The following is a 115,343-nucleotide window of genomic DNA, read 5'->3' as shown; positions in this document are numbered from 1 at the left end:
CTTCAGTCCAACCTGGGATTACGCGGTTTAGTGGGAATGTTGCTGGTTCGCCACGGTCGTAAGAGCTGTCGAACTGAGTACCGTCAGTTAATGTACCTTTGTAGTGTACTTGAACGGTATCTGTGTCTTTTGGAGAAGCGCCTTCACCTTGTGTCATTACTTGGTAAAGTAGGCCAGATTCAGTTTGCTTAACGCCTTCAGTTTTTGCGAACTCAGCACGGAAGTCGTCACCTGCTTTCTTAGTTTCAGCTGATTTCTCTGCCGCTTGTGCTTGCATAGTTTCAGCAACACGCTTGTCTAGAGCTTCAAGCGCTGCACGAGTTTCTTCTTCGTTAAGTGCAGTTTTCTCTGCGAATACGTCTTCAATACCTTGAAGAACCATGTCTTTGTCTAGATTAATGCCTAGCTCGCTTGGCTTATCAATGCTTGTGCTCAGGTAGTTTGCGAAAGATACGCCGATTGCGTATGCCGCTTTGTCATCTTCGGTTTTAAAGTTTACTGCTTCTACTTTAACTTCTTCTACTTGAGGTGCTTCTGCCTTTGGTTCTTCTTTCTGACAACCAACTGCTAGCATAACCGTTGCGGCAAGCAGTGATACTTTTAAAACTGATTTCATTGAATTCTCCAATTAATGGCCAAGCCATTGGTTATTGTGCACAAATCTAATGATTAGATTGGTGTGAATACGTTAGTTATAACAATATACTAGTCATATGTCTTTCGACACAAACCGGATTATTAGAAGTGATGCAAATATTTTTCCATTCCTTGCTATGTGCAATTGTCATCACCTTGTTAAATGGATGCTTTTTCTTTCAAGACGATGAGCAGCGTTGGGAAATTGAGCCCAGCGGCGCCACCAGCTTTGCCTTAAGCAGAGATGGACGCTTCGCCCTGCTCTACTCTCAGCAAAAACAATTGCTACTTTGGGACCTTGCCGAAAACAAAGAGTTAGCCCAACTCGGCCCTCAAGATCAGTCCGCAAACCAAGTATCGCGCATTCGAATCTCTGACAATGGCCGCTTTGCCATTACTGCCAGCCAGATGAACTTCGCCGTTTGGGACCTATCCTGGACCCAAGCTGAAGGGCTATGGTCTATCTCAGACGGCTTAATTCGCGATGTTGATATCTCTAGCAATGGTGAAAAAGTACTGCTCGGTTTGTCTAATGGTAAAGCCATCTATGTGGACTTAGTCACCGGACGCCGTCTGGAGTTCCTCGCTCACCGAGAAAAAGTTAATTCCGTCGCCCTTTCATCTAATGGCCGCTATGCTCTTTCTGGCGGTAACGACTATAAGGCCTACCTATGGGATACCGAATCAGGCTTAGTGCTGCGAACCTTCGAGCATGAACAAAGAGTAGTACGTGTTGCCCTACAGCGCGATGGCAATTTAGCTTTTACCTCTGATGGTGGTAATCAAGCGATGATTTGGGATCTTGAAACGGGCGAACCTCAAGCCCAGCTACAGAGTTGGTCTCGACAGCTGATATTCTCCAGTGCCCGTTTTTCCGATGATGGCAGCATGTTGGTGACAGGTACCCCGTCAAGCCAAGTCAGCGTTTGGAATACTGAGGACGGCAAACGACTTTCACGACACGATGCAGAGCCATTAAAAGATACTCGCCCTCCTCGTGCGGTAGTGTATGATGCAGCCTTTGATGATAAGAACCGTGTAATATCGGGCACCTCTGCGGGCATCGCCCAAGCTTGGAATGTGGATTAAGAACGATGACAGAAAAGCGAGTTGAACAGTTAGAAAGCCGCGTGAATGACTTAGAATGTCAGCTAGCTTTCCAAGAGCAAACCATTGAAGAACTTAATGAAGCGCTTAGCCAACAACAGATGTTGATCACTAAGATGCAAGACCAAATGAAGTATGTAGTGGGTAAAGTGAAGAACATTGATGGTTCGAACTTAGCTGACGCATCTGAAGAAACGCCACCACCACATTACTAATGTGCGTTGCCAATGAGCTGCGGCTTGTTGGTCTGGTTGAAAAACAAAAGGCGACAGAGATTATCTGTCGCCTTTTGTTTATCTGATTGGGAGTTTGAGTTACACCGGAGCTTGGTTAGTCATCGGCATAGATCTTAACTTCCACTCGCCCTTCTGTATCAACGCTAGCGCGGTACATGCCGGAACTGTTCATGCCGAAATGAATATCACCTTGGTCATCAATCGCAATCAAACCACCTTCGCCACCCATGGTTTTCAGCTCACCTTGGATAATGTGTTCACATGCGGTATGAACATCTTCTTTGAGATAACGCATGCGCGCAGCCACATCACTGGCAACCATTTTTCTTAAGAAGAACTCCCCCATGCCAGTAGTAGAAACCGCAACATTGCCATTCTCAGCAATAGTGCCCGCGCCAATGATTGGCGAATCGCCGACACGGCCGTACTTCTTGTTTGTCACACCGCCAGTACTGGTCGCTGCCGCCAAGTTACCGGCTTGGTCTAATGCCACCGCGCCAACCGTGCCGTATTTTTTGTCATCAGGGTACTTCTCAGCTTGCTGCTCATCATATTTCGCTTCAGACAAAGCAAATATGCCCTTCTCTTTCATCGATTGAAGCTGATCGTAACGGCGCTCAGTGAAGAAGTAGTCTTGCTCGGTAAAGGTATAGTCGTGTTCAAAGGCAAACTTTTCGGCCCCTTCTCCAATCAACAATACATGGTCGCTTTTCAGCATCACATCGCGGGCTAATTCGATCGGGTTTTTAATGTGGCGAACACCAGCAATAGCACCCGCATCCATTTCACGACCGTGCATTACAGACGCATCCATCTCAACAAACTCATCATGCGTAAGAACGGATCCCTTGCCCGCATTGAAGTGTGGGCTGTCTTCCATCACCTTAACCGATGCCACTACCGCATCCAAAGCATCACCACCCGACTGCAGTACTTGATAGCCAGCCAAAACCGACTTTTCCAAAGCCTCGGTAATGCTCGCTTTTAGCTCATCACTCATTTGCTCTCGCAAGATGGTGCCAGCACCACCATGAATGGCAATTGAAAAAGGTTGCGACATCTAAACTCTCCACTGACGTATTCTTGTTATCTGTCGCTATCAATATCATATCCAAAGCTCGATGTCTGATAGCAACAACAAATCTTTCGCTAGCGGTCATGCTCACGCCAGAAAGCACAACCCCAATACGAAAAAAGCCTCCACAAGGGAGGCTTTCATATTCTTGAACTAATCCGTTAGGTCGGTATTAGTGAGAACCACAGCTACCGCCGCCGCAGCAGCCGTCTTTTTTCTCTTCACCGTGGTCGTGGCCTTCGCCACCACAGCAACCGCCTTCGTGGTCATGGTCGTGACCGTGGCTGCCACAGCCACCAGCTTGGTGTACGTGGCCGTGTTGAACTTCTTCTTCAGTCGCTTCACGAACCGCAACTACTTCAACGTCAAACGTTAGAGTTTGGCCAGCTAGCATGTGGTTGCCATCAACAACAACTTCGTCGCCGTCTACTTCAGTTACTTCTACTGGGATTGGACCTTGGTCAGTATCCGCTAGGAAGCGCATGCCAACTTCGATTTGTTCAACACCTTGGAATACGTCAGCAGGAACACGTTGTACTAGAGCATCGTTGTGCTCGCCGTAAGCGTCTTCTGGAGTAACAGTTGCAGAGAACTTGTCGCCAGCTACTTTGCCTTCAAGCTCTTTTTCAAGACCTGTAATTAGGTTGTTATGACCGTGAAGGTAATCTAGTGGAGCTTCTGCAGTTGATTGGTCAACTACTACGCCATCTTCAAGTTTCACTTGATATGCAACACTAACTACTACGTTCTTTTCAATTTTCATGAGAGCTCCAAGGAGGTTTGGACTAAGCTCCAACAGTTGAGCTTAGGAAAAATTCTGTACCCGGATATTATGGGGATCAATTATCGAAACTCAATCATTCAGGCTTAAAAATACCGATCATTTCTTGATTCGCGTGTTCAGATTTCTCTACAGTTTTCGGTTTACGTTGCTCTGAGAAGTCACAATCGACACATTCCACCAGCTCGATATTATTCTCAATCCACCAACGAAGCGTGTCTTGAGTATTGCAGCTTGGGCAGCTCGCCCCTGCGATAAAGCGTTTTTTCTGTTTCACGTTAATATCCTTTACTACTCTGGATTCGCAGTTCTCTATGCTTGATGTGAAAGCGAATAGGACCACGTTTATTATTAGGTATCTCTGGGCAATGGCTTTTGGTTTAAAGCATTCATTACAAGCTCGAACCATTCACTCTAAGCTGAGGCTATTGCCAATAGTTTCGAGATTGGTGGTCATTCTCCATCTCGTGTCCAAAGATCTCTTCAAGCTCTTTACGAGCCTCTTTCGCTCTTTGGGCTAATTCTGCGTCTTCATTATGCTGAGGCAGTAATTCTTTCAGCATACCATTATCCAACTTCCTAAAATGTGCTTCTGCTCGCTTCGCTTTATATGGGTGCATGCCGAGTTCAGTCAGAGTTTGACGACCAAGGTCCAATGCCCCAAGGAAGGTTTCACGCGAGTAGTTGTTTACCCCGTGATTAAGCAATTGATACGCCTCAACACGACTTCGAGCACGCGCTAAAATTTTCAAGCGAGGGAAATGTTGCTTACACAAATCGACGGTTTTCATGATTTCATCAGGGGAGTCAGTACACAGCACAATCGCTTCGGCTTTATCCGCTCCCGCTGCGCGTAACAACTCTAAGTGTGTAGAGTCACCGTAAAACACCTTGTAGCCAAACTTTCTTAAGATATGGATTTGGCTAGCATCACTTTCCAAAATCGTAATGCGGATCTTATTGGCGTACATCAGACGACCAATGATCTGACCAAAACGACCAAAGCCGGCGATGATCACTCGAGGGCTACGGTCAACCACATCCGAAGACATCGCATTCTCACTGATTTGATTCAATTGGCGAGCAAAGAACTTATCTTGTAGCTTAAGCATTAATGGTGTGGTCACCATTGATAAACTCACAACTACTAGCAAGAACGATACTTGCTCACCACTCAAGATACCTTGTGCACTTGCCGCCGTGAAGATAACGAAAGCAAATTCACCACCTTGGCTAAGAATCATTGCCATGCGACTACGCGCTTTGGCTTGAGTACCAAACACTCGCGCAAGGGCGTACAGAACCAAACCCTTTAGTACGACTAGCGCTAGAACAGCGATCAATATTGCAAATGGGCTTTCGGCCAACAATCCCAAGTTAACGGCCATACCCACTGAGATGAAGAACAGACCAAGTAGTAATCCTTTGAATGGGTCAATCGCGATTTCCAGCTCATGTCGGTATTCACTCTCAGCCAGAAGTACGCCCGCTAAGAAAGTACCCAATGCCATCGACAAGCCAATTTGTTGCATGATAACGGCAATACCAATCACCAATAGCAGAGCAGCAACGGTGAACAACTCACGTACACCACTCATTACCACATAGCGGAAAAGAGGCCTCAACAAGAAGTGACCGCCCACCAGCAAACCAACCACACCACCTAACATCCACAACATGTCTGCCCAGCTGCCGCCGGTGTTACCTGCAAGCAGAGGCAGCATAGCCAACATAGGGATCACGGCAATATCTTGGAAAAGTAGTACTGCGAAACCTGACTGGCCTGCTTCTTTGCCACCAAGCTCTCGTTCTTCAATAACCCTTAAAGCGATCGCGGTCGAAGATAAGGCTAAACCCATACCTATTACTAAGCTCGTTTGCCAGGTTAAGCCAAACATACAAGCGATAGCGGTGATGATCAGAGTGGTAATCAGCACTTGCGCGCCACCGAGCCCGAGAATAGGTGCTCGCATCTGCCACAATTTTTTAGGGTTAAGCTCTAAACCAATCAGGAAGAGCAGCAGCACCACCCCGAATTCGGAAAAGTGTAGAATCGCTTCTACGTCACTAATTAAACCAAGCCCCCATGGGCCAATTGCCACACCCGCCAGCAAGTAGCCCAAAACTGAGCCTAAACCTGCGCGTTGTGCGATAGGAACAGCAACCACCGCGGCAGCTAAAAATATAACGCTACTTTGCAAAAATTCATTAGTCAGAGCCATCGTTCGCTCCTATATCTTGTAGCGGGTCTCGCAACCAGTTTCGATACGCTTCTGCATGTTGATACCGTGTCATATCTGTGACATTTCGTGCCCAGTGTAAAACCAATGGTGGTATCCAATTCATCTGACACAAAGCAGCTGTGAGTTCGAAAGGTTGTAAAATCTCTTGTAATGGATATTTATTATAGCCTGCTGCTCCAAACGCCTCTTCTTTACCACCCGTAGTGATAACACTTCGCCAATGTTTACCTTTCAGTGCACTTTGCTCACCAAACGCAAAGCCTTTGCCCAATACGCGGTCAAACCACTCTTTTAGCAATGAAGGGCAGGAATACATAAACAGAGGGTGTTGGAACACAATCACATCGTACTCAAGGAGTAATTCATGCTCATAAGGCACATCGATAAAGAAATCAGGATAGATGGCATAAAGATCGTGAATTTTGACATGCCCGAGCGACTCTACCTTCTTGACCATCATCTGATTAGCAATAGAGGTTTGTGGCTCTGGGTGTGCGTAGATGATTAACACCTTAGGCACGGTTTTGTCTGTCGAGGGAGTATTACTCATTCCTTTGAAGCATTCCTTTTAAGGCTAAACGGTGGCAAGGCCACAAGAATTTAAGCAAAAGTTATTAATATGTTATTGGCATCATAACGCAAATTGCATTGTGATCGACTTTTATCTGGTTTCAGCCTACTATGCAGGCGTCTGTTCATCTCTAATTTCTATGCTATTTCTATGATTACTTTCTCTGATATTCAATTGCTACGCGGCGGTAAGCCCCTCCTCGACCAAGCATCTGCGACTCTTCACCCTGGCGACAAGATTGGCTTGGTAGGCAAAAACGGTTGTGGTAAATCGACGCTGTTCGCTTTAATTAAAGACGAGCTATCGATTGATGCTGGCTCATTCAGCAAACCTGCTCATTGGGAAATGGCGTGGGTTGCTCAAGAAACTCCAGCATTAGAAAGAACAGCAATTGAATACGTGATTGATGGTGACCGTGAATATCGTGGCCTTGAAGATCAGCTACAAAAAGCGGAAGTAGCCGACAACGGCACACTCGTCGCAGAGATTCACGGCAAGATAGAGACCATTGGTGGTTACAGCATCAAAGCTCGCGCAGCCGAATTGCTAGACGGCCTAGGCTTTAGCCAAGAACAAATGACATGGAACCTGACTCAATTCTCAGGTGGTTGGCGTATGCGTTTGAACCTAGCTCAAGCCCTACTATGCCGCAGTGACTTACTGCTGCTCGATGAGCCAACCAACCACTTGGACTTGGATGCAGTAATGTGGCTAGAGCGCTGGTTACAAACCTACCCTGGTACGCTAGTACTTATCTCGCACGATAGAGACTTCTTAGATCCTATCGTCAATCGTATCGTGCATGTTGAAAACCAAAAGTTAAATGAGTACACAGGCAACTACTCATCGTTTGAGAATCAACGAGCGCAAAAGCTGATTCTGCAACAGGCGATGTACCAGAAGCAGCAAAAGCAGATGGCTCACATGCAGAGCTACATCGACCGTTTCCGTTATAAAGCTTCAAAGGCTCGCCAAGCGCAAAGCCGCATTAAAGCACTCGAAAAAATGGAACAAGTACTGCCCGCTCAGTTTGATAACCCATTCAGCTTTGAGTTCAGAGAACCTGACGCACTACCAAACCCAATCATGATGATGGATGAAGTATCTGCGGGCTACGACGACAACCTAATTCTAGAGAAGATTCGCCTTAACCTGGTTCCAGGCAGCCGTATCGGTCTACTGGGTCGAAACGGCGCAGGTAAATCGACGCTTATTAAGCTGCTTTCTGGCGAACTGAAACAGCAAGGTGGCGAGCTGAGCTACTCACAAGGCGTTAAGATTGGTTACTTCGCACAGCATCAACTAGAAACGCTGCACCCAGAAGAGACACCACTGCAACACATGATGCAGATTGCGCCTAAGCACACCGAACAACAGCTTCGTGATTACCTTGGTAGCTTCGGCTTCCAAGGCGAGAAAGCACTGGATAAAGTAGCGCCTTTCTCAGGTGGTGAGAAAGCACGTTTAGTGTTGGCACTGCTGGTCTGGCAAAAACCGAACCTGTTACTACTCGATGAACCAACCAACCACTTGGATCTCGACATGCGTCAAGCGCTGACGTTTGCTCTTCAGACATTTGAAGGCGCAATGGTTATCGTATCGCACGACCGTTACCTACTTCGTGCAACTACCGATGACCTGTACCTTGTACACGACCGCCAAGTTGCACCGTTTGACGGTGACCTGAACGATTACTACAAGTGGCTCACCGAACAGCAAAAAGTGGAACGCAAAGAAGCACAAGCACAGGCTCCAACGAAAGATGGCGCCAACAGTGCTGCTGCGAAAAAAGAGCAAAAACGTAAAGAAGCGGAGTTCCGTAAGTTAACCGCGCCAATCCGTAAAAAGCTGACTCAATTTGAAAAGCAGATGGATAAACTGACGCTTGCTCTTGAAGAAGCTGAACAACAATTATCCGACACTTCACTGTATGAAGCTGAAAATAAGGCTAAACTGAATGAAGTACTCGCTCTACAAGCGAGCAGTAAGTCACAACTGGAAGAAGTTGAAATGGATTGGATGTCCACTCAAGAAGAGCTTGAGCAGATGGAACAGGATATGGATAGTTTATGAGCCTAAAGCACGCCCCAATATCACTCACACTGGAAAGACTATGGCAATTTAGCCTTCAGTACTACAGTGTGCGTGGTGTTAAAGATGCGTGCTTAGCTTTGCAAAACCAATTCCACGGCAACGTCAATCTACTGCTGCTCCTCAAATGGCTTGATGAGCAGCAATTGTCTTTTGCAGAAGAAGAGTGGCACAAAGTGCAGCAGTGCTTAAGCCGCTCTGAGACTCTACTGCATAGCTATCGAGAGCTGCGCAAACACCTTAAAGAGCATGTTGTCGACTCTCTCTACCGTGAAGCCTTACAGTTTGAACTGCAACTTGAGAAGCAGCAGCAATCCGACCTTGTTGACTGTATCAACTCGCTGCAGCTATTCACCAATCAACAGACCCCACTGGCTCTGCAATATTGTCGTCTACTCGGGGCTGAAAACCTCTACGACGCATTTTCTGAACCCGCCCCTCAACCTTAACTCGTTTCTTTTCTCTTTTATCCAGTTCAGGCACAAGCTTGTCTGACACTGATACTTGTGATGTGAACATCAAAGGTAATATTCATCACGGACAAGGGTTAACTCGTTCAACTTTTATAATATTCAATCAGTTACCCATCACCTATTTTTGCATCGAGTCGCAGTGAAACGCTTGCGCTTATGCCGAGAATCAACCAAGCTCAAATAAAAACGTGGGCGCATCGCAATACTCAACACTTTTTAAAGCCCATAAAAAAGTACGGACTGTTTTATGACCATATTTACCGCAGCTGCTGGTTTATCTAATCCACACTTACAAACCTTAGTGCCAAGATTTATCAGAAAGCAGGCGTTGTTTCACCCTCAATGGCAAACCTTAGAAACAAGCGATGGTGATTTTCTCGATCTTGCTTGGAGTGAGTCACCAGACGGCGATAAGCCCAGCAGTAACAAACCTATCTTTATTCTGTTCCATGGACTGGAGGGCAGCTTTGAGAGCCCTTATGCCAACGGACTGATGAATGCATTTGCCAAAGATGGTTGGTTGTCTGTGATGATGCATTTTAGAGGCTGCAGTGGTAAACCGAACCGTTTAGCCCGTGCGTATCACTCTGGCGAAGTCGAAGATGCCCGCTTTTTTCTAAGACACCTGCACGCACAGTTTCCCAATAACCCTAAGGTGGCGGTCGGCATCTCTTTAGGCGGGAACATGTTGGCAAACTATCTTGCTGAGTACTCAGACGACCCCTTGTTGTCAGCAGCGACCATAGTGTCAGCCCCATTTGATCTGGCTTGTTGCGCGAGTCGCATTGAGAAAGGCTTTTCTAAGCTCTACAAGAAGTACCTGCTCAGCTCTCTCAAATCTAATGCCTTAAAAAAGATTAACCTACTGCAAGAGAAGCTCGATATCACCGCAGAGACGATCAAGAAGATTGATAAGCTGTACGAATTTGATGAACGTATCACCGCACCCCTGCACGGATTCAAGAACGCTCAAGACTACTACGCACAATGTTCCGCTCTTCCTAAGCTCAATCAGATAAAACTACCGACCCAGATCATTCATGCCAAGGACGATCCTTTCATGACTGACGATGTGATTCCAAAATTCGTCCTACCGGATAACATCGATTATCGCTTGTTCCAGAAAGGGGGTCATGTCGGGTTCATTACAGGAAGTACGCTCAAGCCAAGGTTTTGGCTAGAAGAAGCGCTGCCTGCCTACTATGAAAGTATTCAAGATTCGGCATAACGGCCAAGCCTGCTAAATATAAAAGCGAAACCTTGATAAGATAGCGCAGCCCCTAATTGGGGTTGTACTAAAAACATCACTAGACACACTCATCAACATATCAATGAACATAAAAGAGAGAAGTATTTATGATCATCCCATGGAAAGACATTGAGCCTGATACGCTCGAAAACCTCATCAAAGAATTCGTCTTGCGTGAGGGAACAGACTACGGCGACGTTGAGATCTCCCTACAAAACAAGATTGATCAAGTGAAACATCAATTAGCTTCAGGTGAGGCCAACATTGTATTTTCCGAACTGCACGAGACCGTTGATATCCAGCTCACAAAACGCTTCTAAGCTGCGTTGAGAAAAGAGCCGTGTTATAGTGGAAAACGATTGCTAACAAGTAAGTTACTCATAAGACAAGGGTTGTCATGTCCGCTAAACATCCAATTATTGCGGTGACGGGTTCCTCAGGAGCCGGCACCACCACCACCTCAGAAGCCTTCCGCAAAATGTTCAATATGATGGACGTGAAGGCTGCTTGGGTTGAAGGGGATAGTTTCCACCGCTTCACTCGACCAGAGATGGACGTCGAGATCCGTAAGGCGCGCGAGCAAGGTAAGCACATCAGCTACTTTGGTCCACAAGCCAACGACTTCGGAGCCTTAGAAGAGTTTTTCCGTAAATACGGAAATGAAGGTACTGGCCAAGTACGTAGTTACCTACATACGTTTGACGAAGCTGTCCCTTATAATCAAATGCCGGGCACCTTTACGCCATGGCAAGATATCCCTGAAAATTCAGACGTGATGTTTTACGAAGGCCTGCACGGTGGAGTGGTTGATGGCGACATCAACGTATCTCAACACGTCGATCTGCTGATCGGCATGGTCCCTATCGTAAACCTAGAGTGGATTCAAAAATTCGTTCGTGACACTCGCGATCGTGGCCACTCTCGAGAAGCGGTAATGGACTCTATTGTACGTTCAATGGATGATTACCTTAACTACATTACCCCGCAGTTTTCACGTACACATATCAACTTTCAGCGTGTTCCAACCGTAGATACATCGAACCCACTCAACGCCAAAGGGATTCCAAGTTTAGACGAAAGCTTCGTAGTTATACGTTTGCGTGGTATCAAAAACGTCGATTTCCCTTACCTTTTGGCAATGATTGATGGCTCATTTATGTCTCGTCATAACACGCTAGTTGTGCCAGGAGGCAAGATGAGTTTTGCTATGGAGCTCATTGTAAGGCCAATCCTACAACAACTCATCGAAACCGGAAAAATAGGTTAACAAAACGACGTTCTGGTTGATTACTTTTCATACCGTGATCATGTGCACAATTTTGCGTAAAAAATCGTAGCTTGGTCACGATTAAAATCAAGAAATAGTACCTGAAAAAGGATACTATTCTTAAACGAAACACAAGATAGCTTGCAGCGCTCATCGAGTGCTCTTATCCTAAGAAGTCAATTCAGGCTTAGCTAAAATACGGAAAGCGGCAAGCATACCCTGCAGAGGAAGTGAGATATTATGGTTCTAGGTAAACCTCAAACCGATCCAACATTAGAGTGGTTCCTTTCACACTGTCATATTCATAAGTACCCTTCAAAAAGTACTTTGATTCATGCTGGTGAAAAGGCAGAAACCTTGTACTACATCGTTAAAGGTTCTGTGGCAGTTCTTATCAAAGACGAAGAAGGTAAGGAAATGATTCTTTCTTACCTAAACCAAGGCGACTTCATCGGTGAGCTAGGCTTGTTCGAAGAAGACCAAGAGCGTACTGCTTGGGTTCGTGCTAAATCTCCTTGTGAAGTAGCTGAAATTTCTTTCAAGAAATTCCGTCAACTTATCCAAGTGAACCCAGACATCCTAATGCGTCTTTCAGCGCAAATGGCAAGCCGCCTACAAGTAACTAGCCAAAAGGTTGGTGACTTAGCGTTCCTTGACGTAACAGGTCGTATCGCTCAAACGCTACTAAACCTAGCGAAACAGCCAGATGCAATGACTCACCCTGACGGCATGCAAATCAAGATCACTCGTCAAGAGATTGGCCAAATCGTTGGTTGTTCTCGTGAGACAGTAGGTCGTATCTTGAAGATGCTAGAAGAGCAGAACCTAATTTCTGCACACGGTAAAACTATCGTGGTATACGGCACTCGTTAATCTCGATTAACTGAGTCAAAAATATCAAAGCCACCAAATGCGAATTTGGTGGCTTTTTCTTTATCGAGAGAAGATACGAGATACGAGATACGAGATACGAGATACGAGATACGAGATACGAATGGAACACATGAGGCTCTCGCCTTGTAAACACTCTCGAAGCGAAGCGTACCCGCATCTCTAGGGCAAAGCCCGTACTTGTATCTTTCTTTAACCGTTGGTGCTTTCGAAGATCTTATCCGCCGATGCCGCAACAAAACCGGTGTAAAGCTCACCATTGGCCATTGGATAGCGCTTAGCGAACTCATAGAAGCCACCAGGAATCATCTCATTGCCTTCAACAAATGCCACTGGCACTTTGTCTGCCATTGTTGATGATTGCTCTAATAACACCTCTGGAGAGCCTTTTACCTCACCACCAGATGCGTTAATCGTAAAGCCAGCATCACTCAGGTAGTCATTTACTGCTTGTACTTCATCGAACTTGTTCAGTTGATTGACACTAACCGTGAAGTGGTTAGCACCGTAACCGTGAGCGGCTAACCAAGAAGCGTATTCGCTCTCTTTTGCTAACAGTTGGAAATCAGCGAAGCTCAAGTCCCAAAGGCGGCCACCAAATAGGAATTCATGCCCCTCTAACTTACTTGCATCAACCTGCTCAACCAATTTGGCAACGATCTGCTGTAATTCACTAGAACACTCTTCTACCTTCAACTCACTGATGAACACTTTCGGTTGTTTTGGATCTGGGTGTTCGTAGTGTTTAGCCACTAGCTTCTTGCTTTCAAACAGGTAATCGCCACATGCCTTATAACCTAACTCAAGGAAAGGTTTGGCTAATGTTTCGATACCAAGAGGAGCAACATTAAAAGTACGCAATGCAATGTGATCGTTGATCAGCGCTTCATCTTCTTTTAGCAAATGATGTACTTTCTCTGCGGATGGACAAAGCCTGTGAATGTAATCGTCCCATAGAGATTTAAAGAGTAGATCGGGCGTCATGGTGACTCCTTGTCAGAGGTTCTAGCAAGCTAGTAATTTGGATTAGAAAGGGAGAGACTGAGACACAAAGTCAGCAGCCATCAGCCTGTGACATACTTGTTCTATTATTATCTACCGCCCAATCTTGACGCTGAGCGTGGTTAAAACAAGGAAGCGATACGCTGCTTCCTTATTTCATAACTAATGAATGAGCCTTAGCTCAATATCAATCTAAACTACAGCTCGATACCTGGGCTAAACGTAGCTGGCAGTTGAGTTTCACCACCTTCCATTGAAGCCATTGGGTAAGCACAGTAATCTGCCGCATAGTAAGCACTTGGGCGTAGGTTGCCAGAAGCACCCGGACCACCAAATGGTGCATCACCACTTGCGCCTGTGAGTTGGCGGTTGCGGTTAACAATACCCGCACGGATATGGTCAACGAAGTATTCCCACTCAGAATCGTCTGTCGATACTAAACCTGCTGACAAACCAAAGCGTGTGTCGTTAGCTAATTCAACCGCTTGCTCTAGCGACTGATAACGAACCACTTGTAGCAATGGGCCGAAGTACTCTTCATCTGGCAGTTCAGCAATATTGGTTGCATCGATAATGCCTGGAGAAACAAACGCCGCTTCGCCTGCTTTTGCCTCTACTAGGCTGACACCACCTAACGATTGCAGGTTAGCTTGTGCGTCTAGAATAAACTTAGCGGCAGCTTCAGAGATTTGAGGCCCCATGAAAGGTGCAGGTTCAGCGAATGGCTGATCAACACGAATCTTTTGCGTCGCTGCGACCAGTTTGTCGAGTAGCAGATCACCCTTCTCGCCAACAGGAACATACAGGCGACGAGCACATGTACAACGTTGACCAGCACTGATGAACGCTGATTGGATAATGGTGTATACCGTTGCGTCTGCGTCACCGTATTGGTCACTGATCACCATAGGGTTATTACCACCCATCTCTAGTGCCAGCATCTTGCCCGGTTGACCCGCGAATTGACGATGCAGGATATGACCCGTATTAGCACTACCCGTGAATAGCACGCCATCAAGACCTTTAGCATCTGCTAGTGCGATGCCTGTCTCTTTAGCACCTTGCACTAGGTTGATTACGCCAGCAGGAAGACCCGCTTCTTGCCATAGCTTCATTGCGAACTCACCTGTCCAAGGCGTCTGCTCTGAAGGTTTGAATACCACTGTATTTCCCGATAGCAATGCAGGAACAATATGACCATTTGGTAGGTGGCCAGGGAAGTTGTAAGGACCAAATACCGCCATCACGCCCAATGGACGGTGACGAAGTACAATTTGGTTACCAGCCGCTTCACGTGATGCTTCCCCGGTACGCTCGTGATAAGCACGAATAGAGATAGCGATCTTGCCCGCCATTGCGCCCGCTTCAGTACGAGTTTCCCAAATAGGTTTACCCGTCTCTTTTGCGATAATTTGCGCGATCTCTTCGCTGTTCTCTTTTACTTTTTCCGCGAACTTCAACACGATCGCTTCACGCTCAGCAAAGCTCAGTTTTTTCCAAACTAGGAACGCTTCGCGAGCCGCTGCCACTGCAGATTCAACCTGTGCCGGTGTTGCGCTATCACCCTGCCACACTACTTCATTGTTGTATGGGCTTACTGATGTCATGGCATCACCTTGACCTGCTACCCATTGTCCTGCTATCCACTGAGTCATACTTCTATCCTTAAAATCTTCGACAGATAATCGCCGCTCTTATTGAGCCAGCATGCGAACGAATTCGCCTTCTTTTACTTCAAGAGCGCTTGCTACTTCAGATGATAAAATCACTGTGTCGCTTGCTTGGTCATACGCACCTTTCGCGGCCACTGCGCGGAAGTTCTCAAATGAGGTATTACCAATTAGGAAGTCTTTAGAGCTAGAGTGCTCTGCAATTTGAACCTGTGCTCGAATAGAGTGACGTACAGATTCGATGTTTCTTAAATCACACTCGACCGTTGGTCCCGCATCAAAGATGTCGACATAACCACGATTCGTGAAACCTTCACGTTCCAACAGTTTCAATGCTGGGCGGGTGTTATCGTGCACTTGACCAATCACCGCCTGAGCTTCTTCACTCAATAGGTTTACATAGATTGGCAGTTTCGGCATAAGGTCCGCGATGAAGCCTTTCTTACCAATACCCGTTAGGTAATCGGCTAGTGTGAAATCAATTGAGAAGAAGTGCTCTTGCAACCACTTCCAGAATGGCGAGTTGCCTTCTGCATCTGATACACCACGCATCTCAGCAAAGATCGTTTTTGAGAAACGCTCTGGGTGCTCAGCCATCAGTAGGAAACGACACTTAGACATCAGTCGACCGTTTAAGCCTTTGCGGTAATCAGGACGTAAGAACAGCGTACAAATTTCGCTGCAGCCTGTGTAGTTATTACCAAACGTCAACAGCTTAACCACGTTATTCACTTTAAGGCGCTGTGAAGAGTGAACCACTTTACTGATGTGGTACGAGTAAAAAGGCACATCCCAGCCAATGGAAGCTTCGATACCCGTTGTACCAGCAACTTCGCCAGTTTCAGCGTCGAAACCCACCATTAGATAGCCTTCATCACCGGGTTCGGTCACGTCTGCTTTCGCAAAGCTGTATTCAGAATGGGTAATTCGGTTAGTTAACAATTCTTCGTTAACCGGAAGAGATGTGAATCCATGACCTGATTCAACTGCACAGGTGTGCAGCGCATCGTAATCAGACAGTTTTATTGGGCGAACAACTAGCATCAATATTCCCTCCAGATGCAAAATAGGCCCAAAACCAGAAGCTTGGGCCTTTAGCAGTACGTCATGGGATCGCTCTAATGGCGATCATTCCTATGACGCCGCTCAGGCTAAACTAGCGTAGCGATTGCTTTGTCTAGTTTTGATAAGCCTTCTTCAATTTCTTGTTTAGTGATAACCAGTGATGGAGTAAAACGAACCACGTTTGCACCCGCAACCAGTACCATTAGGCCTTGCTCGCCTGCTGCTACTAATACGTCACGCGCACGACCTTGCCATTCGTCATTCAGTGCAGCACCTAACAATAGGCCTTTACCACGAATCTCACTGAAAATTTGGTATTTGTCGTTAATCTTAGTTAGACCATCACGGAATAGCGCTTCACGCTCTTTTACGCCTTCTAGAGTCTCAGGTTGGCTAACTACGTCAACCACGGCTTCAGCTACCGCACACGCCAGTGGGTTACCACCGTATGTAGAACCGTGCGTACCAACCTTAAGGTGTGTAGCCAGTTCAGACGTCGTCAGCATTGCGCCGATAGGGAAACCGCCACCTAGAGACTTCGCTGTGCTTAGAATGTCTGGCGTCACGCCCAGACCTTGGTAAGCATAGAAGTTACCAGTACGGCCATTACCTGTTTGTACTTCATCAAAAATCAACAGTGCATTGTGCTTGTCACACAGTTCACGAACCGTATTCACGAACTCAGCCGTTGGAGAGATGATACCGCCCTCGCCTTGCAGAGGTTCCATCATGATGGCACAAGTGCGATCAGAGATATGCGCTTCTAGAGCCGCAATATCGTTGTAAGGTAGGTGAGTTACATCGCCAGGTTTTGGACCAAAGCCATCTGAGTAAGCTTCTTGACCACCAACGGTTACAGTAAAGAATGTACGACCGTGGAAACCTTGTTTGAATGCAATGATTTCAGATTTCTCAGGACCGTGAACATCCGCCGCCCAACGACGAGCTAGCTTAAGTGCTGCTTCGTTCGCTTCTGCACCAGAGTTCGCAAAGAATACTTTTTCTGCAAAACATACGTCAGTTAGCTTCTTCGCTAGACGCAGTGCAGGTTCGTTAGTCATTACATTACTTAGGTGCCAAATCTTGTTTGCTTGCTCAGTAACGGCATTCACCATTGCTGGGTGACAGTGACCCAAACAGCTCACAGCAATACCACCAGCAAAGTCGATATACTCTCGGCCTTGTTGGTCCCATACGCGTGCGCCTTCCCCTTTTACCGGGATCATTTCCATTGGGTTATAACAAGGCACCATCACCTCATTAAACAGACTACGTTCTACATTATTTTCCACTGTCATCGTACATTCCTTCTCGATACCGCAAGCTTCGCAAATAAGCGTAATGATTCATAAGTGAGACGAAAAAATTTTGTCTCGCTACAATCCCGCTGCAGCATTATATTTACATTTAATTAACGTTTTCAATAGTAGATTATTCTTTAGCCATCCCTCACAACCAGCTAAACCTCACTATCTATGACTATTTATGCATCAATCAACCTGTTTTATGAAGCTTTTTTTACGCATACGCCTACCCTGCAAAGGCAAAGCCTTACTGGCACAGCGGTAAATTGGGTTCAAAAGGAAATACGGCGAATAACTTTGCATAGGCTAAAAACTTAGCCTGATGAGGAAGAAATGTTATAAAAAGTGATCAGCGTCAGAAGGATCGAGCTCGGTAAAACTCAAATTAAAACGTATAACGAAGGAGTTGGCAGGTTAAGCTCACCTATTTAAGAGAATAAAACGCCCGCTTTAAACACTTAACGTGCTAAAAAGTTAGCCAGAAGTTGGTGCCCTTGCTCTGTTTTAATCGATTCAGGATGGAACTGAACCGCGTCAATTGGCAAGGTTTTGTGTTGATAGCCCATGATCTCATCCATACTGCCATCTTCCAGCTCTGTCCAAGAAGTCAGTTCAAAGCAATCTGGTAGTGTGCCGTTTTTCACCACAAGGGAGTGGTAACGCGTGACGGTTAGTGGGTTATTCAGCCCTTGGAAAACACTCTTACCATTGTGGCGTATCGGTGAGGTTTTACCGTGCATCACTTGTCTGGCTCTCACCACTTCACCGCCAAACACCTGAGCAATGGCTTGATGGCCAAGACACACACCTAAGATAGGTAGTTTACCAACAAAGTGTTCTATGGCTCGCAGAGAGATACCCGCATCATCCGGTGTACAAGGCCCCGGGGATATCACAAGGTGACTAGGATTCAGCGCTTCAATGCCCGCAATATCAATTTCATCGTTGCGTACAACTTTTACAGTTACCCCTAACTCACAGAAATACTGATACAAGTTATAGGTAAAAGAGTCGTAGTTATCGATGATAAGTAACATGGGTGAAATCGTTTGCTAAATACTAAATGATTGGGAGATATAGGGGCGGTATTGTGCAATACCCATAGCGAAAGGCAAGTGGAAACTGCATTTCACCAATAATTAAGGCCAACCTAGGTTGACCTTAATTGTTTACAGATAACTGTCAATTACCCGCATTCGGTGATGTGTACTCACTTTCACCGTTAGCAGTAAAGCTGATTCGCTCACTACTTACGACGGCGCCACATCGCTAGGCCAAACAGTGACATCAACGCGCCAAAGCCAAACGAACCACCGACTTTTAGCTCAAGAACCGCTGGATCATGATCCGATGAACGGAAGTGGTCTTGGTACTTAGGCAGGTCGCCTTTGTACTCTTCGTTGTAGTCAAATAGCGTCGATTCACCACCATTGATATGCCAGTCGGTCGCGTCGACCACCATGTCTTTTAAGCTCTCGCTCACCAGTAAGTGGTCTAAAGCGCCAACTTCATCGTTGTATGAGTAGCTCCAGCTGTCTGGGTGCTTCTGAGCTACGGCATTAATGTAGCCGTAGTTCTTAGTAATCACCGCACCGTTATCACCAAACTGTTCAACACCATCAATGTAAGTGTTACGCGCCGCTTTGATCTGCTTGCCGTACTTCTCTTCAGAGTAATCTGTCAGCACTAGCATTGGGTCTTCCATGCCGTACGAATTCATATCACCCAGAATCACTTTGTGACCTTCAATGCCATCGAGTGCTTCGCCCAACGCAACCGCCGCTGCAACACGGAAGTTCTCACATGAGCCTTGCTTATCGGCATCTACACCACCTTGACCGCCTTGCTCAACAGGGGCAGCATCTTCCCAACACTTAGAACCTTTCGATTTAAAGTGGTTAATCGCTACAGTCAGTTTCTCTTTGGTACCCTTCACCTTAAAGGTTGGTGCCAATGAGTCACGTTGGTAGTTCTTACCATCTTCAATCACCTTACCTGAGTCGTCTAACACCTCTGGTGCTTGCTGGCTTGGCATCGCGATGACACGGCTGTCTTTAAGCTTAACCACCTTCTTACGGTAGATAACACCCGTAGTAATCACATCAGTGCCGATCGAGTCCATTTCGTCGGTAACGCCATCTTCATTAGAGTCGACAGCCACAAAGGTGTAACGGTCTTTCTTATGCTCAATGCGATCATTCAGTTGATTCACAAGCTGTTGAATTGCCGAACCTTCACCAAATCCGTTGTTCTCAATTTCCATCAAGCCGATGATGTCAGCATCCAAGCGAAGAATCGCGTTTACAATCTTCTCTTGTTGCATCTCAAACTCAGTGATGGTGTTTGCACCACGGTTATTACCATGTTGATTCGCATCACCGCCAAATGGTGAGTTGAAGTAGTTCAATACATTGAAGGTCGCAATACGTAGGTCGCCTTCATCCATGTCTGGTTTGTCGGTACGTGGGTCGTTGCGAATGAAGTTTTCAGCCGTGATCTGGTTAGTCGTAATCAGACGGTACTCGCCATAGCTGTAAGTCAACACGCCTTCTAGACCAACAATGGTGTCATCAATACGGATGTAGTCTTCCGTTGAGCCATCTTGGTCGATGTCAGTACGGCCAAAATCTGGATAGAAAGGAACCTGTCCATCACCTGCTTTTTGGTCAGTCTCTACGAAAAGACGACGGTCAGCATTGTCTTCCGTTTGCTGTTTCGCTTCATCAGAACCCGCTGCGAAAAGTTGGTTTGGTTGCATGTTGATACGCTCATGCGCCAAAACCATGTTGTTACGACGACCTGCGTAGTCATAACCGAAGGTACGCGTTACACGCATATCTAGCGCTTCAGTTGTTTTCACCAACATGCCTTCGTAACGTTCAAGTGTCGCCGCGAAGTTCTCGTCAGTGTCTAATACTTCAATGTATGTCGCGTCAGGTGCGTCCTGCTCGCCTTGCTTTAACCATTGATTATTTTCAACTTTAAGCTGAGTGTGGCTGTAGTATTCTTGTACTTTACCTTTCACACACACCACATCGCCTGCAGCTAATTCTGAGCTAGATTGGTTAGTATGAACAAATAGACCTTCAGAAGTGCTTGAGTTGAAGTCATCCTCAAGAGCTTGCAGATAGAAACCTTTAGTTAGGCCGGTAGTAACCGCACTTACCACCCCTTTTACGAAATACTCATCGTCGGTGATGTACGGGTAGCCATCGATGAACGGCGATGTCGCGCCCTCACCTTGGATTTCTTGAATGGTGGTGAATACTGGGTCTGAGCCATCTTGCGTACAAGCAAAGGCTTCTGGCAACTCAACATTGTCTAAGGAACCTAGACCTTCAATGTTGTCTTTTGGTAGCGATACCCATTGTGAAGCATCAAACGTCGCCGATGGGGTTTGCTCAGCACGAACTAAGGTAACATCTTTACCCCAGTCGACATCGCCCATAACGCCAACCATGTCCAACACGCTTGAGTCTGCATTCAGGATAGCCAACGGGTCATCACCATTGTGATTAGCCAATGAAGCATTAAGAATGTCAGCGACCGCTTTAATCTCATCGCTTGCACCGCTATGCGCAACAACCAGTACCTCACCAGGCGCTAAAACGTGGCCATCTAAAGGTAAAGTGGCGCCCCATGATCTGTTGCCATTCGCTGATTTAGCCAGTGAATAACCATCTAAATTAATGCTGCTATCACCGTTGTTGGCAATCTCAACCGCTTTGTTGTAGCTGCCGCCTTCCACATATTGTGAAATAAACAAATCAGCGTGTGCGCTTGTGGTTAACAAGCTACCAATTGCCACTGCTAGCAATGAAGGTTTGTGTAAAAGAGCCATCCGTTTCACCTGAGTTCATCGATTTATAATTACTGCCATCTATGGGCAGTCATGTATTTTGTGGTAACTATCAGGTTTATTTATGAAAGGAATAAGTCAGTTGGCAAGAAAATGAGGAACTTATCACTTTGGAATCATCAATTGTTTGGCACGCTATATATTTCCAACACAAATAGAAACGAGTAAAAATTTATAAAACCAAAACTCATTTAATAAGATATTCTGCACAACATAGATGTTACAGATGTGTTAGTCATTAAGTGCGTAAATCATCAATTAAAACAGCACGATTATTGGGAAGCCTTAGCTAGCGGGCACTAAAAAGCCCAAAGTAAACGTAGTCACTTTGGGCTTAGATTTTACAGCGGAAGGTTTTGAGTCACCCTATGGACGAGTTACAAAACCAACTGCTTCGTATGCTTTCTTCAGCGTTACTGCTGCGCGCTCAGAGGCTTTTTCTGCGCCCGCTTTCATTACTGCGTCCATGTAGGCACGATCAGCACGGATGCGGTGGTATTCCGCTTGAATCGGCTCAAGCATCTCAACAATCGCAGCACCCACATCTTTCTTGAATGGGCCGTACATTTCAACACCTTGGTACTGCGCCTCAATCTCTTCGAATGTTTTACCTGTTGCTGCTGAGTAAAGGCCCATCAGGTTAGAGATACCCGCTTTGCTTTCCCAATCATGAGCAATACGTGGTGGTGTTTCTGCATCGGTTTGCGCTTTGTTGATCTTCTTGATGATCGACTTAGGCTCTTCTAGCAGAGTAATCACGTTCTTACGGTTGTCGTCCGACTTAGACATCTTCTTGGTCGCATCTTGTAGGCTCATTACACGTGCATTCACTGTTGGGATGTACGGTTCTGGCACTTCGAAGATTGGCTGTTCTGGCGAGTAGATGTTGTTGAAGCGAGTTGCGATATCACGCGCTAACTCTAGGTGTTGCTTCTGGTCGCTACCTACTGGCACTTGGTGAGCACCGTAAAGCAGGATGTCTGCAGCCATCAACACTGGGTAATCAAACAGACCTACGTTTACGTCGTTTGAGTGACGTGCAGACTTGTCTTTAAACTGAGTCATTCGGCTCAGTTCACCCATTTGTGTGTAACAGTTAAGAAGCCAACCAAGTTGAGCATGCTCTGGTACGTGAGACTGAACAAATAGCGTGCTCTTCTTTGGATCAACACCGACAGCAAGACAGATAGCTAGTGCGTCTAGAGTCGCTTCATGCAGTGCTTTCGGATCTTGGCGAACCGTAATTGCGTGAAGGTCTACCACACAGTATTGGCAATCGTAGTCATCTTGCATCTGTTGCCATTGACGTAGAGCACCCAAGTAGTTACCGATACTTAGTTCACCAGATGGTTGAACACCACTCAATACGATGGGCTTGCTCATGGTTTTAATTCCTTTGCTTATTCGCTAAGTCAATTGATGGCTTAGCTTCTTAACTTAAATATAGAAAAGCCGCACAGCTCTTTCTGCGCGGCTCATCCAGTGTACTCATTGATAAGTATTTTGCTAGTGGGTTAGCTAACTTTTGTCCGCTTTATGCAGAAACTAGAACGACATCGAGCAATTGCGCGACATTATCTGCCACATAGTCAGGGTTTGATGCTGAAATAGGCTCACCGTGGTTGTAGCCGTAAGTCAGGCCAAACGAGTGACAACCCGCGTTCTTTGCCGCTTTGATGTCATTGCTTGAGTCGCCAACCATTAGCATCTCTTCTGCTTTCACATTGTGCTTTTCTAGCAACCAGTTTAGCGCGACTGGGTTCGGTTTTTTCTCTGGGAAAGAGTCACCGCCAAGCACATCTACAAAGTACTTATCGATACCGTGTTGCGCTAGCACGTCTGGCACAAACTTCGATGGCTTGTTGGTTACCAATGCCATAGTAAAGCCCGCTTTGTGCAGCTCTGCCAGCGTCTCTTTTACTGATGGGTAAAGGTGGCTCAGCTTATGGCCGCCCTGCTCGTAGAAATCATCAAACAAGATGCGTGCTTTTTTCAGCAGCTCTGGTTCTAAGCTTGGGTCCACAGTTAGGTTGCGGCTTAGTGAACGCCCGATCAGTACGTCAGCACCATTGCCTACATAATCACGAACTTGTTCTTCACTCACTGAAGGGAAACCTAGCTCCTGACAAGCTTGGTCAGCAGCGACTGCCAAATCAGGCACGCTATCTAACAAGGTTCCATCCAAATCAAAGGCGATCAGTTTTATTGAGCTTAATGACATCTTACTTTCCTATTCATTATATTCGTCTCATGTGTTGAGCAATAAGACGTAAAAAAGGGGCCAATCAGCCCCCTTAATCTAAATTTTTTGATTTTAGGTCAACTGACCCTAGTTCTACTTTTATGCGTTTACTTTTGCAAGCTCTGCACGCATCTCATCAATCACTTCTTTGTAATCTGGTTGATTGAAGATCGCTGAGCCAGCAACGAACATATCTGCGCCCGCTTCTGCGATTTCACGAATGTTATCCACCTTTACACCACCGTCGATCTCTAGGCGAATATCACGACCTGATTCGTCAATCAACTTACGAACCGCACGTAGCTTATCTAAAGTGTGAGGAATGAAAGATTGACCGCCGAAACCTGGGTTCACAGACATCAATAGGATCATGTCTACTTTATCCATGATGTAATCTAGGCAAGATAGTGGTGTCGCTGGGTTAAGAACCACGCCCGCTTTACAGCCGTGCTCTTTGATCAGTTGTAGAGTGCGATCGATGTGCTCTGATGCTTCTACGTGGAAGGTAATCATCGATGCGCCAGCCTTTGCAAACTCAGGCACGATGTTATCAACCGGCTTCACCATTAGGTGAACATCGATTGGAGCAGTAATACCGTAGTCACGGAGTGCTTTACAGATAGGTGCGCCAAAAGTCAGGTTAGGTACGTAGTGGTTATCCATCACATCAAAGTGCACAACATCGGCACCGGCTGCGAGTACTTTTTCAACGTCTTCACCAAGACGAGCAAAATCTGCAGACAAAATTGATGGAGCGATTAGAAAATCTTTCATACCAAACCTCTTAAGAGTAAGTAAATTGCGAGTTCACCGCCTTGGTGGCACCTCGTATGCGTACAAGATTCAACCCCAAGACTATTTGGTGTGCAATTCTACCTAAGCACCTAGGCAGATCCTAGCAGTTCGAAAGATTAGTTTAAGAAAGTACCTGTTGGTCACTCAATTTGAGGGGTTCGAGGTTATTCTGCTGCCGCGTGTTGCTGGTTTTTATCTTGATGGAATAGCGCTAATAGCTCATCCACTTTATTACGACCAGCGCCATTACGGCTGATAGTGCGCTTCACCTTCACCACGTTCAACTCTGCACCATGATACAAGCGACGCGTTAATGTCGTGTCGTGGTTAGAAATCAACACAGGGATACCGCGTTCTGTCGCCGCTTTTTCAGCAACGTCAGCCAGTGCTGCTTGATCATCTAAGCTAAAGCCGTTACCTGCGTAAGAGGTAAAGTTAGCGGTATTTGACAGCGGTGCGTACGGAGGATCGCAGTAAACCACGCAACCTTTACGGGCACGGCTAAAGGTTTCATGGTATCCCTCACACACGAAAGTGGCCTTTTTCGCTTTTTCAGCGAAAAACTCCAGCTCAGCTTCTGGGAAGTAAGGCTTTTTGTAAGAACCAAACGGAACGTTAAAACCGCCTTTCTTGTTGTAGCGACATAGGCCATTGAAGCCAAATCGGTTCATGTACAAGAAAGCGAGTGAGCGATACATAACATTGTCAGTATCGTTGAACTGAGCTCGAATATCTAAGAAGGCTTCTTTGCGGTTGTTCTCAGGGCAGAACCAACGCTTTGCTTCCGCGATGTAAGTCTCAGGGTCGGTTTTAAGTAGATTATACAGGTTGATAAGATCGGGATTGATATCAGCCAGTAGATACTGTTCATAGTCCGTGTTCAAAAACACAGAACCAGCACCAACAAATGGTTCTACCAATTTACGAGCAGGTGGCAGGTGACGTTGGATGTCTTCAACTAGGCCATATTTACCACCAGCCCATTTTAGAAAGGCACGCTGCTTTTTCATTTACTGCTCTATCTATCAACACAAAAATAAGGCTGCGGAATGTAACATATTTTGAGGCTAAGCTCAGGGTTATTTCGCACGTTCTATCTCTCGATGCACTTGATTCATCGATTTTGCCCAAGGTTCCAACTGTTGAAGTGGTTTTGAGAGTGTACTTACCGCATCTCGCGCCACCTGAATCGTTGGGTAATCTTGATAAGTGATGATAAACCACTTGGTATCGTTACGCAGAGTTGGGTAGATACGAACCTTATTCTCTAGATCGTATTCTTCAATGAAAGACTGCACATCTTCCAACGAAGTCATCGCACTCAACTGTAAGGTGTATGCTCGTGGCGAGATAGCTTGTAGCTCCTCACGAGCAAACGAGAAGGTGATCTTCTTAGTCGGAGGCGTTGATTCAGTTAAGTCAGATTTTTCATCAGCTGGAGCAACCGCTTCAGCGTCAGCCTGTGAATTAGCCTCTACTTGAGTGTTCTCTTCAACCGCAGCATCGATGGCGCTGGTATCAGCACTCTGAGCTTTATCATCCAGTAGAGCATCAACCACATCCGAAGTAATCACGACACGCTGTTGGTCTTGCTCAACCTCACCCACGCTAGCCGTCTCTTCCACCACAACCGGTGGCAAAGATGAACTGTCATCATCAGCGCCTTGATAACTGATATCAGTTGACGTTTCAGTGTCTACAACTCCCTCAACACCAGTTTGTTCTGAGCCATTGTCCACTTCAAAGGTTGGAATAACAGTCTGCTCAATTGGTGCGATCAGAGATTGCGCTTTGTCATCCGGGGTCGGTTGGCTGAACATCCACCAATAACCACCACCAATTAACAACAGCAACAGGGCTACCACAATCGCGATATTGATTGGTGAGCCAATGATTGAGCGAATAATAATCCTTTTTTCCACTTTCAATTCTCCTAAAGCCATTAGCTCGCCAGGCAGAGGTTGCGCTTTGTTAAACGCACGTCGCACGCGAGTTTCAGACTCATCATCCACGTATCGAATCACCAGTGATTCAAAGAAATGTTCAGCTTCTGGTTGCGAAAGGTCATCGATCTCAAGATCGATAGGCTTGTGTTGTTGGCCGTAACTTAGACGGGTGAGTAAGGTGTCTAGGTGACCAATTTCTGAGAAAAGAACGACATTGATCGTCCATTGGGGATTAGCTTGAGCTTCCAGTACCAACATCCATAGTTCGGATACCAATCGCTCAGAGAGCCGGTGGGCATCATCGACAACGATAACCACACTACACGGCTCACCATCCAGCAACCTTGCTAGGCTATCAGATAAGGAGTCATGTTGATTAAATAGCGGATCAGAAACAATTTGGCTAAGAATAAGCGCGCGGCGTTGTTGGTCGTCTTGGCTTGGGTGACAAAGCAGTAAACACTGATTCTTTTCTGTCGCCCACGCTTCGAGATAACGCTGTGCTAACCAAGAACGGCCAGAACCAGGTTTACCAGCCACCGTTACTAGATTTGAACCAAAGTTAGTCAAAAGCTGTAAGCGCTCTAGCAGCTCAACTTGAGACTCTAACTCTAATACTCTTAATTCATGAGCCAAACTCATTGCGGATCCCTACTGATTAGATCGATCAGTAAAACGCTTCAGTTGCCTAGAGTCTAACTAGGCAACCTCACAACCAAATTTAAAGAGTACGGCAAAAATCAATTGCTTGTTTAATGATGTCCTGAGGCACATCAGCAACCACTTCAGCAGTACCAATACTTGTTGGCAATACCAGACGTAATTGACCAGACAGCACTTTTTTATCACGCATCATGTGCGTCATAAAATCTTCAAAAGACATGCTTTCTGGCGCATGAACTGGCAGTTTCGCATTCTTGAGTATAGAAATAATTCGCTCAAGCTGCTGCTGAGTGATCAGTCCCTGTAACTGAGCAGTTTTCGCTGCCATTACAGTGCCTGACGACACAGCTTCACCATGTAGCCAATTACCATAGCCTAGTTCTGCTTCGATCGCATGACCAAATGTATGACCTAGGTTCAATAACGCTCTGATTCCTGACTCTTTTTCATCTAGAGCAACCACTTCAGCCTTAATTGCACAACAGCGAGCAATTGCAGTAATCAGTGCTTGTTCATCAAGTTGATAAAGTTTCTCTAGATTCTGCTCCAACCAATCAAAGAAGGCTTCATCGTAAATGATGCCGTATTTGATGACTTCAGCAATGCCCGCTGCAAACTCACGCTCAGGAAGCGTTGATAAACAGTTGGTATCGATGATCACAGATTTTGGTTGGTAGAATGCACCGATCATGTTCTTACCAAGAGGATGGTTTACTGCGGTTTTACCACCAACAGAAGAGTCCACTTGAGAAAGAAGCGTTGTCGGGATTTGAATGAAATCAATACCACGCTGGTAACAAGATGCAGCAAAGCCGACCAAATCACCGATAACACCACCACCTAAAGCAATCACCACCACATCGCGGCTGTAATTTCCTTCAAGCATGTAGCTCATCACTGAATTGAACGTTTCAAGCGTTTTGTATTGCTCACCATCAGGTAACTCGAGAAGAGATGTCTGACAGCCAACTTGATCCAGTAAAGATAGAATTTTATCAGCGTAAAGAGGCGCTACTGTCACATTACTGATAACAACGACTTTCTGCTTGCCTGATAAAAAAGAAAGGTACGCCGGGTCGTCAAATAACCCGGCGCCAATAGAGATAGGGTAGCTACGCTCAGCTAGATTGACCGTAATCCGTTCCATGGGTTTGCTCTCCGAAAAAATGAACTTAACGTTCTTCTAGCATTTTTACGATCTGGTTGGCTACCACTTTTGCACTTTGGTCGTCAGTACGAACTGTGTAGTCCGCCACTTCTTCGTATAGTGCGTTGCGAGATACAGCTAGATCTTCTAGCACATCACGCGGGTTGTCTGTTTGAAGTAGAGGGCGTTTCTTGTCGCGGTTTGTGCGAGCAAGTTGCTTTTCAATTGTTGTCTCTAGGTATACAACAATGCCTCGTGCAGATAGACGGTTACGGTTTTCTTTGCTCATCACTGAACCACCGCCTGTCGCTAGAACAATACCTTGCTCTTCAGTCAGATCGTTGATTACAGATTCTTCGCGCTTACGGAAACCTTCTTCGCCCTCAACATCAAAAACCCATGCGATGTCTGCGCCAGTGCGCTCTTCAATCACAGTGTCAGAGTCTAGAAACTCCATATGAAGTTGGGAAGCTAGGTGTCTACCAATTGTACTTTTGCCGGCGCCCATTGGGCCAACAAGAAAAATATTGCGTTTCTCAGCCATGTTTTTAGCAGTAATTTACAACGTTAATTCAATGACATCGCCACAAGGTAGGTCAGTACAAGTACTGAAATTAAAAGGCCCGTGGCACCGATTCCTCACAGATAATTCGTGATAAGACCCGAAATTATCAAGGTTAGGTGCCACTAATGCAACTTTATTTTTAATCTAATTGTACGTTACTGAATCACAACTTTAGGTGTAACAAAGATAAGCAGTTCACTTTTACCCACATTTTCGTAGCTGCGACGGAACAATGCACCCAATAAAGGAAGGTCTCCCAACAGAGGAACTTTATCGACTGTACTACTGACACTGTGTTGAAATATTCCACCAAGAACGACGGTTTCACCATTATTAACAAGCACTTGCGTACCTATCCTTTGGGTATCTATCGCGACCGCTTCCCCGGTTCCAGTTTTCACCACTTGCCCAGGCCTATCTTGAGTCACACTCAAATCCAGAACCAAGCGATTGTCTGGTGTGATTTGAGGGGTAACTTTCAAACTCAACACAGCTTTCTTAAATGCGACGGACGTTGCACCACTCGAAGAGGACTCTAAGTAAGGAATTTCAGTACCTTGCTCAATGTAAGCCGGCTTTTTATTTGTGGTAATTAAGCGTGGGCTAGAGATGATCTCCGCCTTAGACTCTTGTTGCAGTGCAGATAGCTCAAGATCGAGCAGCGTATCTGAGCCAAGCTTGGCCACCTGAAAGGCAATGCTCGATGCATTTGGCGATGTCGCAGCCAAATTCACGTTAAGGTAGTCATCAATCACGCTGCTGCCACCATCGTCGTCATAAGGTGTAATGGCTGAAGGGTGATTACCCTCGATAGAACCACCAACCGTGAAGCTTCCGTTGGTCGATGAAACGCCCCAGCGCACGCCGAGTTCATCAAGGTTACCTTCGGTGACGGTAACAATGCGCGCCTCTATCTGCACTTGCTTCACTGGAATATCTAACGACTCAATAATGCCGCGTATTACCGCAATGTTCTCTTCCAGCTCGCGAATCAGCAGAGAGTTCGTGCGTTCATCTATGGTAATCGAGCCACGATCAGACAACATGCTCACCGCCCCTTCACCGCCAATCATGTCGGCAATGTCGGTGGCTTTGGCAAAGTTAATCTTAATGATTTCTGACTTAAGCTCTCCAAGCTCCTCTTCTAGGCGTGATTTTTCGAGCGCTTGCTGTTCTCTAAGATCCAGTTCAGCTTTGGGAGCGACCAAGATAACGTTGCCATCGACGCGCTTATCTAAGCCTTTAACTTGCAAGATAATGTCGAGAACTTGCTGCCAAGGGACGCCATCCAAGCGTAATGTCAGATTACCCGCGACCGAGTCGGATACCACCAAGTTGAACTCATTGTAGTCAGCAATCAACTGCAGCACATTTCGAACTGGGATATCTTGGAAGTTAATCGATATCAGTTTGCCCTCTTTCTCAAGTACGCTTTTCTCTGTCGCCACTTCTTCAATCGTGGGCTTGCTGATCACCACCTCGATGAAGCGCCCCTTAAGGTCATATTCGTATTGGTAGTCATTGCTGATGGTCGCCAGTAACCTTGTGCTTGGCGCCTCTTTGTATACTTCAATCCCCTCAACCAAAGTCGCGAAATCTTTAACGTCCAAAAGGTAGAGCTTGTCATCATCCACTTCTGTATTGATGAGTTCGATGCTCAAGCCTTCTTGTGCCCGCTGAACATCAACCACCGCGCTGCTGGTTGCTAGCTCAATGATAATGACGGCGTCTTTATCCTTGTTAACTCTAAAATCAATATTCTCTAATTTATTGGGCGAGCCCTCTGCGTAGCCGAAGACGCTAAAAACCAACATCACAGACACAGCAAAACCTTGTAGAGCTTTGCTCACTAATCCACTTATTCCTTTATTCATATTTACATCTCATATCCACATCATGTGACATTGGTTTATTTCAGAGCCAGCCTAACGTTGCGCTTATGCCAACAACCTAAGCCATCTGGAAGAGTCTCATTAATCAGAACGTACTGGCTCGTTACCTTAGTAACTCGGCCATTGTTTAAGCCGATAAACTGGCCTTTTTTCACATTGACGACATTACCCTTGGGGGTTTGTACAAGCCCAAACACGCTGGAGCCGCTGCCCATCACTCCTTTTAAGCGCAATTTACTCAATGGGTATTTCTCCAACTTGCCGTTGCGTGCACGAGCACCAGGCTGCCAACAATCTTTCTTAACCAACGGCTGGTTTTGCACAATCGCTTCTTTAGGCAGTTCAAAGGGAGGACGAAAAGTACGCCGTTGATAGGTAGCCGCCGAAAACTCAGTTGCTGGGACAAGTTGCTCGACCTCCTTTCTCGCCTTAGCTTCTACCTGTATAACAAAGTCTTCTAATGAGTCTTGATTGGCTTTGCAGCCCGACAACGCAAGCAGCAATACGATTGAGTAAAACGTGCTATTGGGTTTCATCATTGACCTCCGATTTAAACTGGTAGGTATAAGCTCGAACCCTAAAGTGCAGAGTGCTGCTTTCTTGGCTGACTCGCTGCCAATTCACATCATCAAAGCTGATTATTCGTGGAAGCTTGGCGATAGCTGCAGAGAAGTCGCCTATCTCGTGGTAATCACCAGTCAGCTCGATATTAAGAGGTAAGCGGTATAAGAAGGCTTTGTTCTGTTTTTCACCCCAGTCGATTCGGGTAAAAGTTAGTGAGTTATCTAAGCCAAGCTCATTGACTGATGCCAACATGCTCGCCAACTCCTTTTGTACAGGCAGCTGTTCTAACAGGTAATCGTAGCGGCTGGTGAGTTCATCCAACTGCCCCTGAAGCTTAGGTAAAGCAGCAACCTTATTGGCTTTGATACGCAGTGTTGCTTTCAAGGTCTGCTCTTGCTGCTTCATCTGTTGTAGCTCATCATCCAAGGGCAGAATATAGAACCAGGTTCCCAGACCTTGAATGAGCGCCACTAGCAATAGAATCACCAATAACTGAGGCAACAATGGCCACTCGGTGATCTCATCGATATCAAGCTCTTGCAGGCTCATCATGCTTTGAAGGCTAGCCATGGTTAGCCCCCTTATCCTTTCGATGTGCAGTTGTGCTTTCTAATGACACAGGGCTGAACACGAAAGACACCTTGAAGGTCTGAAATTCTTTATTGAAGCGCTTACGGTTATGGACAATAGAGTGCATCTCGACTCCTTTGAGGGATTCAGAGCGTTCTAAGTTATCCAGCATGGTGGCGAGACGAGCGGTACTGTCACTGATGCCCGCCATTTCAATCTCTTGACCGTTCATCTTTATCTTGTCGACATACACGCCCTCAGGAATCAGCTCCGGCATCAAGTTCATAAAGTCGGTGGTTTTATTACGGCCGAGCTGCAAAGATTCCACCACATCAAGTCGAGTCAAAATGGCTTTGTGCTCTTGCTCTGCAATTTTTAGCGATTGAATCTGACGGTCGAGGTCAGCAATGTATTGATTGAGATAATTAAGACGAGCTTGCTGTTTGGCTTGTTGATCATGGAAATAATTACCGACCGCCCACTGCCCTGCGCCAGCCACTATCACACCAAGGATAACTAAATGAATAAAACGCTTTCGGTGCTGAGCACGAATCTCATCACGCCAAGGTAGCAGGTTAATTTGATGCAACATGCTTCTCTCCCTGCCATTTAAGTCCGCTCATCGCCATACCCGCAGCAATACCAAAATGTTGCCAATCCATTTGCAGGCGGCGCTTCCGGGCGACCTTATTCTCAAACAGGGATAAAGGATCCAATGATTCACAGCTCAACTGAAAATGTCGTTCCAGCTCTTCGGCCACCATTGGCGTACTGGCACCCTCGCCCATTAACCAAATACCTGAAATAGGTTGGTGAGCATTCACCGAGGAATAGAGCTGCAACTGACGTTTGAGCTTTTCAATCAAGTTAACGATAAATTGATGAGTGTCCTGAGCACTACCAAACGCAGTCTCGATATCATTGGGGTTTTCGATACTGCAAAGGTCTTGCGTACCAAAAGCGATGTCTTTATAGAAAGGGGCTGCTCCGTGAGGAATGATGCCCAGCGAGGTTTGATCAACGCCAATGTCCACCAACAGCCAATTACTTTTCTCTGGGTACAAGCGTGAGGCAAGCTGCCAAACATGAAGCAAGCCATGCGCCTGCGTATCAACGACAACAGGTTTAAAGCCAGCCTTGGTTAATGCCTCTGCTCGGCTATCGACCACTTCTTTACGAGTAGCATAAACCTGATAACTGCTCGTCGAACCTTTACCAAATCGTTTGTCTTCCAGCTTCACAAAATCTAAACTCAGCTCCTCGATGGGAAAAGGAGATTGATGGGCGAAGGTTTGGTAGATCGAAAACTCTTTCTCTCTGTCTTCGAGTTCACTCTCAATTTGCAGTACCTTGCTGATCACCGTGTTATCAGGTACCGAAATGGCGACGTTACGACAGCCGAAAGGCAGCCCTTTCCTAAGTTCTTTGAGTTTCTTAACAGTTTTCTGATACTCCAAAGTATGGTTAGCTGTAAAAATGTCGTCCGAAATCGGCAGCTCTTTGTATCCCACTAGGGCGTACAATTCCCCCACGGGTTTTAGCACCACAGCTTTGATGCTGTGGTGATTTATATCTATACCTGTAATTAATGATGAACCCATGTGACCTAGCTCCTGAAGTGCCAAGCATTTCGTTGATTATCTAGGGGTTGTGATTATTAGTTAAATAAGCGTTAATAAACGAAAGCTAGTTTTTTAGCCTAGAGTACAAGGGTTTGCTGCTTATCAGCCTTAACTAATCAGGGATTATCCGGTGAAGTTCATAAAGCGATTATTCATATTTACATTGATTTGCATGATTCTTGGAGTCAGTACAATTTTTGGGTTTTATTACTACGTAAAACCAGAGTTGCCTGATGTTGCCACTTTGCGCGACGTAGAACTCCAAACACCGATGCAGGTCTTCAGCCAAGACGGTAAATTGATCTCTCAATTTGGTGAAAAGCGTCGTATTCCAGTGACTTATGACGAGATCCCTCGCCACTTAGTTGAGGCTTTGATTGCCACCGAAGATAGCCGTTTCTACGAGCACCCTGGTATTGACCCAATCGGTATTACTCGTGCAGCGATCGTGGTTGCTATGTCGGGTTCTGCAAAACAAGGGGCGAGTACCATTACTCAGCAGCTTGCGCGTAACTTCTTCTTATCCAATGAGAAAAAGATCATGCGTAAGATTAAAGAGATCTTCATTGCGATCCATATTGAGCAACTGCTTAGCAAAGAAGAGATCATGGAGCTGTACGTAAACAAGATCTTCCTTGGTCACCGTTCGTATGGTTTCGGCGCTGCAGCACGCGTTTACTTTGGTAAAGATCTTCCGGATCTAACCCTGAGTGAACTAGCGACCCTAGCAGGTATGCCAAAAGCACCTTCAACCATGAACCCTATCTACTCTATTGAACGCGCGACCAACCGTCGTAACGTTGTATTACGTCGTATGCTCGACGAGAAATACATCACTCAAGCCGAGTTTGATGAAGCAAGCAATGAACAGCTTGTATCAAAGTACCACGGTGCAGAGATCGAACTGAGCGCACCATACGTGGCAGAAGTGGCACGTGCTTGGATGGTTGAACGCTACGGTGAAGACGCTTACACCTCTGGTATGAAAGTCTACACAACCGTTGATTCGAAGCTGCAAAAAGCGGCAAACCAAGCCGCGATTAAGAACCTGCTTGGCTACGATGAGCGTCACGGCTACCGCGGTGCTGAAAAAGTCTTATGGCAAACCGCTCAATCGGCTTGGGACCACGACAAGATCGTGAAACACCTTAAATCTCAACCAACCTACGGTGACCTAGTTCCTGCAGTAGTGACTGCTGTTGATTCGAAAAGCGCTCAAGTATGGGTGAAGAATCAAGGCGAAGGCACGATCGAATGGCAAGGTATGAACTGGGCTCGTAAGTTCCTAACAGACGACCGTCAAGGCCCTGCTCCATCTCAAGCAAAAGAGATTCTTGCGGTTGGCGAACAAGTTTGGGTTCGTCATGAAGCGATCACAGGTGACGAAGTCTCTGAGGAAGCAACAGAAGAGTCAGCAACTGCAGAATCTGATACTCCGGTAGTTTGGCGCCTAAGCCAAGTGCCGAATGCCAACACTGCATTCGTAGCAATGAATCCGAACAACGGCGCTGTGTTGTCGATGGTTGGTGGCTTTAACTTCGTACACAACAAATTCAACCGTGCGACGCAATCTATTCGTCAAGTGGGTTCTGGTATCAAGCCTTTCATTTACTCAGCAGCGATTGAGAAAGGTTTAACACTGGCTTCTCTTATCAACGATGCGCCAATCAACCAATGGGATAAGAGCCAAGGTACGGCATGGCGACCAAAGAACTCGCCACCAACTTACGTCGGCCCTACTCGTCTACGTATTGGCTTAGCTCAATCGAAAAACGTAATGGCGGTACGTGTACTGCGTGAAGTAGGCTTAGATGACACTCGTAACTACCTAACTCGCTTTGGTTTTGATATCGATGAAGTGCCTCGTTCTGAAACTATTGCGCTAGGTGCTGGTAGCTTAACGCCAATGAAAGTAGCGCAAGGTTACTCAGTATTCGCTAACGGTGGTTACTACGTTGAACCTTTCTACATCAGCCGCGTTGAGACTCCATTTGGCGAGACTGAGTTTGAAGCAACACCAAAAGTTGTCTGTAAAGAAGATTGCAAACAAACCATCACCACCGATCCAATGGCGGATGAGTTTGCCGAGCAAGATGTGGATGCGAAAGTTCAATACGCTCCTCAAGTTATCTCTGAGCAGAACGCATTCCTAGTTCGTGAAATGATGTACAGCAACATCTGGGGCGGCGGTGATTGGAGTGCTGGTACAGGTTGGAACGGTACAGGTTGGCGAGCTCAACCACTGAAACGTCGTGATATTGGCGGCAAAACAGGTACGACTAATGACTCGAAAGATACTTGGTACAGCGGCTACGGCCCAGGCATGGTTGCAACGGTATGGGTTGGCTTTGATAACCACAACCGTAACCTAGGTCGTACTAAAGCGAACTCTAACCTTGGTAAGAACCAGATTACTGGTGCGGAAGCCGGTGCTAAGACAGCAGAACCAGCATGGGTAGACTTCATGGGTACTGCACTGGCAGGTGTTCCAGCGCAACGCAAAGAGATTCCAGAAAATATCGTTCGCGTTCGTATTGACCGTGATACCGGCTTACTGACCAACAAGTACGATAGCTCATCAATGTTTGAGTACTTCGAGAAAGGTACAGAGCCAACTGAGTACATCACTGAGCGTTTCAATGATGATATCTACTCCACCTCTTCAGGTGAAACGGTAGAAGAACTGTTCTAGGTAGTTTTTTGAACCTAGTAACATGAAAAATAAAAAGGGTTGATATGAATTCATATCAACCCTTTTTTGTGTCTGCTATGCAGAGATGAAGCTAAACGACCTTTTCCAACTGAGTGCGAATCGTCTCCGCCAGTTGCTCAAAGCGCCCTTTCAATGGAGAGCCCGGACGGTACGCAACCACGATACGACGTGAAGGCGTTGGGTTGACCGCAGGCACGTAGCACACACCATCTTTCTGCTTTTCTTTTGGTACTGATAATTGAGGCAGCAAGGTAATCCCCGCGCCTGCCGCGACCATGTTACGCAGCGTCTCTAAGCTGGTCGCCTTAAAGCGCTCATCATCTTTTGCTCCCGCAGCAAAACAGAACCCTAGGGCTTGGTCTCTTAAACAGTGACCGTCACCAAGTGCTAAGACTGTCTGTCCATTGAGTTGAAGCATATCTACCGTGTCCTGCTGAGCCCACTCATGGTCACACGGAACCGCGACACTTAATGGCTCGTCATACACATCAATCTCTTTGAACACCGCCGTTTCATCAACCGCAGCCAGTACCAAGCAGTCAAGCTTGCCATCTTCCAATTGACTCACTAATTGATGAGTTTGCGCCTCATGCAGGTACAGCTCTAGTTCTGGAAAGCTCTCTTTCAGGTGAGGAACAATCTTAGGCAGGATGTAAGGACCCACGGTTGGAATGAAACCAATGTGCATTGGTCCGGTCATCGCTTCACCGTGTCCACTCGCCATATCCTTAAAAGTTTTCACTTCGTTGAGAATACGCTTGGCTTGTTCAACAAGTTGTAACCCTGATTCTGTAAATATGACCTTCCTTGGACTACGCTCGGTTAACTGAAGTCCGATTTCATCTTCTAGTTTGCGTATTTGACCGCTTAGTGTTGGCTGACTGACAAAGCACGCTTCTGCCGCTTTTCGGAAGTGTTTGTGCTCTGCGAGCGCCACCAAGTATTCAAAGTCACGAATGTTCATGATCAGTCTCTTACCTCAGGTTTAATAAGAACAAGGGTTTTCATAGCAACATTTAAAAGAAAAATGCTCTTGATAGAATTTACCTATCAAAACCATAACATCAAACGATTAGAGCTATCAAAGAATTTATCTAATAATGGGCTCAACAAAACGAAACAGAGCAACGAAAAACGTTAAGCTCTAATAGAACAAAATTAAAATATCATTTAAGGAAATCAATATGTTTGCATCTAAAGAAGGTCAATCAATCCCTCAAGTAACATTCCCGACTCGCCAAGGTGATGCATGGGTTAACGTAACGACTGAAGAGCTATTCAAAGACAAAACAGTTATCGTATTCAGCCTACCAGGCGCGTTTACTCCAACTTGTTCGTCAAGCCACCTTCCTCGTTACAACGAACTACATTCTGTGTTCAAAGAGAACGGTGTTGATGACATCCTTTGTGTTTCTGTAAACGATACGTTCGTAATGAACGCATGGAAAGCAGACCAAGAAGCAGAAAACATCACATTCATCCCAGATGGTAACGGTGATTTCACAGACGGCATGGGTATGCTAGTTGAGAAAAACGACATCGGCTTCGGCAAACGCTCATGGCGCTACAGCATGCTGGTTAAGAACGGCGTGGTAGAAAAAATGTTCATCGAAGAAGACGTACCAGGCGACCCGTTCAAGGTTTCTGATGCAGACACTATGCTGAACTACATTGCTCCAGAGCACAAAGAGCAAGAGTCAATCACAGTATTCACTAAGCCAGGCTGTCCTTTCTGTATGAAAGCGAAACAGAACCTAATCGACAAAGGTCTAAACTACGAAGAAGTAGTACTAGGTAAAGACGCTACAACAGTAAGCCTACGTGCAATCTCTGGTCGCACAACGGTTCCTCAAGTATTCATCGGTGGTAAACACATCGGTGGTAGCGAAGAACTAGAAGCTTTCCTAGGCTAATCACTGCCAAAAGGCTAACCCACTCACTTGTGGGTTAGCTAACCCTATCGGGTTGAATCAAGCTTGTGGCTCGCATTAACCACAGTCACAAGCTAAACCTAATAAAACAGAATCACAAAACAGACCCGTTATCCTGACTCTCAAAAAATCACCAGAGTTGGAGGGGTTCGTTCAAACTAAATTCAGCTATTGCGAGAAAATTATTATGAAACAAGTCAATGTAGATGTAGCAGTTATCGGGGGCGGTACGGCAGGTCTAGGTTCTTACCGCGCTGCAAAAGCACACACTGACAGTGTCGTGATGATTGAAGGCGGTCCTTACGGTACAACCTGTGCTCGCGTTGGTTGTATGCCATCTAAACTGCTTATTGCAGCTGCAGAAAGCGTACACCAAATCGAGAAAGCTCCGGCTTTTGGCGTTCACCCACAAGGCGATATCGTGATTAACGGCCGTGAAGTGATGGAACGAGTGAAGTTTGAACGTGACCGTTTTGTTGGTTTTGTTTTAGAAGGCGTTGATGAAATCCCAGAGCAAGACAAGATCTCTGGTTACGCAAAATTCTTAGACGACAACACGCTACAAATTGATGACCACACGGTTGTGACCGCTAAGCGTATTGTTATCGCGACAGGTTCGCGCCCTGCATACCCTGCCGTTTGGAATGAACTTGGCGACCGCCTAATCATTAACGACGATGTATTCAGCTGGGATGACTTACCAGAATCTGTTGCTGTATTTGGCCCTGGCGTTATTGGCCTTGAGCTTGGTCAGTCACTGCACCGCTTAGGTGTGAAGACCAAACTGTTCGGTTTAGGTGGTCAAGTTGGCCCAGTAACCGACCCAGAAATCATGGCTTACGCAGACAGAGCCTTCAATGAAGAGTTCTACCTAGATGCCGACGTGAAAATCGAAAGCATGAAGCGTATCACCACTGAAGCGGGTGAGGCTCGCGTCGAAATCCAATTCATCAATAAGCAAGGTGAGCTAGAAACTAACGTCGTTGAGTACGTACTGGCAGCAACAGGTCGTCGTCCAAACACAGATAAACTTGGCCTAGAGAATACCTCTCTAGAGCTTGATGAGCGTGGTGTTCCAATCGCTGACCACTACACGCTACAAACATCATTGCCATCAGTATTCATTGCGGGTGATGCAAGCAACCAACTGCCCCTGCTACATGAAGCAGCAGACCAAGCACGCATTGCAGGTGACAACGCAGGTCGCTTCCCTGAGATTCGTGCTGGTTTACGCCGCTCTAAAATCTCAGCGGTATTCTCTGACCCGCAAATCGCGATGGTTGGTGAAACGTACAAAGAGATCACGACCCGATTAGGCACATGTGGTTGTTTCGCGACGGGTGAAGTGTCTTTCGAGAACCAAGGTCGTTCACGAGTGATGTTACGTAACAAAGGTATTCTGCACGTTTACGGCGAGCAAGGTACAGGTCGCTTCCTTGGTGCTGAGATGATGGGACCAAACGCAGAACATTTGGCTCACTTATTAGCATGGGCACACCAAAACAAGATGACGGTTTCTGAAATGCTAGATATGCCGTTCTACCACCCAGTAATCGAAGAAGGTGTACGAACAGCGCTTCGTGACCTGAATGCGAAACTGCACCTAGGTCCAGAGATGGTGAAACACTGTCTAGACTGTGGTCCTGGTTGTTAATCTCAGTGGGTTGAGACAGAACACATAGATGAGATACTAAAAAGGAAAGCCATTGGCTTTCCTTTTTGTTTTTGGCTAAACGCATCAACGAGTCAAAATTTACCTCGTCATTCCAGAACCGAGGGACGAGGTATCTGGAATCTCTTATCACACATAAATAGAGATTCCCGATTACGCTCCTTCGTCACTTTCGGGAATGACGGTAATTTTCCTATACCGTAAATTCGAAGCTAATCAGTATAACGGTACTTTTCAAAACGTATCTAAGTTGAATCCAACCCAAGTGACATCAGTTAAACCAAAACTCAGCCCGTCATTCCAGAACCGAGGGACGAGGTATCTGGAATCTCTTGAGGTCGTTACTTATCGCTAAATACGAGAGAATTACTTCTCAGCAGCAATCACAGAGATCTCAACAAGTAGTGCTTCACGAGCCATGTCGCCAGTCACACATGCGCGAGCAGGAGCATGACCTTCTGGAACCCATGCATCCCAAACTGCGTTCATTTCTTGGAAATCTTTCATGTCTTTCAAGTAAATGGTTGCTGACAGCATGTGCTCTTTGTCGCTGCCTGCTTGCTCAAGTAACGCTTCTACTTTATCTAGCATCGTCTGTGTTTGCTCTGTAATGCCTTTTGTTGCATCCGCACAAACTTGGCCACATAGGTAGATAGTACCGTTGTGTTTAACAATACGGCTCATGCGTTGCTTGGTTTCTTGGCGCTCAATCATCGATCTTCTCTCTCTATGTCACCGTGATCCAATATCTTGTGACGTGGTATTATCAGGGCAACAAGCATAACGCGAATCAAGCCCAAGATGACATGTCTTCATTGCAATAAAAATGAAAAAATCTTCAACAAACTCGGTCGCTGCCAACGTTGTATGAATCAGCTCACTGTGTTGTCGATATTGAGTTGGGGAGTATGGTGGCTGTTTTTCCGGGAAGATCCGAAAACCATCAACGCCATCGCTTTGATAATGGCGGCTTTCGCGTTTAGTGGCTTATTGTCGCTGCATTGGATAATGAAGTTTGTGGTGCTGCCTTTAAGGAACAAAAAGCGTTAGCAGAAGTGTTTGTTGGATAGGCGACAATAGTTAGATACTAAGTTCAATTATCGAGCTCTTACCTTTCGCCAAACGGCAGATAGAAAAAAGCCCCAAAACCAATCGGTTTTGGGGCTTTCTTAGAAAATTCTAAGAAAAAGCAGTGGTACTTTAATAGACCGGGCTTTTCTTAGTTTGTTCCCAAAAAAGATCGGATTTTTGATCTTTTTTTTAGGGACCATAAAATCAATGCCTTATGCAACATTCACCTTAGCAATAATCTGCTCGACCAAGTTCACTTCCAAAGCCACTTCATCACACGCATGTTGACGAGGACACTGGTCGCAATCTTTCAGTACCTTCTCAGGTAGCAGAGATTTCGATGTTGGTAAGAAATCATGCTTCATAAAGAACTCAGGCGTACGAGTCAGTACAAACACTTTCTTAATCGCCATTTGGCGTGCTTTCTCAACCAAGTGCTGAACAATCGCGGTGCCCTGCCCTTGACCTTGCCAGCCAGCTTCGACCCCCAGTGAACGGATTTCCGCTAAACCAGAGTCATACACATAGAGCGATGCACAACCAGTCACTTCACCATGATGTTCTGCGACGGCGAAGGAGCCGATATCACGCACCAGTTCATTACGAGAACGAGGTAGGTTTTCACCCATGTTCGCCCAGTAAGCCACCATGCCTTCCAACGCTTCAATGTCAGTCAAACGAGCAGGACGAACCTTAACGATAGAGGTATCACGCTGCGCCAAACGCTTCTCAGCTTGGTCCACCGCGTAAGCCACTTGCTTCGGTGATACACCACCTAGCGCACTACGTTTTTCAAGACACGATTCAATGGTCAGGATGTCGTACACATCTTCTTCTATCACCTCAGAGAACTCTTTCATCTCTACAATGGTTAACTCTTCTAGAGCGCAGCCTTTCGCGATCGCCGCAACGACGGTTACGCCTACGATATGGTGAGCTTCACGGAAAGGAATACCTTTCGCTACTAAGTAATCAGCTAGCTCCGTAGAGTTTGCATAACCTTGCTTCGCTGCTTCAAGTGTACGCTCGCCGTTCACTTTGATGCCGTCAAAACACAACGCCGCCATTTCCATACAGTCATTCCAAGTGTCTAAAGCGTCGAACAGACCTTCTTTATCTTCTTGCATGTCTTTGTTGTAAGCCAAAGGCAGTGCTTTCACCGTCATCATCATGCCAGCAAGTGACCCGTATACACGGCCTGTTTTACCACGGATAAGCTCTAATGCATCCGGGTTTTTCTTCTGTGGCATCAGAGATGAACCTGATGTCACGGTATCCGCTAACTCGATGAAGTTTGATTCACCAGAGTTGTAGAAAATCATATCTTCCGCAAGACGCGAAAGGTGAAGCATAGAGATAGAAGCGATCGACATCAGCTCCATCACATGGTCACGGTCAGATACTGAATCTAGAGAGTTGCGCGTTGCACGACGGAAACCTAAGTTGTGAGCTAACTCTTCACGGTCCATCGGGTAAGCGGTTCCAGCAAGGGCACCAGAACCCAGCGGACATGTATCTAGACGCTTAATCGCATCATTCAAACGCGAGTAATCACGCTCAAACATTTCAACGTAAGCCAAACACCAGTGCGCAAACGTTACTGGCTGAGCACGTTGTAAGTGAGTGTAGCCAGGAAGCACAGTACCTTGATGCTGAGAAGCAACATTAACCATTTGGCTCTGCAGGCGATCAAGCGCTAGCAGCAATTGGTTACCTTGCTGACGACACCATAATTTCAGGTCTGTCGCCACTTGGTCATTACGAGAACGGCCAGTGTGAAGCTTTTTGCCCAAATCACCGACTTTGCCGATAAGTTGTTGTTCAACCCAGCTGTGAATGTCTTCTGCATCAGAACGTAGAATCTGTTCCGGATCTTCCATCACCTCAAGTTTTAGCTCATTCAGCGCTAACTCAAGCTTCTGCTGCTCTTCTTCTGTTAATACGTTGACCGACAGTAGAGCTTTAGACCAGGCAATTGAGCCCACAATGTCTTGCTCAGCCAATCGGTAATCAAAACGAAGAGAATCGTTAAAATCTTTGAACCGGGTGTCTGCTGCTTGGGTAAATCTACCGCCCCATAATGCCATTGTGTATCTCCTAATTGCACAGTGCTCACTGTTTTTGCAAATGATAATTCTGATTAAGATTCAGTATTTTTCTGATGGTTTAAACTTACGGCAATTCAAAATGAAAATAAAGTATTAATTCATTTTTTTCACATATTTATTCACCAAAAGACTCATCCATGATTCTTTACAGCCTAGAGCGCGAATTATATGCCATCCAATAGTAAAAACCGAAACTGATTTATTAGGCGATTAGAAAGTAAAAAGCCCACTCACTAATCAATAGTGAGTGGGCTTTGCATAATCATGTCTGTTTACTGGCCTTCAACATTTCAGTGAAGGCTAGCTCACTAACTGATTGTTAGTATTACTTTTGGCTATTCAAAGCACGGATACGGCTTGATAGCGAGTAAAGGCGGATGAAGCCTTCAGCATGGCTTTGGTCGTAAACTTCATCTTCACCAAAGGTTGCAAACTCTTCTGAGTATAGGCTGTTGTCAGAACGCTTCTGAGTCACCGTTGCGTGACCTTTGTATAGCTTAACAACTACCTCACCGTTAACGTCTTGCGCTAGTTCTTCTGTCGCAGCAAGGATTGACTTACACAGTGGAGTGAACCAACGACCGTCGTATACAAGATGAGAAGCTTTAACACCTAGCTCTTCACGGAATTCGAATGCCGCTTTATCAAGAACCAGTTGCTCAACTGCACGCAGTGCTTCCATCATGATGGTGCCACCCGGAGTTTCGTAACAACCACGCGACTTCATACCAACAAGACGGTTCTCTACGATATCGATACGACCAACACCGTGCTTAGCACCTTTCTCATTTAGGTAAACCAGTGCGTTGTATGGTGTCATTGTTTCACCATCAACCGCAACCACTTCACCTTTTTCAACTTTAAGCGTCACTGTTTCAGATTCGTTTGGCGCTTGCTCTGGGTCTACAGTCCAAGCCCAGCAATCTTCGTTTGGCGCATTCCATGTATCTTCTAGAACACCACCTTCTGTAGAGATGTGCCATGCGTTTGCATCACGCGAGTAAATTTTAGTAAGAGAAGCAGTACAAGGAATATTACGCTCAGCTAGGTAGTCCAAACACTCTTCACGGCTCACTAGATCCCACTCACGCCATGGTGCAATTACGTGTAGGTCTGGTGCTAGTGCAGCGAATGCGCCTTCAAAACGAACTTGGTCATTACCTTTACCCGTACAACCGTGACACAGTGCGTCTGCACCTACTTTACGCGCAACTTCAACCTGTGCTTTAGCAATGATAGGGCGAGCCATTGAAGTACCTAGTAGGTATTTACCTTCGTAGTAAGCACCAGTTTTTAGCGTTGGGAAGATGTAATCAGCAACCATCTCTTCTTTAAGGTCCGCGATGTAACACTCAGAAGCACCTGAAGCTTTTGCTTTCTCTTCAATGCCTTCTAGTTCTTCAGCACCTTGGCCAACATCCGCGACAAACGCCACTACTTCACAGTCATAGTTCTCTTTCAACCATGGGATGATTACTGATGTGTCTAGACCGCCAGAGTAGGCTACTACAACTTTCTTTACGTTAACTTTGCTCATTTTCTTTCTCCTAGTTTCCATACTGCACATGGCGGTCAGCGTTGGAAATGACTTCATAATTATATGTTTATTTAATTTGTCTAAATTCTTTAAGTAGTGACTCGCAGTGAGGCCTACTGAGGTAAAAACTGTGTTCCTATGCTTTTACCTGAAAACAGTTGTGTTAGCTTTTCTGGGTATCGCCACGTAGCGACTTCGATTGGTCGTCCAAGGTCGTTAGCAGCTTCTAGTGCGGCTTGAACCTTCACGATCATGCCGTCAGTAATCACTTTCCCTTCGATAAGCTCATCAGCTTGCTGCTGGTTAAGGCTTGGAATTAGGTGACCTTTGCCATCTAGTACGCCACTTACATCAGAAAGCAGTACCAGCTCAGCATCAAGTGCACCAGCAACGGCTACTGCTGCTTGGTCTGCATTCACATTCATCAGTTGTCCTTGCTCAGTAAGACCAATTGAACTAATAATTGGCAGTGCGCCCGCATTAAGAATCGCTTGCAGAACGGTTGAGTCGCCCGGCTCCGCTTTTCCTACCGCGCCCAGTTCAGGGTTCAGTTCGCTCACTTTGCATAAACCACCATCAGCTAAGCTCAAACCAACAGCATTGATACCGTCTTTAATCGCCTGACCTTGAAGTAGTTTGTTGGCTGTGCCCGCTAATGCACCAGCGATCACTGGGATCTGATCATAAGGAGTAACACGTAGCCCTTCTTTCTTAACGGTTTCGAGGTTCAACTTATTCATCAAGTCATCAACAAGGTAGCCGCCGCCGTGAACAATCACGATTGGTCGTTGTGCTTGTTGTTGGTAAGCAGAGATCGCACCAAATAACTTGCTAAGTGTTTCACCACAAGATAGCGCAGCGCCACCTAACTTTATGATTAATGGTTGATTATTAAGGCTCATATCTAGATTTCCTTACACTAACGCAGTTAATGGCGCAAAACCATAACGTAAATTTAAACACTGCATCGCTTGGCTAGATGCACCCTTTAATAAGTTATCAATCGCTGAAACAACGATGATGTGTTGACCTTGAACCTTCCAACCTAAATCGCAGAAAGGTGTCTGTTCTACATCTTGAATTCTTGGCAATGTCTCTTCGAGTAACCTTACGGCTGGCTTGCCTTGGTAAGCTTGTTCAAAGGCATCTTGTACCTGTTGTTCTGTCACGCCCTGAGCCAGCTTCATAGTAATGGTCGCTAAAATGCCGCGCTTAAAATTGCCTAGGTGCGGAGTGAAAATCACATCACATCCTAAATGTGCTGCCATTTCAGGTTGATGACGGTGGTTAAATACACCATAAGCTTGCAGGCTCACTTCGCAGAAGCTGTTGACCATGGTCGCCTTACGACCCGCTCCAGTAACCCCGCTGGTCGCGTTAATCACAGGCCACTGGTTCTCGTCCAGTAACTTAGCTTCAACTAAAGGCTTAATCGCCAGTTGTGATGCCGTTGGGTAACAACCTGCGACTGCAACAAGCTGAGCTTCTTTAATCTCTTGCTCATTCCATTCCGCTAAACCGTAAGCCGCTTTATCTAGCCACTGTTCATGTTGGTGTTCAAAGCCGTAAAACTCTTGGTAGAAGTTTTCGCCTTTAACTCTAAAAGCACCTGATAGGTCGAATACTTGGCAATCATTCTCTAGAAAGATAGGAGCTAGGTCATGACTCACTTCATGTGCTGTCGCTAGGAAAATCACATCAGACTGCTTTGCCACTTCTTCTGGATTCGTTAATGGCTGTACTGGCATATCAATCAAGCCCGCTAACTTACCGTGCAGTGCTGCAATAGGTTTACCTGCGTCTACACTATTGGCTGAGACATACAAACCTGATAGCGTGAGCTCAGGGTGTCTGTTTATCATTAGAGCCAGTTCTGCTCCTGTGTAGCCGCTTGCGCCAATGATCGTGGTTTTCAACATCTCAACACATCCATTTCTGAGGTAAGTTACATTTCAAAATTTGACTATTCATACTTAATTTTTAGCTTTATTTGATTTCTTATGCATTAAATATGATTTAATATGTGTTTTACCGACTTATAGTTTTCCTGTCAATAGTAGAAGTGAAGATATTATGCAATTACCGAGTTTCCTTGAGGTCTATAAAGGCCTAATTTCCACCGACTCTATTAGTTCTACGGATCCAAGCTGGGATCATGGCAACGAGAAAGTGATCGAAAAAATGGCTCAATGGTTTAAAGATCTGGGCTTTAGCGTAGAAGTCGTGGAAGTTGAGCCTGGCAAGCATAATATGATCGCAAAAATGGGCTCAGGCGAAGGCGGCTTATTGCTGGCTGGACATAGTGATACCGTGCCATTTGATGAAGGGCGTTGGAATTTCGACCCTCACGCACTGACAGAACACAACAATCGCTTCTACGGATTAGGTACTGCCGACATGAAAGGCTTTTTCGCCTTTATCTATGAAGCAGTAAGAAAGATGGATTGGAGTAAACAGGCGAAGCCACTTTATGTATTGGCAACCTGTGATGAAGAGACCACCATGCTAGGTGCGCGTCATTTCACTGAAAACACACCGTTTAAACCGGATTACTGCATCATTGGTGAACCGACCAGCCTAGTACCGATTCGCGGGCACAAAGGCCACGTGGCGAATGCAGTGCGCGTAACCGGTAAATCAGGTCACTCTTCAGATCCAGCATTAGGCGTTAACGCTATCGAAATCATGCATGAAGTGCTGTTTGCTTTGATGCAGCTGCGCGACAAATTAATTAAAGAGTACCACCACCCAGGGTTCGCTATTCCAAGCCCGACACTAAACCTAGGTCATATTCATGGTGGTGACAGCGCTAACCGTATTTGTGGTTGTTGTGAACTGCACTACGACGTGCGCCCTTTACCGGGTATCAGCTTAGACGGTTTAGATAACATGCTGCGCAGCGCACTCAAAGAAGTGGAAGCGAAGTGGCCGGGCAGAATTGAGATTACGCCACTGCACGAACCTATCCCAGGTTACGAGTGTCAGCACGACCACCCATTTATCGGCGGCATGGAATCCGTTTGCGAAACTGAATCACAAACCGTGAACTACTGTACCGAAGCACCTTTCCTTCAAGAACTTTGCCCAACCTTAGTTCTGGGTCCGGGCTCAATTGACCAAGCTCACCAACCGGATGAATTCTTAAGCTTTGATTTTATCGACCCAACGATTGACGTACTGAGTAAATCTATTCGTAAATATTGTTTCTAGTTATTGCCACCCTTGCGATACTTTTTTATAAAAGCTGCCCTAAAAGGTGGCTTTTATTCTGTTATCCCTGCCAAAGCCTGATCTTGTAATTAAATTTCACTTTATTCCGAAGTCTTGGAAAATTTACTTCTCCCGCATTTCGAAAACTAATAATTGCAAACTTAGAATGCTTTATTTGACTAGATACAGCAGTTTTCGCTAGATTGTGTACTTAACAAGGAACAATGGATGTAATTTTTTTACGAGGCAGGATGACAATGAACGAGAAATACGCCGCTCTCAAGAGTAACGTAAGCATGCTGGGACGCTTGCTAGGTAACACAATCCAAGATGCACATGGTGACGTTATCTTAGAGAAAGTGGAAACTATCCGTAAACTTTCCAAATCCGCCCGCGCAGGCAACAAAGCTGACCGTGACAGCCTAGTTGAAGAAATCAAAAACCTGCCGAACGAACAACTCACTCCTGTTGCTCGTGCATTTAACCAATTTCTCAACCTCACCAACATGGCAGAGCAATACCACACCATCTCTCGCCACTGTGAGGAGCATGTTTGCGAACCAGACGTGCTGCAATCTCTATTTTCCAAATTAAACCAAAACGACATCAGCAAGCTAGATGCAGCTCAAGCTGTTCGCGACCTGAACATTGAGCTCGTTTTGACTGCACACCCAACAGAAATCACTCGTCGCACCATGATCAACAAGCTGGTGAAGATCAACGAGTGTCTGTCTAAATTAGAATTAAGCGACCTATCACACAAAGAGCGCGTGAAAACCGAGCGTCGCCTAGAGCAACTTATCGCTCAAGGTTGGCACTCTGATGTGATTCGTCAGCAACGCCCTACGCCACTCGATGAAGCGAAATGGGGCTTTGCGGTTGTAGAAAACTCGCTATGGGAAGCCGTGCCTGATTTCCTACGTGAAATGGATGGTCGACTTAAAGGCTACCTTGGTGAAGGCCTGCCGATTGATGCACGTCCAGTTCACTTCTCATCTTGGATGGGCGGTGACCGCGATGGTAACCCATTCGTAACGCACACTATTACCAAAGAGGTTCTGCGCCTATCTCGCTGGAAAGCGGCAGACCTTTACCTAGGCGATGTTAATGAGCTGATTACCGAACTGTCGATGACTAAGTGTAATGATGCGGTTCGTGAACTAGCCGGTGATGAGCACGAAGCTTACCGTGCAATCCTGAAGAACCTACGCACTCTACTGAACAACACGCTAGAAGTGCTGGATGCAAAACTGCATGACACCGAGGTTCCGAAGAAAGAAACACTACAGAACATCGACCAACTTTGGACTCCGCTTTACGCCTGTTACCAATCGCTGCACGAATGTGGCATGGGCGTAATCGCAGACGGTTCTCTGCTTGATACTCTGCGCCGCTTAAAAGCATTCGGTGTGCACCTAGTACGTCTCGATGTTCGTCAAGAAAGTACTCGTCACTCAGATGTGCTGTCTGAACTGACTCGCTACTTAGGCATTGGTGATTATGACCAATGGAGCGAGCAAGACAAGATTGCTTTCTTAACCAATGAATTGAGCTCTAAGCGTCCACTGCTTCCACGCGATTGGGAGCCATCTGAACAGGTCAAAGAGGTTTTAGACACCTGTAAGGTCATCGCAGCTCAACCTCGTGAAGCCTTCGGTGCTTACGTAATTTCAATGGCTCGCACTGCATCAGATGTACTAGCTGTTCACTTGCTACTGCAAGAATGTGGCTGCCCGTACCGCATGGACGTGTGTCCACTGTTCGAAACGCTAGACGACTTGAACAACTCAGAAGCAGTAATGAAGCAGCTGATGAGCATCGATTTGTACCGTGGCTTTATCCAGAATCACCAAATGGTGATGATCGGATACTCTGACTCAGCGAAAGATGCGGGTGTAATGTCTGCTGGTTGGGCTCAATACGATGCAATGGATAAGCTAGTTAAGGTTTGCGACGAAGAAGGCATTGAACTGACTCTATTCCATGGTCGTGGCGGTACGGTTGGTCGTGGTGGTGCGCCAGCGCACGCAGCTCTTCTTTCTCAGCCACCTAAGAGCTTGAAAGGCGGTTTACGTGTAACTGAGCAAGGCGAAATGATCCGCTTTAAGCTTGGCTTGCCAGATGTTGCTGTAAACAGCTTCAACCTTTACGCAAGTGCGATTCTAGAAGCGAACCTTCTGCCGCCACCAGAGCCAAAACAAGAGTGGCGTGACCTAATGGAAGTGCTGTCTCAAGTCTCTTGTGAGGCTTACCGTAACGTGGTTCGTGGCGAAGAGAAATTTGTTCCTTACTTCCGTCAAGCGACACCTGAACTGGAGCTAGGCAAACTGCCTCTTGGTTCTCGCCCTGCTAAGCGTAACCCGAACGGCGGCGTAGAAAGCCTACGTGCGATTCCATGGATCTTCTCTTGGAGCCAAAACCGTTTGGTACTTCCGGCATGGCTAGGCGCTGGTGAAGCGATTCAATACTCAGTAGACCAAGGGCATCAAGCCCTACTGGAAGAGATGTGTCGCGAGTGGCCGTTCTTCTCTACCCGTCTAGGTATGTTGGAAATGGTGTACTCGAAGTGCAACATGGAAATTGCTAAGTACTACGACCAACGTCTTGTTGACGAAGAGCTATTGCCTCTGGGTGAATTGCTGCGCGAACAGCTACAAAAAGACATCAAAGCCGTACTAAATGTAGAGAACAACGAGAACCTGATGCAGAGCGACCCTTGGGGGCTTGAGTCGATTCGCCTACGTAACATCTACGTAGAGCCATTGAACATGCTTCAAGCTGAGCTGCTGTACCGTACTCGTAAGTGCGAAACACCACCAGCTGAGTTAGAAGAGGCGCTAATGGTGACTATTGCAGGCATTGCTGCAGGCATGCGAAACACCGGTTAATTAGTGATTTCTACTATAAGATAGACAAAAGGTCGCCTCGTGCGACCTTTTTATTTCAACAAAATGACCATGGTGAGTTTTTTATCAGTTTTTTGGGTTATTTTATCCATGTATTCTACTTTATGCTTATTATTTAGATATACTACTGCTCCACTGCGGAAACACTCAAAAATCATAATCTGCAGTACTTTGACCAATAAACTGGTCGACCTAGGTGATAAACGGCTTTGTAAGGTGACATAACCAACCCATGAGTTGGTACAACTTAAACATAACCAATATAACGTGCCACTAGAAGCACACTTGATGTTTAAGTATTTGTTTACTGTTTACCATTTGGATTTCAGACATGTCATTACCACACGTAATTTTAACCGTTCTAAGTACACGCGACGCTACTGGTTACGATATCACAAAAGAATTCTCTGCAAGCATCGGTTACTTCTGGAAAGCTAGCCATCAACAAGTTTACCGTGAGCTAAATAAAATGGCTCAGAACGAACAGGTAACTTGCGTGCTTGAACCTCAAGAAGGCAAACCTGATCGTAAAGTTTACTCTATCACCGATGCTGGCCGTAGTGCTCTGGGTGAATGGTTTGAACAGCCGACTGCACACCCAACGGTTCGTGACGAATTCTCAGCTAAGCTAATGGCTTGTGCTGTACAACCTTCTGACGCGTACCGTGTACAACTTTCTGAACTTGTAGAAGAATCTCGCAAATTGGTTTCTCATTACCGTGAAATCGAAGCGGCTTACTACGCAACACCAGCAACGCTAGACAAGCAAGCTCGTCTTGAGCGTCTAACGCTTCGTCGTAACCTACTTATCCGTGAAGCATGGATTGTATGGGCTGAAGAAGTACTGCTTGAACTTGGCGCTCTAGCTTAAGTTAAGCTAGAAGCTAGAAGCTAGAAGCTAGAAGCTAGAAGCTAGAAAAGCAAAAGGCTTGAACTCTATGAGTCCAAGCCTTTTTTGTATCTATAGGATTTGAAATGTTACTGCCAGAGGCTTTTTACAAGCACTTAGGCTTTACTTCTTAGACTTTGCTTACAGCGCAGCTACTTGTGGACGAACACCTAGCGTATGGCAAAGTGCATAAGTCATTTCTGCACGGTTTAGCGTGTAGAAGTGGAAGTCTTTCACACCTTCACGGCTCAGCGTACGAACCATATCAATCGCTTGGCTAGCACCAACAAGCTGACGAGTCGTTGGATCATCATCCAAGCCTTCAAATTGCTTCGCCATCCAGCCTGGTACTTTTACGTTATTCATCGCAGCAAAGCGAGACGCTTGCTTAAAGTTAGAAACTGGTAAGATACCCGGTACAATCTCAACATCAACGCCAGCCGCTACACAGCGGTCACGAAAACGTAGGTAGCTCTCTACATCAAAGAAGAACTGAGTGATGGCACGGTTTGCACCGGCATCCACTTTACGTTTTAGGTTGATAAGATCTGATTGAGCGCTTTTCGCTTCAGGGTGAACCTCTGGGAATGCCGCCACTGAAATATCAAAGTCGTGACGAGATTTGAGTAGCTCAACAAGGTCAGATGCGTACATCTCAGGCGCTCCACCACCTGGTGGAATATCACCACGCAGCGCAACGATACTCTCAATGCCATTTGCCCAGTAATCGTCAGCAATTTGAATCAGCTCTTCGCGACTCGCATCAATACACGTTAGGTGCGGCGCAGCAACTAGACCTGTTTGGTTCTTGATTTCTTTAATGATTGAGTGGGTACGGTCACGCTCACCCGAGTTTGCACCGTAGGTCACTGATACAAATTTTGGTTGAAGCGTTTTAAGACGGTGAACAGAATTCCACAGGGTCTCTTCCATCTTTTCACTGCTTGGTGGAAAAAACTCAAATGACACATTGATGTTGTCAGAAAGCTCAGCGATATTCTGATTTAAAGCGTCGATATGACTAGCGTGTGTGTATCCCATCTTACTCTCCCTGTGGCAAAAGCAACCACTAAAATCTCAAATCCTCAAACGACGTTTAGACGTCTATATGTCCACAGAATGTATTGAATACGATTTAATGTCAACAGATCCATTATGAATTTTTTTCAAGTAGATCGTGAGTAAAACTCAAGTCGCTAGATGGGTCGCAAAGCAGAAATAAGGAAGAAAAAAGGCTGAGAAACACATCGTGCTTTCAGCCTTATTTATCTTAGTGAATAGTATGCTATTTAAGTGCCATAGCAAATGATCTGAGTATTAGAACAGGCTCGACATTCGGTTCAAATCAGACTGAATTGCACCAGCCGTCACTTCACGTCCAGCACCTGGGCCACGAATAACCAATGGGTTATCTTTGTACCATTTACTCTCAATCGCAAAGATATTGTCGCAAGGCAGCAAGTTCGCCAGAGCGTGCTCTTTCGATAACGCTTCAACACCTACGGTTGCTTTGCCGTTCTTCTCTAAACGCGCGACGTAACGTAATACCTTTTGCTGAGAATGCGCTTTCTCCAAACGCTCAGCCAACTCCTCACTCAGCACAGAAGCTTTGTCAAAGAAGTCATCCACCGATAGGTCTTGCAGCTCTTCAGGGACCAGTGATTCCACTTTTACGTTTTCAGGTTCGATATCTAAGCCCGACTCACGAGCCAGAATCACCAACTTACGCATCACGTCTGAACCATCGAGGTCAGCACGAGGGTCTGGTTCTGTCAGGCCTTGTTGCCATGCTAAATCCACCAGCTCGCTGAACGGCACCGTGCCATCAAACTGCTGGAACAACCAAGACAAAGTGCCTGAGAAGATCCCCGACAGCGCAATAATGTCATCGCCACTTTCACGCAGATCACGTACCGTGTGGTTAATTGGTAAGCCCGCACCAACGGTCGCGTTGTACAACCAGTGACGGCTGATCTTAGCAAACGCATCTTGTACCTGATGGTAATACTCGCTTGATGCGGAGCCTGCCACCTTGTTCGCCGAGATCAAGTGAATGCCTTGCTGAGCAATCTGTAGATACTTTTCTGCAAGAGCTTGGCTGGCAGTAACATCCAAAACCACAGCTTCGTCGTAGCCCTGAATAGAGCCTAAACGCTCCAGCCAGTCGTTTCCATTGTTAGCAATCGCTTCGTCATCAAAGCGCTCACCGACAGAGGTTGCATCAATACCTTGGTCGTCGAACCAATAGGTTTGGCTATCAACCACAGCAACCAATTCAAAGTTCATTCCGCGACGCTTTTCGAGCTCAGCCTTTTGCTCAGCAAACAGGCTTAACCAGCTTGAACCAATGTTACCCTTACCACACAAGGCAATCGCAACACGCTTCTGCGCTTGGAATAGTTGAGAGTGAATGCCCTTCACTAGGCTCGATGTTTCACTCTTACGAATCACTGCCACTAAACTCAGACCAGAGTTCGCTTCAGAGATAAACTCAACCGATGAACTCTTTAGCTGCTGATAAAAACCGTAGCAGTGGTTCGGGTTCTTCGTTACACCCGCACCTACAGCAGCAATAAGAGAGAAGCCCTCTTTCAGCTTAATCTCAGCTTCAATCGCGTGATCTTGCAGGTACTCTAGAGCGCCGCCAGCGATCTCTTCTGTATACGCGAGACGCAAGCAGTGTTGATCTGGTTCTAGCTCATAAGCCAGCGGCTCTAGTTGAGCACGCTTAAGCCCTTCAAGCACCTCACTTTCTAGACGGTCGAAATCGTGCCCGTGACCAAACGTCAGTTGCACAATCAGCACTTCATCCAGAGAGGTAATAATTTTTGCACCGCGACCCGATGCCAGAACACGCTCAATCTGAGTCGAACCAGATTCTGGCTGATAGCTGCAACGCAAGCTCAGATCCATCGCACTTTGCGCGACTGGCTGTAGTGTGCGGCTATGAAGCACAGGTGCGGCAAGACGAGCGAGTTCACTTGCTTCATCAAGACGAAGTAGAGGCAGTAAACACGCATCCGACACCAAGCGAGGGTCAGCACTGTATACACCTGCTACATCACTCCAAATCGTTACGCGATCCACTTCAGCTAAAGCGCCAATCACGGTTGCTGAATAGTCTGAACCATTGCGACCAAGTAATACGGTTTCACCTTCAGTGTTTTGCGCCATAAAGCCGGTAATCACCACACGACAATGGGCATGTTGCGCTAACGCTTCTTTAATCAGAGGATAAGAACGAGCACGATCCACTTCAGGCTGAGCGCCCACTTCTGCACGTAAGAAAGCACGAGCATCTTGTGCGACAGCTTGTAAATCATGTTGACACAACAAAGCAGCTAACAGACGTGAAGACCAAACTTCACCGTGACCTAGGACTTGTGCTTTTTGTGCTTCGCTTAGAGGAGCCGTTAGCTCGCCCAAAGCGGTAAATTCTTGTTGGATAGTCGCCGTAAGTTGCTCTGCAGGCTCACCTTCAAGCAGTGCTTCAATCAGTTCAAGCTGGAACTGGCGAAGGGTTTGTAGGCACTCATGAGCAATACGCCCATCTTTATCAAGCGCTTCTACAAACTCAATCAAACGGTTAGTGGTTTTGCCTGCTGCCGAAACAACCACTAAGTCTGTTGCTGATGAATACTCTCTAAGAATGTTGACCACGCGTAAGTAACACTCAGGGTCTGCTAAACTGCTACCACCAAATTTATGTAGCTGGCGAAAGGTTGCCATTGTTACCCCTCCCCTTCAGCGATAAAGCCTTGTGTTTTTTCAAACGCTTGCTTGAGGTCATCAATCAAATCTTCAGCATCTTCAAGGCCAACAGAAAGACGCAGCAACTGTTGAGAAACACCCGCTTCTGCCAGTGCTTCTTCACCCATCGCACGGTGCGTCATCGACGCAGGGTGACAAATCAAGCTTTCAACACCGCCCAGCGACTCCGCCAAAGAGAACAGCTCTAACTTATCGACAAAGTACTTAAGCGCCTCGAATGAGCCCGCAAACTCAAAACTCAGCATTGAACCAAAGCCAGACTGCTGCTTCTTCGCGATATCATGACCTGGGTGTTCAGGAAGGCTTGGGTGGTAAATAGTACCAACGAGATCTTGCTGCTGCAGAGACGCCAGAATTTCACATGAACTCTCTTCGTGAACTCGCATACGAGCACCTAACGTACGAATGCCACGTAGCGTCATGTAGCTATCAAATGGTGTGCCGGTCGCACCAATACAGTTACCCCACCATGCTAGCTCTTCAGCGTGCTCTTCTGTTTTAGTGATCACCACACCACCAATCACATCTGAATGTCCGTTGATGTATTTGGTCGTTGAGTGGATAACAAAATCCGCACCCAGCTCTAAAGGCTTTTGGAACACTGGTGTCAAAAACGTATTGTCGACAGCAACCAGAGCACCAACCTCTTTCGCTTTACGGCAAGTTTCTGCAATATCAACCACACGAACTAAAGGATTCGATGGTGTTTCAATTAAGATCAACTTTGGCTTAAGCGCGATCGCTGCATCCAGTGCCGCTTGATCCGATTGATCAACAAACAGAACTTTGAAGTCACCTTTTAGTGAGCGAGTATTAAACAAGCGATAAGTACCACCATAGCAGTCGTGTGGTGCGACAATCAGATCATCACTGCCTAAGAAAGCGGAAACCCATAAGTTAAGTGCAGAAGTACCGCAGTTAGTAACCACTGCACCTTTGCCCGACTCAAGCTCAAACAGTGCCGTTTCTAATAAACCGCGGTTTGGGTTACCTGAACGGGTGTAATCGTACTTTGGCACTTCACCAAAAGCGGGAAAACCATAGTTAGTCGAAAGATAAATAGGTGGGACAACGGCATGGTGTTGCGTGTCTGACTCGATACCAGTACGTACTGCGATTGTTGCTGGCTTCCGGCTGCTCATAGGTGCTTCCTTACAAGTTTTGCGTCTGAGAGTCACAGCTGCTTGTCGGCATTTTGCGGCTGTGTTAGATATATGTTATTCACTTTACTTTCATAAACGTGAGACGTCAACACTTCTAGACGTCTATATGTCTTTGCTTATGGCGGTAAATCCCGCTAAAATCACCACTATTAATTTAATCTAACAACTAAAGTGATGAAGGTACGCAATGGCCGACTGGAATGGTGAATACATAAGCCCATATGCTGAGCATGGAAAGAAAAGCGAACAAGTAAAGAAGATTACAGTTTCTATCCCTTTAAAAGTGCTAAAGGTGCTTACTGACGAGCGTACTCGACGCCAGATCAACAACCTGCGCCATGCAACAAACAGTGAGCTACTGTGTGAAGCTTTTCTACATGCGTACACAGGCCAACCACTGCCAACAGATGAAGACCTTCGTAAAGACCGCCCAGATGATATTCCTGCTGAAGTGAAAAAACTGATGACAGAGATGGGCATCGAGTTCGAAGCGTTTGACGAAGAATAACAATAACTCAGTCACTGCCTTCAATATTGATTCGCTTTAGCTGAATGTTCACATTACTGATTCGTCTTATCAGTATTCTGTGAATAAGAGACATAAAAAAACCGACTCCAGATGAGTCGGTTTTTTATTATTTGTGCTCTATGGAGCAACCGCTATAACAAGCGACTACGCCATATGCTGCTATGCCATGTAGTTAGCAGGCATCTCGATACGCGCAACGCCAGATTCAACGGCCGCTTCTGCTACTGCTTTCGCTACGCGAGGAAGTAGACGTGGGTCCATTGGCTTAGGAATGATGTAACCCTTACCGAACTCAAGTGACGTCTCACCCGCTGCTTTTAATACTTCCGCTGGCACTTCTTCTTTTGCCAGTTCACGAATGGCTTTAACCGCTGCTAGCTTCATTTCGTCATTGATTTCGCTTGCACGCACATCAAGTGCACCACGGAAAATGAATGGGAAACAAAGTACGTTGTTTACTTGGTTAGGGTAATCACTGCGGCCTGTACCCATAATAAGGTCAGAACGAACTTCGTGAGCAAGCTCTGGCTTGATCTCTGGATCTGGGTTTGAACATGCAAATACAACTGGCTTATCAGCCATTAATGTTAGTGCTTCTGCCGGTAGCAGGTTAGGACCTGATACGCCCAAGAATAGATCAGCACCTTCGATAACATCTTCAAGCGTACGCTTATCTGTGTTGTTTGCGAATAGCTCTTTGTATTCATTCAGGTCGTCACGACGAGTGTGGATCACACCTTTACGGTCAAGCATGTAGATCTTCTCACGCTGAGCGCCACACTTAATCAGTAGCTCCATACAAGCAACCGCCGCTGCGCCAGCACCTAAACAAACGATCTTACACTCTTCAAGCTTCTTACCTTGAAGCTCGATCGCGTTCAGCATACCTGCTGCTGTTACGATCGCTGTACCGTGTTGGTCATCGTGGAATACAGGTACATCACAACGCTCAATCAGGCGACGTTCAATTTCAAAACAGTCTGGTGCTTTGATGTCTTCTAGGTTGATACCGCCGAATGTATCTGCGATGTTCGCAACTGTATCGACAAACTCATCGATTGTGCGGTGTTTTACTTCAATATCGATAGAATCTAAACCAGCGAAACGCTTAAACAGTAGCGCTTTACCTTCCATTACTGGTTTAGAAGCAATTGGACCAAGGTTACCTAGGCCAAGAATCGCTGTACCGTTAGAGATAACTGCAACCATGTTGCCTTTACCTGTGTACTTGTAAACGTTATCTACGTTCTGTGCGATCTCACGAACTGGCTCAGCCACACCTGGGCTGTAAGCAAGTGCTAGGTCTTCTGCAGAGTTTGCAGGCTTCGTCAGCTCAATGGCAATTTTGCCTGGAATTGGGAACTCATGATAATCAAGAGCTTGCTGACGGAATTGTTCTTGAGGTGATAATTCTTGAGAGGATTGATCTTGGCGGCTGTCTTCAGACATAGGTGTAGGTTCCTAGGATATTATTATTTGGGGGATCTTGTTCATGTTAATGGATGTACTTCAAAGTTCCTAGGTGGTAAAGGCCTCTGTCTCATTAAAAAACGAGATTTCACTACTAATAAGACCAGTGAGCAGTTGAAATTACTATCGCTTGTTGAACTTTCGTGCGGATTTACAGTGGTGAGCGATAAGCCAAGAATGACCCGATAATATTCAGTTAAGCGACTTACTGTTGAAGAGAGTAAAAGCTTGAAGGGAAAGTTTGTATTTTCTCGAATTTCAGGCAACAAAAAAGGACACCGAAGTGTCCTTTTTATGTCTAAATAGCGAGAATTACTTCTTGCTAGAAAGAGCACCGAAACGCTTGTTGAAGCGATCAACACGGCCGCCTGTATCTACGATACGTTGCTTACCAGTGTAGAACGGGTGACATTTGTCACATACGTCTAGGTGGATTGATTCTTTTGCTAGCGTTGAGTTGAACTCAAAAGTGTTGCCGCAAGAACAAGTAGCAGTAACTGCTTTGTATTCTGGGTGGATTCCAGCTTTCATGGGATAACCTCAAGTAGGCCGTGTCGCTATACGATTCTAAGCCGCACACCACACGTAGTTTAAAAAAGAAATAAAGACACCGCTCATCACTAAAGCGCGACGAAGCCATACCTTTAAGGCGCAGTATAGTAATGAATCTGTGAAGTAGGATCAACTGATTTGATACATTTTTCGCCAATATCGGCATTATTTCCTTTGCTGACTGTGATTCTTGGCTTGGCCCCAACCTCACCCGCTTCTCTGTCACATCACATTCAAACTGCTTCTCGAATTTAACCGCCTTATCCTTTAGACTGTTCGCTCTCGTCAATTCAGATAAAGCCGTCCCTTTATGCGTCCAATGATTGCCCGTGTGGCACTGCCTGTTCCACTCGACAAGCAGTTCGATTACAAGATTCCAAACCACTTATTTCCGATAATTGGTGGACGAGTCTCTGTGCCTTTTGGACGACAAACCTTAACTGGAATAGTGACGGCTCTGGTTAATGAATCCGAATTCGAGCTAGACAAGCTCAAGCCAATTAAAGCGCTTTTAGATAACCAACCAGTTTGGCCTGAATCAGTCTACTCACTATTAACCTGGTGCAGTCAGTTCTATCAATACCCATTAGGCGAAACCTTTGCTAATGCCCTGCCGAGTGCTTTACGCAAAGGCAAAGCGGCAGACTTCGCGACGCTGGTTGAGTGGCAGTTAACGCCATCAGGCAGAGATCAGCTGATGCAAGGCTTTGGTCGCGCCGTTAAGCAAGCCAAAGTGATGCACATGCTTGAGCACGGCCCCGTTCCTCATCAAGAGTTCATAGATGAAGAGGTGGGCAGCGCAGTACTCAAGACGTTAGAAGAAAAAGGCTGGATTGAATCGGTAGAGAAAAAGCCAAAGCGCCAACCTTGGCCTGCCGAGATCGAAAACGACCAAGACAAACCTAAGCTCAATGAAGAGCAAGCCATAGCGATTGCAACAGTAAATAGTCAAAACAACTTTGGTTGCTTCCTTCTCGAAGGTGTCACAGGTTCAGGCAAGACCGAGGTCTACCTGAATATGATTAAGCCGATTCTTGACCAAGGTAAACAAGCGTTAGTGCTAGTGCCAGAGATCGGCCTAACACCGCAAACCATTAACCGCTTTAAGCGACGCTTTAATGTGCCTGTTGAGGTTATCCACTCTGGTTTAAACGATTCAGAGCGACTGAACGCTTGGCTATCGGCTCGCGATAAGATTGCAGGCATTGTGATTGGTACTCGTTCGGCTTTGTTCACACCGTTTGCAGATTTGGGCATTATTATTGTCGATGAAGAGCACGACGCCTCTTACAAACAACAAGATAGCCTGCGCTATCATGCGAGAGATGTGGCGATCATGCGTGCGCACAAAGCGCAGATTCCAGTAGTATTAGGCTCAGCAACACCAGCCTTCGAAACCCTGCACAACGCGCAAATAGGTAAGTACAGTCACCTGACTCTGACTTCACGTGCGGGTGTCGCGTTGCCAACCACCAATAAAGTGTTGGATGTGAAAGGCGAATATCTGGAAAGTGGTTTGTCTGCGTCACTCATTGCCGAGATGCAACGCCACTTAAAATCAGGTAACCAGGTAATGCTGTTCCTCAACCGCCGCGGCTTTTCTCCAGCATTAATGTGTCACGATTGCGGTTGGACAGCCGAGTGTAAGCGCTGCGACGCCTACTACACCTATCACCAATACAGCAATGAAATGCGCTGCCACCACTGTGGCTCGCAGCAGCATATTGTGCATAACTGCCAAGGCTGTGGTTCAGCAAACTTGGTAACGGTTGGTGTGGGTACAGAACAGTTAGAAGCACAACTTGGTCAGCTATTCCCGGAATACAAAACCATTCGTATTGACCGAGACAGCACTCGCCGTAAAGGCAGCTTAGAGAGCGCGCTTGAATCGATTCGCAAAGGTGAATACCAGATTCTTATCGGCACCCAGATGTTAGCTAAAGGCCACCACTTCCCTGACGTGACACTCGTGGCGTTATTGGATGTCGATGGCTCTTTATACAGCAGTGACTTCCGAGCCTCTGAACGCCTTGCTCAGCTATTCATTCAAGTGGCGGGGCGCGCAGGTCGTGCAAGCAAGCCTGGTGAGGTGATCTTACAAACGCACCACCCGGAACACGGCTTACTGCAGGCGCTACTGCATAAAGACTATCACCACTTTGCTCAAACGGCCTTAGCAGAGCGCAAACAGGCGATGTTGCCGCCTTACACCTTTATGACGCTGTTCAGAGCAGAAGCGAACGACACGCGCTTAGTGGAAGAGTTCTTACGTCAGGTACGTCATACACTGGAATCTCATCCACTGTTTGACCAATATTGCATGGTATTAGGGCCAACTCCTGCACCATTGGCTAAGCGAGCGGGTAAAGCTCGATGGCAGTTAATTCTACAAACACAGACTCGCTCATTAATGCAGAAGCTATTAATGAGTGCCAAGCCAGCAATTAATATGTTACCCGCTGCGAAAAAAGTTCGTTGGTCACTCGATATAGAGCCGCAGGATTTGAGCTAAACCCCTTTGGGTTAAAACTAATGATAAGTTTGTTCACAAATATTTCATATTTCTCGTGAGCAAGTTCACACGAGTCATGCGATTTTTGTTAATCTAGCCGTAACTTTACGCAGATGAAACGAATAAAATATTGCAATAAAAAAAGTGTTAGCAACACTTTCATAATATCTATTCGATTACATTTATTATTCACGCCTTAGATACTTAGGCAACAAAGGAACTTAAAAGAGGGTTTAATTTATGGCGACAATGAAGGATGTTGCCCAGCTAGCAGGCGTCTCAACGGCTACCGTATCACGAGCTTTGATGAATCCTGAGAAAGTCTCAGTTTCGACTCGCAAACGAGTGGAAACAGCCGTACTTGAAGCTGGATACTCACCTAATACATTAGCTAGAAATTTACGTCGCAACGAATCAAAAACCATCATTACTATCGTTCCTGATATCTGTGACCCGTATTTCGCGGAAATCATTCGTGGTATCGAAGATGCTGCTGTCGAAAATGATTACCTTGTTCTACTGGGTGACAGCGGTCAACAGAAGAAACGTGAGTCTTCGTTTGTTAATCTCGTCTTCACCAAACAAGCGGACGGCATGCTACTACTAGGCACCGACCACCCATTCGATGTCAGTAAGTCTGAACAAAAGAACCTGCCTCCTATGGTAATGGCATGTGAGTTCGCTCCAGAACTTGAACTGCCTACTGTACACATCGATAACCTGACTTCTGCATTCGAAGCCGTGAACTACCTTGCTCAATTGGGTCATAAGCGTATCGCTCAAATCTCCGGCCCAATGTCAGCAACCCTATGTAAGTTCCGTCAGCAAGGTTACCAACAAGCGCTGCGCCGTGCGGGCGTGTCAATGAACCCAGCCTACAGCACCGTCGGTGATTTTACGTTTGAAGCGGGAGCTCAAGCGGTTCGTCAACTGTTAGCGCTACCAGAGCAGCCAACCGCTATCTTCTGCCATAACGATGCAATGGCCATTGGTGCGATTCAAGAAGCGAAAAAACTCGGCTTACGAGTGCCTCAAGATCTATCCGTTGTTGGCTTTGATGATATCCAATTCGCGCAATACTGCGATCCACCGCTAACCACCATTTCTCAACCTCGTTATGAGATTGGACGCCAAGCAATGTTGATGATGCTAGACCTACTAAAAGGCAACGATGTGCAAGCAGGTTCGCGTCTACTAGAAGCCAGCTTAGTGGTTCGAGGCAGTACTGCACCACCTCGAATGTAAGTCTTCGAAATACCCATATAAATCTGCGGCACATTTTGATGTGCCGCTTCCATTTCTACACTATTATCCTCGCGCAATCTGGATTACCATGAGAGCAGAATTACCAACTACTGAATTGTCTTGTGGCTAATAGAGATTATGTGAAGCGTGGTCGTGGCACGAAAAAACCGACCAAAAAACAAGCCCCTCGCCGTAAACCATGGCGTAGTGGTCTTTTGGCGATCCTCCTTGTTGGCGGGTTTGGTTATGGACTTTACCTATTGAGTAATGATCCTGAGCCACCAGCACCGGCTCCAGTAGTGAGTAAACCAACACCGAAGCCAAAACCAGCCAAAGTGATTCCACCACCTCCAGAAGAGAAATGGGACTACGTTGAAACGCTGCCAAGTCGCGAAATCGAAGTAAAAGCCAAAGAGCAAGAGATCTCTAAGATCCCTTACATCATGCAATGTGGCGCTTACAAAACGTCAGCACAGGCAGAAGCACGTAAGTTGGATATCGCCTTCCAAGGTATCTCGAGTGAAATCCGTAAGAAAGATGGCAGCAGCTGGTACCGCGTGGTACTAGGGCCATACAAGCTTAAGCGTGATGCAGAGCGAGACCGCCACAAGCTGCAGCGTGCTAAAATCGAGCCTTGCGCTATCTGGAAAGACACCGAATAATTCCAGTAAAGCAGTCGCAAAAAAGACAAATAACGAAAGCCTCCCATTGTGGAGGCTTTCTTTTATTCATCGCTTTTTCTATCTTCTTTCAAACTTACACCGATAAGTTGCACGACATCACTCGCGCTTCCTTGAATTATCCGAGCACCATCCTCATATACTTTTTATACCCAAAGATAAGAACATTAAGAGGCCCTACTCGTGACTACCATAGTATCTGTACGTCGTAATAATAAAGTCGTCATCGCGGGTGATGGACAAGTATCTCTAGGCAACACGGTAATGAAGGGCAATGCCCGTAAAGTGCGTCGCCTATACAATGATAAAGTACTGGCTGGTTTTGCTGGCGGTACCGCTGATGCTTTCACGCTATTCGAAAAATTTGAAAGCAAGCTGCAAATGCACCAAGGCCATCTGACCAAAGCTGCCGTTGAGCTAGCGAAGGATTGGCGTAGTGACCGTGCTCTACGTAAATTAGAAGCACTACTAGCGGTAGCTGACGAAACCGCTTCACTGATCATCACAGGTAACGGTGATGTTGTTCAACCAGAGAACGACCTAATCGCTATCGGTTCAGGCGGTAACTTCGCTCAAGCAGCGGCTACGGCACTATTAGAAAATACTGATTTAGATGCACGTGAAATCGCAGAAAAGTCGCTGAATATTGCTGGCGATATCTGTGTGTTCACCAACCATCACCACACTGTTGAAGAGCTAGAAAGCACTGTTGAACTGCCAAAGCCAGAATAACAAACGCTTCTACCCAAAACTTGTATCAACAGTGATTAAAGAATTAAGGAAAAACCATGTCTGAGATGACTCCTCGCGAAATTGTTCACGAACTCAATCGCCACATTATCGGTCAAGACAACGCTAAGCGTTCAGTTGCTATCGCACTGCGTAACCGCTGGCGTCGTATGCAGCTTGAAGAGAGCCTGCGTGTTGAAGTATCACCAAAAAATATTCTAATGATCGGCCCTACGGGTGTTGGTAAAACAGAGATTGCTCGCCGCCTAGCGAAGCTAGCAAATGCACCGTTCATCAAAGTAGAAGCGACTAAGTTCACCGAAGTTGGCTACGTAGGTAAAGAAGTTGAGACCATCATCCGCGACCTAACGGACGTTGCGATCAAAATGACGCACCAGCAAGCGATGAAGAAAGTGCAATTCCGCGCTGAAGAGCAAGCGGAAGAGCGCATTCTTGATGCCCTACTACCACCAGCTCGTGATGCTTGGGGTCAGAATGAGCAATCAAGCGAAGACACAACCTCTTCTAACACTCGCCAAATTTTCCGCAAAAAATTGCGCGAAGGTAAGCTAGACGACAAAGAGATCGAAGTCGATGTAGCTGCACCACAAATGGGGGTTGAAATCATGTCACCTCCAGGCATGGAAGAGATGACGAACCAGCTACAGGGCATGTTCCAAAACCTAGCTGGCGACACCAAGAAAAAGCGTAAGATGAAAATCAAAGACGCATTCAAAGCCCTAACTGAAGAAGAAGCCGCTAAGCTTGTGAACCAGGAAGAGCTGAAAGAGAACGCGATCTTCAACGCTGAAAACAACGGTATCGTATTCATCGATGAGATCGACAAAATCTGTAAGCGTGGCGACAGCTCAGGCCCAGACGTATCTCGTGAAGGCGTTCAACGTGACCTACTGCCTCTTATCGAGGGCAGCACAGTATCAACTAAGCACGGTATGGTGAAAACGGACCACATCCTATTCATCACATCAGGTGCATTCCAAGTGGCTAAGCCATCGGACTTAATCCCTGAACTACAAGGTCGTCTACCAATTCGTGTAGAACTTGAAGCGCTTTCAGCGAATGACTTCAAACGCATCCTAACTGAGCCAAAAGCGTCTCTGACAGAGCAATACATTGCCCTAATGAAGACAGAAGATGTGAACATTGAGTTTACTGAAGACGGCATCAACCAGATCGCTGATGCAGCATGGCGCGTAAACGAAACCACTGAGAACATCGGTGCACGTCGTCTACACACTGTGATGGAACGCCTGATGGATGAGATTTCATTCGATGCAACAGACAAAGCAGGCAGCACGCTCGTGATCGACCAAGCTTACGTAAACTCGAAGCTGGGTGAATTCGTTGAAGACGAAGACCTAAGCCGCTTCATCCTGTAGCACACGAAACTCCAACTTATTGCTCTATCTCAAAGAAATAGCAGCTAATAAGCGAATTCAAGGCCCACTTTCGAGTGGGCTTTTTATTACCTGAAAAATGGGCGTATACTCAAATCACCGCATGAAACCAATACTTACAATATAGGCGCCCTGCTAATCAAGGTGTCCTTACAACGAAATAGACTTACGATGAAACAATCTCTAATGATTTGGCTTGATGCCGCACGACCAAAAACTCTGCCTCTCGCACTCGTCTCTATTCTTACAGGAAGTAGTTTAGCGTTCGCCAACGATCAGTTCTCTTTATCGATCGCTCTGTTGGCCTTTTTAACCGCCACCCTATTACAGATTTTGTCGAACTTGGCGAATGACTACGGTGACGCAGTAAAAGGCACAGACAATGAAAACCGCTTAGGCCCAATGCGCGCCATGCAATCCGGTGCAGTAACCGCCAAAACCATGAAGCAGGCGATCATCCTCAACATCGTGTTTACTGTGATTGCTGGTCTGATTCTGATTTTTCATGCCTTAACCTCGATTGAAAGCATTCTTTCTTTCATTGCGTTAGGTGTATTGGCCATTGTTGCCGCTATCGCTTACACCGTGGGTAATAAGCCTTATGGCTATATCGGCCTTGGCGACTTATCGGTATTTATCTTCTTTGGCTTATTAGGCGTTTCAGGTACTTACTTCCTACACACTGGCCATGTGGAACCAAGCCTCTTCCTTCCTGCGTTAGGCTGTGGATTGATGGCGGTTGCAGTACTTAATATCAACAACATGCGTGATATTGAAAACGACAGTGAATGTGGCAAACGCACAATGGCGGTTCGCCTTGGACAACGCAAAGCCAAACATTACCACTTTGCGCTACTTGGGTTAGCACTGGTCTCTTTTGCTATCTACCTACTGATTCAAGAGAAACCGGTCTGGATCAGCCTGCCATTTTTGTTGAGCATTGTGATTGTCTACAAGCATGGCAAGGCCGTTTGGGAAACCGAAAAACCAGCTCAAATAGCACCTATGATGCCTGTGATTGTGAAATGCTCGCTGGTTACTAACCTATTGTTTGCAGGGGTTGTCGTAGCTCAAACTCTATTGAGTTAATTAAGACTAATCATTGCAAAGGGGTCAAGCACCGATATACTCAAAGTAAGCTCATTGTTCAAAAGGTATACTAATGGAATACAACACTTCAGCACTGTGCGACATATATTTGGATCAAGTTGATGTCGTGGAGCCAATGTTCAGCAACTTTGGTGGACGTGCCTCTTTCGCAGGACAAATCACGACATTAAAGTGCTTTGAAGACAACGCTCTGATCCGCTCGGTATTAGAGCAAGATGGTCTAGGGCGTGTGTTGTTAATCGATGGCGGCGGCTCACTGCGTAAAGCGCTGATCGATGCTGAAATGGCCCTACTTGCCGAAGACAATGAGTGGGAAGGTATTGTGGTGTATGGCTGCGTTCGCGAAGTCGATGAGCTGGAAGACATGAACCTAGGCATTCAAGCACTGGCTTCTATTCCTGTTGGAGCAAGCCAAGATGGTGTCGGTGAGCTAGACGTACCTGTTAATTTTGGTAGCGTGACCTTCTTACCGGAAGATTACCTCTACGCCGATAACACGGGCATTATTCTTTCAGCCGAACCTTTGGATGTTGAACTTGATCTCGATGCTGATGAAGAAGAGATCGAGTAGTTCTAGCTCTTCATAAATCACCCACATTAACCACGAACACAAACAAAAACGCCCGCTACTGAGTAGCGGGCGTTTTTTTAAATCTGAAGAGTGAATTACTCTACTTCATCCATTTTACCAAGAAGGTTACGGATGCGATCTTGCCATGCAGAGTGCTCTTCTTGCATCTGCTGAGTTTTTTGCTCTAACTCGTGACGGCTTGCTTTAAGCTCACCAGCTTCAGTTGCTAGTGCTTGTTTCTCTTCTTTAAGCTCTTCCACTTCCATTTGAAGAAGTGCAATCGTATCTACTGCTGTTTGAATTTTTGCTTCTAGTTGCTCTAGTACTTCAAAAGACATTCTGGCCTACCTTTAAGTTATCCATTTGATGGTGAAGGTTCACTCCACTTATTTCCCCATTCTACTCAGCAGAGCAAGGATAAACACTCAATATATTCGATATTTTGCGCCATTCGATGAAAAAAACAGCGCTTTTTACCGAATATTGACGTTAATTCTTACAGTCACACTCGCAAACCAATTATTTTGATGAATATTAGTGGTTTTTCACTGCTCATTGATCAAAAGCAATCTCCAAAAAGCAAAAAGGCAAACGTTTCCTTTTGGATATGGTAAAATCCGCCGCGAAATTTCTATTCCCCCTTTGAAAATTTTGGAGTCCGCATGAAACGCGATTTAGCAATGTCATTCTCTCGTGTCACAGAAGGTGCAGCACTGGCTGGTTACAAGTGGCTTGGCCGTGGCGACAAAAACGCTGCAGATGGCGCTGCTGTAGAAGTCATGCGTAGCCTACTAAACAAAACCGAAATCAGCGGTGAAATTGTTATTGGTGAAGGCGAAATCGATGATGCACCTATGCTATATATCGGTGAAAACGTAGGTGTAGGCGGCGACGCTGTCGACATCGCAGTTGACCCAATTGAAGGGACACGCATGACAGCAATGGGCCAATCAAATGCATTAGCAGTATTGGCTGCAGGCGAAAAAGGCAGCTTCCTAAAAGCGCCTGATATGTACATGGAAAAATTAGTAGTTGGTCCTGGTGCTAAAGGCGCTATCGACTTAGCTCTACCGTTAAAAGAAAACCTAGTAAACATTGCTAAGGCTCTGGGTAAAACACTCGACACGCTAGTAGTCACCACACTGGCTAAGCCACGTCACGACCAAGTGATTGCAGAGATGCAAGCGATGGGCGTTCGTGTATTCGCAGTGCCAGACGGTGATGTAGCAGCATCAATCCTAACCTGTATGCCAGACAGCGAAGTCGACGTAATGTACTGCATCGGCGGCGCACCTGAAGGTGTAGTTTCTGCCGCAGTAATTCGCGCGCTGGACGGTGACATGCATGGTCGTCTACTGCCTCGTCACGAAGTGAAAGGCGATACAGAAGAGAACCGTAAACACGGTGAACTTGAGTTAGAGCGTTGTGCTGAAATGGGCGTAACCGCTGGTATCGTATTGAAGATGGAAGACATGGCGCGCAGCGACAACGTTGTATTCTCAGCAACGGGCATCACTAAGGGTGACCTGCTAGAAGGCATTTCTCGTCAAGGCAATATCGCTACAACAGAAACGCTACTTATCCGTGGCCGATGCCGTACGATTCGCCGCATCAAATCAATCCACTACCTAGAGCGTAAAGACCCAGAAGTGGTTGGTCACATCCTGTAATCCTCATATCGAGTGAAACAGAATATTCAAAGGCTGATACCAAGTATCAGCCTTTTGCTTTATTGCCCTGTAAGGTTCTCACCATTGCGATTGATAGGTCAGTAACTGTCAAAATAGTAAATGGTTTGCTTTATAAACACCTTGCCTCATAATAGTAAGGTTCATGAGGTAGGGATAGTATGAAAACAAGCGACAAAATCTTACAGACCATTAAGCGTCAAGGCGCGGTAACGGCCAAACAGCTGTCAGAAGAGTTTGGCATGACGACAATGGGTGCAAGGCAACATCTGCAAAGCCTGGAAGATGATGGCATTCTCGCGTTTCATGATGTCAAAGTGAAAGTCGGTCGTCCGACTCGTCACTGGTCTCTTACTCAGCACGGCCATAGTCAGTTTTCAGACCGTCATGGTGAACTTACGATTCAAGTCATTGATGCCGTAGAGAATCTATTCGGAAAAGAAGGCTTAGCTAAAGTCGCTGCCGAGCGTGAACAACACACCTTAAAACAGTATCAATCTGCCCTGTCTGATTGTGAAAATCTAATCAGTAAGCTGGAAAAGCTCACCCAACTTCGTGAAGAAGAGGGCTACATGGCAGAACTGAAAGAACACGACGATCACTACATCTTGATTGAAAACCACTGCCCTATTTGTAAGGCTGCGACTCGTTGCCCGAGCTTGTGTCAATCTGAGCTCAACGTGTTCACCGAGCTACTAAAAGATGAGTGCTACGTCAGCCGAACTGAGCATATTATTGCTGGCGAACGACGCTGTACCTACACCCTAGTACCTGTCGCCACTGCTTAACGCTAAGTGATTGATCTTGTCTCAATATTGAGAAATCAAAAGATAGAACAAAATTTATACAGAAATCTTTCTTAAGCTTAAAGCATATGAAACATGCTTAATGCTAAGGAAGGAATGATGGCACATCCACAACCAGAGCAGAAACTACCTCCTTTTGATGAACTGGTTCAACTTGCTCAAAACGATCCCAAAGCATTCAACCAATTCAAACACGATATGTGTGAACAGATGATCTGCTCCGCTTCTGAAAGTATGCAAGGCAGACTTCGAGCTCAGCAAAGCCATCTCGATTTAGTCGTCAGCCGTTGTAAAAATCCTCACCACGTCAATGTCGTGTTGATGCAAGAGCTGCGCTGCCAGGTTTGCAAGTTCCAAGACGCGCTCCAAGGGCGCTGTACCTTAGAAGAGCCTCAGCCTGAAAATGTGGTTCCATTCAGACCTAACACTGAACCCAAAATGTACTAGATCAGACAGCTCCAGAAAGCAAAAAGGGAGCCTAATGCTCCCTTTATATTAACTGCTGAAAACTCTTATACTGGATCTTCACCGTAATCGTTGCGGCCTTCTGTGCCTTTCAACAAACCACATTCAATCAAAATCCATAAACCACACACTAATGCTGCAACCGTTGCCACCATGTGCATTGGTGATACCGAGTCCGCCGATGTTGCAGCGACAGGCGAAGCTAAACGCCCTAATACTAGCGGTACATTCAGTAGTAACCAGTAGTTAGACTTGTTACGGTCATGCCAACGCTTAGCGGTCACCGCTAAGTCTGGGATTACGAGTAGCAACAAGAAGATTGGCAGTAAAATATAGGAGTAGGCAGGAAACAGTACCGAAATCCCAGACGCAAAACCCGTGATCGCGACATAGTAGAAAATGTTCCACATCCAGTAAGTCTTGCGACCAATTCTCCCTTTGAAAGAGAGCAGTAAATCTTTCATCGACATCTAAAAATACTCAAAAAATTAATACACTACCAAAAAGTTAGCAGTAAATACTTTATTACACGAATCAGTTAATCACTTTCTGAAAACAACTTTTGTCCATATCTCGAATATTAACCGTTAGGCTTCGAACATGGCTCGCCTGTTCTTGTAAGATTTGCATTAACGAACGTGACAATTCCCGTTTCTGTTCTTCGGTACGCCCAGAAAGTAATTCAAAGCTGATATGAATAAAGTCCACACTGTCCTCTTCATCACCCACTAGCCAGTTATGACAACGTAGAGAGCGTGATTTCACAGACGGAATATCAAACAAGCCACAGTTTAATGTAACTTGATGAAGATCTTCTAGTAAACCTTGGATATTCACTCGCTCGTCCACTGAATTTGAGTACTCTAGAACTAGATTTGGCATTATTACTTCCTATTGTTAACGCAAACGTTTGTCCCTTAATACCAACTAACGATGAAAAATCCGAGAAGTTAGCTATTATTCTGTCTGTCGGATCACTGATATAAGAGCGTTATCTACTCTGACCAATCGATAAGATCCCATAAAGACATGACCACAATCATGATCTAACGCGTTTTATCTGTTATATTCTTACGAAGATTTTTTACATTAATTGATTAAATACGGAGATATTCCTATGCGTCGTCCTGTAGTGATGGGTAACTGGAAACTTAACGGTAGCAAAGCAATGGTAACTGAGCTGCTAACTGGTCTTAACGCTGAACTTGAAGGCGTTGAAGGTGTAGACGTAGCAGTAGCTCCACCAGCACTTTACATCGATCTAGCTGAGCGTCTAATCGCTGAAGGCGGTAACAAAATCATCCTAGGTGCTCAAAACACTGACCTAAACAACAGCGGTGCTTTCACTGGCGACATGTCTCCAGAAATGCTGAAAGACTTCGGTGCAACTCACATCATCATCGGTCACTCTGAGCGTCGTGAATACCACAACGAATCAGACGAGTTCGTAGCTAAGAAATTCAAATTCCTACAAGAGAACGGCCTGAAGCCAGTTTTCTGTATCGGTGAATCTGACGAGCAAAACGAAGCAGGCGAAACTGAAGCAGTATGTGCACGTCAAATCAACGCAGTTATCGACGCTTACGGTGTTGAAGCTCTAAACGGCGCAATCATCGCTTACGAACCAATCTGGGCTATCGGTACTGGTAAAGCAGCAACAGCTGAAGATGCACAACGCATCCACGCTTCTATCCGTGCAATGATCGCTGAAAAAGACGCAGCGGTAGCTGAGCAAGTAATCATCCAATACGGTGGTTCTGTTAAGCCTGAAAACGCTGAAGCTTACTTCGCACAACCAGACATCGATGGTGCTCTAGTTGGCGGCGCAGCTCTAAACGCAGCTGGTTTCGCAGCTATCGCTAAAGCAGCAGCTAAAGCAAAAGCTTAATTTAGACATCACGGTTTAAATTGAATGAAAGGTCAACTTAGGTTGGCCTTTTTTATTGTCTGTCATTTCTCAAGCCCAATAAGCAGGCATAAAAAAACCGCTGATAAATCAGCGGTTTTTAAATTCTTTAAGCTTACGCTAGGCGTTGCTTAGAATAACTCTTCTGCTACGCGGAACAGCTCAGAACGGTCTGGGTTCTGCATGTTCTCGATACAGTCGATGATGTCGTGGTGAACAAGCTCTTCTTTCTCGATACCAACACAACGACCACCGTGGCCTTCTTGTAGAAGATGAACAGCGTAGTTACCCATGCGAGAAGCAAGGACACGGTCAAACGCAGTAGGACGACCACCACGTTGGATGTGACCAAGAACCGTTGCACGAGTTTCACGACCCGTTGCAGCTTCGATCTCTTTCGCCAGTTCGTTCGCGTCCATCATTAGCTCAGTTAGAGCGATGATTGCGTGCTTCTTGCCTTTAGCAATGCCATCTTGGATGTTGCCGATTAGCTGCTCTTTATCTAGGCCAGTCTCTGGAGTGATGATGTACTCACAGCCACCTGCGATTGCTGACATAAGCGTAAGGTCACCACAGTGACGGCCCATGATTTCAACAATAGAAATACGTTGGTGAGAAGAAGACGTGTCACGTAGACGGTCGATTGAATCGATAACAGTGTTAAGCGCTGTTAGGTAACCGATTGTGTAGTCAGTACCTGCGATATCGTTATCAATTGTGCCTGGAAGACCGATACATGGGTAACCCATTTCAGTCAGCTTCTTAGCACCCATGTAAGAACCGTCACCACCGATAACAACAAGTGCTTCGATACCGTGCTCTTTAAGGTTCTCGATGCCTTTCTCACGAACAGCAACGTCTTTGAATTCAGGGAAACGTGCAGAACCTAAGAAAGTACCACCACGGTTGATCACATCAGATACGCTTGAACGGTCAAGCTTCTCGATACGGTTTTCAACAAGGCCTTGGTAGCCATCGTAAATACCGTAAACTTCAATGCCAACTGATAACGCGGTACGAACTACGCCGCGAACTGCTGCGTTCATGCCCGGAGCGTCACCACCACTGGTCAAAACACCGATCTTCTTAATCATGCTCACCCTCGATTTTTGGGAATCTATTATTCAATTCTTATTCTTGCTGATTGTATATCAACAAGATTTTAAATCTATATTTGTGCGTTATGTTACATTTCCTCAACAGGAATAGCACTTAAATCGCGAAAAATTATGTAACATTTCTACTTCTGTAAGAGTATTACAGTTTTACTCAGTAACTTTGTTGATTCACATCAGAATCAACATTAATTGTTACTAAGGTGGTTTTTGAATCACCAAAGCGTTCGCAATTTCTACTCACTCTAGTTCAAAAGCCATCCACTTACCATTTGCTGCCTAGTTTTCGTGCTCATTACCACGAATGAAACTTTTGTTGTTTCTCTGGCCCAAACACCACCGAATACGGATCTTGATGAATTAATACATCAGCATCAGGGAACACAGAGATAAGCTTAGCCTCTACTTCATCAGAAATGCGATGCGCTTCAATAAGTGGCATCTCATCTTCAAGTTCTAAGTGCAATTGAATGAAGCGAATTGGCCCCGAACGACGCGTTCGTAATTGATGTACACCCAACACGCCTTCGATGCTCAACGATGCCTCTTTAATCTGTTTTAGCTCTTCATCCGGTAGCTTATGATCAAGCAGAGATTGAATCGCTTCCATCGCCATTTGATAAGCACTGTAAAGAATGTAGATACCGATACCCACCGCGAATACAGAGTCCGCTTGGCCAATGCCAAACCAGCTCAATGCTAGGGCCAGCATGATGGCCGCGTTCATGTAAAGGTCAGATTGATAGTGTAGTGAATCAGCGGCAATCGCCTGGCTGCCTGTTTTCTTGACCACGTGTTTTTGGAATCGAACTAGGCCAAACGTCATCACTATCGCAAACAAGCTGACGTAAATACCGATTTCCGGCGAGTTGAGCTCATGAGGTCTAAAGAAACGCTCGACACCATTAAGAATGAGGAAACAAGCCGAGCCTGAGATAAACATCGCTTGTGCTAATGCAGCGAGTGATTCTGCCTTACCATGACCAAAGGTATGTTCTTTGTCGGCAGGCTGAAGAGAATAGCGAACAACCAATAAGTTAACGACCGAAGCGGCGATATCCAACATTGAATCGACTACGGAAGCCAACAGACTCACCGAACCTGTCACCCACCAAGCTGCGACTTTTACTATCAACAAAATAGTGGCGATGGTGGTCGCTGCCCAAGCGGCCAGCGTAACTAAACGTGCGTATTCTTGTTTCATAACTTGGCTATAAAGTGACTAATAGCACAAAGTATAACCTGCAAATAATCAATTGAATATGACAGCCATGATGTAAGACATTCATTTTAAGAGATCAAAAAAAGCGGCACACGGCCGCTTTTTTCTAAATACTTTCATTCAAAGCTGCTTAATCAAGCTCGAATTACTTGTCTTTGTTCATGCGTTTTTCCATTTTTTCAGCACACTTAGTCATGCGCTCTTGTTGGATTTCTTTCAGTTGAGTTTTTTGCTCAGGCGTTAGCACGCTCATCATTTCGTGTTGCTTCTTAAGCATTGCCACGCGTCGCTCAGTTTGCTTCTCAACCATTTGGCTTGCTAGGTCGTTCGCTGCTGCTTCATCGAAGTTTTCAGCTAATACCAATGCTTGAACTTTCTCATGGTGCGCTTTCATTTGCGCCATTTTGTCTGACTTGTTGCCCGCGTGTTTTGCTTTCATCTCAGCACGGTTCGCTTCACGCATCTCTTTTAACTGTTCTTTTTGTGCATCAGTTAGTTCTAGTTGACGCATCACTTTCTTGTCGAAGCCACCACATTTACCGTGCATGCCTTTGTGGTCGCCCTTGTCACCGCCGCCAAATGCATACGCACTTGCTGTACCTAACATAAGTGGAAGTGCCGCAGCTGCTAGTACAAGTTTCTTCGTCATTTTCATAATTGTTGCCTCAATTCGGTATAATAAGTCATGTATTGCGTCTGTATCTCAGCGCTTGAATATAGATTAGTCTTTCCCTCGTAAAGTGACGTTTAGAAAGCGTAAAGAATCGTAAAGAGTGAAAGCTGACGAATAATTAGCAGTATTATTAACCTGTAACTAACCGATTAAGGCTTTCCCATGGCGAACATTCTTCTTATTGATGACGACACCGAGCTAACGAGCTTACTTAAAGACATTCTTAGCTTTGAGGGCTTCACTGTTTCTGAAGCCAATGATGGCTACGCAGGGCTCGAAGCGATCAATGATGAGATTGACCTGATTCTTTTGGATGTGATGATGCCGCGCCTGAACGGCATGGAAACACTCAAGAAGTTAAGAGAACATTGGGAAACGCCAGTGCTAATGCTGACGGCGAAAGGGGAAGAGATCGACCGTGTGATCGGCCTGGAGCTTGGTGCAGATGATTACTTACCAAAGCCGTTTAGCGACCGCGAGTTACTCGCTCGTATTCGCGCCATCTTGCGCCGTACGCAAACCACGAGTACTCCAAAAGCCGCCAGCGATAGGATCCAATATCAAGACATTGAGGTCTTCCCGGGTAAGCAAGAAGCTTACTGTAATGGTCAGCTCATCGACCTTACTACCACCGAGTTTGCTCTATTGAGTCATCTGATTCAAAACCCGGGTCAAGTAATCACCAAGGAAGCGTTAAGCTTAGATGTATTGGGCAAAAGGCTTGCAGCATTTGACCGTGCGATAGACATGCACATCTCTAACCTACGTAAAAAGATTCCAGAACGTAGCGATGGTAAATCACGCATCAAAACCTTACGTGGTCGTGGCTACCTATTGGTAGAGGAGGATTAATGCGCATTCCTAAAATCACTAGCTTATATGGACGTATCTTTGCCATCTTTTGGTTCACCATGTTACTGGTGCTTTTATCCGTACTCTCACTACCACATCTAGACCCGCGAGTAGCGCGTGATGTGCCCGCCGATCACCTCAATAAATTAGAACGTATCGCCAAGGCTACAGAGAAACGCTACGCCAAAGAGCCTAATCTCGGCAAAATTGTCTTTCAACTTGAAGCACCACGCAGCCGCAAAGACTCTCGTGCACGTCTCTATCTGACCGATCTTGAAGGTGCAGTCCTAACCTCCAAAAGACATTCAGACTACAAACTTAAGGCGATTCGCAACTTTGTAACCTCAATTGATAACCCAGAAGTACCAAAGCAGAAGCTTTACGGGCACTACATGGTTGCTGGTCCTGTACCAATCAAGCTGGCAGGTGAAGAACTACTTATGTACGCCGGAGTAAAGTGGAACCAGCCGCCGCCGTTCTTACTGCGACTATTTGATAGACCACTGCAGCTGTTGCTTGCCGTGATGCTAGCCAGTACCCCACTATTACTTTGGTTAGCTTGGGCACTCAGCCAGCCAGCTCGCCGACTTGAACGTGCTGCACAACGTGTAGCGAAAGGCGAATTCGAAGTCGATCCAACACTTGAAAAAGGCACATCAGAATTCAGACAAGCGGGTGAAAGCTTTAACCAAATGGTTGAGGCCGTAAACCAGATGATCTCAGGGCAACAGCGCTTGCTTTCTGATATCTCACACGAGCTACGTTCGCCTTTAACACGGCTTCGCATGGCCAATGCACTGGCGATTCGTAAGCAAGGAGAGAGTCCAGAACTCGAGCGTATTGATACAGAAGCGCAACGCTTGGAACAGATGATCAGTGAACTACTGACCCTCTCGCGCATGCAGGTTGATAGCCACATTACTCGTGAAGTTCAGCCGATATCGAGCTTGTGGGAAGAGATCTTAAAAGACGCGCAGTTTGAAGCCGAACAGATGGGTAAAGAGCTGACATTCTCAGAAATCCCTGAGCGTTCAATTTCAGGTAATCCTAAGCTACTGATGAGTGCCTTAGACAACATTACGCGCAACGCCATTTACTACGGAAAAGACCAAGTCGATGTGCAATTCCACGTAGTGCAAGATCAGCTGACTATTTGCGTCAATGACAACGGTGATGGTGTGCCTGATGATGAACTCGATTCTATCTTCAGACCTTTCTACCGTGTTTCTACCGCTCGTGACCGTAATTCTGGTGGCACCGGGCTTGGGCTGACTATTACCGAGAGTGCGATTCGCCAACATAGCGGAACGATTACCGCGAGCCGCAGTAAACTCGGTGGATTACAGCTCGAAATTACTCTGCCTATCCTGCCACTGTAATACCCCCACAAAGATCGCAGTTGATAATGATTGTTATTATCATTATGGTAAATCCTCTAATTAAGGAGGATTTACCATGTCTCACATTTTCCCTGAGCTGCCCTACGCCTACGATGCTCTAGAACCCTACATCGATGCAAAAACGATGGAAGTGCACTACAGCAAGCACCATAGAACCTATTACGATAAGTTTGTTGCTGCGGTGTCTGGTAGCGAGCTTGAACAGCAATCTCTCACTGAAATCTTCGCTAATATTTCTCAGCACAGCCCAGCAGTTCGTAACAATGGTGGCGGCTACTACAACCATATTTTGTATTGGAACTGTATGTCTCAAGACGGTGGCGGAGAGCCGACAGGCGAGCTTGGTCAAGCGATTAAAAGCACATTCGGAGATTTCACAACATTCCAAGATCAGTTCGCTCAAGCCGCTATTAATACCTTCGGTTCTGGCTTTGCTTGGTTAGTAGTAGAAAAAGGACAACTGAAGATCATCTCAACCTCAAACCAAGACAACCCTTGGATGGATACAGTTGCCAGTAATGGTGAGCCGATTCTGGCGCTCGATGTTTGGGAGCACGCCTACTACATCAGCTACCAAAACCGCCGTCCTGATTACATCAACGCATGGTGGAACGTAGTGAATTGGAATGCGGTTTCTGAAAACTACGCACAAGCACTCACGAATAAAGCATAAGCTAATGGTGGTGAACTGTACTCACTCAGCTTGCCACCGTATACTCTGGCTATCTTTGATTATTCTTGTGAACCAACATGTTTGATATCGCTCTATACGAACCTGAAATTGCACCCAATACGGGTAACATCATCCGCCTATGTGCTAACTGCGGCGCAAACCTGCATTTAATTGAACCACTTGGCTTTGATTTTGAAGAGAAGAAAGTTCGTCGTGCTGGCTTGGATTACCACGACCTAGCGCGTGTTAAACGTCACAAGAACCTAGAAGCTTTTCTTGAGTATCTAGAAAATGAACGCGAGGGTGACTTCCGCATCTTTGCCTGCACCACTAAAACCACAGGTCACCACGTCGATGCCAAGTTCCAACAAGGCGATGTATTGATGTTTGGCCCAGAAACACGCGGCCTGCCCGCTGAGTTCATCGAAAGTATGCCAATGGAGCAACGTATTCGCATTCCGATGATGCCAGACGCACGCAGCCTGAACCTATCCAATGCTGTAGCAATCATCGCGTTTGAAGCATGGCGACAAATGGGCTTTGAAGGCGCGGTATAACCAACCCCTTAAACACCTATTATCCGTAATCGCTAATACGCAATAAAAAAGGCTCTTACCATTATCTCTTTCTTACGAAGGATAAAGGTAAGAGCCTTTTCAGTTGTTGTCTTTCTATCTAAGTAAAAAGGTTAGTTTAAGCGGTTACGATCGTTATCGTCGTCTTTCTTCTCAAACTCACCTTCAAAGGTGTTGCCGCCTTTTGATTGGTCAAATGGGTCGCGGTTAAATGGATCATCTCCAAATGGACTCTGACCAAAACCAGCTTGTCCGCCAGCGTGGAAACCGCCAGACATGTTTTTAACCACCATTTTTTCCATCATTTTCTTAGCAATCATGGCTCTTGGTGCTGGCAACAATACCAACATACCCAGAGCGTCTGTCATAAAGCCTGGAGTCAACAGCAGTACGCCAGCCACCGCCAGCATCACACCTTCAAGGATCTGCTGTGCCGGCATCTCGCCTTGTTGCAAGCGACCTTGAACAGACATCAGTGTTTGAATGCCTTGGCTACGAACCAGTGAGGCACCAACAAATGCAGTAATCAACACTAACGCAATAGTTGGCCACAATCCTAAGAAGCCACCAACTTGAATAAATAGCCCAATCTCAATGATGGGTACGAAGATAAATAGTAATAATAAGATAGGAAACACACGCCCTCCTTTGTTGCTTTCAGTTTACGCTGAAAGGTCTACCAATCTCAAATTTATCCTGTAAATAAGCGTGTTTATTGACCCAAATTAACTTTGCGAAATATTGACTAAACAAAAGCGAAAAAGGTGATCAACTTACTATTTTTATGCGCTAGGTACAGTATCATGTGCCACATAAGTCAGGACGGATTTATCAGCCCAATATTCTAGCGAACGGAGTATTTGCACACAGAATAGGCTAATAACTAACTATATAATCAGAATTATTCTCTAAGGATCCTGTTATGGCTACTCTATCAGAAGCACAAGTTGATGCTCCTCAAGCTACTCGTCTCGAAGAAGATCTTTTAGGTCAACGTCATGTTCCGGCTGATGCTTACTACGGCATCCACACCCTACGCGCAGTTGAAAACTTCAACATCTCAAATGTAACGATCTCAGATGTACCTGAATTCGTTCGCGGTATGGTGATGACAAAGAAAGCTGCGGCTTTAGCAAACAAAGAGTTAGGTGTAATTCCTAGCGAAGTGGCTAAATACATCATCCAAGCTTGTGACCTCATTCTAGACACTGGTAAGTGCATGGATCAGTTCCCATCAGACGTTTTCCAAGGTGGTGCTGGTACTTCTGTAAACATGAACGCGAACGAAGTGGTTGCGAACGTGGCACTTGAGCTTATGGGCAAAGAAAAAGGCCAATATGAGTTCATCAACCCGAACGACCATGTAAACCGCAGCCAATCAACTAACTGTGCTTACCCAACTGGCTTCCGTATCTCTGTTTACAACAGCGTACTAAAACTGATCGATGCGATTGAATACCTAAAAGGCGCATTCGAGCTTAAAAGCCAAGAATTCAACAACATTTTGAAGATGGGTCGTACTCAACTTCAAGATGCAGTTCCAATGACGGTTGGCCAAGAGTTCCACGCTTGGGCGGTAACCATCAATGAAGAAATCAAAAACCTAGAATACACATCTAAGCTACTGCTTGAAGTTAACCTAGGTGCGACAGCTATCGGTACTGGTCTGAACGCAGCACCTGGTTACCAAGGCCTAGCAGTGAAACACCTAGCTGAAGTAACTGGTCTAGAGTGTGTTCCTGCAGAAGACCTAATCGAAGCAACGTCTGACTGTGGCGCATACGTAATGACGCACGGCGCACTTAAGCGTCTAGCAGTTAAGCTGTCTAAGATCTGTAACGACTTGCGTCTGCTTTCTTCAGGTCCACGTACTGGTTTGAACGAGCTAAACCTACCTGAACTGCAAGCAGGTTCTTCAATCATGCCTGCTAAAGTAAACCCAGTTGTACCTGAAGTAGTAAACCAAGTTTGCTTCAAAGTTCTAGGTAACGACAACACGGTTTCTTTCGCTGCGGAAGGTGGTCAACTTCAACTAAACGTAATGGAACCTGTTATTGCACAAAGCATGTTTGAGTCGCTAGACATTCTAACAAACGCTTGTGTGAACCTGCGCGATAAGTGTGTAGACGGCATTACGGTAAACAAAGAAGTATGTGAAGCACACGTATTTAACTCTATCGGTATCGTCACTTACCTAAACCCATACATTGGCCACCATGAGGGTGACATTGTTGGTAAAATCTGTGCAGAAACAGGTAAGAGTGTTCGTGATGTGGTTCTAGAGCGCGGTTTATTGACCGAAGAAGAACTTGATGACATTTTCTCTGTTGAAAATTTGAAGCATCCTCAGTATAAAGCGAAACGCTACGAGTAAAACTCGCGAGACAGGGCTCCAAACGGAGCCCTTTTTTAGGCTCCAATACGGTTAACCCTGTTTATTCTGTGGTTTTCTGTGTGTTGCACTTTTGCTTAATTGAATCTAAACCATAGAACTATTATCTGAACATTCGAACAACGAGTGGTCACATAATAAAATCTAAATGAGGTGTTAATTATGATTGCAGTAGAACTGTTTATCGTCCTGCTCTTTATCTTCTTAGGGGCCAGAATTGGCGGCATCGGTATCGGCTTTGCCGGTGGTGCTGGTGTTATTGCTCTTTCACTTATTCTTGGCGTTCCAACAAGCCAATCTTTCATCCCAATCGATGTCATCTTGATCATCATGTCAGTTATCACTGCAATCGCTGCAATGCAGGTTGCTGGCGGTATGGACTGGTTGGTACAAATTGCAGAAAACTTTTTGCGTAAACACCCAGAACGCATCACCTTTTACGCGCCAATCGTGACCTTTTTAATGACACTAATGGCGGGTACTGGCCACACAGCATTCTCAACTCTGCCAGTTATTGCGGAAGTAGCGAAAGGCCAAGGTGTGCGTCCTTCTCGTCCACTGTCTATCGCTGTTGTTGCGTCTCAAATTGCGATCACAGCTTCGCCAATCTCAGCAGCGGTTGTAGCTTTCGCAGCAATGCTTGCACCATTCGGTGTTGATTACCTAACACTATTGATGGTTTGTATCCCAACAACCTTCATCGCTTGTATGGTTGGCGCGATTGTCGCGAATTACATGGGTAGCGAGCTGAAAGACGATCCTATTTACCAAGAACGTCTAGAGAAAGGCCTAATCAAACTAGCGACAGATGAGAAACGCGAGATCCTGCCAACAGCGAAGAAAGCAACTTACATCTTCCTAGCAGCAATTGGCTTCGTGGTTTGTTACGCAGCGGCTATCTCTAGCTCTGTTGGCCTAATCGAAAACCCTGCACTAGGTCGTAACGAAGCGATCATGTCGGTAATGTTGGCAGCAGCAGCGGCAATCGTAATGTTCACTAAAATCGATGCAGCGAAAATTTCTTCAGCACCGACATTCCGCTCTGGTATGACGGCGTGTGTCTGTGTACTTGGTGTGGCTTGGTTAGGTTCTACGTTTGTAAACGCACACGTTGCTGAAATCAAAGACGTTGCAGGTGCACTACTGGCTGACTACCCATGGATGCTGGCTCTTGTTCTGTTCTTCGCTTCTATGCTTCTTTACTCTCAAGGCGCAACAACGGTTGCATTAATGCCTGCAGCACTAGCAATTGGCGTAGCACCACTAACAGCCGTTGCTTCTTTCGCTGCGGTAAGTGCACTGTTCGTTCTTCCAACTTACCCTACGCTACTGGCTGCGGTTGAGATGGATGACACAGGCTCAACGCGTATCGGTAACCTAGTATTCAACCACCCGTTCTTCATTCCAGGTGTGGTTACAATCAGTACTGCCGTAGCACTAGGCTTCGCATTCGGTGGTCTATTTATCTAAAAACCACTGATGATATGACTCTAAAAGGAAGCTTCGGCTTCCTTTTTTGTTTGTGGCTTAATTTGATTTTTGATGCCCGTCAAATAACCATGACAAACTTTAAAACTCGCTCAAAAATAAAGTTTGAATAAAATTCCAAGACTATCCAACCCATTCACCATCAATACCTATCAAATCAACCCTCCCCTACTTACCAACTAACCAAACCGAATATTAATCCGAGCTAATTAACCAAAAAACCTTACGATTTTTCTCACATTTTTTAGCCCTTTTACTGGCCACTATTTTTGTGAACAGCACCAAACTTAAATGATTAAGTAAAGAATAAAATAACCGCAGCTAAATTAAATACAACTTCATCTGGATTAGTAAATATCAAATAACTTTAATTTAAATCCCGCAAATCTATATCGTTGGGTAATTTATAAGTGTCAGTGTATTTACAGTCTATAAATCATTAGTCGCTAATTCACATCACTTTTATTTAAGATGATGTAAGGAGATAGCCATGACAACTCAAACGATACCAAGCGAGAAAAAAAAGGGCGGCTTCTTTGCCAACTTTAAATTCCCTTCTGCTTATACCATTCTATTTATTTTAATTGCATTCGTTGCTCTACTGACCTGGATTGTTCCAGCGGGCCAATACGACCGAGCAATGAATGAAGAATTAGGCCGAGAAGTGCCGGTAACCGGAACCTATCAAGCAGTTGAAGGTAACCCTCAGGGCGTGATTGACGTACTGCTAGCGCCGATTGACGGCTTCTACGACCACAATAGCTATGAAGCGGCTGCAATTGACGTTTCTCTGTTCATTCTGATCATTGGTGGCTTCTTAGGGCTAGTTACCAAGACTGGTGCAATTGATGCTGGTATAGAACGCGTCACCGCGCGCCTCGAAGGGCGAGAAGAGTTGATGATACCAATACTGATGGCACTGTTTGCCGCTGGCGGTACTGTCTATGGCATGGCGGAAGAGTCACTCCCATTCTATACGCTTCTTGTACCTGTCATGATGGCGGCTCGCTTTGACCCTCTAGTGGCAGCAGCGACTGTACTTCTAGGCGCGGGCATAGGGGTGCTAGGCTCCACCATTAACCCATTCGCAACGGTTATCGCTGCTAACGCCTCTGGCATCCCATTTACCGACGGTATCGTGCTGCGTGTAGCAATGCTGATTATTGGTTGGGGGATCTGTGTCGCTTACGTCATGCGTTACGCAAGAATGGTGCAAGCTGATCCAAGCAAGTCGATTGTGTATGACAAGTACGAAGAAAACAAAGCGCACTTCCTTGGTAACTCAAGCGGAGAAAAACTGGAATTCACTGCAACTCGTAAGCTGATTCTGACTATTTTTGGTGGCTCATTCGCAGTAATGATTTACGGTGTATCCGTTGCAGGATGGTGGATGGCAGAGATCTCTGCAATGTTCCTAGCGGCGACCATCATTGTCGGTATTGTGGCTCGCATGAGCGAAGAAGAGTTTACCTCAAGCTTCATTGACGGTGCACGTGACCTGCTCGGTGTAGCGCTAATCATAGGTATTGCGCGTGGTATTGTGGTGGTGATGGACCGCGGTATGATCACCGATACGATTCTGTTCTCTGCAGAGCAGATGGTCACCGGGCTCTCATCCGTTATCTTTATTAACGTGATGTTCTTCCTAGAGATTCTACTGTCATTCTTAGTGCCATCGACATCTGGCCTAGCGGTACTGACCATGCCTATCATGGCGCCATTGGCTGACTTTGCAGGCGTTGGCAGAGACCTTGTTATCACCGCTTACCAATCGGCTTCAGGCTTAGTAAACCTCATTACCCCAACCTCTGCTGTGGTAATGGGTGGCTTGGCGATAGCTCGTGTACCTTACGTACGCTGGGTGAAGTGGGTCATGCCATTAGTTGGTATCTTAACGGTGTTCTGCATCATCGTACTGAGTATTGGTGCGCTTATCTAGGCATCTCTTCAACAAACATACTCCCATTCAAAGCCGCTTCCATAGCGGCTTTTTTAGCTCTATCGCTCGCTCAGCCAGTTTTGTCATCACAGCAGACCATAGCGAACTCACCAATTCCCTAGAAGCCCCATATCAACACTCCAACTCATCTGTAAACATCAGAGGCGGAGCTAACAATACAGCGCATTATTTACCAAAGTGATATATGGCAAAATATTTAGTCATTTATTAGCGCTAATTATATTTAACGTTTTATCAAAAGTAACAGTAAAAGATAAGCAAACGCCTAAAACTAATTAAAAAACCCCTCATAAGTCCTATTTTAAAATGTGACCTCAATAACTTTATACGAATTTAATTTGTTAACAGATAATTAATTCCACATTCAAAATTAAATATATAAATAAAAACACTGCATACTTCCACTTTAAGCTCACTTTTATCAATTAAAGTATATTGCATATAAACCCCTACTATTTGGAGTTTACTAATCTGGATTAGAAAAACATGAATAATGTTCCCAAAGAATTCACTATTTAGAAGCAATAGATGATAGCCCAAAGTGCATAAAATTTGTTAAAACCCTTATTTTTAAAGGGCTGCGGGATAAAAAATGATTTGTGATAGATCTCTAAGAATACCTGAGCAGCAGGCGTAATATTAATTCCAGACAAGAGATATGAATAAATAATTCATTATTCTCAACTGAAAATAAATAATTACTTTTAGCAATAAAAGTAATTCAAATATATAAGAGAGAGACGATCATGAGTAAGTTCTATGTAGGTTCTGAAATAGGTCAATTGCGTCGTGTTCTAGTTCATCGCCCAAGACGCGCACTGACTCACTTAACACCATCTAACTGTCACGATTTGCTGTTTGATGACGTACTGGCTGTTGAGCGTGCAGGTAAAGAGCATGACGTATTCACTCAAACACTGCGTGATCAGGGTGTTGAAGTTCTTCTTCTTACTGACCTACTAGCAGATACGCTAGCCGTGCCAGAAGCGAAAGATTGGCTACTGAACTGCCAAGTGTCTGATTACCGCTTGGGTAAAACTTTTGCTAACGACGTACGCTGCTACTTGGGTGACTTACCAAACCTAGAGCTTGCAAAAATCCTAACCGGCGGTCTGTCTTACGCTGAAATGCCTATGAAGTCTTCTTCAATGATGCAAGGCATGTTCACACCAACCGACTTCATTATTGAGCCTTTACCAAACCACCTATTTACTCGCGACACCTCTTGCTGGGTTTACGGTGGTGTATCGATCAACCCAATGGCGAAACCAGCACGTCAACGCGAAACCAACCACGTGCGTGCGATTTACCGTTGGCACCCAACTTTCGCAGGCCAAGACTTCATTAAATACTTCGGCGATGAAGAGAGCATCAACTACGACAACTCAACGATTGAAGGTGGTGACGTTCTGGTTATTGGCCGCGGCACAGTGCTTATCGGTATGTCGGAGCGTACCACGCCACAAGGTGTCGAGCACTTAGCGTCGAGCCTGTTCAAACACGGTCAAGCGAAGCAAGTTATCGCTATGCAGCTACCAAAACACCGCTCTTGCATGCACCTAGACACGGTAATGACACATATGAACGAAGATACGTTCTCTGTTTACCCTGAAGTGGTGAGTAAAGATGTGAAGTGCTGGAACCTAACCGGCGATGAGTCTGGTGCCGTGAAAGTGAAAGAAGAAGGCTACTTCGTTACCGCTATCGAAAAAGCACTGGGCGTAGACAAGCTAAACCTGATCACCACTGGTGGTGACAACTTCCATGCAGAACGTGAGCAGTGGAACGATGCAAACAACGTACTGACCGTTAAACCTGGTGTCGTTGTTGGCTACGAAGGTAACACCTACACCAACGAGAAATACGACAAAGCTGGCATCACAGTACTGCCAATTCCTGGAGACGAGCTTGGTCGTGGCCGCGGTGGCGCACGTTGCATGAGCTGTCCAATCGAGCGTGATGGTATCTAATCACTAAGACGAAACGGCCAAGTTGGCGAAAGCAAATTACCTCAACTTGGCCACAATGAGAGAACACAATTATGACTAAACAAACTGTTGTTGTTGCACTCGGTGGTAACGCCCTACTTCGTCGCGGTGAGCCGTTAGAAGCTGACGTTCAGCGCCGCAATATTGAAACGGCGGTGAAAACCATCTCTGAAATCGCCAAAGAGTACAACGTGGTGTTAGTGCACGGTAATGGCCCACAAGTTGGCTTACTTGCTCTGCAAGGTTTGGAATACAAGAAAGTAAATCCATACCCACTGGATGTACTAGGCAGCGAAACGCAAGGCATGATCGGTTACATGCTGATGCAAGAGTTCAAAAACTATCTGCCAAACCGCAACATCTCATGCATGTTGACCCAAATGACGGTTGATCCAAATGACCCTGCATTTGCCGATCCAACCAAACCGATTGGCCCAATCTACGAAGAAGCAGAAGCGCGTGAATTGGCAGAAAAATTCCACTGGGTCGTAAAACCAGACGGCCAACACTTCCGTCGCGTTGTGCCAAGCCCAAGACCAACCGGCATCGTTGAACATGAAGCGATCACCCAGCTTATCGAAGCGGGTCACCTAGTAATCTGTACTGGCGGTGGCGGCATTCCAGTGAAAAAAGAGCATGGCAAATTGGTTGGTGTCGAAGCGGTTATCGACAAAGACATGTCTGCCGCTTTCCTAGCGAAACAATTGAATGCCGATGCGCTACTGATTCTGACCGACGCAGACGCGGTTTACCTAGATTGGGGCAAGCCGACTCAACACGCACTGCGCAGCACTACACCAGGTGAACTAGCGAAGTTTGAATTTGATGCCGGCTCGATGGGACCAAAAATTGAAGCATCGTGCGAATTCATCCAACAAGGCGGCAAAGTCGTCGGTATCGGTGCGCTCGAAGATGGTTTGCAAATTCTGCAAGGCCAAGCGGGTACCAACATCACCAAAGATTAACCCACTCGCGAGCTTTTCAAAGCTTGCGAGAAAACTGAATCACCGTTTGAACTGAAATTAATACACAAAAATTGAATCGCGCTTTCTTGAATTTTCTTTCCCTGTAACAGGAAAGCGCCTAAATCTAAGAAGGAATACATCATGGCTTTTAACCTACGCAATCGTAACTTCCTAAAACTACTAGATTTCACTCCACGCGAAATTCAACACTTGTTAGATCTTTCAATGGAGCTTAAAAAAGCGAAGTACAACGGTTACGAACAGCCAAAACTAACTGGCAAAAACATCGCACTTATCTTTGAGAAAACCTCAACTCGTACTCGCTGTGCGTTCGAAGTAGCAGCATTCGACCAAGGTGCTCGCGTCTCTTACTTAGGCCCATCTGGTTCTCAAATTGGCCACAAAGAATCGATGAAAGATACCGCTCGCGTTCTTGGCCGTATGTACGATGGCATTGAATACCGCGGCTTCGGTCAAGAGATTGTTGAAGAGTTAGGCGCTTACGCTGGTGTACCTGTATGGAATGGTCTGACTGACGAGTTCCACCCAACTCAAATCTTGGCAGACTTCCTGACCATGACCGAATACGGCCGTGGCAAACAGCTGCATGAAATCAAGTTTGCTTATCTAGGCGATGCTCGCAACAACATGGGTAACTCTCTAATGGTTGGCGCAGCGAAAATGGGCATGGACATTCGCCTTGTTGCTCCTAAGCAATTCTGGCCAGAAGAAGGACTATTGGCTCAATGTCGTGAAATCGCAGAGCACACTGGCGGCAAAATCACCCTAACTGAAGATGTTCAAGAAGGCGTGCAAGGTTGTGACTTCCTATACACCGACGTTTGGGTATCGATGGGTGAAGCGAAAGAAGCGTGGGCTGAGCGCATTAACCTAATGATGCCTTACCAAGTGAACATGGAAATGCTAAAGGCAACGGGCAACCCACACGTTAAATTCATGCACTGTCTGCCAGCTTTCCATGGCGAAGATACCACGGTAGGCAAACAGCTTGCGGCTGAATATCCACAGCTAAAAGACGGTGTGGAAGTGACTGATGAAGTGGTCGAGTCTGAATACTCTATCGTGTTCGATGAAGCTGAAAACCGCATGCACACCATCAAAGCTGTGATGGTTGCTACGCTAGGCAGTTAACAAACGAAACAGTTAATAAAACATAGAAGCAGAGCACTCTCTTATTTACAAACAAGTCGATAAGTTGAGTGCAATAACAGGGAAATGCGGGTGGCGTGCATGGGAGTTTTCCCTTGGATAAAACCCGCATTTTTTTTCATTCGTTTGAAAAGATTATTGCCGAAAAAAGTCGAAGTTCTTCAGCCCCAACAAAGGCTTAAAAAGAAGTGAAAACGCAGGCCAATTTGGCATAAATATCCATAAAATGAATACTTTACATAAACTATTGCGTGCTGTTTTTATCTGAGTATAATCCTCCGCAATTTGTCTAAAGAGAGCAAAAAATGAACCGCAGTTTTGTCGCACATGATTGTCAAACTACACGCCAAAGAGTGGCGTTGGTGTCATTTTTATTTTGTTCTATTGATCGTTTCGAAGCCTCCTATTTTTAGGGGGCTTTTTTTTGTCCGCAATTTGACTGTATGCATAGAAGGAAGACCCGTTATGGCGCATTCGTTATTTAATAAGCACATCATCTCCATTCCTGAGCTCTCTCGTGATGAACTGGAGCTTATCGTCGATACCGCAGCAAGGCTCAAGGCTGAACCAAATCCAGAGTTGCTGAAAAATAAAGTCGTTGCGAGCTGCTTCTTTGAGCCTTCAACTCGAACTCGTCTCTCATTCGAAACCGCAGTTCAACGCCTGGGTGGCACAGTCATCGGTTTTGATAATGGCGGTAACACATCGCTGGCTAAGAAAGGTGAAACACTTGCCGATTCAGTGCAGGTGATTTCATCTTACGTTGATGCCTTTGTGATGCGTCACCCACAAGAAGGGGCAGCACGCTTGGCGTCTGAGTTCTCTAACGGTGTTCCAGTGGTGAATGGCGGTGATGGTGCAAACCAACATCCAACTCAAACCCTACTTGACCTGTTCTCGATTTACGAAACGCAAGGCACACTCGACAACCTCAATGTGGCGTTCGTCGGCGACCTTAAATATGGCCGAACCGTGCACTCGCTGACGCAAGCACTATCAAAATTCAATAACGTACGTTTCTTCTTTATCGCACCAGAAGTATTAGCAATGCCGGATTACATCTGTGAAGAACTGGAAGAGATGGGCATTCAATACAGCACCCACAGCAGTATTGAAGAAGTGGTACCGGAACTGGATGTGCTGTACATGACTCGCGTACAGAAAGAACGCTTTGATGCGTCGGAATACGCACACATGAAATCGGCTTACATCCTCACCGCCGACACATTGAAAGAGGCTCGCCAAAACATGAAGGTGCTTCACCCACTGCCACGCGTCGACGAGATCACCACCGACGTTGATAAAACACCACACGCTTACTACTTCGAGCAAGCTGAAAATGGTGTCTACGCTCGCGAAGCCCTATTAGCCCTAGTTCTAAACGACACTTTATAAGCAGGAGACTCAGTCATGGTAAAACAAACTCAGCTACAAGTAGAAGCGATCCGCAACGGCAGCGTCATTGACCACATCCCTGCTCACCTAGGTATCAAAATCCTCAAGCTGTTCAAGATGCACAAAACCGAACAGCGCATCACCATGGGATTAAACCTGCCATCGTCCGCACTGGGGCACAAAGACCTGATCAAGATTGAGAACATCTTTCTAACCAAAGAACAGGCGAACCAATTGGCTCTGTATGCGCCACAGGCAACGGTCAATCAAATTGAAGAGTACAAGGTAGTGAACAAACTGACGCTTGTACTGCCAGAGCAAATCAACAGCGTCTTCTCATGTCCAAATAGCAACTGTATTTCACACGGTGAACCCGTTGAAAGTAGCTTTAAAGTTCAGCTAAAACAGGAAAATGTGCAGCTAAAATGCCATTACTGTGAAAAAGTATTCTCTCGCGAGATCATGAGTGAAATTCGCTAGCCCTTATCTTCATTAACACCAAGGTTAAAACCTTTCAAAATACATGGATATTTATTCCCAATGCGGAATAAATATCCACTCACCCTAAGAATAAAGCACCAAAATATAAGCAAATAACCAGAATTTTGTTTGGTGATCGCCTTCAAAAAGATAACTATCCTTTAGTGGTAGACTGAATGCATAGATGATCATACATCTCGCATACCCACCCTTCTTTACTTCAGGATTCGTCGGTAAGCCCTAATTAACAAATCGTACTCTACGGCTTTGGGAGTGCGCACGACGCTATGGACAAGCGGTATCACTGTTGACCTTAAGGAGTTGTTCATGAACCCGATCACTGAGCACGGTTGCTTGTATTCAGCTGAAGATAAAACACTGACTGCAGCGTGCAAACGCTTACTACAACAACAAAGCTTCTCAACCCAAAACCAACTGCGCGAAAAGCTAGTCGAGATCGGCTATACCGGCATTAGCCAGTCGACGGTATCTCGTATTTTGTCACAGCTCGGCGTAGTCAAAATTCAGAATGCCTGTGGTAAAAAGGTCTACTGCATTACGGTTGAAAGCGCGCCTGTACGTGTCGATGCATCCATCTCTTCGCAAATCGAATTAATCACTCATAACCAAGCAATGGTGATAGTTAAAACCCACCCAGGTTGTGCGCAGTTAGTTGCAAGATTAGTCGATATCGACCCGCATACTGAGATTATCGGTACTGTTGGCGGCAACGACACCGTGTTAATCATTCCAAAAGACACAACCAATATCGATGCTTGCGAGCAAGTAGTAAAAGCACGCTTAGGTGTGGCTTAAATGGGTTACTGGCAAGGGCTCCCTATGCCTGCTGCAAGGCTGACCCTATCTCGATTACCTAAGAAAGTGGATTTCCCGCCCTAAGGGATATTTGCTAGCCAATGAAACTAATAGCAAACTATTACGGTCTGATTGAGTTAAGATACCCATAACTCCATTAAATGACTAAATAGTATGCGACGACTTGCCACATTACTTTTTGTTTGTATTTCCCTGTTCACCCAGCCTGCGTGGGCGCTTTTTGGAAATGACAACGCCGAGCCAAGCTTCGGAGGCAATAACAACGGTTTTGTTCCTGTAGACCAAGCTTTCCCTTTCAATTACTACCAGCAAGATGGCAAGGTGCTTCTCGACTGGCAGGTAAAAGAAGGCTACTACCTCTATCAACATAGCCTCTCTTTTAGCGGCCAAAATCTCGCTATCGGTAATGTTGAGTTAGAAGATGGTAAGCCACATCAAGATGAATTCTTTGGTGAGGTGAGTGTTTATACTCAGCCGCTATTCGTACAAGTTCCCCTACAAAGTTACCAAGATGGCTCGCAGCTGATCGTTAAGTATCAAGGCTGTGCTGAGGCTGGCTTCTGCTACCCCCCAGAAACTCGCGTCATCGACATTGCACCGTTTGAAGCGGCGGGTTCAAGCGACACTGCTACCGACACTACCAGTAACCAAGCGAACAGCTCACCACAAGTTGCTTCTCCAAAAGCAGATGTGGCCAATAACACAGCACCACAATCAAGCGCACCCGTTTCAAAAGAAGCAAGCCTAGCCGATAAACTCGGTGACAGTTGGTGGACCCCATTACTGTTCTTGGCGCTCGGTGTTGGCTTAGCCTTCACACCGTGTGTTCTGCCTATGTATCCAATCCTAACGGGCATCGTGTTAGGTGGTGGCAAGCTCAGCCAAGGTCGCGCGTTGATGTTGTCCTTCATCTATGTTCAAGGTATGGCGCTCACCTACACCCTATTAGGTTTAGTGGTTGCATCTGCGGGTATGCAGTTCCAAGCTGCAATGCAACATCCTTACGTGTTGATTGCGTTGAGCGTTCTATTCGTAGCGTTAGCGATGTCGATGTTTGGCGTGTATAACCTACAACTGCCGAGCAGTGTCCAAACCTGGCTCAACAACCAAAGCAACAAACAGCAAGGCGGCAATACCTTGGGCGTATTCGCGATGGGTGCTATCTCTGGCTTGGTGTGTTCACCTTGTACTACGGCACCACTGTCGGGTGCGCTGCTGTATGTGGCTCAAAGTGGCGACCTATTTACAGGCGCGATTGCTCTGTATGCATTAGCTATGGGTATGGGCATTCCGCTAATCTTGGTTGCGGTATTTGGCAATAAGCTACTGCCAAAAGCAGGCAGCTGGATGGATAAAGTGAAGGTCGTATTCGGCTTTATCTTGTTGGCAGCACCAATCTTCCTACTAGAACGCATCATCCCAGAACTATGGGCAACCGTGCTTTGGTCTGCCCTTGGCTTCATCGCCTTCGGTTGGTTGTATCACAGCAAGAACGCACTGCCATTTGGTGGTTGGAAGCAGAGCGCTGTGGGCATCATCGCAATGCTTGGTCTGTTTGCTTCTGCTCAACCTGCACTAAATTACTGGTTTGCAGAAAAGAGCGTTGTAGTAGAACAACAGATCCAGTTTGCTCGAATCAACACCGTTGAAGAGCTTGAAATCCAGCTCATCGAAGCGAAGAAACTGGGTAAACCAGTGATGCTCGATTTCTACGCCGACTGGTGTGTGGCGTGTAAAGAGTTTGAGAAGTACACCTTCCATCAAGCAGACGTCGAGAACAAGCTGTCTGACTTCGTGTTACTTCAAGCAGACGTGACGCGAAACATGCCTCAAGACATTGAATTACTTAAACAACTGCAAGTACTTGGCTTACCAACCATTGAGTTCTGGGATAGTGAGGGTAACCATGTTCCAAATGCTCGTGTGACTGGTTTTATGCCTGCCGATGTATTCTTAAAACACATGCAAGACCACCAGCTATAACGGCAACATTGGTCTGAATGTAACACCAGACAAAGCCGCACCGCCCCTCATAACGAGATGGCAGTGCGGCTTTTTTGTTATAGCAAGAAACGCTTTCTTAGAAAGGGGATAAAAGTCGATATGGTTCAGACTTTTAATGCATAGATATTGTCCACATACTCAATCAGGATGATAATAAATATTAACTAAATTGTTAAAAGTATGGACGTCATGGACTCGACCTACACCATCATCATTGCAGATGACCACCCTCTCTTCCGCAACGCCCTATTTCAGTCGGTTCATATGGCGATCAGCGGTGCGAACCTACTTGAGGCCGACTCTCTCGACGCGTTACTGTCTCTACTTAAAAAAGAAGATGAACCCGACCTACTACTTCTCGATCTAAAAATGCCGGGAGCCAATGGAATGTCAGGTCTGATTCAGCTTCGTGCAGAATACCCAGATCTACCGATTGTCGTGATCTCGGCAAGTGAGGACGCTAGCGTGGTCACTCAAGTGAAAAGTCATGGTGCGTTTGGTTTTATTCCAAAGTCGAGTGACATGCGTGAATTGGTGAGTGCACTGAATCAAGTGCTGAATGGCGACCCATTCTTCCCTGAAGGGCTGATAACAAACAATGCGGCTTGTAGCGACCTTGCGGAAAAAATTGCCACACTGACGCCACAACAATACAAGGTGCTAGGGATGCTTTCCGACGGCCTGCTGAACAAACAAATCGCCTATGAATTGAATGTTTCGGAAGCGACCATCAAGGCGCACATGACAGCCATCTTCCGAAAACTGGACGTAAAAAACCGAACTCAAGCGGTTATCTTACTGCAAGAAGTCCATAATTAAGCGCCGCTGATATCCTCTTCTAAAGTCGTCTTAGGCAAACATAAACCTAGCTTGACGACTTTATGATCTTCTATCTCTGCAACCACCCAATTGATGTCATGCCACTCGAAGCTATCACCCAATACTGGATGAGGGCCGAGTTCGCGTTCAGCCAGTTGTTTTAGCGTCATCTCACGCTCTTCTTCAGAACCAAGCTCGATGCCATAACAGTCACTCACCGCAGCAATCGACAAGCCAACCTCAAGGAAGAAATCGCCAAAGAATCGTGCAGCCTCTTCAGCCTCCGGCGCCTCACTGAACAGCTCACTTAAGCTGTCTAGGTCTTTGTCTTGACCAAGCACACAAAGAATATCGTTCGCTTCTAACACTGTGCTACCCGATGGGTGAAGCAAAGCGTCTTGTCGAAACAGTGCAGTAATACGTGTGCCTTCTGGCATCGACAAGCGCTTAAGCGGCTCACCGACACACCACTTCTCTTCTTTCAGCTTGTAGACAAACATCTCCCACTCACTGGTCGGGTAAATCTCGATACCAGTGCGTGAAACCGGTGTCGGCGTTGGAGGCAGCGTCACTTGAGCCAATCTCGCGACTTTCATTAAGCTGCCGCCTTGAACAATCAGCGACACCATAACCACGAAGAAGGCGATATTGAAATACAGCTGAGCATTAGGCAGACCAGCCATCATCGGGAACACCGCCAAAATGATCGGCACCGCACCACGTAACCCAACCCAAGAAACAAACCAACGCTCCTTGGTGGTAAAGCTTCTAAACGGTAGCAAGCCCAACCAAACAGACAGTGGACGTGCAAACAAAATCATACCGAAAGCCAATGCTAGCGCAGGCAGAGCAATGTCCATCAGTGTCGATGGCGTCACCAGTAAACCCAACACCAAGAACATCACGATTTGGCTTAACCAGGTCATCCCATCAAGAACATTGAGAATCGAGTGTCGAGAGCGTGTTGGACGATTACCAATAAACAAGCCCACCAAGTAAATCGATAGGATGCCACTGCCGCCAAGCATGTTAGAGAAAGCAAACAGAGCCACACCGCCGCTCAGTACCAGAATCGAATAAAGACCATCAGCCAGCTGCACTCGGTTGATGAGGCTCCACAGAACCCAACCACCACCAAGGCCGATAAGCGTGCCAACACCAAATTGCATCGCGAAACTTTTCAGCAGGAAGTTCATCCCCATCTCGGCATCTGGGGTGCCAAGTAGTGCGATTAAGGTCACCGTTAAGAAGACCGCCATAGGGTCGTTGGTACCCGATTCGATCTCTAGAGTTGAGCCAACACGCTCGTTGAGGCTCTGCCCTTTGAGCAGAGAAAATACCGCCGCTGCATCGGTTGAGCCCACAATAGCGCCCACTAGAATGCCTTGCATCAGTGATAGATCGAATAGCCAAGCCGCCATTAAGCCGGTGAGAGTGGCAGTACAAGCCACACCTATCGTGGCTAACGACAGCGAAGGCCAAAACGCAACCTTGAAACTCGCCACCTTGGTGCGCATACCGCCATCCAGTAAGATCACAGCAAGTGCAAGGTTACTTACCAAGTAAGTTAATGAATAATCATCAAAATTGATGCCGCCGGGACCATCTTCACCCGCCAACATACCAACAAACAAAAAGATCAAAAGAATCGGAACGCCCAATCGTGAGGACACTTGTGAGAAAAGCACACTGATGGCGATGAGCACGGCACCAGTTAAAAATAAGTGATTAATAGTTATTGCGTCCAATTCATTCCCCCAAAGAATAAAACTCGTGATTTAAGCATGTCGAATTTCTGCCATTAAGCAAGAAAAGGGCTCTAAAAGCAGCGTAATTACTATAACAAACTTATATTTCCCTTAGTGTCATAAGCAGGACTAAATACTGGTTATCTGTCATTTAGTTGTTAAATTTTATTACTCACTCATTAATTCACCCCTTTTTGTTAGACCTTTGGCTAATTTAACAACCTTGTAACATCACATTTTTATATGGTTTTGTCTCCCGACTCCCATATTTCAGTGGATTAGGGCTAAAACTGTCCCGACTAAAGTTGCACAGATCCCTTGACTTATCCTTGCTACATTTCAAATCGTAACATTACGTTAACACAACGACATTCTACGGAAACGGAATAAAGGAGAAGGCAATGGCGTTCGAATCTACGGAACATGCTCAAGCCTACTGGAAGGAAAACTTGGGAATTATGGGAACACTGCTCGCGATCTGGTTCGCAGTGTCTTACGGCGCAGGCATCTTATTTGTTGATGCCCTTAACACCGTTCAGTTTGGCGGGTTTAAGCTAGGCTTTTGGTTCGCTCAACAAGGTTCGATATACACCTTCGTGGCGCTGATATTCATTTACGTTGTCCGCATGAATGCGCTCGACAAAAAATACAACGTACAGGAAGACTAGAGGCTAGAACATGGATATTCAAACTTGGACGTTTATTCTCGTCGGTATCACTTTCGCACTGTATATCGGCATCGCAATCTGGGCTCGCGCAGGGTCTACCAGTGAATTCTACGTTGCGGGCGGTGGTGTACACCCAGTAGCAAACGGTATGGCGACAGCCGCTGACTGGATGTCGGCAGCGTCATTCATATCAATGGCAGGTATCATCTCATTCGTTGGTTACGACGGTGCGGTTTACCTAATGGGCTGGACAGGTGGTTATGTACTACTTGCGCTATGTTTAGCACCTTACCTACGTAAGTTCGGTCAGTTTACGGTTCCTGATTTTATCGGCGAACGTTACTACTCGAAAACAGCACGTATGGTAGCGGTATTCTGTGCAATCTTCGTATCATTCACATACGTTGCAGGTCAAATGCGTGGTGTGGGCGTAGTATTCTCTCGTTTCCTAGAGGTCGACATTAACCTAGGTATCATCATTGGTATGGGTATTGTGTTCTTCTACGCAGTACTTGGTGGCATGAAAGGCATCACTTATACGCAGGTAGCTCAATTCTGTGTCCTCATTTTCGCCTTCCTTGTTCCAGCAATCTTCACGTCAATCATGATGACAGGTAACCCGCTTCCACAAGTTGGTATGGGTTCAACGATTTCAGGCACAGACGTTTACCTACTCGATAAACTGGATGGACTGACTGAAGAGCTCGGATTTACCGCCTATACCGAAGGTAACAAGAGCATGGTGGATGTATTCTTCATCTGTGCAGCTCTAATGGTGGGTACTGCAGGTCTTCCACACGTAATCATCCGTTTCTTCACAGTACCGAAAGTACGTGATGCTCGTATCTCAGCAGGTTGGGCACTACTGTTCATCTCATTGCTATACACAACAGCACCAGGCGTTGCAGCATTCGCTCGTGTAAACATGATTGAAACGATTAACGGCCCAGACATGCAAGGTGTCGCAGCAGCAGACGCACCTAGCTGGTACAAAAACTGGGAAAGCACTGGTCTAGTCGGTTGGGAAGATAAGAACGGCGATGGCAAAATGTTCTACTCGGGCGATGAGCGCAACGAGATGAAGATTAACCGTGACATCATCGTACTGGCTTCTCCAGAACTAGCAAAACTACCAAACTGGGTTGTAGCGCTACTGGCAGCCGGTGGCCTAGCAGCCGCACTATCAACAGCCGCTGGTCTACTATTGGTTATCTCAACATCGATTTCACATGACTTGTTGAAGAAAGGCTTCAGACCAAACATGACCGACAAGCAGGAGCTACTAGCCGCTCGTTTGGCAGCAATGGTCGCGATTATCGGTGCAGGTTACTTGGGTATTAACCCTCCAGGCTTCGTAGCTCAGGTAGTAGCGTTTGCCTTCGGCTTAGCCGCAGCATCCTTCTTCCCAGCAATTATCCTAGGCATCTTCTACAAGAAGATGAACAAGGAAGGTGCGATTGCAGGTATGTTGACAGGTATTGCCTTCACAGCAAGCTACATCATCTACTTCAAGTTCGTTAACCCAGCAGCAAGCACACCTGAAAACTGGTGGTTTGGTATCAGCCCAGAAGGCATCGGTACGCTAGGTATGTGTCTAAACTTCGTAGTTTCAATTGCGGTAAACAAGGTAACTGCTGAAGTACCACAAGACGTACAAGAGATGGTTGAAAACATCCGTTACCCGAAAGGTGCAGGTGAAGCTCACGACCACTAAGCATGACCACTAAACAAAGATGTTTAGCAAAAAAATGAATCAGTACTTACATTGTAGGGATTAGGTACTGAATCTCAGAAAGCCGATACGTTATGTATCGGCTTTTTTCTTTTGCCTACCGTTTTATAAAAACAGAAACAAAGGGTTGTTTTTAAACTCTTGTTTAATAATAATTATCATTAACATCCAATAAAGAGATGAAAATGATGATGAAAGAGCAGCAGGTTCTCTATTCGAGGTTCTACAAAGCGCAGGATCGCTTTACCTCATCAGAGCAAGTTCACGGGCACGAGCCGTTTGTAATTAGAGACTACATCGAGTGTGCACAAACGCTTGCCGCATACTATGAAAAACACGCCGCCCAAGAAAACATCTTGCTGTGCGAGCTGTACCTGCGCCAAGTTTTCTTCCATCTGATTGAAGCGATTGAGTCACCTGAGCGCAGTTTTACCTTTCGTCATATCTGCCTAGACTCAATTCACTCACCACTATTTTATCTAAAACGCCACTACTGCCAGCAACCACATGGCCAAGCGCGTTTTTTGAATCTCAGCCAGACACTACAACAAGTCCAAGCCCCACTTGGCTAACAAGGATAGAAGATGACCCTACAATATCGAATTGAAAAAGACAGCATGGGGGAAGTAAAAGTCCCTGCTGATGCGCTATACCAAGCACAAACTCAACGTGCCGCAGATAATTTCGCGTTTAGCTCCCACAAGATGCCCACCAGCTTTATTCAAGCACTGGCACTAATCAAACAAGCAGCTGCTGATACCAACTCTCAGTTGGGGTTATTGGAGGGCGATATTGCCAATGCGATCGCTGATGCGAGCCAAGAGATCATTGATGGCAAACATCTCGATCAATTCCCGATCGATGTTTATCAAACCGGCTCAGGTACTAGCTCCAACATGAACGCCAACGAAGTGATTGCGACACTCGCTTCAAGAAGTTTGCAAGGCGACGTGAACCCGAACGATCACGTCAATATGGGCCAAAGCAGTAACGATGTGGTGCCAACCGCGATCCAAGTCAGCGTCGCACTCACTGCTGAAAACAAGCTGCTACCAGCACTAAGCCACCTGTCTGAAGTGCTGAGCGTTAAACAGCAAGAGCTTGCTGAAGTAGTGAAAACCGGCCGTACTCACCTAATGGATGCGATGCCGATTACCTTTGCTCAAGAATTAGGTGGCTGGAAGTTCCAGATTGAACACGCTAAGCAAGCGATTGAAAGCACCCTGCCCGCTATTAAAGCGCTTGCTCAAGGTGGAACGGCGGTAGGTACAGGCATCAATGCTGACCCTCGCTTTGCCGATAAGTTTGCAAGTAACCTGTCGCAGTCGACAAAGATCAGCTTTAACTCGAGTGAAAACTTCTTTTTCAACCTCAGCAGTCAAGACGCGATCGTTGCCTTTTCGGGTCAGCTCAAAACTGCAGCAGTTGCGATCATGAAGATCGCAAACGATCTTCGCTGGATGAACTCTGGTCCATTAGCTGGCTTAGGAGAAATTGAATTGCAGGCGCTACAACCAGGCTCATCTATCATGCCGGGCAAAGTGAACCCTGTGATTCCAGAAGCCGCAGCAATGGCGGCAGCGCAGGTGATTGGTAACGACACCACCATTACGGTAGCGGGCCAATCTGGCAACTTCCAACTGAATGTGATGCTACCAGTGATTGCTCATAACGTATTAGAAAGTATCGAGCTTTTAGCTAACAGTTCAGTCGCGCTAGCAGATAAAGCGGTTGCAACCTTCACGGTGCGCCAAGACAATCTGGATTTAGCGCTTTCAAAGAATCCAATTCTGGTGACTGCACTTAACCCTGTGATTGGTTACCTAAAGGCAGCAGATATTGCCAAGAAAGCCTACAAAGAGGGTTTGCCAATCCTTGATGTTGCCGAGCGAGAAACCGATCTAAGCCGAGAAGAACTCAGCAAGTTGCTTGACCCAACCGCGCTCACTCAAGGTGGTATCGCAGGTTAAAACCAGTAACTCATAAAAAGTCTACCGGATCGAAAAAGGCCTCATCAGAGGCCTTATTAGGATCTAATAATGACTTAAATTAACTCACACGATTCAACACTGCTCTGAGTTTTAGTGGTTTCACTGGCTTGGCAATAAAGCTAAAGCTGTTGGCCTTTATCGCCGCCAACATGTCATCGGTTCTATCGGCACTAATGATGACCCCTTCAAAGGAATCTCCAAGGCGCAAGCGACACTGTTGCAACACCTCAAGCCCTGTTCGCCCATTATCGAGACGATAGTCCGAGAAGATCACGTCCGGCTGCCAGTCATTGTCTAGACACTTCAAGCTTTCGACCAGATCAACTGCCGTTTTAACCTCACAACCCCAGCGACCAATCAGGTTCTCCATACCCACTAAAATCTCTCGTTCATTATCAACACACAAGATTTTAAGGTGCTCGATGTCACTGCTCGCCACTGGCGCAGCAGCTTGCACAACCGGAGCCACTTGTTCCGCTCTTGCTAAGGTTATAGAGAAAACACTGCCTTGCTCCGGCCATGAGCGCATCGATATTTGATGACCAAGCACATGAGCAATACCTTTAGAAATCGCAAGGCCAAGCCCTAAGCCTTGATCGGAACGCACTTGGCTACCACGAGTAAACTCTTCGAAGATCTCTTGTTGCTTGTCCTCATCAATACCGGTTCCGTTATCCCACACATCGATTCGCACCTGCCCGTTGACTCGTCTTGCTCCCAGTACCACTTTCCCTTCAGGGTTATAGCGGAACGCATTGGTCAAAAAGTTCTGAATCACACGCCTTAACAGCTTAGGGTCAGAATGAATAAACAGGGATGATGGGATCATCTTGAAATCAATTTTTTGCTGCGTCGCTAAGGCGCTAAATTCAGCATTCAAGTTAGCGAGCACATCATGCACCGCAATGGCGTGAATGTTGGTTTCCAGCTTGCCGGACTCTAATCGTGAGATATCCAACAAATCACCAATCAAGTCCTCTGCCGCACCCAGTGCACTTTCAATATGGGATGAAAGCTGCTTCACCTCTTGCTCTTTTGCTACCTCCGAAAGTGACGAAGCAAACAAGCGCGCCGCATTCAGTGGCTGCATCAAATCGTGGCTTACTGCCGCCAAGAAACGACTCTTAGATTGCGATTCTTGATCAGAAATTTGTGTCGCCTTGACCAAGCGATGATTGAGTTTTTCGAGTTCTTGAGTTCGTTCGTGCACTCTTGATTCCAAGCTTTCATTCGCGTCTTTTAGCGCCTGTTCTGCTTGTCTGAATACCGTGATATCGGTAAAGCTCATCACAAAGCCGCCGCTTGGCATTGGATTACCTTGCACCTCAATCACGCGACCATCAGGACGAATGCGAGAAGAGGTGTGTCGTGTGCCTTGCTCCAAGTGATAAACACGGCGACGCACATGATCTTCAGGGTCACCCGGACCACACAAACCTTGCTGAGCATTATGGCGAATCACATCGGAGATCGGCCTGCCCACTTGTATCAACCCAGCAGGGAATTCAAACAGTTCTAAGTAACGCTGATTCCATGCCACCAGCCTCATCTGTTTATCAACCACTGCAATACCTTGACCAATATGCTCAATCGCACCTTGTAGCAAGCCACGGCTGAAATCGTACAACTCAGAGGCTTCATCAACAATGGTCGCCACTTCTTCAAGCTGCATATTTCTGCCCTGTAGAGCAGAAGTGAGTACCAACTTAGCAGAGGAAGCTCCAAACACACCCGCCAGTACACGCTCAGCATGTCGAATCAAGCTTGCTGGCGCTTGTTGATTAGGAAGCAGCGGTTGACCGTGTTGCTGCCAGTAACTTTGGATAGCGCTTTTCGCTCGCTTTCGACCGACAAACCGAGATGCCAACATCTCTAGTTCAGCCACGGTTACACGGCTTTGATAAAGGCTAATGTTCTCATTTTCAGGCAGCGGCGTACCAACAAATGCCGCCGATTGTAAGCGCTCACTTAGGCTTGGCCTGGTCGAAATAGAAACCACGGCATAACACAAAGTATTGAGCACAATACTCAGCACTATCCCCCAGTTTGAACTGCTAATATCCCAACTACTGAGTAACTCTGGTGGTGTGATGATCCACAACAGCAAGTTACTTTGACTGTCGCCAGCCAACATACTGGTTTGACTCATCAAGGTAATGAGCCAAATCACCGAGCCAACCATTAAACCGACATAAACACCCTTGCGATTACCCGGGCGCCAGTACAAACCACCAATCAGTGCCGGAGCAAATTGAGCAATCGCCGCAAATGAAAGGAAGCCAATCGCAGACAAGGAATGAATGGTATCGAGTGCCTGATAGAACAACCAAGCACCAAGTAGAAGCAATAAAATAAGCCCGCGACGAATCACCAATAGCAACCCAGAGAAATGACGATGAGTCCTTTGGGTGAGTCGCATACGGCGCAGCAATAGCGGCATCACTAAATCGTTCGACACCATAATCGCCAACGCGATGGTCGACACAATTACCATACCACTAGCAGCAGACGTACCACCAAGGAACGCAAGCAAGGCAATATGATTGGCGCCTTCAGCCATCGGCAGACTGATCACATACGTATCTGCAGGCATGCTCGGAAGCAGTCCTTGCCCCGCCCATGCAATTGGCAGAACAAACAGCCCCATCAAAATAAGATAAAGCGGAAATAACCAACGAGCGGTGTGCAGATCTTGAGGACGTTCATTCTCAACAACCATGGTATGAAACTGGCGCGGTAGACAGACAATCGCCAACATGGTCAAAACAGTATGGATAATTAAGGTCGGAATATTCGGCGACTCATAAGTGCTCGCTGCAACGTCTAGCAGGTCAATCTTGTCGCTGCTCATCGCCAGATACATGATAAATAGGCCAACAATCAAAAATGCCGCCAGCTTAACGATCGACTCAAACGCCACCGCCATCATCATGCCACGGTGATGCTCCGTGTTATCAATGTGCCTTGTACCAAACAACATGGTAAAAATAGCTAGCGCACCGACCACAAACCAAGAAACATGGTAATCCTGATAGCCAAAATCTTGCGCCAGACTAGGTGCGACAATATCTAGCCCCATGGTGATGCCACGCAGTTGTAAGGCGATATAAGGAAGAATGCCGATCACAGCGATAACCGTCACCGCTACCGCTAAACCTTGAGATTTACCATAACGAGCCGCAATGAAATCGGCAATTGAGGTGATATGTTCCCGCTTCGCGATCAGAATCAGTCGCGCTAAGATCCGCCACCCAAGGGTGAAGACCAAAATCGGTGCAAGATAGATGGGTAAGAAAGACCAAGGGTTATTGCTCGCCTGACCCACCGTTCCATAGAAGGTCCACGAGGTACAATACACCGCAATAGAAAGGCTATAGATCCACGGTCGCCAACGCGATAGCCAACGAACCTGCCTGTCTCCATACCAAGCGATCAGAAATAACACGCCCAAGTAGGCTAAAGAGACTGGAATTACTACCCATCCTTGCATTGAAAACCCTTTCTTCATCCATAAAAAAACCTCTCCATAAGGGAGAGGTTTCATTTAACTAAGGATGAGTCATTAACTCAATCGCATCGCTTAAATTCTGTGCTTTAGACTCTAATAATCACGATTGGTTATCAGCTATGAACTTCTGACTCAGGTTGATTAACTTCAACCACAGAGCTTCTTTCATCAAGCTTGATAAACAGGGCAATTGCACCCATCGCAGCCATTCCCCAGAAGATATTCGCACCCCACAATTCGTAGCCCCAGCCACTTAGGGTCGTCATTAATGCGATAAAGGCGCCAAGTGGTATCGCATTGTACAGAGCCTGCAATGCCACCATTTTGTTCGACTCTTGAGATTGGATGTATTGAATCGCAGCGATGTGTGCCATGGCGAATGTCACGCCGTGCAACAGCTGAGCCACTATCAATACTGGAATCGCAGTCGTTGATGCGGTGATCCCCCAACGAGCCATTACTCCGATACCAGCAATCACAAACAAAGTGCGTAACGATAATCCAGCAAACAGTCGCTTACTCAGAGCAAATACTGCCACCTCAGCAACCACAGCCAAGCTCCACAGATAACCGATGATCGCCTCAGAGTGCCCCGCCTCTTTCCAGTAAATCGCACTAAAGCTGTAATACGCAGCGTGGCTTCCTTGAAGCAGTGCCATCAATGCAAGAAACTTCACTACCGATGACTCACGTAATAGTTGACCAAGTTTAGGTCTTTCAGCCACTTGCTCTGATTCTGTCACCGGCATTACGTTCGGGTTTCTCATCGCGAACAATAAAGACACTAACACCCCTGCCAGTGCAGTATACAAAATCATATCCGTACCAAATTCAGCCACCAGATAACCAACCACGGTAGAACCCGCAATAAATGCCACTGAACCCCACAAGCGTGTACGTCCGTAGTCGAGCATCTTGAGACGGCTGTAATGGTTCGCCATTGCATCAGAAAGCGGAATAATCGGTCCATAGCAGAGGTTGAACATTACCGTTGCTAGCAGCATCAATAAAAAGCTACCACCAGTAAAGAAATGGAAACCAACGAATAATAGCGCTACAAAACTGAGGCAACGCAATGCTGGCATTAAATGCTCAACTTTATAGATACGTGGTGTTATTACAAAGTTGGCAACACAACGCGTAGCCAAACCCACACCAATCAATACGCCAATGTCCCCTGCAGACACACCTTGCTCTTCAAACCACAGCGCCCAAAATGGCAAATAAACGCCATAGGCAAAAAAGAAACCAAGAAAATACTGGGATATCCAGCCATAAGGGGAAGGATTAAACATAGGCGACCTATAAAAATGTGTGGAACAAGGAAGCGCCAATTATGCCTAGGTCACAAAAGATGAAAAAGGGAATTATTGCGGGGATAGCATTCCCATATTCAATAAATATCTCTGTCGTATTTAACTCAAAAATCCAACGTGCAAAAGTCGCAACTCTCTCATTTAGACTAAAGTCGTCTGGAGCTTCGCTGGTAATTTGTCACACTAAAAAGAGACTCTCACTCCCTTGCGATTGCTTATGCCTGACAAATTTAATATGCAGCACCCGCCCTTCGATAGCTTGTCTGAAGCGGAACAGTTAACGCTACGCTCAGCTTTAGATGTGGTTTACTACCGAGCACACGAAGTGATATTGGAGGCCGACCGCCCGAGCCGCCACCTGCATATTCTGATTAAAGGGGCCGTCGAAGAGCGCGCTAGCAGTGACGGAGAGATCTATGCGCACTATGCCAATGACGATATTTTCGATGTGCGCAGCCAGTTTGAGCCTCATACCAAACATCAATATATCGCATTAGAAGATACCTTAAGTTACCTATTGCCAAACGACGTTTTTCTTGAGCTATACCACGCCAACGGCCAGTTTGCCGCTTACTTCGATAGTAACCTCTCGACCCGAAAAGCATTGATTGAAGCCGCTCAGCAACAGCAGAATCTTGCTGAGTTCATACTGACCAAAGTCGACGACTCGATTTACCACCCACCCCTGATACTTGAACCTGACCAACCTATCAATCAAGTCACTCAAACCCTTAAAGAACAAGGCTTAGACTCGGCCTTGGTTCATTTGGAACATGATGATCCAAAAGCTTTTAGATCATCATGTTCCTTTCCGTACGGAATCGTCACACGGACCAATTTATTACACGCGGTGATGCTTGATGATCGCCCGCTCGATACACCTGTCGGCGAGATAGCAACCTACCCTGTTTTGCATGTTAATCATGGTGACTTCTTATTTAACGCCATGATCACCATGACAAGGAATCGTGTAAAAAGGCTGATGGTTTGTGATGGGTTAAATGCGGTCGGCATGGTGGATATGACGCAAATACTCAGTGCGTTCTCCACTCACTCGCATGTTCTTACTTTGCGTATCGCTCGAGCCACCAGCATTGAAGAATTGGCCCTGGCCTCCAACAAGCAACGTCAATTGGTCGAAAGCCTGCTCAATAATGGTATTCGTACACGTTTCATCATGGAGCTAATTTCTGCCGTCAATGAACAGATTATTGAAAAGGCATTTGAACTGGTTATTCCCCCTGCACTACACAACCATTGCTGCCTCATCGTGTTAGGCTCAGAAGGTCGCGGAGAACAGATACTCAAAACCGATCAAGACAATGCGTTGATCATTCAAGACGGATTAGAGTGGCACCAATGCCAAAACGCCATGAATGTTCTCACTCATACGTTGCAACAGTTAGGTTATCCACTGTGTCCTGGCAACGTCATGGTCAACAACCCGAAGTGGGTTCACTCAGAACAAGAATGGAAACAAACTCTCACCAGTTGGGTAAGAAAAGCGACGCCAGATACGGTGATGGATATTGCCATCATGGCGGACGCACATGCTGTTGCAGGCAATAGAGACCTGTTACTCCCCGTTAAGCAGCACTTGAGTGATTTGATGCTCGGACAGGAATTGATTCTGACCGAGTTCTGCCGCCCTGCCCTAAACTTCTCAGTTCCCCTGACCCTGTTTGGTAACGTGAAACAGTCCAAGTCCGGACTCGACATCAAACAAGGTGGTATTTTCCCTATAGTGCACGGTGTCAGAGCACTGAGCCTTGAACACGGCGTGACGGTCAATAACACCTTTGAACGCATTGAGCATCTCGTGAGTAAGAAGGTACTAGAGCAAAGCACCGCGGATAACCTCAGTGAAGCGCTCAAGCAGTTTTTTAAGTGGCGTTTATCACAACGCCTGTCGCAACAGCACAGCAGCAATAAAATCGACGTCAAACTAATGGAGCGAGCAGATCGAGACCTGCTTCGTCATAGCCTGCACGTGGTTAAGAAATTCAAGCAATGGCTCGGCTACCACTATCAGATAAGGGACTAGGCGATTGCACGATGAATAGACTGGTTCGCTATTACTGGCATCACAAGCTCAAAGGCTCTCCCTATCAGCCTCTGTTTACTGCGCCTGTTCATCAAGAATATGTCTCACTCGATTGTGAAACCACCAGCCTCGACCCTAATCAGGCTGAACTGGTGACCATTGCCGCGACCAAGATCATCGGTAACCGCATCATCACCAGTAAGCCCTTCGAAGTTAGATTACGAGCCCCTCAATCGCTCGACTGCAATTCAATAAAAATCCACCGCATCCGCCATCAAGACCTCAAACACGGAATCGAAGAGAAACAAGCCCTAATTGAACTGCTAAGCTTCATTGGTAATCGTCCTTTAGTCGGCTATCACATCCGCTATGACAAAAAAATTCTCGACCGCGCCTGTTTAAAACAACTCGGATTTCCGCTGCCTAACCGATTAATCGAAGTGAGCCAACTCTACCAAGACAAACTCGAAAGACAGCTGCCCAATGCCTATTTCGACCTCAGCATGGATGCGATTTGTCGCCAGCTCGACTTACCAATTCCAGTCAATAAACATGATGCATTACAAGATGCTATCTCTGCTGCGCTGATCTTTGTCCGCCTGAAACATGGTGATCTGCCCCGCTTCAACTCTTCGTACACCTAATTCAACCCTTGCAGCTCGACATAGAGAGCAACATCTCAAAAATGAACTTAACTCGCTATTTTGTAAGTGAAAAGCGGCGTCTCATCCTAAAGTCTAATTGTGGAAATCGCCGTCCTAGCCGAGAGTGATAACACAAAGACGGTTCTGTAATAGACCTAGAAACTGAACACAAAGGAAGTTGCCAGTTCATTAGGAATGTAGGCACAAGGAGAGATGCAATGAGTGAAGCCCACGTTTATCCGGTAAAAGAAAATATTAAATCAACCACACACGCGGATAATGACACTTACCTAGCCATGTACCAACAATCTGTTTCTGACCCAGAAAGCTTTTGGGGTGAACACGGAAAAATCGTGGATTGGATTAAACCTTTCACACAAGTAAAAAATACCTCTTTCGACCCAGGCCACATCGATATTCGCTGGTTTGAAGATGGCACATTGAATGTGTCGGCGAACTGTATTGACCGCCACCTTGCTGAGCGCGGTGATGAAGTCGCAATCATCTGGGAAGGCGATGACCCTGCTGATGATAAAACCCTAACTTTTAATGAACTGCACAAAGAAGTATGTCTGTTCTCTAACGCTCTAAAAGAGCAAGGCGTACGTAAAGGCGATGTGGTTTGTTTATACATGCCTATGGTTCCTGAAGCTGCAGTTGCTATGCTGGCGTGTACTCGTATTGGTGCGGTTCATACCGTGGTATTTGGTGGTTTCTCACCAGAAGCACTGTCAGGTCGTATTATCGATTCGAATGCTAAAGTCGTGATCACAGCGGATGAAGGCGTGCGTGGCGGCCGAGCTGTCCCTCTTAAGAAAAACGTCGACGAAGCACTGACCAACCCAGAAGTGAAAACCATCGAAAAAGTGATGGTGCTTAAGCGTACTGGCGGTGAGGTTGCATGGCATGAGCACCGTGATATTTGGTGGCATGAGGCGACAGCAAACGTGTCAGCAGACTGCCCACCAGAAGAGATGAATGCGGAAGACCCACTATTCATCCTTTATACATCAGGCTCAACAGGCAAACCGAAAGGTGTAATGCACACTACCGGTGGTTACCTTGTTTACGCAGCGATGACCTTTAAATACGTATTTGATTACCAAGAAGGCGAAACCTTCTGGTGTACTGCAGATGTGGGTTGGATTACTGGCCACACATACCTTATATACGGACCACTGGCTAACGGCGCTAAGACAATCCTGTTTGAAGGTGTACCAAACTACCCGAACACAAGTCGAATGAGTGAAGTGGTGGATAAGCATCAAGTCAACATACTTTACACTGCACCAACGGCTATTCGTGCATTGATGGCGAAAGGCAATGAAGCGGTTGAAGGCACCTCTCGTGACAGTTTGAGAATCATGGGCTCGGTAGGTGAGCCTATTAACCCAGAAGCGTGGGAGTGGTACTACAAAACGATTGGTAACGAGCAGTCTCCTATTGTTGATACATGGTGGCAAACCGAAACGGGCGGTATCCTAATTGCTCCACTACCAGGCGCTACCGACCTAAAACCGGGGTCAGCGACTCGTCCATTCTTCGGTGTACAACCTGCGCTAGTAGATAACATGGGTAACATCATTGAAGGCGCAACCGACGGCAACCTGGTCATTCTAGACTCGTGGCCAGGTCAAATGCGTACTGTTCATGGCGACCATGACCGTTTTGAGCAGACATATTTCTCTACTTTCAAAGGTATGTACTTCACCAGTGATGGCGCTCGTCGTGATGAAGACGGCTACTACTGGATTACTGGTCGTGTTGATGACGTGCTGAACGTATCTGGTCACCGTATGGGTACTGCAGAGATTGAGTCAGCGCTCGTTGCATTCGATAAGATTGCAGAGGCTGCGATTGTCGGTATTCCTCACGACATCAAAGGCCAAGCGATTTACGCTTACATCACGCTTAATGATGGCGAGTTCCCAACCGCAGAGCTTCATAAAGAAGTGAAAGACTGGGTGCGTAAAGAGATAGGCCCTATTGCGACACCAGACGTGCTGCACTGGACCGATTCATTACCGAAAACACGTTCAGGTAAGATCATGCGTCGTATCCTGCGTAAGATCGCAACGGGCGATACTGGCAACCTTGGTGATACTTCAACGCTAGCAGACCCAAGTGTGGTTGATAAGCTGATTGCAGAGAAAGCTGAATTGGCATAATAGCTATCACACCAGAACCACTGTTTAAAACAGATCATTTCCAAACCGTCACCTATGTGGCGGTTTTTTTATGGCTGATCTTCCTCTCAAATATCCACACCACAATTAAGGTAATAACGCTTTTTTGTTAAGTTGGTAACAATTTCACTTGCTATCAATAGGAGATTAGACCAGTAAATTGCTGCGATTTGCGCTGAATTAGCTATAATCTGGTTCTAATTTTTAAATTTGGGTTTTTCTCACTGGAAATTAACCCCAAATTTTCAATAAAATGGCAACATTCACGGTCGTAATCACGATAAAGGAAGATAGCCCCACGATGTCTACAAAGTTTCGCATTCTAGTTTTAAATGGCCCAAACCTTAACCTGTTAGGCCTAAGAGAACCGGCACACTACGGCTCTCAAACACTTGACCAGATTATTAGCTCACTAACAGAGCAAGCGAAAACACAAGATGTTGCGCTATCTCACTTACAGTCAAATCGTGAGTATGAACTGATCGAAGCTATCCATAGTGCATATCAAGATATTGATTTCATTATCATCAACCCAGCGGCCTTTACACATACCAGTGTGGCGTTGCGTGATGCACTACTTGGCGTAGCGATCCCATTTATTGAAGTGCACCTATCGAATGTTCACGCACGTGAACCTTTTAGGCACCACTCTTACCTCTCAGATAAAGCCGAAGGGGTAATCTGTGGCTTAGGCGCACAAGGCTACCAATTTGCTTTGACTGCTGCGATTCACAAGTTGCAGTCAAAATAACGAACATAACCGAACTAATAGACACCAGCTCTAGTCATAGAGCATGGTTAATTAACAAAAGAGAAAGAAACGATGGATATTCGCAAAATCAAAAAGCTAATCGAATTGGTTGAAGAGTCTGGTATCGCAGAACTAGAAATCTCTGAAGGTGAAGAGTCAGTACGCATCAGCCGCAACGGCACTGCACCTGTAGCAGCACCAATTCAATACGCAGCAGCTCCGGCTCCAGCAGCGGCACCAGCTCCTGCAGCAGCACCAGCTCAAGCGGCAGCTCCAGAAGCAGCAGAAGCTCCAGCAGCACCTGCAGGTCACCAAGTTCTTTCTCCAATGGTTGGTACGTTCTACGGCGCACCAAGCCCAGACGCAAAACCATTCGTAAAAGTTGGTCAACAAGTTAACGCTGGCGACACACTATGTATCGTTGAAGCAATGAAGATGATGAACCAAATTGAAGCTGATAAGTCTGGTGTTGTAACTGCAATCCTTGTTGAAGACGGCCAACCAGTTGAGTTCGATCAAGCTCTAGTAATTATCGAATAATAGAGAAGCCTCATTATGTTAGATAAATTAGTAATCGCGAACCGTGGTGAGATTGCACTACGTATTCTGCGAGCATGTAAAGAGCTAGGCATTAAAACGGTTGCTGTTCACTCAACAGCTGACCGTGACCTTAAGCACGTACTGCTAGCAGATGAAACCATTTGTATCGGCCCTGCTCGTGGTATCGATAGCTACCTAAACATCCCTCGTATCATCAGTGCAGCTGAAGTTACAGGCGCTGTTGCTATCCACCCTGGCTACGGCTTCCTATCTGAAAACGCAGACTTCGCTGAACAAGTTGAACAAAGCGGTTTCATTTTCGTTGGTCCTAAAGCAGAAACTATCCGCATCATGGGTGACAAAGTTTCAGCAATCACGGCAATGAAGAAAGCAGGTGTACCTTGTGTACCTGGTTCTGACGGCCCGCTAAATGACGACGAAGCAGCAAACAAAGCACATGCTAAGCGCATTGGCTACCCAGTTATCATCAAGGCGTCTGGCGGCGGCGGTGGTCGTGGTATGCGTGTTGTTCGCACTGAAGGTGAACTAACAGAAGCAATCGCAATGACACGTGCTGAAGCGAAAGCATGTTTCAACAACGACATGGTTTACATGGAGAAATTCCTAGAAAACCCACGTCACGTTGAAGTACAAGTAATTGCTGACGGTCAAGGCGGTGCTATCCACCTTGGTGAGCGTGACTGTTCAATGCAGCGTCGCCACCAGAAAGTGGTTGAAGAAGCGCCAGCTCCAGGTATCACTGAAGAGATGCGTAAATACATCGGTGAACGTTGTACTCGCGCATGTCTAGAAATCGGCTACCGCGGTGCAGGTACATTTGAATTCCTATACGAAAATGGCGAATTCTACTTCATCGAAATGAACACTCGTATTCAAGTAGAGCACCCAGTAACAGAGATGGTAACTGGCGTTGACCTAATCAAAGAGCAACTACGTGTTGCTGCTGGTCAACCTCTATCTTTCACGCAAGACGATATCAAGATCAAAGGTCACGCGATCGAATGTCGTATCAACGCGGAAGATCCAGAGAAGTTCCTACCTTCACCAGGTAAGATTGAGCGCTTCCACGCTCCTGGTGGTATGGGCGTTCGTTGGGATTCTCACATCTACACGGGTTACACAGTTCCACCACACTACGATTCAATGATCGGTAAGCTAATCACTTACGGTGAGAACCGTGATGTTGCGATTTCTCGTATGAAGAACGCACTAGGTGAGATGATTGTAGAAGGCATCAAAGTAAACATCTCTCTACAAGAAGCAATCATGAACGACGAGAACTTCCAACACGGTGGTGCAAACATCCACTACCTTGAGAAGAAGCTTGGTCTTCAATAGAAATTAGCCTCGTGTAATTTGTTCTTAAATGAACAAAATAAAATGCTCACTTTGGTGGGCATTTTTTGTTTTTAAGCGTCCAAAAAACGCAATCAATATTCCCCATCATATTCCTTGGGGTTTTGGTGAATTTGCTCATATTTTCTGCTAGACTCGCCATCCAATTTTTCTCATATAGAAGATTCAGCCATGCCTTGGATTCAAATCAAGCTTAATGCTACCAATGAAAATGCCGAACAAATCGGCGATATGTTAATGGAAGAGACTGGTGCTCTTTCTGTAACTTTCCTGGATGCACAAGATACCCCTGTATTTGAGCCTCTGCCGGGTGAAACTCGCCTTTGGGGTGACACTGACATTCTTGCGCTTTACGACGCTGAGATTGATACAGGTGTCGTTCTAGCGCAGATTAAAGCAAGCAACATGTTCCCTGCAGACTTTGCTCATAAAGTTGAGCAAATTGAAGACAAGGATTGGGAACGTGAATGGATGGACAACTTCCACCCAATGAAGTTTGGTGAGCGTTTATGGATCTGCCCTAGCTGGCGCGATATCCCTGAACCTGACGCGGTAAACGTAATGCTAGACCCTGGCCTTGCATTCGGTACCGGTACTCACCCAACAACAGCATTGTGTCTTGAGTGGCTTGAGGGATTAGATCTTACAGGCAAAACCGTCATCGACTTCGGTTGTGGCTCAGGCATCCTAGCGATCGCAGCGATCAAACTAGGCGCAGAAAAAGTTATCGGGATCGATATTGATCCTCAAGCACTACTTGCATCAAAAGATAACGCAGAGCGCAATGGCGTTGCTGAGCAACTTGAGGTGTTCTTACCACAAGATCAGCCTGAAGGTTTGCTAGCAGACGTTGTTGTTGCCAACATTCTTGCCGGTCCATTGCGCGATCTTTCAGGCATCATTAAAGGCTTAGTTAAGCCAAATGGTGTGCTGGCGATGTCGGGTGTTTTAGATACACAAGCGGAAGATGTTGCGACTTATTATCGTGATGAGCTTCACATTGATCCGATTATCGAGCAGCAAGAGTGGTGTCGAATCTCTGGTCGCAAGCAAGGCTAGACAAGACTTTGGGCGCTAATTGATTGAATTTTATGCAAATTACAAAAACAAATTGTAAATGCTCAAATATTAGTCTTTTCACGCAGCGAAAAAATGCGTAAAATGCGCGCCCTTGCTGGTACAGAACTGTGATGACGTTTTGAAAATCGGAAATTATCAACTTAAGAACAATCTAATCGTCGCTCCAATGGCTGGCGTAACGGATAGACCATTCCGTGAGTTGTGTCTTCGCTACGGTGCGGGGATGGCAGTCAGTGAAATGATGTCCTCCAATCCAAAGGTTTGGAAAACGTCGAAGTCTCAGCAGCGTATGGTACATGAAGGCGAATCGGGCATTCGTTCAGTACAAATCGCTGGTGCAGATCCACAGCTTATGGCCGAGGCTGCGCAATTCAATGTCGATAACGGTGCGCAAATCATCGATATCAATATGGGTTGTCCAGCCAAAAAAGTGAATAAGAAGCTTGCGGGCTCTGCCCTACTTCAGTATCCAGACCTCATTGAAGAGATCTTGAAAGCTGTGGTAAACGCAGTCGACGTTCCAGTAACGTTAAAGACTCGTACAGGCTGGGATACAGATAACAGAAACTGTGTCCAAATCGCTAAAATAGCCGAAGACTGCGGCATACAGGCACTTGCCCTTCACGGGAGAACTCGCGCTTGTATGTACAAAGGTGAGGCAGAATACAAACACATTAAAGCGGCGAAACAAGCTGTATCTATTCCGGTTATTGCTAACGGTGATATCGATAGCCCGGAAAAAGCTAAGTTTGTGCTGGAGTACACCGGCGCTGACGCTTTGATGATTGGTCGTCCTGCCCAAGGTCGTCCATGGATTTTTAACGAAATCCTACACTATTTGGAAAACGGCACCACGATGGATCCACTCCCGGTTTCGGAAGTGAAAGACATCATGCTTGGCCATGTTCACGCTCTACATGAATTTTATGGAGAGTTTTTAGGCCCTCGCATCGCTCGTAAGCATGTGGGTTGGTACCTAAAAGAGCATGAGCAAGCGAGTGAGTTTCGCCGTACCTTCAACGCACTCGAAGCAGGTGATCTGCAGCTTGAGGCGCTAGAAGGTTATTTTGATAACGTTGCACCATAATTACGAGAAGAGCTAGACCGAATATGTTCGAACAAAATCTGACTTCAGAAGCATTGACAGTGACTACAGTAACATCACAAGACCAAATCACGCAGAAACCACTACGTGATTCAGTGAAAGCATCATTGAAAAACTACCTTGCTCAATTAAACGGTCAAGAAGTCAGCGAGTTATACGAACTAGTATTAGCTGAAGTTGAACAGCCACTACTAGACACCATCATGCAGTACACTCGCGGTAACCAAACTCGCGCAGCAACTATGATGGGTATCAACCGCGGTACTCTTCGCAAGAAACTTAAAAAATACGGCATGAACTAATCGTTCTTTCGTAATTAATTGAATTGAAAGCCAAGCTCATTGATTGAGTTTGGCTTTTTTTTGGTTCATCGCGGATTAGCGGGAACTAAAAACAAAAACGGTAGTAAGTGATATGGTTTAGTCGCCAAACAAAAATCATACACAAACTACCGTTTTCATGCCGAA

The 115,343-nt window shown here is 46.1% G+C and carries 100 protein-coding genes (1 of these 100 running past the window's edge); 55 read left to right on the top strand and 45 right to left on the bottom strand.

The window, feature by feature from the left end; genetic code table 11:
• A protein-coding gene (fkpA, locus tag F0251_RS11605; protein ID WP_061033636.1) for an FKBP-type peptidyl-prolyl cis-trans isomerase crosses the window boundary here: on the bottom strand, positions 1 to 616 show its 5' portion. The gene continues 161 nt to the left of window position 1, outside the view; only the first 616 of its 777 coding nucleotides appear in the window; its start codon is at positions 614 to 616; the stop codon falls past the left edge of the window.
• A 131-nt stretch (positions 617 to 747) separates the two neighbouring features.
• On the opposite strand from fkpA, the gene F0251_RS11600 reads away from it, so the two are divergent.
• The gene (locus F0251_RS11600) at positions 748 to 1,725 is read left to right on the top strand and encodes a WD40 repeat domain-containing protein (RefSeq protein ID WP_171731018.1); all 978 of its coding nucleotides are present in this window, start codon (positions 748 to 750) and stop codon (positions 1,723 to 1,725) included.
• A gap of 5 nt (positions 1,726 to 1,730) precedes the next feature.
• The gene (locus tag F0251_RS11595) at positions 1,731 to 1,958 is read left to right on the top strand and encodes a SlyX family protein (protein ID WP_004737187.1); all 228 of its coding nucleotides are present in this window, start codon (positions 1,731 to 1,733) and stop codon (positions 1,956 to 1,958) included.
• 115 nt (positions 1,959 to 2,073) lie between these two features.
• On the opposite strand, the gene F0251_RS11590 is transcribed toward F0251_RS11595, so the two are convergent.
• The 5 genes from F0251_RS11590 to kefG form a co-directional block, all read right to left on the bottom strand.
• Positions 2,074 to 3,039: an isoaspartyl peptidase/L-asparaginase family protein gene (locus F0251_RS11590; protein ID WP_061033634.1), complete on the bottom strand. Its 966-nt coding sequence runs from the start codon at positions 3,037 to 3,039 to the stop codon at positions 2,074 to 2,076.
• A 187-nt stretch (positions 3,040 to 3,226) separates the two neighbouring features.
• Positions 3,227 to 3,817 (bottom strand): peptidylprolyl isomerase, encoded by a 591-nt coding sequence (gene slyD, locus F0251_RS11585; RefSeq protein ID WP_008222340.1) that lies wholly within the window; start codon positions 3,815 to 3,817, stop codon positions 3,227 to 3,229.
• A 94-nt stretch (positions 3,818 to 3,911) separates the two neighbouring features.
• The gene (locus F0251_RS11580; RefSeq protein WP_004737184.1) at positions 3,912 to 4,112 is read right to left on the bottom strand and encodes a YheV family putative zinc ribbon protein; all 201 of its coding nucleotides are present in this window, start codon (positions 4,110 to 4,112) and stop codon (positions 3,912 to 3,914) included.
• 148 nt (positions 4,113 to 4,260) lie between these two features.
• Complete coding sequence (gene kefB / locus F0251_RS11575) at positions 4,261 to 6,057, bottom strand: glutathione-regulated potassium-efflux system protein KefB (RefSeq protein WP_032498650.1); 1,797 nt, start codon at positions 6,055 to 6,057, stop codon at positions 4,261 to 4,263.
• Positions 6,044 to 6,628 (bottom strand): glutathione-regulated potassium-efflux system ancillary protein KefG, encoded by a 585-nt coding sequence (gene kefG, locus F0251_RS11570; protein ID WP_061033642.1) that lies wholly within the window; start codon positions 6,626 to 6,628, stop codon positions 6,044 to 6,046. The genes kefB and kefG overlap by 14 nt, the downstream gene beginning before the upstream one ends.
• Positions 6,629 to 6,799: 171 nt before the next feature.
• On the opposite strand from kefG, the gene F0251_RS11565 reads away from it, so the two are divergent.
• The 6 genes from F0251_RS11565 (at position 6,800) to crp (ending at position 12,602) form a co-directional block, all read left to right on the top strand.
• Positions 6,800 to 8,722 carry an ABC transporter ATP-binding protein gene (locus F0251_RS11565; protein ID WP_061033633.1) on the top strand — a complete coding sequence of 641 codons (1,923 nt, stop codon included), beginning with the start codon at positions 6,800 to 6,802 and terminating at the stop codon, positions 8,720 to 8,722.
• A complete protein-coding gene (locus F0251_RS11560) occupies positions 8,719 to 9,189 on the top strand; it encodes a TIGR02444 family protein (RefSeq protein WP_061033632.1) in 471 nt (156 codons plus the stop codon). The genes F0251_RS11565 and F0251_RS11560 overlap by 4 nt, the downstream gene beginning before the upstream one ends.
• Positions 9,190 to 9,460: 271 nt before the next feature.
• Positions 9,461 to 10,441, top strand: a complete 981-nt coding sequence (locus tag F0251_RS11555) for a hydrolase (RefSeq protein ID WP_061033631.1) — start codon at positions 9,461 to 9,463, stop codon at positions 10,439 to 10,441.
• Positions 10,442 to 10,569: 128 nt separating this feature from the next.
• Positions 10,570 to 10,782 carry a YheU family protein gene (locus F0251_RS11550; RefSeq protein ID WP_004737179.1) on the top strand — a complete coding sequence of 71 codons (213 nt, stop codon included), beginning with the start codon at positions 10,570 to 10,572 and terminating at the stop codon, positions 10,780 to 10,782.
• 77 nt (positions 10,783 to 10,859) lie between these two features.
• The gene (locus F0251_RS11545; RefSeq protein WP_008222326.1) at positions 10,860 to 11,729 is read left to right on the top strand and encodes a phosphoribulokinase; all 870 of its coding nucleotides are present in this window, start codon (positions 10,860 to 10,862) and stop codon (positions 11,727 to 11,729) included.
• 240 nt (positions 11,730 to 11,969) lie between these two features.
• Positions 11,970 to 12,602 carry a cAMP-activated global transcriptional regulator CRP gene (gene crp, locus F0251_RS11540; RefSeq protein ID WP_004410522.1) on the top strand — a complete coding sequence of 211 codons (633 nt, stop codon included), beginning with the start codon at positions 11,970 to 11,972 and terminating at the stop codon, positions 12,600 to 12,602.
• Positions 12,603 to 12,812: 210 nt separating this feature from the next.
• Here the strand turns inward: crp and F0251_RS11535 are convergent, their stop codons facing one another.
• From F0251_RS11535 to pilM, 18 genes are all read right to left on the bottom strand, one after another.
• Positions 12,813 to 13,604 (bottom strand): DUF1338 domain-containing protein, encoded by a 792-nt coding sequence (locus F0251_RS11535; RefSeq protein WP_008222320.1) that lies wholly within the window; start codon positions 13,602 to 13,604, stop codon positions 12,813 to 12,815.
• A gap of 215 nt (positions 13,605 to 13,819) precedes the next feature.
• Complete coding sequence (astD, locus tag F0251_RS11530; RefSeq protein ID WP_016796009.1) at positions 13,820 to 15,277, bottom strand: succinylglutamate-semialdehyde dehydrogenase; 1,458 nt, start codon at positions 15,275 to 15,277, stop codon at positions 13,820 to 13,822.
• Between the two features lie 39 nt (positions 15,278 to 15,316).
• Positions 15,317 to 16,336: an arginine N-succinyltransferase gene (gene astA / locus F0251_RS11525; RefSeq protein ID WP_061033630.1), complete on the bottom strand. Its 1,020-nt coding sequence runs from the start codon at positions 16,334 to 16,336 to the stop codon at positions 15,317 to 15,319.
• A 107-nt stretch (positions 16,337 to 16,443) separates the two neighbouring features.
• Positions 16,444 to 17,655, bottom strand: a complete 1,212-nt coding sequence (locus tag F0251_RS11520; RefSeq protein ID WP_008222315.1) for an aspartate aminotransferase family protein — start codon at positions 17,653 to 17,655, stop codon at positions 16,444 to 16,446.
• 464 nt (positions 17,656 to 18,119) lie between these two features.
• Positions 18,120 to 18,698 (bottom strand): aminodeoxychorismate/anthranilate synthase component II, encoded by a 579-nt coding sequence (locus tag F0251_RS11515; protein ID WP_061033629.1) that lies wholly within the window; start codon positions 18,696 to 18,698, stop codon positions 18,120 to 18,122.
• Positions 18,699 to 18,907: 209 nt separating this feature from the next.
• A complete protein-coding gene (locus F0251_RS11510) occupies positions 18,908 to 21,502 on the bottom strand; it encodes an ExeM/NucH family extracellular endonuclease (protein ID WP_061033628.1) in 2,595 nt (864 codons plus the stop codon).
• A gap of 384 nt (positions 21,503 to 21,886) precedes the next feature.
• The gene (gene trpS / locus F0251_RS11505) at positions 21,887 to 22,903 is read right to left on the bottom strand and encodes a tryptophan--tRNA ligase (protein ID WP_061033627.1); all 1,017 of its coding nucleotides are present in this window, start codon (positions 22,901 to 22,903) and stop codon (positions 21,887 to 21,889) included.
• A gap of 151 nt (positions 22,904 to 23,054) precedes the next feature.
• A complete protein-coding gene (locus tag F0251_RS11500; RefSeq protein ID WP_061033626.1) occupies positions 23,055 to 23,741 on the bottom strand; it encodes a phosphoglycolate phosphatase in 687 nt (228 codons plus the stop codon).
• A gap of 120 nt (positions 23,742 to 23,861) precedes the next feature.
• Positions 23,862 to 24,536, bottom strand: coding sequence for a ribulose-phosphate 3-epimerase (gene rpe, locus F0251_RS11495; protein ID WP_008222304.1), 675 nt, complete (start codon positions 24,534 to 24,536; stop codon positions 23,862 to 23,864).
• Positions 24,537 to 24,721: 185 nt separating this feature from the next.
• Positions 24,722 to 25,567 (bottom strand): Dam family site-specific DNA-(adenine-N6)-methyltransferase, encoded by an 846-nt coding sequence (locus F0251_RS11490; RefSeq protein ID WP_004737168.1) that lies wholly within the window; start codon positions 25,565 to 25,567, stop codon positions 24,722 to 24,724.
• 69 nt (positions 25,568 to 25,636) lie between these two features.
• Positions 25,637 to 27,145, bottom strand: coding sequence for an SPOR domain-containing protein (locus F0251_RS11485; protein WP_061033625.1), 1,509 nt, complete (start codon positions 27,143 to 27,145; stop codon positions 25,637 to 25,639).
• A gap of 79 nt (positions 27,146 to 27,224) precedes the next feature.
• Positions 27,225 to 28,313 (bottom strand): 3-dehydroquinate synthase, encoded by a 1,089-nt coding sequence (aroB, locus tag F0251_RS11480; protein WP_061033624.1) that lies wholly within the window; start codon positions 28,311 to 28,313, stop codon positions 27,225 to 27,227.
• 25 nt (positions 28,314 to 28,338) lie between these two features.
• Entirely contained in the window at positions 28,339 to 28,857 is a 519-nt protein-coding gene (gene aroK / locus F0251_RS11475) for a shikimate kinase AroK (protein ID WP_004737165.1), read from the bottom strand.
• A gap of 176 nt (positions 28,858 to 29,033) precedes the next feature.
• The gene (locus F0251_RS11470) at positions 29,034 to 30,752 is read right to left on the bottom strand and encodes a type IV pilus secretin PilQ (RefSeq protein ID WP_061033623.1); all 1,719 of its coding nucleotides are present in this window, start codon (positions 30,750 to 30,752) and stop codon (positions 29,034 to 29,036) included.
• Positions 30,753 to 30,787: 35 nt separating this feature from the next.
• Positions 30,788 to 31,306, bottom strand: coding sequence for a pilus assembly protein PilP (locus F0251_RS11465; protein WP_061033622.1), 519 nt, complete (start codon positions 31,304 to 31,306; stop codon positions 30,788 to 30,790).
• On the bottom strand, positions 31,293 to 31,904 hold the full coding sequence (locus F0251_RS11460; protein ID WP_061033621.1) for a type 4a pilus biogenesis protein PilO: 612 nt from the start codon (positions 31,902 to 31,904) through the stop codon (positions 31,293 to 31,295). The genes F0251_RS11465 and F0251_RS11460 overlap by 14 nt, the downstream gene beginning before the upstream one ends.
• On the bottom strand, positions 31,897 to 32,496 hold the full coding sequence (locus tag F0251_RS11455) for a PilN domain-containing protein (RefSeq protein ID WP_171731016.1): 600 nt from the start codon (positions 32,494 to 32,496) through the stop codon (positions 31,897 to 31,899). Before F0251_RS11455 ends, F0251_RS11460 begins: the two co-directional genes overlap by 8 nt.
• Positions 32,480 to 33,505: a type IV pilus assembly protein PilM gene (gene pilM, locus F0251_RS11450; RefSeq protein WP_171731015.1), complete on the bottom strand. Its 1,026-nt coding sequence runs from the start codon at positions 33,503 to 33,505 to the stop codon at positions 32,480 to 32,482. Before pilM ends, F0251_RS11455 begins: the two co-directional genes overlap by 17 nt.
• 151 nt (positions 33,506 to 33,656) lie before the next feature.
• On the opposite strand from pilM, the gene F0251_RS11445 reads away from it, so the two are divergent.
• Entirely contained in the window at positions 33,657 to 36,218 is a 2,562-nt protein-coding gene (locus F0251_RS11445; RefSeq protein WP_061033618.1) for a penicillin-binding protein 1A, read from the top strand.
• A gap of 91 nt (positions 36,219 to 36,309) precedes the next feature.
• On the opposite strand, the gene oxyR is transcribed toward F0251_RS11445, so the two are convergent.
• Positions 36,310 to 37,203 carry a DNA-binding transcriptional regulator OxyR gene (gene oxyR, locus F0251_RS11440; RefSeq protein ID WP_004737158.1) on the bottom strand — a complete coding sequence of 298 codons (894 nt, stop codon included), beginning with the start codon at positions 37,201 to 37,203 and terminating at the stop codon, positions 36,310 to 36,312.
• 220 nt (positions 37,204 to 37,423) lie between these two features.
• Here oxyR and F0251_RS11435 point away from each other — a divergent pair, with 220 nt between their 5' ends.
• A complete protein-coding gene (locus F0251_RS11435; protein ID WP_004737157.1) occupies positions 37,424 to 38,152 on the top strand; it encodes a glutathione peroxidase in 729 nt (242 codons plus the stop codon).
• A 205-nt stretch (positions 38,153 to 38,357) separates the two neighbouring features.
• The gene (locus tag F0251_RS11430) at positions 38,358 to 39,824 is read left to right on the top strand and encodes a dihydrolipoyl dehydrogenase (protein WP_171731014.1); all 1,467 of its coding nucleotides are present in this window, start codon (positions 38,358 to 38,360) and stop codon (positions 39,822 to 39,824) included.
• Between the two features lie 384 nt (positions 39,825 to 40,208).
• Here F0251_RS11430 and F0251_RS11425 read toward each other — a convergent pair whose 3' ends face one another.
• Positions 40,209 to 40,556, bottom strand: a complete 348-nt coding sequence (locus tag F0251_RS11425) for a RidA family protein (protein WP_004737155.1) — start codon at positions 40,554 to 40,556, stop codon at positions 40,209 to 40,211.
• A gap of 87 nt (positions 40,557 to 40,643) precedes the next feature.
• On the opposite strand from F0251_RS11425, the gene F0251_RS11420 reads away from it, so the two are divergent.
• Entirely contained in the window at positions 40,644 to 40,892 is a 249-nt protein-coding gene (locus F0251_RS11420; protein ID WP_105057654.1) for a DUF3624 domain-containing protein, read from the top strand.
• 233 nt (positions 40,893 to 41,125) lie between these two features.
• On the opposite strand, the gene argH is transcribed toward F0251_RS11420, so the two are convergent.
• The 4 genes from argH to argC form a co-directional block, all read right to left on the bottom strand.
• Positions 41,126 to 43,000, bottom strand: a complete 1,875-nt coding sequence (argH, locus tag F0251_RS11415; protein ID WP_171731013.1) for an argininosuccinate lyase — start codon at positions 42,998 to 43,000, stop codon at positions 41,126 to 41,128.
• A gap of 346 nt (positions 43,001 to 43,346) precedes the next feature.
• On the bottom strand, positions 43,347 to 44,558 hold the full coding sequence (locus F0251_RS11410; RefSeq protein WP_063522850.1) for an argininosuccinate synthase: 1,212 nt from the start codon (positions 44,556 to 44,558) through the stop codon (positions 43,347 to 43,349).
• 113 nt (positions 44,559 to 44,671) lie between these two features.
• Positions 44,672 to 45,460, bottom strand: a complete 789-nt coding sequence (gene argB / locus F0251_RS11405) for an acetylglutamate kinase (RefSeq protein WP_116871575.1) — start codon at positions 45,458 to 45,460, stop codon at positions 44,672 to 44,674.
• Positions 45,461 to 45,472: 12 nt separating this feature from the next.
• The gene (argC, locus tag F0251_RS11400; protein ID WP_105057656.1) at positions 45,473 to 46,477 is read right to left on the bottom strand and encodes an N-acetyl-gamma-glutamyl-phosphate reductase; all 1,005 of its coding nucleotides are present in this window, start codon (positions 46,475 to 46,477) and stop codon (positions 45,473 to 45,475) included.
• 154 nt (positions 46,478 to 46,631) lie between these two features.
• Between argC and argE the strand changes: the two genes are divergently transcribed.
• The 3 genes from argE (at position 46,632) to F0251_RS11385 (ending at position 51,545) form a co-directional block, all read left to right on the top strand.
• Positions 46,632 to 47,768 carry an acetylornithine deacetylase gene (gene argE / locus F0251_RS11395; RefSeq protein ID WP_171731012.1) on the top strand — a complete coding sequence of 379 codons (1,137 nt, stop codon included), beginning with the start codon at positions 46,632 to 46,634 and terminating at the stop codon, positions 47,766 to 47,768.
• 251 nt (positions 47,769 to 48,019) lie between these two features.
• Entirely contained in the window at positions 48,020 to 50,656 is a 2,637-nt protein-coding gene (ppc, locus tag F0251_RS11390; RefSeq protein ID WP_171731011.1) for a phosphoenolpyruvate carboxylase, read from the top strand.
• A 349-nt stretch (positions 50,657 to 51,005) separates the two neighbouring features.
• Positions 51,006 to 51,545 (top strand): PadR family transcriptional regulator, encoded by a 540-nt coding sequence (locus F0251_RS11385; RefSeq protein ID WP_171731010.1) that lies wholly within the window; start codon positions 51,006 to 51,008, stop codon positions 51,543 to 51,545.
• A 159-nt stretch (positions 51,546 to 51,704) separates the two neighbouring features.
• Here F0251_RS11385 and metF read toward each other — a convergent pair whose 3' ends face one another.
• From metF to F0251_RS11370, 3 genes are all read right to left on the bottom strand, one after another.
• Entirely contained in the window at positions 51,705 to 52,604 is a 900-nt protein-coding gene (metF, locus tag F0251_RS11380) for a methylenetetrahydrofolate reductase (protein ID WP_004737146.1), read from the bottom strand.
• A 276-nt stretch (positions 52,605 to 52,880) separates the two neighbouring features.
• A complete protein-coding gene (locus F0251_RS11375; RefSeq protein WP_061033613.1) occupies positions 52,881 to 55,292 on the bottom strand; it encodes a bifunctional aspartate kinase/homoserine dehydrogenase II in 2,412 nt (803 codons plus the stop codon).
• A gap of 2 nt (positions 55,293 to 55,294) precedes the next feature.
• Positions 55,295 to 56,476 carry an O-succinylhomoserine (thiol)-lyase gene (locus tag F0251_RS11370; RefSeq protein WP_171731009.1) on the bottom strand — a complete coding sequence of 394 codons (1,182 nt, stop codon included), beginning with the start codon at positions 56,474 to 56,476 and terminating at the stop codon, positions 55,295 to 55,297.
• A gap of 208 nt (positions 56,477 to 56,684) precedes the next feature.
• Here F0251_RS11370 and metJ point away from each other — a divergent pair, with 208 nt between their 5' ends.
• Positions 56,685 to 57,005: a met regulon transcriptional regulator MetJ gene (gene metJ, locus F0251_RS11365; protein ID WP_004415993.1), complete on the top strand. Its 321-nt coding sequence runs from the start codon at positions 56,685 to 56,687 to the stop codon at positions 57,003 to 57,005.
• Between the two features lie 180 nt (positions 57,006 to 57,185).
• Here metJ and F0251_RS11360 read toward each other — a convergent pair whose 3' ends face one another.
• Entirely contained in the window at positions 57,186 to 58,475 is a 1,290-nt protein-coding gene (locus F0251_RS11360; RefSeq protein ID WP_008219668.1) for a malic enzyme-like NAD(P)-binding protein, read from the bottom strand.
• A 333-nt stretch (positions 58,476 to 58,808) separates the two neighbouring features.
• The gene (gene rpmE / locus F0251_RS11355; RefSeq protein WP_004737142.1) at positions 58,809 to 59,027 is read right to left on the bottom strand and encodes a 50S ribosomal protein L31; all 219 of its coding nucleotides are present in this window, start codon (positions 59,025 to 59,027) and stop codon (positions 58,809 to 58,811) included.
• A 331-nt stretch (positions 59,028 to 59,358) separates the two neighbouring features.
• Between rpmE and priA the strand changes: the two genes are divergently transcribed.
• From priA to rraA, 7 genes are all read left to right on the top strand, one after another.
• Positions 59,359 to 61,560, top strand: coding sequence for a primosomal protein N' (gene priA / locus F0251_RS11350; protein WP_171731008.1), 2,202 nt, complete (start codon positions 59,359 to 59,361; stop codon positions 61,558 to 61,560).
• 240 nt (positions 61,561 to 61,800) lie between these two features.
• Positions 61,801 to 62,805: a DNA-binding transcriptional regulator CytR gene (cytR, locus tag F0251_RS11345; protein WP_008219665.1), complete on the top strand. Its 1,005-nt coding sequence runs from the start codon at positions 61,801 to 61,803 to the stop codon at positions 62,803 to 62,805.
• 122 nt (positions 62,806 to 62,927) lie between these two features.
• Entirely contained in the window at positions 62,928 to 63,467 is a 540-nt protein-coding gene (gene ftsN, locus F0251_RS11340) for a cell division protein FtsN (protein ID WP_032498450.1), read from the top strand.
• A 201-nt stretch (positions 63,468 to 63,668) separates the two neighbouring features.
• Entirely contained in the window at positions 63,669 to 64,217 is a 549-nt protein-coding gene (gene hslV, locus F0251_RS11335) for an ATP-dependent protease subunit HslV (protein ID WP_004737138.1), read from the top strand.
• A 56-nt stretch (positions 64,218 to 64,273) separates the two neighbouring features.
• Positions 64,274 to 65,614, top strand: coding sequence for an HslU--HslV peptidase ATPase subunit (hslU, locus tag F0251_RS11330; protein WP_061033610.1), 1,341 nt, complete (start codon positions 64,274 to 64,276; stop codon positions 65,612 to 65,614).
• Between the two features lie 189 nt (positions 65,615 to 65,803).
• Complete coding sequence (locus F0251_RS11325; RefSeq protein ID WP_061033609.1) at positions 65,804 to 66,721, top strand: 1,4-dihydroxy-2-naphthoate polyprenyltransferase; 918 nt, start codon at positions 65,804 to 65,806, stop codon at positions 66,719 to 66,721.
• A gap of 73 nt (positions 66,722 to 66,794) precedes the next feature.
• Positions 66,795 to 67,313 carry a ribonuclease E activity regulator RraA gene (gene rraA, locus F0251_RS11320; RefSeq protein ID WP_171731007.1) on the top strand — a complete coding sequence of 173 codons (519 nt, stop codon included), beginning with the start codon at positions 66,795 to 66,797 and terminating at the stop codon, positions 67,311 to 67,313.
• A gap of 95 nt (positions 67,314 to 67,408) precedes the next feature.
• Here rraA and zapB read toward each other — a convergent pair whose 3' ends face one another.
• Positions 67,409 to 67,651, bottom strand: a complete 243-nt coding sequence (zapB, locus tag F0251_RS11315) for a cell division protein ZapB (protein ID WP_008219652.1) — start codon at positions 67,649 to 67,651, stop codon at positions 67,409 to 67,411.
• A 324-nt stretch (positions 67,652 to 67,975) separates the two neighbouring features.
• On the opposite strand from zapB, the gene glpX reads away from it, so the two are divergent.
• From glpX to F0251_RS11300, 3 genes are all read left to right on the top strand, one after another.
• A complete protein-coding gene (gene glpX, locus F0251_RS11310; protein ID WP_102424375.1) occupies positions 67,976 to 68,983 on the top strand; it encodes a class II fructose-bisphosphatase in 1,008 nt (335 codons plus the stop codon).
• Between the two features lie 179 nt (positions 68,984 to 69,162).
• The gene (locus F0251_RS11305; RefSeq protein ID WP_171731006.1) at positions 69,163 to 69,789 is read left to right on the top strand and encodes a metalloregulator ArsR/SmtB family transcription factor; all 627 of its coding nucleotides are present in this window, start codon (positions 69,163 to 69,165) and stop codon (positions 69,787 to 69,789) included.
• 117 nt (positions 69,790 to 69,906) lie between these two features.
• Positions 69,907 to 70,254 (top strand): DUF3135 domain-containing protein, encoded by a 348-nt coding sequence (locus tag F0251_RS11300; protein WP_061033607.1) that lies wholly within the window; start codon positions 69,907 to 69,909, stop codon positions 70,252 to 70,254.
• Positions 70,255 to 70,319: 65 nt separating this feature from the next.
• Here the strand turns inward: F0251_RS11300 and F0251_RS11295 are convergent, their stop codons facing one another.
• Both F0251_RS11295 and F0251_RS11290 read right to left on the bottom strand, forming a co-directional pair.
• Positions 70,320 to 70,742, bottom strand: coding sequence for a DUF805 domain-containing protein (locus F0251_RS11295; RefSeq protein ID WP_008219645.1), 423 nt, complete (start codon positions 70,740 to 70,742; stop codon positions 70,320 to 70,322).
• A gap of 64 nt (positions 70,743 to 70,806) precedes the next feature.
• Entirely contained in the window at positions 70,807 to 71,154 is a 348-nt protein-coding gene (locus tag F0251_RS11290; RefSeq protein WP_008219643.1) for a 5-carboxymethyl-2-hydroxymuconate Delta-isomerase, read from the bottom strand.
• A 235-nt stretch (positions 71,155 to 71,389) separates the two neighbouring features.
• Here F0251_RS11290 and tpiA point away from each other — a divergent pair, with 235 nt between their 5' ends.
• The gene (gene tpiA, locus F0251_RS11285; protein WP_008219641.1) at positions 71,390 to 72,160 is read left to right on the top strand and encodes a triose-phosphate isomerase; all 771 of its coding nucleotides are present in this window, start codon (positions 71,390 to 71,392) and stop codon (positions 72,158 to 72,160) included.
• 149 nt (positions 72,161 to 72,309) lie between these two features.
• Here tpiA and pfkA read toward each other — a convergent pair whose 3' ends face one another.
• The 3 genes from pfkA to F0251_RS11270 form a co-directional block, all read right to left on the bottom strand.
• Positions 72,310 to 73,272: a 6-phosphofructokinase gene (pfkA, locus tag F0251_RS11280; RefSeq protein ID WP_008219637.1), complete on the bottom strand. Its 963-nt coding sequence runs from the start codon at positions 73,270 to 73,272 to the stop codon at positions 72,310 to 72,312.
• A gap of 316 nt (positions 73,273 to 73,588) precedes the next feature.
• Positions 73,589 to 74,497, bottom strand: a complete 909-nt coding sequence (fieF, locus tag F0251_RS11275; RefSeq protein WP_061033605.1) for a CDF family cation-efflux transporter FieF — start codon at positions 74,495 to 74,497, stop codon at positions 73,589 to 73,591.
• A gap of 163 nt (positions 74,498 to 74,660) precedes the next feature.
• The gene (locus tag F0251_RS11270) at positions 74,661 to 75,170 is read right to left on the bottom strand and encodes a CpxP family protein (protein WP_061033604.1); all 510 of its coding nucleotides are present in this window, start codon (positions 75,168 to 75,170) and stop codon (positions 74,661 to 74,663) included.
• 180 nt (positions 75,171 to 75,350) lie between these two features.
• On the opposite strand from F0251_RS11270, the gene F0251_RS11265 reads away from it, so the two are divergent.
• The 4 genes from F0251_RS11265 to trmL all read left to right on the top strand — a co-directional run bounded on the left by F0251_RS11265 (position 75,351) and on the right by trmL (position 78,670).
• On the top strand, positions 75,351 to 76,040 hold the full coding sequence (locus tag F0251_RS11265; protein WP_061033603.1) for a response regulator: 690 nt from the start codon (positions 75,351 to 75,353) through the stop codon (positions 76,038 to 76,040).
• On the top strand, positions 76,040 to 77,419 hold the full coding sequence (gene cpxA / locus F0251_RS11260) for an envelope stress sensor histidine kinase CpxA (protein WP_061033602.1): 1,380 nt from the start codon (positions 76,040 to 76,042) through the stop codon (positions 77,417 to 77,419). Before F0251_RS11265 ends, cpxA begins: the two co-directional genes overlap by 1 nt.
• 76 nt (positions 77,420 to 77,495) lie before the next feature.
• Positions 77,496 to 78,113: a superoxide dismutase gene (locus F0251_RS11255; protein WP_171731005.1), complete on the top strand. Its 618-nt coding sequence runs from the start codon at positions 77,496 to 77,498 to the stop codon at positions 78,111 to 78,113.
• Between the two features lie 77 nt (positions 78,114 to 78,190).
• On the top strand, positions 78,191 to 78,670 hold the full coding sequence (gene trmL / locus F0251_RS11250; RefSeq protein ID WP_009844716.1) for a tRNA (uridine(34)/cytosine(34)/5-carboxymethylaminomethyluridine(34)-2'-O)-methyltransferase TrmL: 480 nt from the start codon (positions 78,191 to 78,193) through the stop codon (positions 78,668 to 78,670).
• A gap of 131 nt (positions 78,671 to 78,801) precedes the next feature.
• Here trmL and F0251_RS11245 read toward each other — a convergent pair whose 3' ends face one another.
• Positions 78,802 to 79,326 (bottom strand): FxsA family protein, encoded by a 525-nt coding sequence (locus F0251_RS11245; RefSeq protein WP_102426101.1) that lies wholly within the window; start codon positions 79,324 to 79,326, stop codon positions 78,802 to 78,804.
• Positions 79,327 to 79,610: 284 nt separating this feature from the next.
• On the opposite strand from F0251_RS11245, the gene aspA reads away from it, so the two are divergent.
• The 11 genes from aspA (at position 79,611) to F0251_RS11190 (ending at position 94,186) form a co-directional block, all read left to right on the top strand.
• Positions 79,611 to 81,062, top strand: a complete 1,452-nt coding sequence (aspA, locus tag F0251_RS11240; RefSeq protein WP_061033599.1) for an aspartate ammonia-lyase — start codon at positions 79,611 to 79,613, stop codon at positions 81,060 to 81,062.
• A gap of 180 nt (positions 81,063 to 81,242) precedes the next feature.
• Positions 81,243 to 82,550 carry an anaerobic C4-dicarboxylate transporter gene (locus tag F0251_RS11235; RefSeq protein ID WP_171731004.1) on the top strand — a complete coding sequence of 436 codons (1,308 nt, stop codon included), beginning with the start codon at positions 81,243 to 81,245 and terminating at the stop codon, positions 82,548 to 82,550.
• Positions 82,551 to 83,058: 508 nt separating this feature from the next.
• Positions 83,059 to 84,507, top strand: coding sequence for a YfcC family protein (locus F0251_RS11230; RefSeq protein ID WP_105057666.1), 1,449 nt, complete (start codon positions 83,059 to 83,061; stop codon positions 84,505 to 84,507).
• A gap of 767 nt (positions 84,508 to 85,274) precedes the next feature.
• On the top strand, positions 85,275 to 86,498 hold the full coding sequence (gene arcA, locus F0251_RS11225; protein WP_061033596.1) for an arginine deiminase: 1,224 nt from the start codon (positions 85,275 to 85,277) through the stop codon (positions 86,496 to 86,498).
• A 71-nt stretch (positions 86,499 to 86,569) separates the two neighbouring features.
• Positions 86,570 to 87,481: a carbamate kinase gene (arcC, locus tag F0251_RS11220; RefSeq protein WP_105057667.1), complete on the top strand. Its 912-nt coding sequence runs from the start codon at positions 86,570 to 86,572 to the stop codon at positions 87,479 to 87,481.
• A gap of 141 nt (positions 87,482 to 87,622) precedes the next feature.
• Positions 87,623 to 88,633 carry an ornithine carbamoyltransferase gene (locus tag F0251_RS11215; RefSeq protein ID WP_004737112.1) on the top strand — a complete coding sequence of 337 codons (1,011 nt, stop codon included), beginning with the start codon at positions 87,623 to 87,625 and terminating at the stop codon, positions 88,631 to 88,633.
• 483 nt (positions 88,634 to 89,116) lie between these two features.
• Positions 89,117 to 90,046, top strand: coding sequence for an aspartate carbamoyltransferase (pyrB, locus tag F0251_RS11210; protein WP_061033594.1), 930 nt, complete (start codon positions 89,117 to 89,119; stop codon positions 90,044 to 90,046).
• A 15-nt stretch (positions 90,047 to 90,061) separates the two neighbouring features.
• On the top strand, positions 90,062 to 90,526 hold the full coding sequence (gene pyrI / locus F0251_RS11205; protein ID WP_004737110.1) for an aspartate carbamoyltransferase regulatory subunit: 465 nt from the start codon (positions 90,062 to 90,064) through the stop codon (positions 90,524 to 90,526).
• Between the two features lie 327 nt (positions 90,527 to 90,853).
• Positions 90,854 to 91,342, top strand: coding sequence for an arginine repressor (locus F0251_RS11200; RefSeq protein ID WP_004737108.1), 489 nt, complete (start codon positions 90,854 to 90,856; stop codon positions 91,340 to 91,342).
• 174 nt (positions 91,343 to 91,516) lie between these two features.
• Entirely contained in the window at positions 91,517 to 93,346 is a 1,830-nt protein-coding gene (locus F0251_RS11195; protein WP_171731003.1) for a protein-disulfide reductase DsbD, read from the top strand.
• Positions 93,347 to 93,556: 210 nt separating this feature from the next.
• Entirely contained in the window at positions 93,557 to 94,186 is a 630-nt protein-coding gene (locus tag F0251_RS11190) for a response regulator transcription factor (RefSeq protein WP_171731002.1), read from the top strand.
• On the opposite strand, the gene F0251_RS11185 is transcribed toward F0251_RS11190, so the two are convergent.
• Positions 94,183 to 95,934 (bottom strand): potassium/proton antiporter, encoded by a 1,752-nt coding sequence (locus F0251_RS11185; protein ID WP_032498445.1) that lies wholly within the window; start codon positions 95,932 to 95,934, stop codon positions 94,183 to 94,185. The genes F0251_RS11190 and F0251_RS11185 overlap by 4 nt on opposite strands.
• Before the next feature lie 401 nt (positions 95,935 to 96,335).
• Here F0251_RS11185 and F0251_RS11180 point away from each other — a divergent pair, with 401 nt between their 5' ends.
• The 4 genes from F0251_RS11180 to F0251_RS11165 all read left to right on the top strand — a co-directional run bounded on the left by F0251_RS11180 (position 96,336) and on the right by F0251_RS11165 (position 100,304).
• Positions 96,336 to 96,602 carry a DUF4212 domain-containing protein gene (locus F0251_RS11180; protein WP_008219570.1) on the top strand — a complete coding sequence of 89 codons (267 nt, stop codon included), beginning with the start codon at positions 96,336 to 96,338 and terminating at the stop codon, positions 96,600 to 96,602.
• Between the two features lie 10 nt (positions 96,603 to 96,612).
• Positions 96,613 to 98,316 carry a sodium:solute symporter family protein gene (locus F0251_RS11175; protein WP_061033590.1) on the top strand — a complete coding sequence of 568 codons (1,704 nt, stop codon included), beginning with the start codon at positions 96,613 to 96,615 and terminating at the stop codon, positions 98,314 to 98,316.
• A 203-nt stretch (positions 98,317 to 98,519) separates the two neighbouring features.
• Positions 98,520 to 98,906 (top strand): hypothetical protein, encoded by a 387-nt coding sequence (locus F0251_RS11170; RefSeq protein ID WP_004737102.1) that lies wholly within the window; start codon positions 98,520 to 98,522, stop codon positions 98,904 to 98,906.
• 12 nt (positions 98,907 to 98,918) lie between these two features.
• Positions 98,919 to 100,304 carry a lyase family protein gene (locus F0251_RS11165; RefSeq protein WP_061033589.1) on the top strand — a complete coding sequence of 462 codons (1,386 nt, stop codon included), beginning with the start codon at positions 98,919 to 98,921 and terminating at the stop codon, positions 100,302 to 100,304.
• Positions 100,305 to 100,383: 79 nt separating this feature from the next.
• Here the strand turns inward: F0251_RS11165 and F0251_RS11160 are convergent, their stop codons facing one another.
• Complete coding sequence (locus tag F0251_RS11160) at positions 100,384 to 103,815, bottom strand: PAS domain-containing hybrid sensor histidine kinase/response regulator (protein WP_171731001.1); 3,432 nt, start codon at positions 103,813 to 103,815, stop codon at positions 100,384 to 100,386.
• A 131-nt stretch (positions 103,816 to 103,946) separates the two neighbouring features.
• Positions 103,947 to 105,128, bottom strand: coding sequence for a 3-phenylpropionate MFS transporter (locus F0251_RS11155; protein WP_171731000.1), 1,182 nt, complete (start codon positions 105,126 to 105,128; stop codon positions 103,947 to 103,949).
• Between the two features lie 232 nt (positions 105,129 to 105,360).
• Here F0251_RS11155 and F0251_RS11150 point away from each other — a divergent pair, with 232 nt between their 5' ends.
• The 9 genes from F0251_RS11150 (at position 105,361) to fis (ending at position 115,178) form a co-directional block, all read left to right on the top strand.
• Positions 105,361 to 107,193, top strand: coding sequence for a DUF294 nucleotidyltransferase-like domain-containing protein (locus F0251_RS11150; RefSeq protein ID WP_171731017.1), 1,833 nt, complete (start codon positions 105,361 to 105,363; stop codon positions 107,191 to 107,193).
• An 11-nt stretch (positions 107,194 to 107,204) separates the two neighbouring features.
• On the top strand, positions 107,205 to 107,837 hold the full coding sequence (locus F0251_RS11145) for a 3'-5' exonuclease (protein WP_171730999.1): 633 nt from the start codon (positions 107,205 to 107,207) through the stop codon (positions 107,835 to 107,837).
• A 218-nt stretch (positions 107,838 to 108,055) separates the two neighbouring features.
• Positions 108,056 to 110,005, top strand: a complete 1,950-nt coding sequence (gene acs / locus F0251_RS11140; protein WP_171730998.1) for an acetate--CoA ligase — start codon at positions 108,056 to 108,058, stop codon at positions 110,003 to 110,005.
• A gap of 319 nt (positions 110,006 to 110,324) precedes the next feature.
• The gene (gene aroQ, locus F0251_RS11135) at positions 110,325 to 110,774 is read left to right on the top strand and encodes a type II 3-dehydroquinate dehydratase (RefSeq protein ID WP_008219552.1); all 450 of its coding nucleotides are present in this window, start codon (positions 110,325 to 110,327) and stop codon (positions 110,772 to 110,774) included.
• 72 nt (positions 110,775 to 110,846) lie between these two features.
• Positions 110,847 to 111,314: an acetyl-CoA carboxylase biotin carboxyl carrier protein gene (accB, locus tag F0251_RS11130; RefSeq protein ID WP_061033584.1), complete on the top strand. Its 468-nt coding sequence runs from the start codon at positions 110,847 to 110,849 to the stop codon at positions 111,312 to 111,314.
• 15 nt (positions 111,315 to 111,329) lie between these two features.
• Positions 111,330 to 112,673: an acetyl-CoA carboxylase biotin carboxylase subunit gene (accC, locus tag F0251_RS11125; protein ID WP_008219548.1), complete on the top strand. Its 1,344-nt coding sequence runs from the start codon at positions 111,330 to 111,332 to the stop codon at positions 112,671 to 112,673.
• 189 nt (positions 112,674 to 112,862) lie between these two features.
• Positions 112,863 to 113,750 carry a 50S ribosomal protein L11 methyltransferase gene (gene prmA, locus F0251_RS11120; RefSeq protein WP_008219546.1) on the top strand — a complete coding sequence of 296 codons (888 nt, stop codon included), beginning with the start codon at positions 112,863 to 112,865 and terminating at the stop codon, positions 113,748 to 113,750.
• 139 nt (positions 113,751 to 113,889) lie between these two features.
• Positions 113,890 to 114,858, top strand: a complete 969-nt coding sequence (gene dusB, locus F0251_RS11115; RefSeq protein WP_008219544.1) for a tRNA dihydrouridine synthase DusB — start codon at positions 113,890 to 113,892, stop codon at positions 114,856 to 114,858.
• A 23-nt stretch (positions 114,859 to 114,881) separates the two neighbouring features.
• Positions 114,882 to 115,178 carry a DNA-binding transcriptional regulator Fis gene (gene fis, locus F0251_RS11110; RefSeq protein ID WP_004729744.1) on the top strand — a complete coding sequence of 99 codons (297 nt, stop codon included), beginning with the start codon at positions 114,882 to 114,884 and terminating at the stop codon, positions 115,176 to 115,178.
• Positions 115,179 to 115,343 lie beyond the last annotated feature (165 nt).

Origin of the sequence: Vibrio sp. 070316B (genome assembly GCF_013114115.1) — a bacterium.
GTDB classification, from domain to species: domain Bacteria; phylum Pseudomonadota; class Gammaproteobacteria; order Enterobacterales; family Vibrionaceae; genus Vibrio; species Vibrio chagasii_B.
Note: the sequence above shows the minus strand (reverse complement) of the source record. Positions and strands in the feature narration are given on the sequence as shown.

Bases quoted from the DNA above. Each gene is read 5' to 3' on its own strand.
- F0251_RS11180 (WP_008219570.1), top strand. From the start codon at position 96,336: ATGGCGTTCGAATCTACGGAACATGCTCAAGCCTACTGGAAGGAAAAC.
- F0251_RS11500 (WP_061033626.1), bottom strand. From the start codon at position 23,741: ATGTCATTAAGCTCAATAAAACTGATCGCCTTTGATTTGGATGGAACC.
- F0251_RS11370 (WP_171731009.1), bottom strand. From the start codon at position 56,476: ATGAGCAGCCGGAAGCCAGCAACAATCGCAGTACGTACTGGTATCGAG.
- priA (WP_171731008.1), top strand. From the start codon at position 59,359: ATGCGTCCAATGATTGCCCGTGTGGCACTGCCTGTTCCACTCGACAAG.
- aroK (WP_004737165.1), bottom strand. From the start codon at position 28,857: ATGGCTGAGAAACGCAATATTTTTCTTGTTGGCCCAATGGGCGCCGGC.
- F0251_RS11545 (WP_008222326.1), top strand. From the start codon at position 10,860: ATGTCCGCTAAACATCCAATTATTGCGGTGACGGGTTCCTCAGGAGCC.
- F0251_RS11515 (WP_061033629.1), bottom strand. From the start codon at position 18,698: ATGTTACTTATCATCGATAACTACGACTCTTTTACCTATAACTTGTAT.
- rpe (WP_008222304.1), bottom strand. From the start codon at position 24,536: ATGAAAGATTTTCTAATCGCTCCATCAATTTTGTCTGCAGATTTTGCT.
- fis (WP_004729744.1), top strand. From the start codon at position 114,882: ATGTTCGAACAAAATCTGACTTCAGAAGCATTGACAGTGACTACAGTA.
- F0251_RS11465 (WP_061033622.1), bottom strand. From the start codon at position 31,306: ATGAAACCCAATAGCACGTTTTACTCAATCGTATTGCTGCTTGCGTTG.
- argE (WP_171731012.1), top strand. From the start codon at position 46,632: ATGCAATTACCGAGTTTCCTTGAGGTCTATAAAGGCCTAATTTCCACC.
- F0251_RS11435 (WP_004737157.1), top strand. From the start codon at position 37,424: ATGTTTGCATCTAAAGAAGGTCAATCAATCCCTCAAGTAACATTCCCG.
- cpxA (WP_061033602.1), top strand. From the start codon at position 76,040: ATGCGCATTCCTAAAATCACTAGCTTATATGGACGTATCTTTGCCATC.
- pyrI (WP_004737110.1), top strand. From the start codon at position 90,062: ATGGTAAAACAAACTCAGCTACAAGTAGAAGCGATCCGCAACGGCAGC.
- F0251_RS11510 (WP_061033628.1), bottom strand. From the start codon at position 21,502: ATGGCTCTTTTACACAAACCTTCATTGCTAGCAGTGGCAATTGGTAGC.
- F0251_RS11420 (WP_105057654.1), top strand. From the start codon at position 40,644: ATGACATGTCTTCATTGCAATAAAAATGAAAAAATCTTCAACAAACTC.
- F0251_RS11565 (WP_061033633.1), top strand. From the start codon at position 6,800: ATGATTACTTTCTCTGATATTCAATTGCTACGCGGCGGTAAGCCCCTC.
- F0251_RS11235 (WP_171731004.1), top strand. From the start codon at position 81,243: ATGATTGCAGTAGAACTGTTTATCGTCCTGCTCTTTATCTTCTTAGGG.
- F0251_RS11215 (WP_004737112.1), top strand. From the start codon at position 87,623: ATGGCTTTTAACCTACGCAATCGTAACTTCCTAAAACTACTAGATTTC.
- slyD (WP_008222340.1), bottom strand. From the start codon at position 3,817: ATGAAAATTGAAAAGAACGTAGTAGTTAGTGTTGCATATCAAGTGAAA.
- F0251_RS11290 (WP_008219643.1), bottom strand. From the start codon at position 71,154: ATGCCAAATCTAGTTCTAGAGTACTCAAATTCAGTGGACGAGCGAGTG.
- argB (WP_116871575.1), bottom strand. From the start codon at position 45,460: ATGAGCCTTAATAATCAACCATTAATCATAAAGTTAGGTGGCGCTGCG.
- F0251_RS11360 (WP_008219668.1), bottom strand. From the start codon at position 58,475: ATGTCTGAAGACAGCCGCCAAGATCAATCCTCTCAAGAATTATCACCT.
- kefG (WP_061033642.1), bottom strand. From the start codon at position 6,628: ATGAGTAATACTCCCTCGACAGACAAAACCGTGCCTAAGGTGTTAATC.
- metJ (WP_004415993.1), top strand. From the start codon at position 56,685: ATGGCCGACTGGAATGGTGAATACATAAGCCCATATGCTGAGCATGGA.
- metF (WP_004737146.1), bottom strand. From the start codon at position 52,604: ATGGGATACACACACGCTAGTCATATCGACGCTTTAAATCAGAATATC.
- F0251_RS11550 (WP_004737179.1), top strand. From the start codon at position 10,570: ATGATCATCCCATGGAAAGACATTGAGCCTGATACGCTCGAAAACCTC.
- argH (WP_171731013.1), bottom strand. From the start codon at position 43,000: ATGGCATTATGGGGCGGTAGATTTACCCAAGCAGCAGACACCCGGTTC.
- prmA (WP_008219546.1), top strand. From the start codon at position 112,863: ATGCCTTGGATTCAAATCAAGCTTAATGCTACCAATGAAAATGCCGAA.
- cytR (WP_008219665.1), top strand. From the start codon at position 61,801: ATGGCGACAATGAAGGATGTTGCCCAGCTAGCAGGCGTCTCAACGGCT.
- F0251_RS11175 (WP_061033590.1), top strand. From the start codon at position 96,613: ATGGATATTCAAACTTGGACGTTTATTCTCGTCGGTATCACTTTCGCA.
- pfkA (WP_008219637.1), bottom strand. From the start codon at position 73,272: ATGATTAAGAAGATCGGTGTTTTGACCAGTGGTGGTGACGCTCCGGGC.
- F0251_RS11325 (WP_061033609.1), top strand. From the start codon at position 65,804: ATGAAACAATCTCTAATGATTTGGCTTGATGCCGCACGACCAAAAACT.
- F0251_RS11470 (WP_061033623.1), bottom strand. From the start codon at position 30,752: ATGAATAAAGGAATAAGTGGATTAGTGAGCAAAGCTCTACAAGGTTTT.
- pilM (WP_171731015.1), bottom strand. From the start codon at position 33,505: ATGGGTTCATCATTAATTACAGGTATAGATATAAATCACCACAGCATC.
- aspA (WP_061033599.1), top strand. From the start codon at position 79,611: ATGGCTACTCTATCAGAAGCACAAGTTGATGCTCCTCAAGCTACTCGT.
- rpmE (WP_004737142.1), bottom strand. From the start codon at position 59,027: ATGAAAGCTGGAATCCACCCAGAATACAAAGCAGTTACTGCTACTTGT.
- F0251_RS11300 (WP_061033607.1), top strand. From the start codon at position 69,907: ATGGCACATCCACAACCAGAGCAGAAACTACCTCCTTTTGATGAACTG.
- F0251_RS11145 (WP_171730999.1), top strand. From the start codon at position 107,205: ATGAATAGACTGGTTCGCTATTACTGGCATCACAAGCTCAAAGGCTCT.
- aroQ (WP_008219552.1), top strand. From the start codon at position 110,325: ATGTCTACAAAGTTTCGCATTCTAGTTTTAAATGGCCCAAACCTTAAC.
- glpX (WP_102424375.1), top strand. From the start codon at position 67,976: ATGAAACGCGATTTAGCAATGTCATTCTCTCGTGTCACAGAAGGTGCA.
- F0251_RS11600 (WP_171731018.1), top strand. From the start codon at position 748: ATGCAAATATTTTTCCATTCCTTGCTATGTGCAATTGTCATCACCTTG.
- tpiA (WP_008219641.1), top strand. From the start codon at position 71,390: ATGCGTCGTCCTGTAGTGATGGGTAACTGGAAACTTAACGGTAGCAAA.
- F0251_RS11535 (WP_008222320.1), bottom strand. From the start codon at position 13,604: ATGACGCCCGATCTACTCTTTAAATCTCTATGGGACGATTACATTCAC.
- pyrB (WP_061033594.1), top strand. From the start codon at position 89,117: ATGGCGCATTCGTTATTTAATAAGCACATCATCTCCATTCCTGAGCTC.
- acs (WP_171730998.1), top strand. From the start codon at position 108,056: ATGAGTGAAGCCCACGTTTATCCGGTAAAAGAAAATATTAAATCAACC.
- F0251_RS11555 (WP_061033631.1), top strand. From the start codon at position 9,461: ATGACCATATTTACCGCAGCTGCTGGTTTATCTAATCCACACTTACAA.
- fieF (WP_061033605.1), bottom strand. From the start codon at position 74,497: ATGAAACAAGAATACGCACGTTTAGTTACGCTGGCCGCTTGGGCAGCG.
- trmL (WP_009844716.1), top strand. From the start codon at position 78,191: ATGTTTGATATCGCTCTATACGAACCTGAAATTGCACCCAATACGGGT.
- F0251_RS11295 (WP_008219645.1), bottom strand. From the start codon at position 70,742: ATGTCGATGAAAGATTTACTGCTCTCTTTCAAAGGGAGAATTGGTCGC.
- accB (WP_061033584.1), top strand. From the start codon at position 110,847: ATGGATATTCGCAAAATCAAAAAGCTAATCGAATTGGTTGAAGAGTCT.
- F0251_RS11200 (WP_004737108.1), top strand. From the start codon at position 90,854: ATGAACCCGATCACTGAGCACGGTTGCTTGTATTCAGCTGAAGATAAA.
- F0251_RS11165 (WP_061033589.1), top strand. From the start codon at position 98,919: ATGACCCTACAATATCGAATTGAAAAAGACAGCATGGGGGAAGTAAAA.
- F0251_RS11375 (WP_061033613.1), bottom strand. From the start codon at position 55,292: ATGGCAACCTTTCGCCAGCTACATAAATTTGGTGGTAGCAGTTTAGCA.
- F0251_RS11170 (WP_004737102.1), top strand. From the start codon at position 98,520: ATGATGATGAAAGAGCAGCAGGTTCTCTATTCGAGGTTCTACAAAGCG.
- crp (WP_004410522.1), top strand. From the start codon at position 11,970: ATGGTTCTAGGTAAACCTCAAACCGATCCAACATTAGAGTGGTTCCTT.
- hslU (WP_061033610.1), top strand. From the start codon at position 64,274: ATGTCTGAGATGACTCCTCGCGAAATTGTTCACGAACTCAATCGCCAC.
- F0251_RS11520 (WP_008222315.1), bottom strand. From the start codon at position 17,655: ATGACAGTGGAAAATAATGTAGAACGTAGTCTGTTTAATGAGGTGATG.
- F0251_RS11160 (WP_171731001.1), bottom strand. From the start codon at position 103,815: ATGCAAGGATGGGTAGTAATTCCAGTCTCTTTAGCCTACTTGGGCGTG.
- ppc (WP_171731011.1), top strand. From the start codon at position 48,020: ATGACAATGAACGAGAAATACGCCGCTCTCAAGAGTAACGTAAGCATG.
- arcC (WP_105057667.1), top strand. From the start codon at position 86,570: ATGACTAAACAAACTGTTGTTGTTGCACTCGGTGGTAACGCCCTACTT.
- F0251_RS11590 (WP_061033634.1), bottom strand. From the start codon at position 3,039: ATGTCGCAACCTTTTTCAATTGCCATTCATGGTGGTGCTGGCACCATC.
- F0251_RS11430 (WP_171731014.1), top strand. From the start codon at position 38,358: ATGAAACAAGTCAATGTAGATGTAGCAGTTATCGGGGGCGGTACGGCA.
- F0251_RS11490 (WP_004737168.1), bottom strand. From the start codon at position 25,567: ATGAAAAAGCAGCGTGCCTTTCTAAAATGGGCTGGTGGTAAATATGGC.
- F0251_RS11385 (WP_171731010.1), top strand. From the start codon at position 51,006: ATGTCATTACCACACGTAATTTTAACCGTTCTAAGTACACGCGACGCT.
- F0251_RS11425 (WP_004737155.1), bottom strand. From the start codon at position 40,556: ATGATTGAGCGCCAAGAAACCAAGCAACGCATGAGCCGTATTGTTAAA.
- astD (WP_016796009.1), bottom strand. From the start codon at position 15,277: ATGACTCAGTGGATAGCAGGACAATGGGTAGCAGGTCAAGGTGATGCC.
- F0251_RS11410 (WP_063522850.1), bottom strand. From the start codon at position 44,558: ATGAGCAAAGTTAACGTAAAGAAAGTTGTAGTAGCCTACTCTGGCGGT.
- accC (WP_008219548.1), top strand. From the start codon at position 111,330: ATGTTAGATAAATTAGTAATCGCGAACCGTGGTGAGATTGCACTACGT.
- astA (WP_061033630.1), bottom strand. From the start codon at position 16,336: ATGCTAGTTGTTCGCCCAATAAAACTGTCTGATTACGATGCGCTGCAC.
- F0251_RS11230 (WP_105057666.1), top strand. From the start codon at position 83,059: ATGACAACTCAAACGATACCAAGCGAGAAAAAAAAGGGCGGCTTCTTT.
- zapB (WP_008219652.1), bottom strand. From the start codon at position 67,651: ATGTCTTTTGAAGTACTAGAGCAACTAGAAGCAAAAATTCAAACAGCA.
- F0251_RS11485 (WP_061033625.1), bottom strand. From the start codon at position 27,145: ATGAGTTTGGCTCATGAATTAAGAGTATTAGAGTTAGAGTCTCAAGTT.
- arcA (WP_061033596.1), top strand. From the start codon at position 85,275: ATGAGTAAGTTCTATGTAGGTTCTGAAATAGGTCAATTGCGTCGTGTT.
- kefB (WP_032498650.1), bottom strand. From the start codon at position 6,057: ATGGCTCTGACTAATGAATTTTTGCAAAGTAGCGTTATATTTTTAGCT.
- F0251_RS11155 (WP_171731000.1), bottom strand. From the start codon at position 105,128: ATGTTTAATCCTTCCCCTTATGGCTGGATATCCCAGTATTTTCTTGGT.
- F0251_RS11270 (WP_061033604.1), bottom strand. From the start codon at position 75,170: ATGAAAATGACGAAGAAACTTGTACTAGCAGCTGCGGCACTTCCACTT.
- aroB (WP_061033624.1), bottom strand. From the start codon at position 28,313: ATGGAACGGATTACGGTCAATCTAGCTGAGCGTAGCTACCCTATCTCT.
- F0251_RS11455 (WP_171731016.1), bottom strand. From the start codon at position 32,496: ATGTTGCATCAAATTAACCTGCTACCTTGGCGTGATGAGATTCGTGCT.
- F0251_RS11195 (WP_171731003.1), top strand. From the start codon at position 91,517: ATGCGACGACTTGCCACATTACTTTTTGTTTGTATTTCCCTGTTCACC.
- argC (WP_105057656.1), bottom strand. From the start codon at position 46,477: ATGTTGAAAACCACGATCATTGGCGCAAGCGGCTACACAGGAGCAGAA.
- F0251_RS11255 (WP_171731005.1), top strand. From the start codon at position 77,496: ATGTCTCACATTTTCCCTGAGCTGCCCTACGCCTACGATGCTCTAGAA.
- oxyR (WP_004737158.1), bottom strand. From the start codon at position 37,203: ATGAACATTCGTGACTTTGAATACTTGGTGGCGCTCGCAGAGCACAAA.
- F0251_RS11595 (WP_004737187.1), top strand. From the start codon at position 1,731: ATGACAGAAAAGCGAGTTGAACAGTTAGAAAGCCGCGTGAATGACTTA.
- F0251_RS11305 (WP_171731006.1), top strand. From the start codon at position 69,163: ATGAAAACAAGCGACAAAATCTTACAGACCATTAAGCGTCAAGGCGCG.
- F0251_RS11560 (WP_061033632.1), top strand. From the start codon at position 8,719: ATGAGCCTAAAGCACGCCCCAATATCACTCACACTGGAAAGACTATGG.
- F0251_RS11460 (WP_061033621.1), bottom strand. From the start codon at position 31,904: ATGGCTAGCCTTCAAAGCATGATGAGCCTGCAAGAGCTTGATATCGAT.
- trpS (WP_061033627.1), bottom strand. From the start codon at position 22,903: ATGAGCAAGCCCATCGTATTGAGTGGTGTTCAACCATCTGGTGAACTA.
- F0251_RS11265 (WP_061033603.1), top strand. From the start codon at position 75,351: ATGGCGAACATTCTTCTTATTGATGACGACACCGAGCTAACGAGCTTA.
- rraA (WP_171731007.1), top strand. From the start codon at position 66,795: ATGGAATACAACACTTCAGCACTGTGCGACATATATTTGGATCAAGTT.
- F0251_RS11190 (WP_171731002.1), top strand. From the start codon at position 93,557: ATGGACTCGACCTACACCATCATCATTGCAGATGACCACCCTCTCTTC.